The organism is Siphonobacter sp. BAB-5385 (assembly GCF_002261125.1).
Classification (GTDB): Bacteria; Bacteroidota; Bacteroidia; order Cytophagales; family Spirosomataceae; genus Siphonobacter.
In genome coordinates this window covers 57,672-168,708 of record NZ_NMPS01000147.1, presented here as the reverse complement: position 1 = coordinate 168,708, position 111,037 = coordinate 57,672, and the positions used below count along the sequence as shown (strand labels likewise).

Annotated in this window: 93 protein-coding genes and 3 tRNA genes (1 of these 96 running past the window's edge); 53 read left to right on the top strand and 43 right to left on the bottom strand. The window is 46.9% G+C overall.

What is annotated here, in order from left to right; translation table 11 throughout:
* The 6 genes from BWI93_RS27835 to BWI93_RS14605 form a co-directional block, all read left to right on the top strand.
* Positions 1–3,015: hypothetical protein (locus BWI93_RS27835; RefSeq protein ID WP_176454230.1), on the top strand; the 3,015-nt coding region annotated here is incomplete at its 5' end.
* A gap of 44 nt (positions 3,016–3,059) precedes the next feature.
* Entirely contained in the window at positions 3,060–3,587 is a 528-nt protein-coding gene (locus BWI93_RS14625) for a DUF5675 family protein (protein WP_176454229.1), read from the top strand.
* A 39-nt stretch (positions 3,588–3,626) separates the two neighbouring features.
* The gene (locus BWI93_RS14620; RefSeq protein WP_094812546.1) at positions 3,627–3,959 is read left to right on the top strand and encodes a hypothetical protein; all 333 of its coding nucleotides are present in this window, start codon (positions 3,627–3,629) and stop codon (positions 3,957–3,959) included.
* A 4-nt stretch (positions 3,960–3,963) separates the two neighbouring features.
* Positions 3,964–4,254, top strand: coding sequence for a hypothetical protein (locus BWI93_RS14615; protein WP_094812544.1), 291 nt, complete (start codon positions 3,964–3,966; stop codon positions 4,252–4,254).
* A gap of 34 nt (positions 4,255–4,288) precedes the next feature.
* Positions 4,289–4,732, top strand: coding sequence for a hypothetical protein (locus BWI93_RS14610; protein ID WP_094812542.1), 444 nt, complete (start codon positions 4,289–4,291; stop codon positions 4,730–4,732).
* Positions 4,683–5,075, top strand: a complete 393-nt coding sequence (locus tag BWI93_RS14605; RefSeq protein WP_141217471.1) for a hypothetical protein — start codon at positions 4,683–4,685, stop codon at positions 5,073–5,075. The genes BWI93_RS14610 and BWI93_RS14605 overlap by 50 nt, the downstream gene beginning before the upstream one ends.
* Before the next feature lie 929 nt (positions 5,076–6,004).
* Here the strand turns inward: BWI93_RS14605 and BWI93_RS14600 are convergent.
* The 3 genes from BWI93_RS14600 to BWI93_RS14585 all read right to left on the bottom strand — a co-directional run bounded on the left by BWI93_RS14600 (position 6,005) and on the right by BWI93_RS14585 (position 6,987).
* Positions 6,005–6,220: a hypothetical protein gene (locus BWI93_RS14600; protein WP_094812538.1), complete on the bottom strand. Its 216-nt coding sequence runs from the start codon at positions 6,218–6,220 to the stop codon at positions 6,005–6,007.
* A complete protein-coding gene (locus tag BWI93_RS14595) occupies positions 6,220–6,516 on the bottom strand; it encodes a hypothetical protein (RefSeq protein WP_094812536.1) in 297 nt (98 codons plus the stop codon). The genes BWI93_RS14600 and BWI93_RS14595 overlap by 1 nt, the downstream gene beginning before the upstream one ends.
* Before the next feature lie 398 nt (positions 6,517–6,914).
* Positions 6,915–6,987: transfer RNA gene (locus BWI93_RS14585), tRNA-Ile, on the bottom strand.
* Between the two features lie 122 nt (positions 6,988–7,109).
* On the opposite strand from BWI93_RS14585, the gene BWI93_RS14580 reads away from it, so the two are divergent.
* Together BWI93_RS14580 and BWI93_RS14575 are read left to right on the top strand one after the other, a co-directional pair.
* Positions 7,110–7,484, top strand: a complete 375-nt coding sequence (locus BWI93_RS14580; protein ID WP_094812530.1) for a hypothetical protein — start codon at positions 7,110–7,112, stop codon at positions 7,482–7,484.
* A 41-nt stretch (positions 7,485–7,525) separates the two neighbouring features.
* Complete coding sequence (locus BWI93_RS14575; protein WP_255157880.1) at positions 7,526–8,797, top strand: HD domain-containing protein; 1,272 nt, start codon at positions 7,526–7,528, stop codon at positions 8,795–8,797.
* Positions 8,798–8,851: 54 nt separating this feature from the next.
* On the opposite strand, the gene BWI93_RS14570 is transcribed toward BWI93_RS14575, so the two are convergent.
* Complete coding sequence (locus BWI93_RS14570; protein WP_094812528.1) at positions 8,852–10,027, bottom strand: OmpA family protein; 1,176 nt, start codon at positions 10,025–10,027, stop codon at positions 8,852–8,854.
* Between the two features lie 148 nt (positions 10,028–10,175).
* The gene (locus tag BWI93_RS14565; protein ID WP_094812526.1) at positions 10,176–12,458 is read right to left on the bottom strand and encodes a GH92 family glycosyl hydrolase; all 2,283 of its coding nucleotides are present in this window, start codon (positions 12,456–12,458) and stop codon (positions 10,176–10,178) included.
* Positions 12,459–12,673: 215 nt separating this feature from the next.
* Between BWI93_RS14565 and BWI93_RS14560 the strand changes: the two genes are divergently transcribed.
* Positions 12,674–13,810: a TlpA disulfide reductase family protein gene (locus BWI93_RS14560; protein ID WP_094812524.1), complete on the top strand. Its 1,137-nt coding sequence runs from the start codon at positions 12,674–12,676 to the stop codon at positions 13,808–13,810.
* 76 nt (positions 13,811–13,886) lie between these two features.
* Here the strand turns inward: BWI93_RS14560 and BWI93_RS14555 are convergent, their stop codons facing one another.
* From BWI93_RS14555 to BWI93_RS14540, 4 genes are all read right to left on the bottom strand, one after another.
* Positions 13,887–14,765 carry a fructosamine kinase family protein gene (locus tag BWI93_RS14555; protein WP_094812522.1) on the bottom strand — a complete coding sequence of 293 codons (879 nt, stop codon included), beginning with the start codon at positions 14,763–14,765 and terminating at the stop codon, positions 13,887–13,889.
* A gap of 75 nt (positions 14,766–14,840) precedes the next feature.
* A complete protein-coding gene (locus BWI93_RS14550; protein WP_255157879.1) occupies positions 14,841–16,109 on the bottom strand; it encodes a M14 family zinc carboxypeptidase in 1,269 nt (422 codons plus the stop codon).
* Positions 16,106–17,365, bottom strand: coding sequence for a voltage-gated chloride channel family protein (locus BWI93_RS14545; RefSeq protein ID WP_094812520.1), 1,260 nt, complete (start codon positions 17,363–17,365; stop codon positions 16,106–16,108). Before BWI93_RS14545 ends, BWI93_RS14550 begins: the two co-directional genes overlap by 4 nt.
* A 16-nt stretch (positions 17,366–17,381) precedes the next feature.
* Positions 17,382–17,882 (bottom strand): cupin domain-containing protein, encoded by a 501-nt coding sequence (locus BWI93_RS14540; protein ID WP_094812518.1) that lies wholly within the window; start codon positions 17,880–17,882, stop codon positions 17,382–17,384.
* Between the two features lie 207 nt (positions 17,883–18,089).
* Between BWI93_RS14540 and BWI93_RS14535 the strand changes: the two genes are divergently transcribed.
* The 14 genes from BWI93_RS14535 to BWI93_RS14470 all read left to right on the top strand — a co-directional run bounded on the left by BWI93_RS14535 (position 18,090) and on the right by BWI93_RS14470 (position 34,737).
* Positions 18,090–18,629 (top strand): RNA polymerase sigma factor, encoded by a 540-nt coding sequence (locus BWI93_RS14535; protein WP_094812558.1) that lies wholly within the window; start codon positions 18,090–18,092, stop codon positions 18,627–18,629.
* A 69-nt stretch (positions 18,630–18,698) separates the two neighbouring features.
* Positions 18,699–19,301 carry a hypothetical protein gene (locus BWI93_RS14530; protein WP_094812516.1) on the top strand — a complete coding sequence of 201 codons (603 nt, stop codon included), beginning with the start codon at positions 18,699–18,701 and terminating at the stop codon, positions 19,299–19,301.
* Positions 19,285–20,355: a hypothetical protein gene (locus BWI93_RS14525; protein ID WP_094812514.1), complete on the top strand. Its 1,071-nt coding sequence runs from the start codon at positions 19,285–19,287 to the stop codon at positions 20,353–20,355. The genes BWI93_RS14530 and BWI93_RS14525 overlap by 17 nt, the downstream gene beginning before the upstream one ends.
* A 380-nt stretch (positions 20,356–20,735) precedes the next feature.
* On the top strand, positions 20,736–22,553 hold the full coding sequence (gene typA / locus BWI93_RS14520; protein WP_094812512.1) for a translational GTPase TypA: 1,818 nt from the start codon (positions 20,736–20,738) through the stop codon (positions 22,551–22,553).
* Positions 22,554–22,688: 135 nt separating this feature from the next.
* Entirely contained in the window at positions 22,689–24,131 is a 1,443-nt protein-coding gene (locus BWI93_RS14515) for a bifunctional class I SAM-dependent methyltransferase/glycosyltransferase family 2 protein (protein ID WP_094812510.1), read from the top strand.
* Positions 24,132–24,182: 51 nt separating this feature from the next.
* Positions 24,183–24,938: a glycosyltransferase family 2 protein gene (locus BWI93_RS14510; RefSeq protein WP_094812508.1), complete on the top strand. Its 756-nt coding sequence runs from the start codon at positions 24,183–24,185 to the stop codon at positions 24,936–24,938.
* 75 nt (positions 24,939–25,013) lie between these two features.
* Positions 25,014–27,371, top strand: a complete 2,358-nt coding sequence (locus tag BWI93_RS14505; protein ID WP_094812506.1) for an SLBB domain-containing protein — start codon at positions 25,014–25,016, stop codon at positions 27,369–27,371.
* Between the two features lie 13 nt (positions 27,372–27,384).
* Entirely contained in the window at positions 27,385–28,446 is a 1,062-nt protein-coding gene (locus tag BWI93_RS14500; RefSeq protein ID WP_094812504.1) for a hypothetical protein, read from the top strand.
* A complete protein-coding gene (locus BWI93_RS14495; protein ID WP_094812502.1) occupies positions 28,447–29,076 on the top strand; it encodes a DapH/DapD/GlmU-related protein in 630 nt (209 codons plus the stop codon).
* Positions 29,077–29,376: 300 nt separating this feature from the next.
* Positions 29,377–30,534 (top strand): oligosaccharide flippase family protein, encoded by a 1,158-nt coding sequence (locus BWI93_RS14490; RefSeq protein ID WP_176454228.1) that lies wholly within the window; start codon positions 29,377–29,379, stop codon positions 30,532–30,534.
* A gap of 11 nt (positions 30,535–30,545) precedes the next feature.
* Entirely contained in the window at positions 30,546–31,322 is a 777-nt protein-coding gene (locus BWI93_RS14485; RefSeq protein WP_094812498.1) for a glycosyltransferase family 2 protein, read from the top strand.
* A complete protein-coding gene (locus tag BWI93_RS14480; RefSeq protein WP_141217470.1) occupies positions 31,274–32,554 on the top strand; it encodes a hypothetical protein in 1,281 nt (426 codons plus the stop codon). The genes BWI93_RS14485 and BWI93_RS14480 overlap by 49 nt, the downstream gene beginning before the upstream one ends.
* 45 nt (positions 32,555–32,599) lie before the next feature.
* The gene (locus tag BWI93_RS14475; protein ID WP_176454227.1) at positions 32,600–33,634 is read left to right on the top strand and encodes a glycosyltransferase family 4 protein; all 1,035 of its coding nucleotides are present in this window, start codon (positions 32,600–32,602) and stop codon (positions 33,632–33,634) included.
* Complete coding sequence (locus tag BWI93_RS14470) at positions 33,631–34,737, top strand: glycosyltransferase family 4 protein (protein ID WP_094812492.1); 1,107 nt, start codon at positions 33,631–33,633, stop codon at positions 34,735–34,737. Before BWI93_RS14475 ends, BWI93_RS14470 begins: the two co-directional genes overlap by 4 nt.
* A gap of 44 nt (positions 34,738–34,781) precedes the next feature.
* Here the strand turns inward: BWI93_RS14470 and BWI93_RS14465 are convergent, their stop codons facing one another.
* Both BWI93_RS14465 and BWI93_RS14460 read right to left on the bottom strand, forming a co-directional pair.
* The gene (locus BWI93_RS14465; RefSeq protein WP_094812490.1) at positions 34,782–36,410 is read right to left on the bottom strand and encodes a glycosyl hydrolase family 28-related protein; all 1,629 of its coding nucleotides are present in this window, start codon (positions 36,408–36,410) and stop codon (positions 34,782–34,784) included.
* 25 nt (positions 36,411–36,435) lie between these two features.
* Complete coding sequence (locus BWI93_RS14460; protein WP_094812488.1) at positions 36,436–37,737, bottom strand: nucleotide sugar dehydrogenase; 1,302 nt, start codon at positions 37,735–37,737, stop codon at positions 36,436–36,438.
* A gap of 287 nt (positions 37,738–38,024) precedes the next feature.
* Between BWI93_RS14460 and BWI93_RS14455 the strand changes: the two genes are divergently transcribed.
* Complete coding sequence (locus BWI93_RS14455) at positions 38,025–38,693, top strand: sugar transferase (RefSeq protein ID WP_255157878.1); 669 nt, start codon at positions 38,025–38,027, stop codon at positions 38,691–38,693.
* Positions 38,690–38,896, top strand: a complete 207-nt coding sequence (locus tag BWI93_RS28875) for a sugar transferase (RefSeq protein WP_255157877.1) — start codon at positions 38,690–38,692, stop codon at positions 38,894–38,896. The genes BWI93_RS14455 and BWI93_RS28875 overlap by 4 nt, the downstream gene beginning before the upstream one ends.
* Before the next feature lie 86 nt (positions 38,897–38,982).
* Here BWI93_RS28875 and BWI93_RS14450 read toward each other — a convergent pair whose 3' ends face one another.
* Both BWI93_RS14450 and BWI93_RS14445 read right to left on the bottom strand, forming a co-directional pair.
* Positions 38,983–39,600, bottom strand: a complete 618-nt coding sequence (locus BWI93_RS14450) for a HupE/UreJ family protein (protein ID WP_094812486.1) — start codon at positions 39,598–39,600, stop codon at positions 38,983–38,985.
* 80 nt (positions 39,601–39,680) lie between these two features.
* Positions 39,681–40,100, bottom strand: a complete 420-nt coding sequence (locus BWI93_RS14445; protein WP_094812484.1) for a nucleoside-diphosphate kinase — start codon at positions 40,098–40,100, stop codon at positions 39,681–39,683.
* Positions 40,101–40,670: 570 nt separating this feature from the next.
* Between BWI93_RS14445 and BWI93_RS14440 the strand changes: the two genes are divergently transcribed.
* The 3 genes from BWI93_RS14440 (at position 40,671) to BWI93_RS14430 (ending at position 43,424) form a co-directional block, all read left to right on the top strand.
* Positions 40,671–41,501: a bifunctional oligoribonuclease/PAP phosphatase NrnA gene (locus BWI93_RS14440; protein WP_369679158.1), complete on the top strand. Its 831-nt coding sequence runs from the start codon at positions 40,671–40,673 to the stop codon at positions 41,499–41,501.
* Positions 41,502–41,555: 54 nt separating this feature from the next.
* The gene (locus BWI93_RS14435; RefSeq protein WP_094812482.1) at positions 41,556–42,428 is read left to right on the top strand and encodes an FKBP-type peptidyl-prolyl cis-trans isomerase; all 873 of its coding nucleotides are present in this window, start codon (positions 41,556–41,558) and stop codon (positions 42,426–42,428) included.
* A gap of 102 nt (positions 42,429–42,530) precedes the next feature.
* Positions 42,531–43,424 (top strand): FKBP-type peptidyl-prolyl cis-trans isomerase, encoded by an 894-nt coding sequence (locus tag BWI93_RS14430; protein WP_094812480.1) that lies wholly within the window; start codon positions 42,531–42,533, stop codon positions 43,422–43,424.
* Between the two features lie 55 nt (positions 43,425–43,479).
* Here the strand turns inward: BWI93_RS14430 and BWI93_RS14425 are convergent, their stop codons facing one another.
* From BWI93_RS14425 to mnmD, 4 genes are all read right to left on the bottom strand, one after another.
* Positions 43,480–44,664, bottom strand: coding sequence for a hypothetical protein (locus BWI93_RS14425; RefSeq protein ID WP_094812478.1), 1,185 nt, complete (start codon positions 44,662–44,664; stop codon positions 43,480–43,482).
* A gap of 142 nt (positions 44,665–44,806) precedes the next feature.
* On the bottom strand, positions 44,807–46,330 hold the full coding sequence (locus tag BWI93_RS14420; protein ID WP_094812476.1) for a trypsin-like peptidase domain-containing protein: 1,524 nt from the start codon (positions 46,328–46,330) through the stop codon (positions 44,807–44,809).
* 276 nt (positions 46,331–46,606) lie between these two features.
* On the bottom strand, positions 46,607–47,044 hold the full coding sequence (locus tag BWI93_RS14415) for an Hsp20/alpha crystallin family protein (protein ID WP_094812474.1): 438 nt from the start codon (positions 47,042–47,044) through the stop codon (positions 46,607–46,609).
* A gap of 183 nt (positions 47,045–47,227) precedes the next feature.
* Positions 47,228–47,965, bottom strand: a complete 738-nt coding sequence (gene mnmD, locus BWI93_RS14410; RefSeq protein ID WP_094812472.1) for a tRNA (5-methylaminomethyl-2-thiouridine)(34)-methyltransferase MnmD — start codon at positions 47,963–47,965, stop codon at positions 47,228–47,230.
* A gap of 183 nt (positions 47,966–48,148) precedes the next feature.
* On the opposite strand from mnmD, the gene BWI93_RS14405 reads away from it, so the two are divergent.
* From BWI93_RS14405 to uxuA, 3 genes are all read left to right on the top strand, one after another.
* Positions 48,149–49,663 (top strand): tagaturonate reductase, encoded by a 1,515-nt coding sequence (locus BWI93_RS14405; RefSeq protein ID WP_094812470.1) that lies wholly within the window; start codon positions 48,149–48,151, stop codon positions 49,661–49,663.
* Between the two features lie 86 nt (positions 49,664–49,749).
* The gene (locus tag BWI93_RS14400; RefSeq protein WP_094812468.1) at positions 49,750–51,402 is read left to right on the top strand and encodes a UxaA family hydrolase; all 1,653 of its coding nucleotides are present in this window, start codon (positions 49,750–49,752) and stop codon (positions 51,400–51,402) included.
* Positions 51,403–51,610: 208 nt separating this feature from the next.
* Entirely contained in the window at positions 51,611–52,807 is a 1,197-nt protein-coding gene (gene uxuA / locus BWI93_RS14395) for a mannonate dehydratase (RefSeq protein ID WP_094812466.1), read from the top strand.
* Between the two features lie 184 nt (positions 52,808–52,991).
* On the opposite strand, the gene BWI93_RS27830 is transcribed toward uxuA, so the two are convergent.
* Positions 52,992–53,156 carry a hypothetical protein gene (locus tag BWI93_RS27830; protein WP_158242685.1) on the bottom strand — a complete coding sequence of 55 codons (165 nt, stop codon included), beginning with the start codon at positions 53,154–53,156 and terminating at the stop codon, positions 52,992–52,994.
* Between the two features lie 160 nt (positions 53,157–53,316).
* Here BWI93_RS27830 and gcvH point away from each other — a divergent pair, with 160 nt between their 5' ends.
* The 5 genes from gcvH (at position 53,317) to gldF (ending at position 57,143) form a co-directional block, all read left to right on the top strand.
* Complete coding sequence (gene gcvH, locus BWI93_RS14390; RefSeq protein WP_094812463.1) at positions 53,317–53,697, top strand: glycine cleavage system protein GcvH; 381 nt, start codon at positions 53,317–53,319, stop codon at positions 53,695–53,697.
* A gap of 142 nt (positions 53,698–53,839) precedes the next feature.
* Entirely contained in the window at positions 53,840–55,144 is a 1,305-nt protein-coding gene (locus BWI93_RS14385) for a dihydroorotase family protein (RefSeq protein WP_094812461.1), read from the top strand.
* A 48-nt stretch (positions 55,145–55,192) separates the two neighbouring features.
* Entirely contained in the window at positions 55,193–55,738 is a 546-nt protein-coding gene (locus BWI93_RS14380) for a DUF4199 domain-containing protein (RefSeq protein WP_094812458.1), read from the top strand.
* A gap of 52 nt (positions 55,739–55,790) precedes the next feature.
* Positions 55,791–56,336 (top strand): DUF4199 domain-containing protein, encoded by a 546-nt coding sequence (locus BWI93_RS14375; RefSeq protein WP_094812456.1) that lies wholly within the window; start codon positions 55,791–55,793, stop codon positions 56,334–56,336.
* An 81-nt stretch (positions 56,337–56,417) separates the two neighbouring features.
* Positions 56,418–57,143, top strand: coding sequence for a gliding motility-associated ABC transporter permease subunit GldF (gene gldF / locus BWI93_RS14370; protein ID WP_094812453.1), 726 nt, complete (start codon positions 56,418–56,420; stop codon positions 57,141–57,143).
* A 72-nt stretch (positions 57,144–57,215) separates the two neighbouring features.
* On the opposite strand, the gene BWI93_RS14365 is transcribed toward gldF, so the two are convergent.
* The 8 genes from BWI93_RS14365 to BWI93_RS14330 form a co-directional block, all read right to left on the bottom strand.
* Complete coding sequence (locus BWI93_RS14365) at positions 57,216–57,662, bottom strand: DUF4920 domain-containing protein (RefSeq protein ID WP_094812451.1); 447 nt, start codon at positions 57,660–57,662, stop codon at positions 57,216–57,218.
* Between the two features lie 57 nt (positions 57,663–57,719).
* The gene (locus tag BWI93_RS14360; protein WP_094812449.1) at positions 57,720–61,100 is read right to left on the bottom strand and encodes a gliding motility-associated C-terminal domain-containing protein; all 3,381 of its coding nucleotides are present in this window, start codon (positions 61,098–61,100) and stop codon (positions 57,720–57,722) included.
* Positions 61,101–61,170: 70 nt separating this feature from the next.
* Positions 61,171–61,788: an ATP-binding cassette domain-containing protein gene (locus BWI93_RS14355; RefSeq protein WP_094812447.1), complete on the bottom strand. Its 618-nt coding sequence runs from the start codon at positions 61,786–61,788 to the stop codon at positions 61,171–61,173.
* A 52-nt stretch (positions 61,789–61,840) separates the two neighbouring features.
* A complete protein-coding gene (lpxA, locus tag BWI93_RS14350) occupies positions 61,841–62,635 on the bottom strand; it encodes an acyl-ACP--UDP-N-acetylglucosamine O-acyltransferase (protein ID WP_094812445.1) in 795 nt (264 codons plus the stop codon).
* A gap of 55 nt (positions 62,636–62,690) precedes the next feature.
* Positions 62,691–64,085, bottom strand: coding sequence for a bifunctional UDP-3-O-[3-hydroxymyristoyl] N-acetylglucosamine deacetylase/3-hydroxyacyl-ACP dehydratase (locus tag BWI93_RS14345; protein ID WP_094812443.1), 1,395 nt, complete (start codon positions 64,083–64,085; stop codon positions 62,691–62,693).
* A gap of 108 nt (positions 64,086–64,193) precedes the next feature.
* A complete protein-coding gene (lpxD, locus tag BWI93_RS14340) occupies positions 64,194–65,255 on the bottom strand; it encodes a UDP-3-O-(3-hydroxymyristoyl)glucosamine N-acyltransferase (protein ID WP_094812441.1) in 1,062 nt (353 codons plus the stop codon).
* 373 nt (positions 65,256–65,628) lie between these two features.
* Complete coding sequence (locus tag BWI93_RS14335) at positions 65,629–66,516, bottom strand: hypothetical protein (RefSeq protein ID WP_094812439.1); 888 nt, start codon at positions 66,514–66,516, stop codon at positions 65,629–65,631.
* A 37-nt stretch (positions 66,517–66,553) separates the two neighbouring features.
* Positions 66,554–67,522, bottom strand: a complete 969-nt coding sequence (locus BWI93_RS14330; protein ID WP_094812437.1) for a YihY/virulence factor BrkB family protein — start codon at positions 67,520–67,522, stop codon at positions 66,554–66,556.
* Positions 67,523–67,764: 242 nt separating this feature from the next.
* Between BWI93_RS14330 and BWI93_RS27470 the strand changes: the two genes are divergently transcribed.
* The 3 genes from BWI93_RS27470 (at position 67,765) to BWI93_RS14320 (ending at position 71,179) form a co-directional block, all read left to right on the top strand.
* Positions 67,765–67,917 (top strand): lmo0937 family membrane protein, encoded by a 153-nt coding sequence (locus tag BWI93_RS27470; protein ID WP_141217469.1) that lies wholly within the window; start codon positions 67,765–67,767, stop codon positions 67,915–67,917.
* 431 nt (positions 67,918–68,348) lie between these two features.
* Positions 68,349–69,788, top strand: a complete 1,440-nt coding sequence (locus BWI93_RS14325; RefSeq protein ID WP_176454226.1) for a TolC family protein — start codon at positions 68,349–68,351, stop codon at positions 69,786–69,788.
* 41 nt (positions 69,789–69,829) lie between these two features.
* Entirely contained in the window at positions 69,830–71,179 is a 1,350-nt protein-coding gene (locus tag BWI93_RS14320) for an efflux RND transporter periplasmic adaptor subunit (RefSeq protein WP_094812433.1), read from the top strand.
* A 234-nt stretch (positions 71,180–71,413) separates the two neighbouring features.
* Here the strand turns inward: BWI93_RS14320 and BWI93_RS14315 are convergent, their stop codons facing one another.
* Positions 71,414–72,547 (bottom strand): DNA replication/repair protein RecF, encoded by a 1,134-nt coding sequence (locus BWI93_RS14315; RefSeq protein ID WP_094812556.1) that lies wholly within the window; start codon positions 72,545–72,547, stop codon positions 71,414–71,416.
* Positions 72,548–72,678: 131 nt separating this feature from the next.
* Between BWI93_RS14315 and pdhA the strand changes: the two genes are divergently transcribed.
* Positions 72,679–73,695, top strand: a complete 1,017-nt coding sequence (gene pdhA, locus BWI93_RS14310; RefSeq protein ID WP_094812431.1) for a pyruvate dehydrogenase (acetyl-transferring) E1 component subunit alpha — start codon at positions 72,679–72,681, stop codon at positions 73,693–73,695.
* Positions 73,696–74,034: 339 nt separating this feature from the next.
* Here the strand turns inward: pdhA and glpK are convergent, their stop codons facing one another.
* The 3 genes from glpK to BWI93_RS14295 all read right to left on the bottom strand — a co-directional run bounded on the left by glpK (position 74,035) and on the right by BWI93_RS14295 (position 77,591).
* Positions 74,035–75,525, bottom strand: coding sequence for a glycerol kinase GlpK (gene glpK / locus BWI93_RS14305; RefSeq protein ID WP_094812429.1), 1,491 nt, complete (start codon positions 75,523–75,525; stop codon positions 74,035–74,037).
* Between the two features lie 34 nt (positions 75,526–75,559).
* Complete coding sequence (locus BWI93_RS14300; protein WP_094812427.1) at positions 75,560–76,270, bottom strand: MIP/aquaporin family protein; 711 nt, start codon at positions 76,268–76,270, stop codon at positions 75,560–75,562.
* A 148-nt stretch (positions 76,271–76,418) separates the two neighbouring features.
* A complete protein-coding gene (locus tag BWI93_RS14295) occupies positions 76,419–77,591 on the bottom strand; it encodes a DUF748 domain-containing protein (protein WP_094812425.1) in 1,173 nt (390 codons plus the stop codon).
* Positions 77,592–77,880: 289 nt separating this feature from the next.
* On the opposite strand from BWI93_RS14295, the gene BWI93_RS14290 reads away from it, so the two are divergent.
* The 3 genes from BWI93_RS14290 to BWI93_RS14280 all read left to right on the top strand — a co-directional run bounded on the left by BWI93_RS14290 (position 77,881) and on the right by BWI93_RS14280 (position 81,131).
* Positions 77,881–78,594 carry an SDR family NAD(P)-dependent oxidoreductase gene (locus BWI93_RS14290; RefSeq protein ID WP_369679157.1) on the top strand — a complete coding sequence of 238 codons (714 nt, stop codon included), beginning with the start codon at positions 77,881–77,883 and terminating at the stop codon, positions 78,592–78,594.
* A 354-nt stretch (positions 78,595–78,948) separates the two neighbouring features.
* Entirely contained in the window at positions 78,949–80,040 is a 1,092-nt protein-coding gene (locus tag BWI93_RS14285) for a hypothetical protein (protein WP_094812423.1), read from the top strand.
* Positions 80,013–81,131, top strand: coding sequence for a hypothetical protein (locus BWI93_RS14280; protein ID WP_141217468.1), 1,119 nt, complete (start codon positions 80,013–80,015; stop codon positions 81,129–81,131). The genes BWI93_RS14285 and BWI93_RS14280 overlap by 28 nt, the downstream gene beginning before the upstream one ends.
* Here the strand turns inward: BWI93_RS14280 and BWI93_RS14275 are convergent.
* From BWI93_RS14275 to BWI93_RS14260, 4 genes are all read right to left on the bottom strand, one after another.
* Positions 81,128–82,426, bottom strand: coding sequence for an MFS transporter (locus tag BWI93_RS14275; protein WP_094812419.1), 1,299 nt, complete (start codon positions 82,424–82,426; stop codon positions 81,128–81,130). The genes BWI93_RS14280 and BWI93_RS14275 overlap by 4 nt on opposite strands.
* 198 nt (positions 82,427–82,624) lie before the next feature.
* The gene (locus BWI93_RS14270; protein WP_094812417.1) at positions 82,625–83,527 is read right to left on the bottom strand and encodes a cyclopropane-fatty-acyl-phospholipid synthase family protein; all 903 of its coding nucleotides are present in this window, start codon (positions 83,525–83,527) and stop codon (positions 82,625–82,627) included.
* Positions 83,528–84,163: 636 nt separating this feature from the next.
* Positions 84,164–84,237: transfer RNA gene (locus BWI93_RS14265), tRNA-Pro, on the bottom strand.
* A 130-nt stretch (positions 84,238–84,367) separates the two neighbouring features.
* The gene (locus BWI93_RS14260) at positions 84,368–86,728 is read right to left on the bottom strand and encodes a M1 family metallopeptidase (protein ID WP_094812415.1); all 2,361 of its coding nucleotides are present in this window, start codon (positions 86,726–86,728) and stop codon (positions 84,368–84,370) included.
* 320 nt (positions 86,729–87,048) lie between these two features.
* On the opposite strand from BWI93_RS14260, the gene BWI93_RS14255 reads away from it, so the two are divergent.
* From BWI93_RS14255 to BWI93_RS14245, 3 genes are all read left to right on the top strand, one after another.
* Complete coding sequence (locus BWI93_RS14255) at positions 87,049–89,886, top strand: TonB-dependent receptor (protein WP_094812554.1); 2,838 nt, start codon at positions 87,049–87,051, stop codon at positions 89,884–89,886.
* Positions 89,887–89,925: 39 nt separating this feature from the next.
* On the top strand, positions 89,926–91,599 hold the full coding sequence (locus BWI93_RS14250) for an IPT/TIG domain-containing protein (RefSeq protein ID WP_094812413.1): 1,674 nt from the start codon (positions 89,926–89,928) through the stop codon (positions 91,597–91,599).
* Positions 91,600–91,723: 124 nt separating this feature from the next.
* Positions 91,724–92,098, top strand: a complete 375-nt coding sequence (locus BWI93_RS14245; protein ID WP_141217467.1) for a hypothetical protein — start codon at positions 91,724–91,726, stop codon at positions 92,096–92,098.
* A 58-nt stretch (positions 92,099–92,156) separates the two neighbouring features.
* Here the strand turns inward: BWI93_RS14245 and BWI93_RS14240 are convergent, their stop codons facing one another.
* Genes BWI93_RS14240 through BWI93_RS29600 form a run of 3 tightly spaced genes read right to left on the bottom strand, consistent with a single transcriptional unit; the run spans position 92,157 to position 96,850 of the window.
* Positions 92,157–93,653 (bottom strand): RagB/SusD family nutrient uptake outer membrane protein, encoded by a 1,497-nt coding sequence (locus BWI93_RS14240; RefSeq protein WP_094812409.1) that lies wholly within the window; start codon positions 93,651–93,653, stop codon positions 92,157–92,159.
* A 12-nt stretch (positions 93,654–93,665) separates the two neighbouring features.
* A complete protein-coding gene (locus BWI93_RS29605) occupies positions 93,666–94,874 on the bottom strand; it encodes a TonB-dependent receptor (RefSeq protein WP_255157876.1) in 1,209 nt (402 codons plus the stop codon).
* Positions 94,875–94,900: 26 nt separating this feature from the next.
* Positions 94,901–96,850, bottom strand: coding sequence for a SusC/RagA family TonB-linked outer membrane protein (locus BWI93_RS29600; RefSeq protein WP_217902277.1), 1,950 nt, complete (start codon positions 96,848–96,850; stop codon positions 94,901–94,903).
* 318 nt (positions 96,851–97,168) lie between these two features.
* Here BWI93_RS29600 and rpsA point away from each other — a divergent pair, with 318 nt between their 5' ends.
* The 4 genes from rpsA to BWI93_RS14215 all read left to right on the top strand — a co-directional run bounded on the left by rpsA (position 97,169) and on the right by BWI93_RS14215 (position 102,969).
* Complete coding sequence (rpsA, locus tag BWI93_RS14230) at positions 97,169–98,947, top strand: 30S ribosomal protein S1 (protein WP_094812407.1); 1,779 nt, start codon at positions 97,169–97,171, stop codon at positions 98,945–98,947.
* 229 nt (positions 98,948–99,176) lie between these two features.
* Positions 99,177–99,247: transfer RNA gene (locus tag BWI93_RS14225), tRNA-Cys, on the top strand.
* 146 nt (positions 99,248–99,393) lie between these two features.
* Positions 99,394–100,929: a bifunctional phosphoribosylaminoimidazolecarboxamide formyltransferase/IMP cyclohydrolase gene (gene purH, locus BWI93_RS14220; RefSeq protein WP_094812405.1), complete on the top strand. Its 1,536-nt coding sequence runs from the start codon at positions 99,394–99,396 to the stop codon at positions 100,927–100,929.
* A 282-nt stretch (positions 100,930–101,211) separates the two neighbouring features.
* Entirely contained in the window at positions 101,212–102,969 is a 1,758-nt protein-coding gene (locus BWI93_RS14215; RefSeq protein WP_094812403.1) for an alpha-L-fucosidase, read from the top strand.
* A gap of 52 nt (positions 102,970–103,021) precedes the next feature.
* On the opposite strand, the gene BWI93_RS14210 is transcribed toward BWI93_RS14215, so the two are convergent.
* Positions 103,022–105,691: a glucosidase gene (locus BWI93_RS14210; RefSeq protein ID WP_094812401.1), complete on the bottom strand. Its 2,670-nt coding sequence runs from the start codon at positions 105,689–105,691 to the stop codon at positions 103,022–103,024.
* A gap of 195 nt (positions 105,692–105,886) precedes the next feature.
* On the opposite strand from BWI93_RS14210, the gene BWI93_RS14205 reads away from it, so the two are divergent.
* Positions 105,887–106,267 carry a DUF423 domain-containing protein gene (locus BWI93_RS14205; protein WP_094812399.1) on the top strand — a complete coding sequence of 127 codons (381 nt, stop codon included), beginning with the start codon at positions 105,887–105,889 and terminating at the stop codon, positions 106,265–106,267.
* A gap of 224 nt (positions 106,268–106,491) precedes the next feature.
* On the opposite strand, the gene BWI93_RS14200 is transcribed toward BWI93_RS14205, so the two are convergent.
* Positions 106,492–107,766 carry a replication-associated recombination protein A gene (locus BWI93_RS14200; protein WP_094812397.1) on the bottom strand — a complete coding sequence of 425 codons (1,275 nt, stop codon included), beginning with the start codon at positions 107,764–107,766 and terminating at the stop codon, positions 106,492–106,494.
* 369 nt (positions 107,767–108,135) lie between these two features.
* Complete coding sequence (locus BWI93_RS27825; RefSeq protein WP_094812395.1) at positions 108,136–108,330, bottom strand: hypothetical protein; 195 nt, start codon at positions 108,328–108,330, stop codon at positions 108,136–108,138.
* Here BWI93_RS27825 and BWI93_RS14190 point away from each other — a divergent pair.
* Both BWI93_RS14190 and BWI93_RS14185 read left to right on the top strand, forming a co-directional pair.
* Positions 108,329–109,117, top strand: coding sequence for a sensor histidine kinase (locus BWI93_RS14190; RefSeq protein ID WP_094812393.1), 789 nt, complete (start codon positions 108,329–108,331; stop codon positions 109,115–109,117). The two genes, BWI93_RS27825 and BWI93_RS14190, sit on opposite strands and share 2 nt — an antisense overlap.
* A 6-nt stretch (positions 109,118–109,123) precedes the next feature.
* Complete coding sequence (locus BWI93_RS14185; protein ID WP_094812391.1) at positions 109,124–109,783, top strand: response regulator transcription factor; 660 nt, start codon at positions 109,124–109,126, stop codon at positions 109,781–109,783.
* On the opposite strand, the gene BWI93_RS14180 is transcribed toward BWI93_RS14185, so the two are convergent.
* The 3 genes from BWI93_RS14180 to BWI93_RS14170 form a co-directional block, all read right to left on the bottom strand.
* The gene (locus BWI93_RS14180) at positions 109,780–110,172 is read right to left on the bottom strand and encodes a gamma-glutamylcyclotransferase (RefSeq protein ID WP_094812389.1); all 393 of its coding nucleotides are present in this window, start codon (positions 110,170–110,172) and stop codon (positions 109,780–109,782) included. The two genes, BWI93_RS14185 and BWI93_RS14180, sit on opposite strands and share 4 nt — an antisense overlap.
* 111 nt (positions 110,173–110,283) lie before the next feature.
* Positions 110,284–110,637 (bottom strand): hypothetical protein, encoded by a 354-nt coding sequence (locus BWI93_RS14175; protein ID WP_094812387.1) that lies wholly within the window; start codon positions 110,635–110,637, stop codon positions 110,284–110,286.
* Positions 110,638–110,954: 317 nt separating this feature from the next.
* On the bottom strand, positions 110,955–111,037 hold the end of the coding sequence (locus BWI93_RS14170) for an isoamylase early set domain-containing protein (RefSeq protein WP_094812385.1). It continues 226 nt past the right edge of the window; only the last 83 of its 309 coding nucleotides appear in the window; the start codon falls outside the window, past its right edge; its stop codon occupies positions 110,955–110,957.

Genomic DNA, 111,037 nt, shown 5'->3' with positions numbered 1-111,037 from the left:
AATAGCAACAACGTCGAAGAAGCATTTGAATACGACATGTTTGGATTCCGCTACAGGATTACGGATGCCAAGGGTGAGTTTCATGACGACGGCATTGACCCAGTGACGGATCGTCTCATGAATAAAGAGATTCGGCTGAAAGGCATGTACTATGGCAGTGCAGCCGAACAGGTGTCTGAAATCCAGAAGTTTGTGGCGGGGGCATATCCCGGATTCAATATGTATTCCGGCCACTTTCACGCGAACGTTTATTTCCGAACCGAGGCCCAGTGGAATCACCAGCGTTGGAACGAGGAATACGATCATACGGTGCCGAATCAAACGTTCACGCAGGACCAGATGGATAACTCCATTGATCGGGTTATTTATGAAACCTACCGGACCGGTAACAGTATCGAAACGCGTACGCTGATTCGGATTCTACTGTGTACGCAGCGTTTTTCAGACATCCTCTCGCCTTCGTTTTCTTACAAGGATGAAGACATTATGAGAGATGAAAATGGAAACTGGCATGATCAGCGAACCGAGGAAACCTATCTGACGAAAATCCCTTCGTACACGTCCACCCGGGCACTCAATTACCAAAAGGAAGCCGCCCTGAAGTTTTGCCGCAGGTACCGCAAGGCCATTAATGATGGTACCATCCATGGAATCTCGTTCTGGAACTCTGAAGCAGGTGAAAATAACTGGACGGCTCGCTACCATGATGCCCAGCGGGAGATGCGTCCCTTTATAGCTGACTTTTCGGAGATCAATCGCAATGCGTTTATCGCCTTTTTACAGGCCCGGTTCGGTACCATCCAGCAGCTCAATGCCAAACTAGGCACGAGTATACCCAATTATAGTTTGTCCACGTTTGGCCCTAATCTGCTCATTAACGATGGGGAGGGGTCCAACCGCAAGATGCAGGCAATTTTCCAGTGGTGGAGCATGTGGACGCACGCTACCTATAATAACGACATCCAGGAGTACATCTACGACAACCTGAATATCACACGAAGCAAACTTTTCTGGTTTGATGTCGGATCGTTGATCAATGGCGAAGCGAACGGGATGAAGGCGTATCACTGGAAACTGAGAACCGATATTTCGACCCGGTTTATTGTCGTGAAAAGCAATAACATCACTGAGTTCGATGGAGACATCTGGGGGATTCATCAAATCGCGAGTGCTTCCCGCCGGGCAGGTGCCATGCCGGTCATGGAACCCTCGCCCAGTCTTTACTATTTCCAGGTATCCACCAGCGAACACCTGATCGATGTGGTTAGAAAGCTTAATGCAGTGGGAATGGGCTTATCGGCCTTTACACCGCAGGATGCGAATTTTTGGCCGCACGTGGCGGGTGCCGTCAATCTGAGTACACCCATCGGCACCTCCAAGGGAAACGATTTGATCAATGGTAACACGGTCACCTTCAAGTACAATTTTGAAGACCTGTTTTTGACTGGCGACTGGCGGAATAGCATTGAGTACCGTTTACAATCGGGCTGGAAGGCTCTCAAAGATGCGAATCCCAACGTGCTGATTTCCATTGAAATTGATGATTCCAATCTGAAAAGCTGGTTTAATAATCCTTTACCTGGGGAGAATCAAGGGGGCGGTGGGGGGGAGACAGGTATTACCGAAATTCAGCCACTTAGTAACGTTGCCCTAACCTCTGTACCTACGTATTCGCTGCCCGCGGGTGCCATTAACATGCTGGCGGATGCCGTGCCCTGGGATACGCAGGTCGATTACGTCAGGCGGGGCATGAACAATTTTGTACACCCGACCCGTCTCTGGTCCGAACGCGGCGGTGAGTATCACGCCCAGTGGAATCCGGGCGGTATCACCGAAGCCCAGTTTCGCGAGGCCCTGGCTACCTATAATTTACCTGCGGGCATTGGCCTCTACCGCATGATGTACGACAATGCCATTGCCGACATCTGGCCACCGGGTCAGGCCATGCCCAGCTCACAACAAGCCCTGAATGAGCGGTTTGAGGGGTTCATTGTGGGCTTTTTAAACACGCTGGGCTGGGACAATCATCCGGGTATTCTGGACGTGGACTTTGAATCCGCCCAGTACTTTACCTGGGGCGGCACGAAGGCTCAGGCGGACGCTATCAAGTACCTGCTTTCCCGTCATTCCAACATCCGGGTGCAGGCCTACGCCTCGGCTCATAATAATTTGTCAGGGGCAGGGGATGGTAGTGCTTCGAATCCACTCGGCCACATTTCGACCGCTGAGCGGTTCAGGCTTTTCAAGGAGGCAGGCGTAACGGTGTTTCAGGGTACGATCCCTTATTTCCACGTGCCGTCCTTCTTTTGGACGGATCCCAGCCACGAACCCAGCGTGATCGGAGCGGGGAAAATGTATCAGAACCACGCCGACTACGCGAAAAAGTCACTGCACCCGATTGTCGCAAAACTCGGCTGGACGGATGGCTACTTTGAAAGTATTCCGGCAGGTCACCAGCCTGCAAACATCGAGTGGGCGATGGGAGTCTACGAAGGCGGCGACGACGGAGGCCCGCGTCAGTATGACAATGAAGGCAACTGGATTTCAGGCCTCAACTGGCCGGAGGTAGGCGGCTGGATTTCAGAAAGTTTAGCTGTTTGGGGCATGGTCACGGGTTCGTACCGCTGGGGTGGAGGCCTCTACAACTGGTCAGACGGACGTCCCCGAAAAGCGAGTCAGGATTACATGGAAGCAGGCAAGTGGCGGGCGTACCAGTATAACCGTTTCATTCATTCGTCTACGGTCTACAACATCAAGCTGGAGCATAGTCTGGACGGCGGCAATACCTGGCAAACGGACGACCGGCCCGGACAAAACCTACTTCAGGAACATACTAACCCGAAACCCTACATCCGGGGGGCGTTTCGCAGTGGTGAGCTGCTGGTGGTAGCCGTAGCCGGTCAGCCTTTCCACGTTAACGGCCAGTCGCAACCCGTATTGATCCGCTACGGTGGGAAGCAGTTTTCAAAGACGCTTCAGTCTCAGAAAGTCCACTCGTTCACGGTAAACATTTAACCCACCGGAGGGCCTAAAAATCCTCCGGTTCTATCCTTATATATATGCTCTATTTAAGACTGGAGCGGAAGGTACGAAACCAGACCGCAACGATCAGCCAGCTCTACGTTAACGGCAAGTTTGAATGCTTCGTCCTGGAAGACCGCGACCGGGATCTTTTAAAGGAAATGACGCCAGCCGTCATCGCCGGAATTAAGGTTTACGGTAGAACGGCGATTCCTGCAGGACAGTACAAAATCATTGTCAACCGCTCCACTCGGTTTAAACGGGATTTGCCTTTGCTTTTGGAAGTACCTGGCTTCAGCGGCATCCGGATTCACTCCGGAAATTCCAGTGCTGATACGGAAGGGTGCTTATTACCTGGAAGCTGGGACGGGAAAGGGGCCGACTGGATTAGTAACAGCAGAAAGGCATTCGACCCCCTTTTCCAGAAAATTCAGAAAGCCCTGGCGGCAAAGGAACGAGTGATCATCGACGTCCTGCAGAAATATGCTGTCACGGATGCGGAGGCAATTGCGTATCAAGCCATGCTCGATCCGGGCAAGCAGCTCGACTTTACGGAAATCGCCTAAAATTATTCCTAAAAAAACTGTTAAAATATTCCTAAGGCCATGAGAACGCTTTGGCAGCACCTTAAATCGGCTCCGTGGTGGGGCAAAACCCTGGTCGGGGCACTGTTTGCCTACGGACTGATCCTAGCGATCGGTAACATCCGCAGTTGCTCTCAGGACCGGAAGGATGAGAAAACGGATAAGGCCATCGAGGCCGTGCCGGTGACTGCTCCCAAACTGGAACGAGCAGTCGATTCGATGAAAGTCGTACTCGACAGCAATCAGGTTAAAATTCAACTCTTACAAAAACAAGCCAATGAAGCCACTGCTCATACTGCTGCTGCTCTCGCTACCCTGGACAGCCTCAAGTCAAAACTCGCTAACGGACTGTAAAGCTTTGAATTCAGCCTACGAGGTAACTCTTCAATCTCAGGCCAAAGAAATCAGTATAAAAAACGTACTGATTTCGACCTACGAAAGCAATCAAAAGACGATGGCCGCTCGCTACGTCGCCCGCGAGCAGCAACTGCAAACCGAGGTCGATGGCTGGAAAAAGCGGTTCGAGCTTTCTGAAGCGGACCGGGTCAGGTTACAGAAAGAGCGTGATAAAAATGGCCGTTTCATTGCCCCCAGTATTGGGGTATCGCTACTGACCGGACTGGCCATAGGTCTGCTGATAGGCAGGTAAGTAAATAAGAAGAGGCCGCAAACAACTCTACCCCATGAAAGAATTTATTGAATCATTTGGTCTTACGCTTAGTCAGTGGGTAGGAGTATGCTTCGGAGCGGCAATCGGCACGATCGGCCCGGATTTTAGGCAACGACTCGAGGCTTTGAAATCCATGAAATGGCAGAAAGCAATCATTGCTGTAGTGATCGGTTTCGTCGTCAGTCTGGCTAACCTGGCCATGGGTGTGTTTATTGGCATCTACGCAACGCCACCGCTTGCCCGGTACCTGGAATTCGAGAAAGAGCCCTGGATTTTCGCTGGTCTCGGTTTTGGAGGCCTAAAAATCGCCAGGGGGCTTTTCAAACTCATCACCAATTTCGAAATCGACCTTTACTATTTATCATCAATGTTCGGGAAGCCTGGGCTAAATCAAAACAAAAGAAGCCATGAAATACTGGAGAGATTATATTTTCTATCCATTCCTGCGGGCCGGTAAAGTGTTTATACGTGATACTTGGAAACGGTTCGGCTGGTACGTAGCCTTTGTGGTAGGCGTATTTTTTGCGATGCTGGCGGCGGTGATCTTCGGGGAGCGTATCAAAAAGACGTGGCAGGATCACAAACTGGAGAAACAACAGGTGCAGCTCCAAGTCAAGGAGGTGGAAACTGATTCGCTGAAAACCGTGATAAAGGATACGGTGATCCGGAAGGAGTCGGAGATCAAAGCACTGGTGTCGGTACTCAAGGAGGAAGACCCTAAGAAGTTGGTGAAGGTGCAGAAAGCGGACTCACTCATCATTCTGCGGGTGGACTCAGCTCGGAAGGATACGACTCATTAACTATTAGTGGACTATTAATGGTGTAATAGTGCAAGTATGAAACATACTTAATCATGCTCTTAATGTTGCAGAAATGCGACTGAAATATGTTTGTTAATTGCGTGTAATTTGCGGCTAATTTGCGTGTAATATAATCTATACACGCAATGCGTGTAATTGTAATGTAAAACGAGTGTAATAGAGATGCAAATGGAGTGATTTGGAATAATTTGGAGAAATATGTAAAGTAAAGACTTGATAATTAGCGATGTATCTTTATATATCTTTACATATCTGTATATATCTGTATAAAAAATTAAGATTGATTTTGAAGGGAGAAAAGATTTATCCCTAAAATTTACACTTATGAGGTATGACTTTAATTTGTGTAACTTTTTGGTTTTTAAATGGATAGACGGGAAATTTTAAAACTGTTTTTGAATTTACAAATTTGTTTAGCATTTCCATTGCGAAAACCACGAGAAGATGTATATATTTGACTGCTAAAAGGGCGGCGGATGAAGGATACGTACGGAGACACGCGCCCTCCCCTATTTTGATGAAGCCAAAATAAAACGGCCCATCATAAGAAGGGCCGTTTTAGTGTCCTGGCCAAACCATCTGCGAAATGGGAAAGCCAAAAGAAAATCGACTGAAGAGAGATAAAAAAGATCAGTCGAGGATTACAACAGTAATCTCAATTATAAGGCTTTTTGTTAACTTATTTTCAGTGATTCACCACTGGAATGATAACGAAAACCTTTAAAAAGATACCTCACTGGGCTGCAACCTGGTGGGGTTCTTTTTTTAATTACATCACAAATGTATGTATAAAACAAATATTAACTAAGATAAAACAAAAGAAAACAAAATCAAATAATATCAACAATCAGTAATAATGGGTAAGAATCAGTAATAATAGGTAAGAATCAATAAGGATAGAGTGAGTGTCATATCATTATGAAATCCACAATCTCTTGTGGATCGGAATGGTGAAAGATTTCCTTCCCGTCCACCTTCACCAAAAACAGATCTGCGTACCGAACGATCGTAAACTTCACTTCAATGCCTGGGTACTGAAAACTCAGACGGTCATTGATGAAACTGAAGTAGTCCAAACAGGAGTAACTTTTCAGGGCCTTATATAATTCGTACAGTTCTTCCATTACAATTGAAAACCGGTTTCTTCGCCTTCATCATATTCAATATCCGTGCTAGGCTGGATATTCTCGCTTTTCAGATTGGTTAAAAGTTTTTGCCAGCACGGGTCCGCAACCGGATTTCCGGTATCTACGAATTCAAGTACATAGTGCGAAACCGGGTCATCATACCAGATTTTCATGGCTGCTCCCCAGCCAGCCGTATAGTAGATAACGTACGAACTTACCCGGCCCAGGCTAACCCGGTTGGAGCCTTCAAGAAACGCTACGATTTTTTTCCAGTCCGGAATCTGCTCTGTCATTGAAATTTCGCATATTGTATAAAAAACGCACGCAATATATATGTTAATTGTCCATATTCGCTTTTGTTAATTAGGGTATGTACATATATTTGAGTCATATATGTTGTGTACGTAACTGAATTAGCCTTTTTATGAGCAACCAATCTATTCCTGTCCAGTCTTCATCACAAGTCTATGAAGATCTTAAGCTTTCGCTTTCATTCGCAGTCGGTTCTGAAGGGTTCGTACAGTTGCTCCCTATCGATCGGTCCGATTACGTTTGGCGGATGCTGGAACTTATGGAACAGTATAGAGAGGTGCCAGAAATGCAGGAGGCATAAAAAAAGTGGCAAATCTTAGGCCTCTGCCACTAGATTTGCCACCAAAACCACTAATACTATTGATAATCAGTACTATAGTGGGCCCTGTAGGTTTCGAACCTACGACCAATTGATTATGAGTCAACTGCTCTAACCCCTGAGCTAAGGGCCCGATCTGGCGGAATACCGCCAAATGAGCCGCAAGTTTACACTTTTTTAACGCTTTTTGCAACGCACCATTAAACCTTAGCCGACTTTTTTGTTTCAAAGGCTCCGAACGTTAACTAAACAGTCATGAAAAAACTCGTGTTTTCCCTCGGAGCCTTATTGCTGGCTACTACGCTGACCTTCGCTCAGGGCGAGATGGGTCGTTCGCCCGAGGAACGTGCCCAAAGGCAAACGGAACAACTGACCAAACAACTGAACCTCTCTGCTGATCAGACCGCTAAAGTCAAAACGTTGAGTGATGATCGCATGAAGCAGATGCAGGAAATGCGGGCTAACGGAGCTCGTCCGGATCGTCAGAAAATGCAGGAATTACAGGAAAATTACGAAGCTAAACTGAAACCCATTTTAACTACCGAGCAGTGGACTCAGTACGAAAAAATGCGTGAAGAACAACGCAACCGCATGCGGGATGGACGTCGCGGCGGTCCTGGTAGCAATTAATCCAGGGTTTACTTGGCATACATGGGTAGGAACGTATTTTTATGCGTTCCTACTTTCGTTTATACCGAGGTACGTTCCCCTGCTGCATGAATAAGAAGAAAGTGCTCAACGATCCCGTATACGGGTTCATTACCATTCCGGGTCACCTGATTTTTGACCTGATTGAACATCCCTACTTCCAACGCCTTCGCCGGATCAAGCAACTAGGCATCGCGGAATACGTGTATCCCGGAGCCTTACATACGCGTTTTCATCATGCTCTGGGTGCGATGCACCTGATGGGCGAAGCGATCAGTACGCTCAAAAGTAAAGGACATCTGATTTCAGAGCAGGAATGTGAAGCGGTACAAATCGCTATTCTGCTGCACGACATCGGGCATGGTCCCTTTTCGCACGTATTAGAGCATACGCTGTTGCACCATGTTTCGCATGAACGAATTTCGCTGTTACTTATGAAGGAGTTAAACAAGGAATTCAACGGAGCCCTGGATTTAGCCATCCGTATGTTCTCGGGACAATACGAACGTCGCTTTTTTTATGACCTGATTTCGAGTCAGCTGGACATTGACCGGCTGGATTACCTGAATCGCGATTGTTTCTTTACGGGAGTAACGGAAGGAAGCATTGGCTCGGAACGTATTGTAAAGCTGCTGGATGTAGTAGATAACCAGCTGGTAATCGAGCAAAAAGGGGTGTATTCGATTGAAAATTTCCTAACGGCCCGTCGTCTGATGTACTGGCAGGTATACTTGCATAAAACAGCGATCTGTGCTGAAACCATGCTGATTCAACTGATTCGACGGGCTCGTGAACTGGTACATGCGGGAGAATCAGTGTATACGACGCCCGCTTTGGAAATGTTCATTACCAACGAACCTACGCTGGCGGATTTTCAGAATCATCCACAGTACATCCGGGCTTTTACTCAACTCGATGATTATGACATATGGGCTTGTATTAAGCAATGGACCGTACATTCGGATCGTTTACTGGCTCATTTATCGACCATGTTACTCAATCGACGGTTATTTAAAATTCGATTCTTCGATGCTCCACCCTCCGACGAGGTGGTTAACACTTTTCAAACCCAGGTTTTGGCCTTACCGGGCGTTACTGAGGCTGACCTGCCGTATTTAGTGGTACGGGGTGAGACTACCAATTCAGCGTATCTCGCGAGCCGACAACCGATCCGCATTCTTACCAAAGATCGGGGCGTAGTAGATGTTTCGGAAGCTTCCGACTTGCCCACCATAAAAGCATTGAGTCAGATTGTTCGCAAATATTACGTAGCCTATGCCGTGAGAGGAATCTAATTCTTCAAGCGTCCTTTTTACTGGGACAGGACGCTTGAAGAATTAAAACAAACGTTACTTTCTGGTAACCCGAACCGCAATACGTCGGTTCTGGTCACGGCCTTCTTGCGTTTCATTACTGGCAATCGGGTGCTCTTGGCCGTATCCTTCTGCGTCTAAACGGCTGGAGGAAACACCCATTTTTTCCAAAGCGATTTGTACGTTTCTAGCTCGTTCCTGAGAAAGCTTAAGGTTCGTTTCAGCACTCCCCGTATTGTCTGTATACCCTCCAATTTTCAGGTGTACCTCCGGATAGGCCTGCATGATTTCGTAGATGTTTCGAACTTCCTCCATGGAAGTAGAATCAATTTCATTGCTGCCACTTTTAAACGTCAGCTTTCTGAAATTGAACCAGGTTGTTTTATCTACCTTCACGGCCTCATCTTCAATAAATTGGATGAGTTGATTTTCAATGCTGGATTCTCCGAAGGTCAGGTCTACACCAGTCGAAAGTTTTTTGTGTACAATGACCATCGTATCTAAAGTAGTTACGTTTTCAGGTGGAGTCTCCGTCAAGGCATTTGGTTTTTTCTCTGTACTGCAGCTTTTGAAAAAGTAAATACCGGCAATAATCGCTGCCAGTAATAAAAGCCAGAGTATCCAGGAATTTCCACCTTTGCCCGTTGTTTCAGGTACGGGTTTGTAATTTTTTTCTGCAACAAAATCAGTAGGCTGTGAAAAGGAAAAAAAGTGAACAAAACCAGCTGGAAGAGCCGTCACAATACTTTCCTTTTGACTGCTTAAGAGGCGAAACAATCCCGAAGGAGTTGAATCTTCTTTACCAATCAGGTGCGTTAATACGCTAGCCGCAATGCTTAATAACGAAGAGGAAGACGTATGACTGATGTCAGCAATGGAAGCAAGTCGATTGATGACACTGCCAGTTTGACCATTAAACAAGGTCTCTACCAGGGACGAACCTCGACTAATCAGTTTTTGGATGTCCAATACGGTTGAAATGGAAGCCGCTGGTTGAGGTGTCGCAGACTCGGAATTTTCTTTCTTCAGTAGAGCAGCAAGCGAGTTTAAGCCTTCGGGAGTATTTAATTTTTCTAAAAACCCCCCTAGCATTACGGGCAGGGCAGCGTTTAAACCAACTGCGGTGTGAGGCGTTGATTCGTTCAGATAATCACTGATTTTGTCAACCGTAGAGGGGTTTAGATGAGCTTGTGCTAATTGAATTAAATCCATTTGAGTAAAGATATGAGGGTTGGAATTCACTACTAAAAATAAGAGTGAGCAGGTAAATAAAAATACTTATAAATCCCTGATCTTTACTTGAGTAATTAAGTTAATTTAACTAAAAGTAGTGAGTGCATCTAGGTTTTCGCTACTACAGTCATTTAGGGGTAAGGGAGCTGGGGCGATCCGAAGGTCCTTGGCCCCATCGGGTGTTTGGTTGGTCTCCCATCGTTAATTCAAGCGTTCCACCCGCCAGGATCTGATTGTGGGTCAAGAATGTTCTGGTAAACGCTTTGCCATTGAGCGTCGCGTTCTGGATATAGATGTTCTTAGCGGAATTACCCCGGGCTTTAATGGTGAAAGTTTTTCCGTTGGAAAGATGTAAGGAAGCCTGGTTAAAGCTTGGGCTTCCCAAGACGTATTCCGGTCTTCCGGGGCATACCGGATAAAAACCCAGCATACTGAATGCCAGCCAGGCCGACATTTGCCCGCCGTCCTCATTACCCGACAAGCCACCTGGCCCTAAACCATATTCTTCCCGGATGAGCTGGCGTACCCATTTTTGCGTTTTGTAGGGTTGCCCGGCCCAGGCGTAGAGGTAAGCGGTATGATTACCCGGTTCATTGCCATGCCAGTAGTAGCCTTTCTCGAACATCGTATCAAGTTTGGCCACAAAGCGTTCGCGGCCCCCCACTTGCTGTACTAAACCCTGCACATCCTGCGGAACAAACCAGGTATACTGAGCGGGAGAACCCTCCGTAATAAAGCCGACGCGTAAAGCGAATGGGTCAAACTTCTCACTCCAGCGACCATCCGCGTACCGGCCCCGGGCCCATCCCGTTTGGGGGTCAATTACGTTTCGGTAGTTCTGAGCCCGATTCATTAATTGGTTGTAATCATCAGTATGGTGTAAAGCTTTTGCGAGTTGAGCCAGGCAGAAGTCATCGTAGGCGTACTCTAGGGTACGGGACGTTTGCTCGCGTTTATGAAAAGCCTGCCAGACCGAATCTTCTAGCGGAATGTACTGATACTGCAGGTAACTTTTTAAAGCCCGCCGCCCTTGTCCGGCTTCGTAGCTTTTCGAATCCGTATTCACTTCAAAAGCGTTTTTACGCAGGTAGCGATAGGCCGTCTCGACATCAAAATTCCGGATTCCCTTGACGTACGCATCGGCCACCGCCGAGAGTACATGATCGCCGATCATGGCCGCTGTATAGTGATTCCAGCAGGGGAAAATAGGCATCCAGCCGCCTTGTTCGCCCATTTTCGTAAAGGACTGCATGAGACTGGCGGATCGCTCGGGCTCGAGCAAGGCGTGAAGGGGCAGGCCCGCCCGAAAGGTATCCCACAAACTGAAGTCACAGTAGTAATCAAAACCCTTCGCGGTATGAATCGTGGTATCGTTGGCAAAACCAGGGTAGCGACCGTCAACGTCGGAGTACAGCCGGGGCGTTAATTTCGTGTGATACAGAGCCGTATAAAAAAGCGACTGATCCGCTTCGGAACCCTGGAGACTAACCCGCCCCAGCTCCCGGTTCCAGGCTGCTTCGGAGGCTTTACGAATGGGTTCTACAGTCCAGTTTGGAATTTCCGCAGCCAGATTCCGGCGGGCTCCGTCCAGATCCGTAAAAGAAGTGCCCACGCGTACCCGTACGGTTGTACCCGCCTGGGTAGGGAAAGCGAGGATCGCTCCCACGGCATTTCCTTTGGCTTGAGCAACCGTGCGTTTGAAATGGATCGTAGTGGCTTCGAACGTGCCATAGTCTTCAAAAGGCGTATCAAACTGAATAACGAAGTAGCCACTGATACCCGCGGACTGACCCGCCCCCTGATAAATGCGATGAACGGGGTTGTACCCCACAATTTCGCGTCGTTCGGGGTGAATTTCCACGAAGCCCTGCCCTTCGTCGCTGTTCGGTTCAATGAGTACAAAATGCTTTTCTTCCTTTTGAAACTGGAACTCCAGTAACCCGGATCGGGGCGTAGCCGTCAGTTGGGCTTTCACCTGATAATCTGGCAAAACGACGGAGTAGTACGAAGGCGTTACCCGTTCCTGGTCGTGCGAAAAGGAAGATTCCGGTTGGGTCGTGGGCGTACCCGAAAAGGGCATGAGTGTGACCGTTCCATAATCCTGTACACAGGAGCCATTTAGCCAGTGCGAACCCCGAAATCCGTTGATTTTCGAATCGGTGTAGTAATACGGAGCGACGCACTTGGTTTCGGTTCGACGGGTCTGCGGCGTCCAGCTGGTCATGCCGTGCGGATGCCCAATGGCCGGAGCAATCTGGCCTTTCAGTTCACTGCCCGCTTCGCTGTGTCGACGGGCTGATTCAGTGGTACTGGGAGCCGAACCAATGAGTGGATTGACGTAATCAACGGGCGTTTTTTGCTGGGCAGCGGCCGTCAGACTAACCAGAAGCAGAACTAGAGAGAATCGCATGATCAAGAGGTCTTATGCCAATGACTTTAAATGGAGCAGGAAGTCCCTAGAAGAAAAGCCTGAATGGAACTGGAATTTTACCGAATCCTTTCAGTAATAAGCAATAATAATTGAAATTGAGGTTTAACCTAACGACCTGACGTTGTGGAATTGCGTATATTTACCCAGTACTAGTTTCATTCTACCCTTTATACCATAACGCAACCAAGTTACTTATGAAGAAAACATTAATCGTCGCTTTGATGCTTGCACCGGCTCTGACCTGGGCTCAAAGCGGAACCTATACCGTAAAGGGAAAAATGGGTACGCTCAATGCTCCCGCTAAAGCGTATTTACGGTATATGAAAGGTGATAAGGCTCAAATCGATACGGCTAAGATTACCAACGGAGCCTTTGAATTCAAAGGCTCACTCGAAGCCCCGCAGAATGCCATGATTGCCATCGACGCTCGTGGATTGGGCATGCGGCGGCTGAACAATAATCACATTGTACCACTGTATCTGGAACCGGGTACGATCATGGTACAAAGCCCCGATTCAGCCCTGAACGCAAGCGTAAAAGGTACGCCATTAAACGTGGCGAATGAAAAGCTGAAAGTAGCCTTGAAAAGCAGCAACGAGCAGATGGCCCAGATGATGAAGGAGTATCAGGCGGCTACACCGGAACAACGCAAGTCGAAGGAATTCGACGAAGCCATGGATGCTCGGTATGAGAAAATTCAGGGCGAACAGAAAACCATTTACGCGAAGTTCATCAAGGAAAACCCAAAGAGTGTCGTGAGTCTGGATGCCTTGCGTTCCTACGGCGGATCAGTACCTGAATACGCGGAAGTAGAGCCCATGTACGCGAGTCTGGATGAATCCGTGAAAAGTACACCGGCGGGTAAGAAGTATTCAGAAACGCTGGCGAAACTGAAAACGACGGCGATCGGAGCCATGGCTCCGGGTTTCACCCAGGCCGATACCACGGGACGCCTGATTTCGCTGACTGATTTTAAAGGCAAGTACGTATTGTTGGACTTCTGGGCTAGCTGGTGCGGTCCCTGCCGTCAGGAGAATCCAAACGTGGTGGCCAATTACCAGAAGTATAAGGATAAAAACTTTACCGTACTGGGCGTATCGCTGGATCAGCCCGGAGCGAAAGAGGCCTGGATGAAAGCCATTCACAAAGATAATCTGACCTGGACGCACGTATCCGATCTTCAATTCTGGAACAACGAAGCGGCCCGACTTTACGGCGTACAGGCCATTCCGCAAAACTTCCTGCTGGATCCGAACGGCAAAATCATCGCGAAAAATATTCGTGGAAAAGCCCTGGGGGAGAAGCTGGCTGAGATACTGGCTACGAACTAAAATGGACTATTGTATACGAAAAAGCGGATGTTCAGCTTACTGGACATCCGCTTTTTCGTATCGGGAAATCAGAAGATTAATACTTCCGGAGAATTCGCTCCACTGCCGTTAAATAGCCCCCAGCGAAGAGGTTGACGTGTACCAGCAAGGGATACAGATTATACAGCGGAATGCGTTCGTTAAAGCCTGGTTCCACTGGAAAAGCTTCGTAATAGCTCGTGTAAAAACTCGTATCAAAGCCGCCAAACATGGTCGTAAAAGCGAGTTCGGCCTCACGCAAACCAAAGTACGTGGCCGGATCGACCAGGGCTACGGCTCCTTCCGATCCCGTCATCACATTGCCGCTCCACAAATCGCCGTGCAATAGAGCAGCGGGTTCATCGGGAATCAGGTTCGGAAGTTTTTCGCAGAATTTCAGAAACTGATCGTGTAGTTTGCTCGAAAGCTTTCCTTCGTACAAGGCCCGTCCGGCCTGCACTTTCAGCCGATTTTCGATAAAAAAGCTAATACCCGATTCCATCCAGTCATTTTTCTGGGGCAGGGCTCCAATGTAGTTGTTAAATTCCAGGCCGTGACGATCATTGCTGACGTGGTGCAACTGAGCGAGTTTTCGTCCGAAGTCCGCCCAGTAATCCGGACGCTGGGCACTGGTTTCCAGAAAGTCCATCATCAGGTACGCCCCATCGTTGCGTTGTCCGTAGCCGTGTACCGTCGGAATTGTCAGGATGCCCGTTTCCCGTAGCCGGTTTAGACTCCGGGCTTCGGATTCAAACATTCCTTCATGATCGCCCTGGTTCCATTTGATGAAATAGGAACCTTCGGCGGTGATGACTTTGGCAGCCAGATTGAAATTACCACCGTATATAAATTGAAACTCTTTGACTTCCGGCTGGAAGCCCAACGTTTCGAATAAGACGCTTTCGATGAAGTGATACTGATCGGTACTTTGAAACATACGCAGCTGTTGGCTATTAACTGGCTAAAGATACGGATGAACTCGAAGGAAAGAAGGCCGCTGGAGCCAAGGTCCCTATTTTACCAGTCCATTTTCAATGCGGTATTTAATTTTTCCGTCCGCCGACTTCAACACAAAATCGGCTTTGGACCCGAGCTTCACATCGGTATCAATGACTAAATCCGTACCATCCAGTTCCCGCGTACCAAAGAAGACCGAACAATCGCCGAATTCCTCGACGGTACCCCGAATGTACCATTTTTCGGGACGGTTGAATACCGCTAGTTCCTGGCGATTGATGGCAAGGTCAGTTAATACGAGTTTACCCTTTTTCAAAACGCGTACATTCCGGATGATCAGGTCAAAGATGGAACGCCGATTCTCCGGAATTTCCTCGTAGGCTTCAATGGCTTCGGTCTCGTAGGAACCCGAAGCAATGGCCTGGAGTCCGCTGAGTAAGGCTACGTAATTCAGTCGTCGGATCTGTTGTTTTTCGGGGTCGTTGGCGTACCCACCCGATTCAATCAAAATCAGGGAGCTACCCCATTTCTGAATATTATCCCCAAAGGCACGGGGCTCGAATTCATCCGAAAAACGACCCACCTGATTCGGAATAAAATTCTGCAGGGTACGATTGAGTGAAACAATCAATTGCATCGAACGCTGACGTACCGGATTGATCTCACGGGCTTCGTTGTAAGCCGTAGCCAGAAAGGAAATCGTAGCCAGATTTTTGGTTTTCCCGGCGGAGTATCGGGGTTCCTGATCGTGCAGGTTGAAGGCGAATGCCGGTTGCAGGGTTTGCTGTAACTGTTTCAGCAAACGTCCTTCGGGCGTTTGCAGGCGTAAGGCGTCGCGGTTCATGTCGATACCCAGAGCGGTACGGCGAGTCCAGGCTTCCGCTCCATCGGGATTAAGCATGGGGACGAAATACAGCGTCGTTTTCTCCAGAATTTCCCTGCGGAAAGTATCGAAGGAATCATTCGAAGCCGAGAAAAACCGAAATAAATCGAAAATAGCCATCGTCGCTGTTGCCTCGTCGCCGTGCATTTGTGACCAGAGCAGTACTTTCGTGGGACCGGAACCCATTTTAACCAGATTAAGACTACGGCCTTCCGTCGATTTTCCGGCTTCCGTTACTTCAAACTGCGTTTTCACTTTTTCCAGTAAAGGCACAATATCCTGATGCCGAAAGCGGCGTTCGGTCAGGGCTTTTTCTTTGAATGTTTCGTGCGAATCGAATACTTGCTGAGACATAGGTTGAGCGTTCGCGGCAAGAGCAACCCCTAACCAGAGGAAAACAAAAGCGTATTTCATGGGGCGGGGCAGGTATGCGGCAGTCATGGTTTGATTTGATGTAAAGCTTTGCCTTTGAACGAAAGAAAGCGAGTGTGTTTGGGACTACCCACAATCTGGGAGCCGTAAATCCCCGAATTTCCCGAAAATAAATAGGCAATAAAGCAGGCCAGAGCCAGATATACAGCGGCTTCGGACCCAAAAAGTTCGATGCCCATCACCGTACTGGCTAAAGGCGTGTTGGAAGCTCCGGCGAAGACAGCGACAAAGCCCATACCCGCGAGTAGACTCAGGGGTAAATCGGCCAGCGGAGCCAGGGCATTGCCCAGCGTAGCTCCTACAAAAAAGAGTGGCGTAACCTCGCCGCCTTTGAAGCCAACGCCCAGGGTAAACGTGGTAGAAAGCGTTTTCAGTATCCAGTCGTACCAGGCTGACGGTTCGTGAAAGGAGGCCACGATGGTAGGTACGCCGAGCCCAATGTAGCGGGTCGTTCCGGAAAGGTACACCGCTACGGCAATGATGGCTCCACCCACTACGGGACGCAGCGGCGAATAGGCAATCCAGCGTTTGGCTTGTTTACTCCAGAAGTGTGTTAATTCGGCAAAAAGCGTACTTGCTAGTCCAAAGCCGATGCTAATGAGCAATACTTTTAGCAAAATCAGTACGGTTAATGCAGGTACGAAGGGAATGGCGTAGTGCGTGTGGGCCGCTCCCCAAAGGCGACAGGTTTGATCAGCCAGTACTGCAGCGAGTAAGCTGGGAATAAGGGCTTCATACCGTAAACGACCCAGAATGAAAACTTCCAGTGCGAAAAGAGTACCAGCCAGCGGTGTGCCAAAAACAGACGCAAACCCGGCACTCATGCCCGTTACAAGTAGCGTTTTTCGGTCGGAATCTGACAGGTGAAACAGCCGGGTAAACTGATCGGCGATTGCTCCGCCCATTTGTACGGCCGTGCCTTCGCGTCCGGCTGAACCGCCGAACAAATGAGTGAGTAAGGTCGTGAGTAGGACAAAAGGAGCCATCCGGAAGGGAATGATTTTCCGGGGATTCTGCCATTCTTCGATCAACTGATTATTCCCTTTAACGACGTCCTGCCCCCAGTAATGATAAATAGCTCCGACTAAAAACCCGCCGAGGGGTAGAAAGGCAATAATCCAGCGGTGACTTTCACGGTACAGCGTAACCAGATCCAATGCAACCAGAAAAAACGCCGAAGCCGAACCCGCTAGTCCACCTACCAGGGCACTGAGCACCAGCCATCGAAACAAATAAATCAGCGAAGAGCCCGCAACGGTATCCATGCAACAAAGGTACGAGCTAACGAATGAGTGACTGAATGAGATCCTGATATTCCGGATGGGTCGAGATGTTCGTTTCAGCCGTTGCCAGTTCAAAATCGGCAAAATCAAAACCCGGAGCCACCGTGCAGCCCACCAGAGCGTAAGCAGTACCCGCGGCGGGTCGGGACGCAAACCAGCGGCCCGCCGGTACGACGGCCTGAAATACCTCGCCCGCGTCGGGGTTGTTACCTAAGCGGATGATTTCCAGTTGTCCAGTTTCGTCAAATACAAATACTTCCAGCGGTCCGCCCGCATAAAAATGCCAGACCTCATCGGACTGAATCCGGTGCAACGCCGAAAAGTGATGACTCTCCAGCAGGAAATAAATCGCCGTACTGAACGTTCGATTGCCTGAGAACCGGGCGGGGAGGGCTGGTTGCGATACCCATTCCTCAGAACGGTACATTTCCCGGAAGAAGCCGCCCTCGGGATGCGGTTGCATGGTATACTTTTCGATCCAGTAAGAAGCCGGTTTCATATCGATTGACAAGGATTTCATCGCATAAATTTCAAAAATCCAAAAGTCGCGTGCAACATTTCAGAAAGCAAGCTTGTCCTTGGTACGAAATTGATTCATGAAGCGGTTGAAATCGTTGGTGTACGGAAGGGAGTAGAAAGGCATGAACGTAGAGGGGGAGAAGAATTCATTTCAAAAACCCGTAACCTACCTGTCTTTTTGAAACCGTTGGAACAGACGTTGTACCTTGACCGTCATTACTCACTCGTTGAAGCCTGCAAGCGGGGCGACCGTAAGGCTCAGTACGAGCTGTACCGGCTGTACTCGAAGTCGATGTTCAACGTATGTATGCGTATCCTCAACCACATGGGGGAAGCCGAGGACGTACTGCAGGAAGCGTTTCTGGATGCTTTTCAGAAAATTCACGATTTCCGGCAGACGAGTACCTTCGGAGCCTGGCTGAAACAAATTGTAGTAAACCGGGCTATTAATCAGTTACGCCAGCGAAAAGTGCAGTGGGTGGAGGTGGAAGAAGCCGAGTACGTAGGCGAAGAAGCGTTAATACAAGATGAAACGGAGTGGGAAGTAGAACGCGTACGAGTCGGTATTCAGCGATTGCCCGATGGATTCAGAACTGTACTGAGTCTGTACCTGCTGGAAGGCTACGATCACGAGGAAATTGCCGAAGTACTGGGCATTTCTGAGTCGACCTCCCGGACGCAGTACATGCGGGCCAAACGCAAGTTAGTAGAAATGCTCTCAACCTAAAGTTAGCGGATGACGCACTTATAAAGACTTTATTAGCAATTAATGTACGGCTAATGGCCAAAAATACCCATGAAAAAAGATCGTATCGAACGTTTTATTCGGGATAATCGGGAGGAATTTGATGCCTTCGAGCCGCCACTGGGATTGTGGGCGGATATCGAACGGCGATTGCCAGAAGCGATTTTACCGGATGCCGAGGAGAAAGAAGCGAAGGTAATTCCGTTAGGAAATGCCGCTGGTAACCGATCATGGATGCATTTCTTCATCGAAAAAAGCTGGCGAATGGCCGCTGGAGTTGTGTTATTGCTTGGCCTGGGTTTTGTGGCCGGACAATACGTTATGAAACCCCGTTATACGGATCCCATTATTGCTCAGGTAAGTCCGGAAGAAGGAAAAATGGCCTTCCGTTACGCTTCGCTGATTGAAACGAAACGATCGGAAATTAAAGCTATCGAAACGTCTAATCCACAATTATACCGGGAGTTTGCTTCCGAAATCGAGCAGCTCGATAAAGATTATCAGAATTTGCGGTCAGAGTTACCTCAAACTCCGAATCAGACCGAGCTGGTGGAAGCCATGATTCAGAACCTGCAATTACAGCTCGATATTTTAAATCGTCAACTACAGATCATCAACCGTATATCCAAACCTAGCCATGAAAAGACTATTTAGCGGTGTGTTCCTGGCCTTGCTTTGGGTGGTACCAGCTCTGGCTCACGAACAGGGTACGCTTGCCGAACGGAAACGTACCATTGTCAAATCCTTTAGTGCTTCCACGCGTGATCGGCTGTATGTTTCCAATCAGCACGGCGAAATGAAAGTGAACCTTTGGGACCGAAATGAAGTCCGGGCCGAAATCATTATCGTCGGTTTAGGCAATGATGATGATGAAGCCCAGCGTTTTGTAGATGCCGTAGGAATTGAAGAATCCCGTTCGGGAAATATCATTCGTCTGGAAACGCGGTACAACGAGCCCAAGGGTAGTTGGAGTTGGAAGAGCTGGGGACGTAGTTCAGACGAATCAAAATCGCGGGGGGTGAAAATCAGCTATACCATTCACATGCCCAAGTACATGCCGCTGGATATGCAAAACCGCTTTGCTAATGCCACACTAGCCGATTTTTCGGCTCCGTTACGGGTGAATACGCAATACGGCGATTTTACGGCCGACCGCCTGATGAGTACCGAGAATGATATTCAGGTAGAATATGGCAAGGCTATCATTCACCAGCTTAACGAAGGCAATTTGAAAATTCAGTACTCCAAGTTGGAACTCGATAAAGCGGATCGTCTGCGATTGGTCAATAACTACGGCACCATGATCGTGGACGAAGTAGGGGATCTGGAGGCAACGATTCAGTATTCCAAAGGAAAGATTGGGAAGTTGAAAGAACAGGCTCGGCTAAATATCAATTACTCCGATAACGTCCAGTTGCCAGTCTTACTACGGACCGTTAAAAATCTGGATGTTCGTTCCAACTATACGACGCTACGGTTGCCCGTACGTGAAGATCAGGACCTGGATTTTGATGTAACCGTCACGTACGCCAACTTCGGTTATCCGAGTGCTCTGCCCATTAATTTTGTGATCAAAGACGATGGCAGCGACGACTCTCGTCAACGGTATGTACCCAAACATACGAAAACCTATAAGGGAAAAGTAGGGAAGGGAGGTTGCACGGTACGGATCGTTTCCAACTATGGTCCCGTGAAGTTTATCGACTAAGTTTTACTCTTCTGTAACACTCCTGTATTCAACCTATTAAACGGTCGTATGCAGGAGTTTTTTTTGTTATCGGTAGCGTAAATACTTGCACTTCGTAAAAAAACGGCTTCTTGGAAATATCCAAAATTAGCTTTAGAACCCTGTAGAAGGCTAATCCGGCGAGGATTAATGTAGAAGTAACGATAACCTAATAAATTATTATTCAGCGAGATAGTGTTTTTTCGTTAGAAAATTCATAATTTTGCGGGCATTTTCATTGGCGGTTATCCGTAAGGCTAGCTCTGTGTGACTCGAAGTGAGGGACGACAGGCGGTGCTGCAAGCACCGGTGGTAAACAAAGCGGATAACAGACAAACGACATCAGAAAACTTTCTTCTCCGATGCAAAGCATCCGTAACATTGCCATCATTGCCCACGTTGACCACGGCAAAACCACGCTGGTGGATAAGATCATCCACTACAGCAAACTCTTCCGCGAAAATCAGGAATTCAACGATCTGATTCTGGATAACAACGATCTGGAACGCGAACGCGGAATCACGATTCTTTCCAAGAACGTATCCGTTCGTTACAAAGACGTTAAAATCAATATCATCGATACACCGGGCCACGCCGACTTTGGTGGTGAGGTAGAACGTGTATTGAAAATGGCCGACGGCGTATGTCTGCTCGTGGATGCCTTCGAAGGCCCCATGCCCCAGACGCGTTTCGTACTTTCCAAAGCGATCTCGCTGGGTCTGAAAGTAATCGTGGTTGTAAACAAAGTTGATAAAGAAAACTGCCGCCCCGAAGAAGTTCAGGAAAACGTATTTGACCTGATGTTCAACCTCGGTGCGACGGAAGACCAGCTTGACTTCCCAACCCTGTTCGGTTCAGGTAAAGGTGGCTGGATGAGCACCGATTACCGCAATAAAACGGAAGACATCAGCCCGCTGCTCGATGCCATCATCGAAAGCGTACCCCCGGCTCCTCAGCCCGAAGGTATTCCCCAAATGCAGATCACGTCTTTGGATTTCTCTCAGTTTACGGGTCGTATTGCCATTGGCCGTGTATTCCAGGGAACGCTGAAAGAAGGTGCTTCGATGGGTCTTTGCAAGTCCGACGGCAGCGTAAAACGCGTTCGGATCAAAGAACTTCAGGTATTCGAAGGCTTAGGCCGGGCGAAAGTATCCGAAGTAGTTGCCGGAGATATCTGTGCGATTACGGGTCTGGAAGATTTCGAAATTGGAGATACCGTGACGGATTTTGACAATCCGCAACCCCTGGAGCGTATCGCCGTGGATGAGCCTACGATGAGTATGTTGTTTACGATCAACAACTCGCCGTTCTTCGGTAAAGAAGGTAAATTCGTAACGTCTCGCCACTTACGCGATCGTCTGTACAAGGAAATCGAGAAAAACCTGGCTCTCCGCGTACAACCCACGGATAGCGAAGACCGCTTCCTGGTATTCGGTCGGGGTATTCTTCACTTGTCTGTACTGATCGAAACGATGCGTCGCGAAGGCTACGAATTGCAGGTAGGTCAGCCCCAGGTATTGTATAAAGACGTTGACGGTGTTCGTCACGAACCCATCGAATTGATGGTCGTAGACGTCCCCGAAGCTACAGCTGGTAAAGTAATTGAGCTGGCGACGCAACGCAAGGGTGAACTCACGATCATGGAGCCGAAAGGTGACGTGCAACACCTGGAGTTCAACATTCCTTCGCGTGGTCTGATCGGTCTGCGTTCGGACGTACTGACGGCCACCTTCGGGGAAGCCGTAATGACGCACCGTTTCCGGGCGTATGAGCCTTTCAAAGGCCCCATCCCAGGTCGGATCAACGGATCGATCATTTCTAAAGGTACGGGTGTAGCTACGGCATACACGATCGATAAATTACAGGATCGCGGTCGTTTCTTCATCGACGCCGGTGAAGAAATCTACGAAGGTATGGTTGTAGGTGAGCACAATCGTAACAATGATATTGTAGTAAACCTTCAGGAAGCCAAGAAGCTGACGAACATGCGGGCTTCTGGTTCCGACGACAGCGTACGGATTATTCCTAAAGTAAACTTCTCCCTGGAAGATTCGATGGAATACATCCAGAAAGATGAATACCTGGAAATTACGCCGAAGTCGATGCGGATGCGTAAAATCCACCTGAATGAGAACGATCGCAAACGTGCGGAAAGCAAAGGTGCTTTCGCGGATGCGTAATCATTCCGTGCGAATTGAATAGGAAAAGAGGCAGGTCAGTTTTGGCCTGCCTCTTTTCTTGAAAATGGAGTTTGTACGAATTTGCGTAGGCCGCATTCGTATCCTTATTTCGTGTTTTTATTGCTTAACTCGCTCATGTCGATTTCCGAAGTTTCTCCGCAGCTGGACACTACTGAACATCTGGAATATTTTGAACGGATTGCTCCGTCGCAGGCCGCGTATCGTCGCAAAAAGAACTACTACTGGGACGAAATCACGCAGTACTGCGATTATTTCTCGCACGAAGAGCTTTCCATCCTTGAAGTAGGATGCGGTACGGGGGAGCTCATTGGTCAAATCAGAGGTCGATACAAAACGGGAATTGATTTTAGCGAGGGGATGATTACTGTGGCTCGTCAGCAGTTTCCACAGGTAGAGTTTCAGGTGATGAACGCCCGCGATTTACAGCTCGATCGTCAATATGATTTGATCATCCTGTCAAATCTGATTGGGTACATTGACGATGTTCAGGCTCTGTTCGAGCAATTACGGCCTTTATGCCACGAGCGTACGAAGATCATTGTTAATTACTACAATTTCGTCTGGGAACCTTTCCTGCGAATGGCGGAGTGGCTGGGGGTAAAGCGAAAAACACCCCGGCAGAACTGGCTCTCTCGCATGGACATTAATAACCTGCTGTATCTGGCCGGGTTTGACGTATACCGAAACAGCATGCGGATGCTATGCCCGGTATACATTCCATTGATCTCAACATTTCTGAATAAATACGTAGCCAAGTTACCGCTCATTCGGCACCTGGCGATTAATCAGTACAGTTTCGCCAAGCCCGCCGTAGAAGTAGAGGACTGGCAAAACCGCTTCTCAACGAGTATCGTGATCCCGGCTCGCAATGAAAGCGGCAATATTGAAAATGCGTTGTTACGTATGCCCCGGTTTGGAAAGCATCTGGAAATCATTTTTGTGGAAGGAAACTCTACGGATGATACCTGGCAAACCATCCAGCGAATTCACGAGCAGTATAAAGACCAGTTCGATATTAAAATTCTGCAGCAGGACGGAAAGGGAAAGGGCAACGCCGTACGCAACGGTTTCGCCGTGGCTACGGGCGATATTCTAATGATTCTGGATGCCGATTTAACCGTGCCGCCCGAAGATTTGCCTAAATTCTACGATGCCATTGCCTCGGGAAAAGGTGATTTCGTCAACGGATCACGATTGGTGTATCCGATGGAAAAGAAAGCCATGCGGTTTCTGAACCTGCTGGGTAACAAATTCTTTAGCCTGCTGTTTTCCTGGCTGCTGGATCGTCCATTCAAGGATACGTTATGCGGAACGAAAGTGATCTTCCGATCGGATTACTACCGGCTGATTGCCAACCGCAAGTTCTTCGGTGATTTCGACCCGTTTGGTGATTTTGATTTAATCTTCGGAGCCTTCAAGTTAAATCTGAAAATAGTAGAGGTGCCCATTCGTTACCGGGAACGGACCTATGGAGATACGAACATTTCCCGCTTCAAACACGGCTTTATTCTGTTACGGATGTGTGCCTTTGCGGCCCGCAAACTGAAATTTATTTAAACGAGATGCAACCGTTGGATAAATAATTTCTGACGGTTAACTCACTTACGCATGGCACAGCTTCCAAAAATTTCCATTGTCACCGTAGTGTACAATGGGGCCTTAACGATAGAAGATACCATACAGTCTGTACTGTCGCAAGACTATCCTAATCTGGAGTACATCATTATTGATGGAGCTTCGACGGACGGTACGCTGGATAAAGTCAATCCGTACCGGGATCGCATTGCTCAGGTGGTTAGTGAACCAGACAAAGGAATTTGGGATGCGATGAATAAAGGATTACAGCGAGCTACGGGCGATGTGATTGGAATTCTGAATTCGGATGATGTGTATGCTCATTCAAACGTATTGTCAAAAGTGATGAACGTTTTTGAAGAGCATCCGACCATCGAAGCAGCATATGGAAATCTAAAATACATGGATCGGGGGTTGACGAAAGTAATTCGCGACTGGAAATCGAGACCCTACGACCAGCGTTTCTTCGAATACGGCGAAATGCCACCCCATCCGACTTTTTTTGCGAAACGGTCGTTATATGATCGGGTCGGGTACTTAGATCTGAACTTTCGTCTGGGAGCTGATTACGAACTTTGCTTTCGGGCCATGCGGGTACATCAGCTACCCACGAAATGGATCGATGACTGCCTGGTACACATGCGGATTGGAGGCGAATCCAATCGGAGTGTTAAAAATATTGTAGACCAGCATCGTTTAAACATGAAGGCTTGGACAATTCATGGTTTACCCGTTCCTTTGTCCTTTCATTACGGTAAATTTATCCATCGACTCAAGCAGTTTTTATAAGTATTACATACAATTTGTTAACTTTGTAAGCGTTTATCCAGCGTAACCCCAACGATTGCCAACCTAACTTAATAAATGCGAAGTTTTTATACATTCGTACTAAGTATTATTCTTCTTAGTGCAGGAACCGTTTATAGTCAGGTTCCTGGAAAAGTTGAGCAGTTATCCGATGCTCAAATCCAAGAGTTTATTCAGAAAGCTCAGGCTAGTGGCTTAAGTGAAGCTCAAATTGAACAATTAGCTCTTCAGCGAGGATATACGCAGCAGGATGTAATCAAAATGCGGGATCGGATTGCCAAGCTTAAAGCTGGGCAAACGAAAACAGCTTCCAGTCAATCTTCTGAAACAGAGACTGCCCGTAAACAAACGGAAGAGGTAGCTGAGAAAGCTCCAACGGTTGTTTCGAAGCAACAGAGTACCTCTAAAACAGAAGCAGAAGACAATTTAACACCAACACAAACAAAGGAGGTTTTTGGTTCGAGTTTCTTTCAGAATGCCACCCTTTCTTTCGAGCCCAACTTACGCATTGCTACTCCTAAAAATTACTCCTTAGGTCCTGAAGATGAGTTGAATGTCGAGATTTTCGGTAGTTCGGTACAATCTTATAAATTAAAAGTAAGTCCAGAAGGAAGCATTCGAATAGAAAATTCGGGGCCTATCCTAGTCAATGGGTTAACCATTGAAGAAGCTAAAGCCAAGATTGCTACTCGTTTACGGCAACTATACTCTATGCCGGGTATAGGTATTAACGTCACCCTAGGCAATGTGCGTAGTATAAAAGTTACCATTACAGGAGAAGTAGTACGCCCAGGGAGTTACACGATTTCGTCACTTGCAACAGTATTTAACGCTATTTATCAATCAGGTGGGCCTACGCCTAATGGTAGTTTTCGCTTAATTCAGTTACGTCGCAATAATAAGCTGGTGCGTACCATTGACCTCTATGATTTTTTACTCAAGGGCGACGAAAAAGATAACGTGGGCTTGCGGGACCAGGATGTATTGGTATTTCCGGATTATCAGGCACGAGTAGAATTAAGTGGAGAAGTACGTCGACCGCTGATTTTTGAAATTAAAGAGGGAGAAACCTTAAAAGATGTTTTTCAATTTGCAGGCGGCTTTACCGATCAGGCATATACTGCCACTATTACAGTACGTCGGAATACCTCAAAGGAGCTAAAGATATTAAATATCCAGCAGGATTTCTTTGGTTCGTTTATTCCTCAAAATGGCGATCGCTTCACCGTGGGTACTATTCTGGATCGTTATGAAAACCGAGTGCAAATCGCGGGTGCCGTATTCCGCCCTGGTGAATACGCATTAGACGAGTCAATCAGTACGCTGAAACAACTGGTTCAAAAAGCCGAGGGGGTTCGGGGTGATGCCTTTCTGGATCGTATTTTCATTCGCCGGGAAAAAGATAACTTAGACGTTGAGAATATATCTGTCGACTTAGGTAAATTACTAAAAGGAGAAGTGGAAGACATTAAACTACAGCGTCAGGACTTTGTAACTATTAAATCAATTGACGAGCTACGGGAAAAATACATGGTAAGTATTGGAGGGGCAGTCAATAATGGCGGCAATTTTGAATACACCGAAAATATGACGCTCAGCGATCTGGTTACGTTAGCCGGTGGATTTGCTGAAGGGGCCGTGTCTTCACGTATCGAAGTATCCCGACGTATCAAACAAGAGGATACAACCGCTAAATTAAAAGCGAACATACAGGTATTCACGCTCTCCATAGATAAAGATTTAAAAATTACCTCGCAGGAAAAAGTATTTACTTTGCAGCCGTATGATGTAATTTACGTAAGAACGGATCCAGCCTACGAGGCACAAAAGTTAGTAGAAATAGTAGGGGAGGTTAATTATCCAGGTAATTACGCGATCCAACGGAAAGATGAACGTTTAGTGGATCTCATTAAACGAGCCGGCGGCTTAAAAGACAAAGCTTTTCTAAAGGCAGCTCGCTTCTACCGGCAAGGAGAACTGGTAGCAGTAGATTTAGAAAAAATCTTGAAAAATCCCCAATCTAATGACAATCTGAGACTAGAAGATAAAGATCGTTTATTAATCCCCCAAAAAGACGAATTAGTACGAATTGCTGGAGGGGTGTTAAACCCAGCTACCGTCAATTACCAAGATAATTCTTTAGAAAAATATATTGCTCAAGCCGGCGGTTATACAGATGAGGCTATTCGAAAGAAAGTATATGTAACATATGCGAATGGTAGAATAAACACCACCAAACGCGTTTTAGGTTTCAAACATTATCCAAAAATAGAGCCCGGAGCTACTATCAATGTACCCATTGAAGATAAAGCAAATTATCGAAAAATGGAGCCCTCAGAACGTATAGCTTTGTTCTCGCTGGTAGGTTCATTATTAATAGCAACTGGTACAATCATCTCCGCTTTACTGAGATAATTTTCTAAAGAATATGAATGAAAGTAAGGAGAATTCTATCACGGTTGGATTTTTAGATATTATTCATTTTGTGAAAAAATATGTATTTAGAATAGTAAGTATAGGTTTAATAACAGGTTTAATTGGGTACTTGTATGCTTCTACCCAAACAGAGGAATATATATCTAGAGTGGATATACTACCAGAAATGCAAAGCAAAAATAGCCTTGGTGGATTTAGAGCATTGGCTGATTTGGCTGGTATAAACTTAGACAATATGCAAGTTGCTGAAGCAATACGGCCAGACTTGTATCCAAGTGTACTAGAAAGCAAGCCATTTTTATTGAATGTATTACAGCTTAAGGTTTATACCTCAACAGATACAACTAAATATATAATAAAAGATTTTTTGCAGCTGAAAGCAAAAAAAGAAAAATCAATAGGAAGTATTTTGTCAAAAATATCATTTAAAAAGAGAGAAAATAATACTATTAAGATAAATAATCAGGTGGCAAAATCATTGCCTTCAGATATTATATTGATAGATAAAGAACTAGAAGAACTAGTTAATAATGTAAATGAAAGAATACAGGCAGAATTAGATAGGAAAACTGGAGTGATTACAGTTAAAGTTAAGATGCCAGACCCCTTAGTTGCAGCTTGGATAGCACAGTATTCAGTAGATTATTTGAAAGAATATATGTTAGAATATAGAAGTGGTAAAGAAGCAGAGCAAATGAAATTTTATAAAGGGCAGATGGATAAAGCAGAAAAAAGATTTAGAGAGGCTAGTAGAACAGTAAGAGAGTTTAGAGATAAGACGAGAAATCCATTTTTTACTGCTAGTGCTTCGCAGGAGGATCAACTTCAGGCAGAGGTTACAGTTTCTCAAAACCTATATTCAGAGGTCTCAAAACAATATGAACAAGCAAAATTGAAAATGCAAAGTGAAACTCCTGTTTTAAAAGTACTAGACCCACCACAAGTTCCCTTAGTAAGGAGCAGTCCTAAGAAAGTATTTAGCTTTTTAATAGGTTTTATGATAGGCGTAATAGGATGTACTTTTGGGCTGCTTATAGCTAAACTGCTTAAATAAATGAAACTAGCAATTATTTATGTAAATAAAGTATTGTTTCATATTTATTTAACCCTAGCTTATAAGATAAGTAAAATAGCTACTATAGTTAAATTCTTTGTTAATAACATTGATTTTAATTATGACTTTAAAGCTAAGGGCGTGCCTTATGTAAATGTAAGTTTGAAGGGAAAGGTAAATATTGGTAAGAAATTTCATTTTAATAGCGGATATTATGACAATATAATAGGAAGACAACAAAAAGTAATTTTAATAGTTGCTTACAATGGAAAGCTTAAAATAGGAGATAATGTAGGAATTAGTAGCTCGGCTATAATATGTTATAAAGAAATTACCATTGAAGATAATGTCAGAATTGGAGGTAATTGTGTTATCTATGATACAGATTTTCACGATATCTATAGCAAGAATAGAACATCCGAAAAAGAAGATAGAAGCAAAATTGTATCAAAATCTGTAACGATAAAAAAAGGTGCTTTCATAGGTGCTCATTCAACTATTTTGAAAGGGGTTGTTATTGGAGAAAATGCTGTAATAGGAGCAGGGTCAGTAGTTACGAAGTCAATTCCTGAAAATGAAATATGGGCGGGAAATCCTGCAAAATTTATAAGAATGATAGATAATGATTAATAAAAGACGTTTAATAATAAATTCACTTTCTTCGGTGCTCAGCACCACAATGGCCGGTCTAGCCTATTTTATAATTTATAAAATCATTATAAACTTTTTAGGTATTTCAAAGCTTGGAATATGGACCATAGCTATGACAACAACATCGTTTATAAACATAGCTAATGCAGGATTACAAGTAGGTATATCAAGATATGTTCCAATCTATTTAGAAACAGGGAAGGCACATTTATTGGGTAAATTATTAGCAAGTAGCTTTATATGTTTATCAGTATTATACGGCATCATAGCTCTAGTTATATGGCTTTTTTTGATAAAATTTATGCCGATCTAGTAGATATAAATGCTCTAGATACAATTTATCAAATATTACCCTATGCTTTGACAACTTTATTCATAATGTCAATATCATCTGTATTGTCCTCTTTTATAGATGGCTACGAAAAATCTCATTTAAAATTAATTGCCAATAGTATAAGCTTAGTAGTTTACATTGCAAGTGCATACTTCTTTATAAAATCTTATGATTTGATAGGCGTAGCGATGGCTCAGTTAATACAATCAATAATTTATTTTTTGTTACTAGTGGTAGCATTGAAAATAGTATGCCCTACTATAACCAACATTAGTTGGCGTTGGGATACAACCATATTTAAGGAAATAATTTTATTTTCTGGACAACTACAACTAATATCAATTCTAGTATTATTATTCGAACCTATAACAAACTTGTTTATTGTTAAGTTTGCTGGATTGGAAGTTTTGGGATTTTATGAAATGGCAAATAGATTGATTAGCCAAATAAAAAACATGCTCACTCAAGCAAACCAGGCTTTAATACCCGTAATAGCAAAAGTAAATGAAAAATCTACTTCTACTGTGAATCAAATATATACTAAAGTATTAAACTTTATGATGGAATTATCTACGTATGTATTTGTACTTACTATTATATTAGCTTATTTTATCTCTTATATTTGGATTGGCTATATAAATAAAATATTCATTTCGAGCTTAATAATTCTTTGTGTAGGTAATTACTTTAACATATTATCTGTGCCTGCTTATTTCTCAAGTATGGGTACAGGCAAGTTGAAAACAATTCTAGTTTCTCATATTATAATGACTGTTAGTAATGTTCTGTTAGGATACCTGTTAGGTTATATATATATGGAGAATGGAATTATAATTGCTAAATGTATTTCCTTACTAGTTGGTTCTTTTTATATTATACATATTTATCATTATCATAATAAAATGAGCAATTATGATTTAATAAATATAAATATTTTTCTACTGCTTTCTTTTATTTGTAGTATAGGAATAGGTTTTACTATTATGTACTTTGTAAACGACTGGTTGGCTGTTACATCTGTTTTTCTAATGATTTATAGTTTTTGGATTATTAAATATAGTAGTCGTAATTCAAGTATTTTAAATCAATTGAAAAATATCTAACTATCATATAGATGGAAAACTACATAGTAACTATTATAACAGTAGTCTATAATGGGGATAAATATATTGAATCTACTATAAAGAGTGTATTAGAACAAACCTATGAAAAGATTGAGTATATAGTTATAGATGGAGGATCGACAGATATGACTATTGATATAGTCAACAAGTATGTTAATCGAATTGATTATTTTACATCAGAACCAGATCGTTCAATGTATGATGCGATTAATAAAGGACTTAAGATTGCTAAGGGTGACTTCATACTGATATTGAATTCTGACGATTATTTATTTAAACGTGAGAGTATATCAGAAGCCGTTAAGGAGATAAATAAATTAAACATCAAAGGGACAGCATCTTTTTATGGCAATCTTTATATAGAAGAGGATGGCAAAATTGATCCTAAAATAACGTTCCAAGTGAGTTTCAAAAAACTGTTACTTTCCAAACATGGTACTTTTGTTCCTCATCCAACACTTCTAGTTTCTAAAGAAGCTTTTAAGAAAGTAGGAATGTATAATTTAGAATACAAATATGCTTCAGATTTCGATTATATCTTAAACTTGATTAGATATACAAAAGTTGTGTATATATCGATACCAATTACCGTTTTTCGTAGACATAGTCAGAGTATTACTTCATCTGGCAAATTAGATGATGAAAGAGATAGGATTTTATACAAACATGGTTATTATAACTTTAATTTATTTTCTAGGATTACAAACTTTTTTATATTATGGAGTTACTACAAAATTTCAAATGGATTACTTTTGAAAAAAAAGTAGTCCATTTGTATTTAATGATTTTGCCTTTTACTAGTGCATTTTCAATAACGCAAATTATTACTATTCCCCTAATTATATTATCTGTTATTAATTTTGCTTTTTTGATTAGGTTTGTATTTTTTAATGTTAAGATTATTATTTACAAAATTGATTTGTTGTTAATTATTTTTTGGCTTATTGTAAGTTTTGCATTATTAATCAATTCATCTGCTTTTATTAGTTTGAAGCCTTACAATCATTATGTCGCTTACACATTTGTTGTTTTCTTTAACTATATTATCCTTAAAAATATTTTTATTAACTATTTTTCCATTTATGATTTACAAGATATGTGTAAGTCAGTCGGCTGGGGAGTATTAATATGTTCAATATTTGGGATCTTAGAATTTATCTTAAAAACTTTTTTATTTGTAAATGTAGATTTATATATACCTCGTGCTGAAATAGCTGAATACGATCCGACCATATTAGCTTCCTTTATTCGAATTAGGTCTTTAGTAGAAGAGTCAGGGCATTTAGCTTACTATCTTGAATTACTAGCACCTATTGGCATTTACGGATTTCGTCATAATAAACGTCTTTGCGTTACTCTTACTATTACTTCAGTTTTATGTTTTTTACTGACATTTAGTTCAGGCGGATATGGTATAGTATTAATATTACTATTTATATACTTTATGAAAAACATTTTTAAATTCATAAGTAATAATTATTATATAGTGATTAATATAAGAAAGATAATTATATTTTTTGTATCGATATCACTACTGATTTTTGTAGCTATATATGTTGGTAGTTTAATTTACGATATATTTTATACTATATTTTTTGAAAAAGCTTTCAATTCAGGTTCGGCTAATGACCGTAATTTTAGGTTAGAAGAGGGGCTAAAGGCTTTTGAACAATCTAAAGTATTACAACAGATAGTTGGAAATGGCCCTGCTGCTTACGATACTCTTAAGTTATGGAGTCAAGGCATGGTAGTATTATATTTAACATTTTTGTTAGAAATAGGGCTTGCGGGATCTATTGTTTTTATAATATTTATTCTTATTTCTTTAAAATATGCATTTAAGATAAAAGATAATCTCCTTAAATTAATTTTTGTATGTGCCCACATTTGTGCTCTTATCCATTTTCTATTTATTGCTAATTATTATTATCCTTGGTTGTGGGTAATGTTGGCTTTGAATTTTTTTGTATATGTCAAGCAAAACAAAATCTACCAGTAAAAAAAATCAATAGTATATATTATTCATGATTTAAAGATTGGTGGAGTGGAGACAGCTCTACTGTCTGGAATTGATTCTATAGCTAGTGAATTCGATTTACTAGTGATTTGTTTAGGTAAGATTGAGGACAGCGTTACTGCCAGATTGACTGAAAATGCAAAAAATACGATCATTTCTTATGAATTAAATACTAAACACATTTTTAAGTCTTTAGGTAATATTTTAGCGGTTGTAAATAAAACAAAACCACAGTATATTATCACGTCCTTGTGGAAGTCTCACTATATTGCTATCTTTCTTAAAATACTTAGGATAAATTTTAAGCATATTCCATTTATACACTCGACACGGTCTTTTCATATACTTGATTCCTTAAGTAGGTATTTAATCCGGTTTACATACGAAATAGTCTGGACAGATTCTCGAGCGACAACTGAGTCTCTATTATTTGTTTCAAGGAAGCGGATTATATCTTTTATAAGAGAAAAGTTGGAACCTAAACCTGGTTTTTTAGTAGTTGAAAATTTAGTTTATAGATTTTTGTTTATTGGCCGTATTACGTCAGTGAAACGATTGGATTTGATTTTTAAATTTATAAAGTCAATTTATGACTTAGGTATAAATATAAGATTAGACGTTTATGGTCCGGATTATGAAAATATTTGGCAAGAATATCAAGGTAATTTACATGAAATGAATATTTCAGAACATGTAAATTATTGTGGTAGTATCGCTCCAGATTTAGTTAAGAACTTATATTACAATTATGATTGTTATATTCAATTAAGTGAATGGGAAGGAATGTCACTTAGTGTTATTGAAGCAATGATGTCAGGTTTGGTCTGTTTTGTTACGCCAGTTGGTGAAATTAAATATTATAGTAAGGATAAATATTCGGCTATACATTTGTTAGGTCCTAGTCAGAATGATTGGGATGATTTTGTGAATAAATCTTTAGAAGTTCTACAATCTCAAGAACAATTTAAATTAATTGCTCATAATGCTTCAGAAAATTGGGGATATACAATGACCTATGCGGATTCTTTTATTGAGGCAGTTTATGAATTAGATAATATATGAAAAGAATACTATTTATAATTACTAAATCTGATATTGGAGGAGCTCAGAATTTATTATTGCATATAGTTGATTATTTGAAAAAACATGAGAATCACTTTTACGATGTTCATGTAGTAGTAGGAGGGCAAGGATATCTGACTGAGCAATTACAAGCTTTAAACATATCTTTTAGTATACTTCCACGCTTATCTAACTCATTTAATATTTTCAATGATATTTTATGTATTTATCAACTTAAAAATATTATAAAGACTGTAAAGCCTAGCCTAGTTCATTTACATAGTACAAAGGCTGGTTGGTTAGGGCGAATTACTTCAGCATTGGTAGGAGTTTCTTGCGTTTTGACTGTGCACGGTTGGTGTTTTACAAATGGGGTAGGTGTTTTAAAATCTTTCTTTGGTATTTTAGTTGAAACATTTTTGAAATTTTTCCCATGCCACGTAGTCACAATATGTAAATCTGATTTTGAGTTGGGCCGTAGATTTAAACTAATAGATCGTAATAATTATACTCTTATTTATAATGGTATCAAGATAAAAGATAATGTACATATAAAAATGCATGATAATGCTTCTCTGGTGCGATTAGTTATGGTTGCAAGGTTTTCAAACCAAAAGGACCATATAACTCTTTTAAAAGCAATAAAGATTATTAAAGAATTGAAATTTAGTTTGGACCTTTATGGGGATGGAGAAACTCTAGATTTCTGTAAAAGGAATACTCTAGATTTGGAAATAAACCATAAGGTAAACTTTATGGGAGCGGTTAATGACATACAAGGTATCTTACCTTTATATGATGTATTTATATTATCTACTAAATATGAAGGGTTGCCTTTGAGTATTTTAGAAGCTATGAATGCAAACCTACCTATTATTGCTACTAATACGGATGGTATACCAGAGCAGATAGAAAATAATGTTAATGGATTGTTAGTTCAGAAATCATCTGAATTTGAACTAGCAGAGGCCTTAGCTTTATTAATCAGCTCTCCTGAGATAAGATATCGATTTGCTTCCTCGAATCATCTCATTCTTGAGTCAAAATTCTCTATTGATAAAATGTTAGCTAAATATATAGACGTATACAATAAGTTAATTTGATTTTCAAATATTATATTATTGTCTATACTACTAAAATTTTTTGATTAATTTTTTTTATTGTTTACAATTTTGTTTTCTTTTAGTATTGCGAATCCATTCCACCCGTTAGTGGATTCTTCCTTTAATTCTGCCTTGTTAATATTTTCGAAATAACATTTTATTATTTGGACATTTTCAGCTTGTTTATATTTGATATATATCCCGTAGTTTAAGTTTCCTTTCCCTAAAAATTGACATCTATCAACTCTTAGATTTTCAACCATAGTTTCGTTATTTTTCTCTAGTTCAATGAAACCGAAATTAAAGGCATTTCCCGTAAAGTCATTAAAAGTGCAATTTGTCAAATTAATGTCTTTGCTTTTTCCATTTGTAAAAGTAATTCCTTTATTGAAAATGCATTTTACGAATGTGCAATTTTTAATTTGACTTAGTATTACTTTTCCATAAAAGCTGCAATTGTAAAATTTGATATTTTGCTTTTCGAAATCATACATAAATATACTTTCGTTACTATTATAAAATTCGCTGTTTGATATTTCAAGATTTTTTCCAATCCTTGCTAGCACGTTTTTAAAGTCGCTAACGGTAGAATTTTTTATGATAATTTTGTCGAATTTAGAATAATGATCAGTACGTGTTATACCGTAATAACAATTAATCAGTTTAACATTGCTAACGTTGAACTTGCCTCCCCCTATGGTTGTAGCGATGCCTGCTCGTAATCTGTAGTCGGCTCCATAGGTTCTAGATACATCGTAATATTTCGAATTATTTCCGCAATCCTTAAAGATTGTATTGCTTAGTAAAATGTCACAACCTGCTTCAAAATCAAATCCACACAATGCTGCTTCTTTTCCACTACAGTTGTTAATTGTTATGTGTTGAGGAACATAAGCCTTATTCGTTGTAGACACTGCAAAAAGATGTCTTCCACAATATTCGGCACTGCAATGTGTTAAAGAAATGTTACTTATGTTACTTTTGCCACTTGTGTCGTTATTACTTATTATGAATCCATCCCCACGCATGTTTCCTCCTCCTCCAATATTAGATGCTTTGCAATGTGTAATGTTAATATTTTTACTACTGCTTGAGTTAACCTCAGAATATATTAAAAATCCAAACCCTCCTTTTTGGTCATTTATGGGATCGGAGTAAATATTTTGTAGTCCCATTTTATCAGCCCAAATTTTTTTTATATGTATATTTTGTGAGCTGCTTATTACTACTCCCTTCGTATCTATCAAGCCATTGCCATATATTTTAAAATTTGTGAGTAGAATATTATTTGTATTTTTTACCTCTAAATGTATTTCTTTATTAACGGCTTTTAAAATAGTCTCATCTCCTTCTCCTATAACTAATGTATTACTGTTAATTTTTAATACTTTTGAAAATAAGTAAGTGCCGCGTGGTAAAAATACTTTTTTATAGTTATTTAAAGCTAGTTGAAGGATTTCTGTATCATCATGTATATTGTCTCCATAAGCACCTAGTAATTTTATATCTACAGAATCGCCTTTATTACTATCTAATTTTATTAATGGATATTTAAAATTTTTATGTTTGGGGATTTTATATTCATTTTCGTTACTATGATTATTAATATTATCATGTAACATTCCATTTATGTAAAATAAAATTATTATTGTATATTTGAGAAATAATGCCATATCTTTAAATATAAATTATTTTATATTACATTCGGCTCGTATGTTTTGCCTTTTCGAGTAATCCATTGACGTCGTAAATAACACAATCATCAAGCTTAAGAGACTCTATATCCGTATTTAGAAAAGAGTCGTGAGCTACTGCTAAGACAATGCCTTCATATCTATTAGAGGGTTGCTGAAGAGTTAGATTGAATTTTTCTTTAACTTGTTCCGCAGAGGCCCAAGGGTCCCATACATCTACAGTAATTCCATATTCTTCCAATTCTTTGATAAGATCCACCACCTTACTATTCCTTATATCTGAACAATTTTCTTTATAAGTAATACCTAATACTAATACTCGACTCCCTTCAATTCGGTGTCCTTTTTTTATCATTAACTTAACTACCTTGTTAGCTATATATACACCCATCTGATCATTGATGCGTCGCCCAGACAGTAGCACCTGAGGGTAATAGCCTACACTTTCAGCTTTATGTAGGAGATAGTAAGGGTCGACACTGATGCAGTGTCCACCTACTAGTCCAGGGCGGAAATTCAGGAAGTTCCACTTCGTCGAAGCAGCATCCAGCACATCTTGGGTATCTATGTCCAATCGATCGAATAGTAGTGCGAGCTCGTTCATAAATGAAATGTTGACATCTCGCTGAGCATTTTCGATAGCTTTACTCGCTTCCGCCACTTTAATGGACGTGGCTTTAAACGTACCTGCAGTAATCACGCTTTTGTACAACTGATCCACTACTTCAGCTATTTCAGGGGTTGATCCCGAAGTGACTTTTTTTATGGAGGTGATGGGTCTACTACGATCACCCGGGTTAATTCGCTCGGGAGAGTAGCCGCAGAAGAAATCCTGATTGTAAATCAGTCCACTTTCTTTTACCAATACGGGTACGCAATCCCCCTCCGTACATCCTGGATAAACCGTTGACTCATAAATGACAATATCTCCCTTCTTTAATATTCGTCCAATTGTATGGCTGGCAGCTAATAAGTAAGATAAGTCAGGACGCTTGAATCTATCGATAGGCGTAGGAACGGCCACGATGTATATCGTAGCAGATTGGATATGTTCAGCGTTACTGGTAAATACCAAATTAGTTGCCTCCCTTAATTCTGGTTCTGTTAATTCATGGGTGGAATCCGTATAGTTCTGTAGTTCTGTAATTCGTTGATAATCAATGTCAAATCCGATGGTTGAGTATTTTTGACCTAAGATTACCGCTAATGGTAACCCTACGTACCCTAACCCAATGACTGCTATTTGTATTTTATCAGGAAAGTGTTCATAAAGACTTGTATTTATCTGATTTTGAGTTCCACTCATGATTAATTTTTTAAGAAATGTTAATGAAGGCTTTGCAATTATTGTGTCTGTAAGCTAGATTAGCCTGTGCATTCTACACGCCTAGATTTCGCCTGCTCAGAATTATTATACATTTTAGGTTAATTCATCTTTCATGGCCGAAATTTACTGTATTTATGAATACACCTTTATATCCAACCTGCCAGCAATATATTCATCGGTTAAAAAGTAAGAAAACAGTCAGTAGGCAAATCATTTTGTTTACGGGTTATGACTACTTTCTTCAAAAGCATGATCTAAAGGTTTTATTGGCTAAGTATCGCGAGGTAATTCTGGTTCCCCGGATGATCGATGAGACCTATCTGGTTCGGGAAGCTTTGGCTACGGTTTTCGAAAGCTATACGGACATTCATCTCGTAGCTAATCCTGAATACGATGAGCGGTACCGAATCATCTACGAGATTGCTGCCAGTACTAACAAGAATATTAAAATTATTACAGTTTATGATTTCTGTGAAAAGTATCTGAAGAAAGTGTATGTGCCTGAATCATATACGGAGTCGAATCCACTTCTAACTTCTCTACGAACCAGAAATTACTTTCAAAACTTAAGTAAAACCGTTATCGACTTTTCGGTATCCTCTGTACTCTTAGCCTTTTCTAGCCCTTTATGGCTACTAAGCCGAATTCGAATTATTCAGGAGTCACCCGGGCCCATTTTCTATCGACAAAGTCGGGTAGGCCTCAATCAGCAAGAGTTCTACTGCGTCAAATTCCGTTCGATGCGTTTAGACGCTGAAGTGGCTGGGGCCCAGTTTTCCAGCAAAAAGGACAAACGTGTATTCAGGTACGGTGCTTTTATGCGAGCTACCCGTATCGATGAACTACCCCAGTTACTAAGCGTTTTTCGCGGTGAAATTTCACTAGTAGGTCCAAGGCCCGAACGGCGGATCTTTACGGATAGCTTCGAAGAGTGATTCCGCATTATTCCAGCCGGCATATCATTAAACCCGGCATTACGGGTTACGCTCAGGTTATGTATCCTTACGGAGCGGGAGCGAAAGATGCCCGCCATAAACTGATGTACGACTTGTACTACATTAAAAACTGGACCGTGGGGTTAGAGTTTAAGATCATTTGGAAGACCGTACTAACGGTGTTGAACTATAAAGGCTACTAATTTACGCTACCGTGCCATTAACCAAAAATTTGCAGTATAGCCCATTGAGCATTCCTTCAATGGGCTATTTCATTACTGATGATTTCCTAACCCATTAGTTCTTTCCAATAGTCCGATTCTTTGATTAGAATAATCGCAATACCCGCTACAGCACCTGATACTACGAGTTTCCAGTCGTGTTTCTTTACCCGGAATAGGTCAATGAGTACCCACGCGATGGTTAAAATAATGAGGACGATCAGTAATTGACCCAGTTCCAGTCCCAGATTAAAGGCTAGTAGTGGTTTGACAATCGATGCTTCTTTTCCCAGTAAACTGCGTAGAAAGTTGGAAAAGCCCATCCCGTGGATGAGACCGAAAAACAGAGCCATCAAATAACGGGGTGTCGCATTGACGGGGGGATCAGGCGTCAGGATACTATCCGTACGACTCTTCTGAAATAGATTGGTGATGGCCGTGAAAAGAATCGTTACCGGAATCAGAAACTCAATGACATCCGTACGGTATTGAATATATTGAAGCGTAGCCAGAGCCAGAGTAATGCTATGCCCGAGCGTGAAGGCCGTTACCAGAATCAGCACGCGTCGCCAGTCGCGGAGCCGGTAGATGGCACATAAGGCGATAATGAAAATGATGTGGTCGTAACCGTTAGGATCAGTAATATGCTCGTAACCGAGCTGAAGGTAGAGGGCAAATTCGTTCATGGGAAATGGGTTAGGTCTGACTACTAAAGCAAAAGAGGTTTGAAAATAACTTTCAAACCTCTTTTTGTTGAGGGCTTCTATTAATACTGCTCCGTGGTTGCGAAGAAGAAGTTAGATTCGATGGCCGCGTTTTCATCCGAATCAGAACCGTGGATAGCGTTGGCTTCCATTGATTTGGCAAACAGCTTCCGAATGGTTCCCTCTTCGGCATTCGCCGGATTCGTTGCTCCAATCAACTTCCGAAAATCAGCTACCGCATTTTCTTTCTCCAGAATCATCGGCACGATGGGGCCCGAAGACATGTAGGCACAAAGGTCCTTATAGAAGGGGCGTTCAGCGTGAACAGCGTAAAATTCACCGGCACGTTGCTGAGTTAACAGCGTTTTTTTCAGTGCTACAACGCGGAAGCCAGCCTCTTCAATGAGTTTGATGATCGCTCCTGTATGGCCGTCTGCGGTGGCATCCGGTTTAATCATCGTAAATGTGCGATTGCTTGCCATAGATTCGTTAAAAGTTAAAGAATTTAGATTGGGATGAATGGACTAATCTACTGATGTCCAGCAATAAGTCAGAATACATGAATCAACAAAACCTGTATTTTATCGAAATTCTGCCCGCAATTTAGGGATACATTTTTACCGAAAGGACAAGCCGAAGACAAATGCAAAGGTTTTTGCTCTGTTTTTCAATAACTTTGCCCGCTCGTAAAAAATTATCCTTGAATTTATTCGTTGGTAAATTTCTGAATTTCAAATGTTTAGGGATTTAACTGAGGGGAGTGGATTAAAGACGGGAGCGAACAGAGGCGTTGCATTAACCCAGAAAAGTCACATAATCCCTGTGCCGCAGTAGGATTACTAAGAAAAAATGAGCGATTTGAGTCTGAATCCACACGCGTTAGAGGCCTTGAAAAGGCTGGTTGAAACGCCGCAACGGGTAGTAATCACTACTCATTACAATCCAGATGCTGATGCTTTAGGGTCTTCGCTGGGCTGGGCTGGTTACTTACGCAAAAAGGACATACCGTCCGGGTTATTACGCCATCCGAAGCTCCTCGTTTCCTGGCCTGGATGCCGGGCAACGAAGACGTCATTGAGTTTAGCCAGCGAACCGTAGCTCTGGCCGCTCAGACCGTTGCCGCGGCTGACGTCATCTTCTGTCTGGATTTTAATGCTCTGGCCCGTCTGCACGACCTGGAGGCCATCATTCGGAATTCGCCCCTGCCCAAGGTGATGATTGATCACCACCATCACCCCGAAGATTTCGCTTCGATTGTCATTTCTGAGCCCTCGGCAGCGGCTACCGCTCAGCTCATCTACCAGCTTATTAATGAACTGGACGGTAAAGAACTACTCGATGTAGCCATTGGCGAATGTCTGTACGCGGGTCTGATGACGGATACGGGCTCGTTCCGTCACCCCAGTACCAATCCGGCCGTACACCGCATGGCGGCCGACCTGATTGAACTGGGCGTGAATACCAACCGGATCCACCGGCTTATTTTTGATAATAATTCATTGGGACGCATGCAATTCCTGGGGTATGTACTCTCCCAGAAATTGAATGTGCTGCCTGCCTACCGGGCGGCTTACGTGGCTCTGACGGCCGAAGAACTGAAACGCTTCAATTCGCAGACCGGCGATACGGAAGGGGTTGTAAACTATATCCTCTCCATCGAAAATGTTGTGATGGCCGTGCTGCTGATCGAACGTGATCGGGAAGTCAAACTTTCTTTCCGCTCAGTGGGGGATGTCGCCGTCAACGAGTTTGCCCGGAAGCATTTCAGTGGAGGTGGACACCGCAATGCAGCGGGTGGTCGTACGCAGGAATCACTCGATGAGGCCGTCACGCGGCTGATTTCGCTCTTGCCGGAAATTAAAGACCAATTGGATGAAGCCTAAGCTTCCAAGCATTCTGTACTTTTGTAATTAAACTCTGAAATAGAATCAATTCTCATGCAAAAAAAACGATGGGTACTGCCGGTTTTGGCTGCTGCCACGCTGTGGTCCTGTAATCAGTTTAAGGTTAGTGTTGCGGAAAATGGAGTAAAGTACCAGTTTCACGAACACGATGAAAAAGGGAAAGTAGCCAAAGACGGAGAGGTACTAACGTTCCATATGGTCGTGAAAACGCCAGGTGATTCCGTACTGCGGGATTCGCAGAAGGAAGGCCAACCCCTGGTCATGCTGGCTCAGAAAGGTCCGTACAAAGGAAGCTTCGAAGACGGAATGAAAATGCTGGCGGCTGGTGACAGTGCTACTTTTTACATTAGCGTAGATTCTTTGTTCCGTGGCCCTGGAGCCACCCAGTTACCTCCGTTTGCTAAAGCAGGTACGGATTTTAAATTCCAGGTAAAACTCCTGAAAATTGAAACGCAGGAAGCTTTCCAGAAACGGGCTGAAACCGAACGTACCGCTCGTCCGAAGAAAGAAGCGGGTGATATCTCCGCGTACATCGCTAAAAATAACCTGAAAAACGCCGTAACCTTACCTTCAGGGGTACAGTACGCTACTACGCAGCCGGGTACGGGCCCCGCTCCTGCCAAAGGAGATACGGTGAAAGTATTCTACGCTGGAAAACTTCTGAGCGGAAAGATTTTCGACGAAAACCACAAAGAAGGCCTGTCCTTCCCCGTGGGTATCGGACAAATGATTCCCGGTTTTGATGAAGCGGTTCAAACCATGAAAAAAGGCGAAAAAGGAGTAATTATGATTCCTTCGGCCTTAGGATACGGCGAGCAGGGTTCTCCCGGAGCTATCCCTCCTAATTCAGTATTAGTCTTTGAAGTAGAGCTTATTGATGTCAAAAAAGGAAAATTACCGGTATAAGCCGCTTTTTTGATTTTTTTGAAAATTTACTTGGATTTATTCCAACGGAAAGGCACCTCTTTGGTGTCTTTCATCGTTTCCTAACAAAAAATTATCGTTACAATGAAACTGTATCTTCCTCTTGTACTGGCCGGTGCCGCTCTATTGACCGGGTGCAAAGGTCTTAATGATGATTATCAAGAAAAGGCCGAAGAAAATGACAAACAAATTCAAGCTTATATCGCTTCTAATGGGTTAAGTGCTACGAAATCACCCTCTGGTATTTATTACCAAGTGGGCGGAACGACCAGTAGCCGTAAACCACAGGTAGGAGAGCAGGTGCGGTATAACTTTTACCTCACGCAGCTGAATAATCAGATCATTGATTCTACGTTTAAGACAAGGCTGGCTACAGGTACCTGGGGCCTCAATTTCAGCGGGGACAACGGAGCGTTACTGGAAGGACTTTCCATGATTGGCATTGGAGGATCCAATATCGTATTGAGTCCGCACTCCCGGGCCTATGGAAGTCAGCAGTACGCTGATTCTACCGGAAAAGTGATTCTGCCCGCGTATTCAGCGGTTCGGTACGACATCAAAATGGTACGGGTGTTGAATGAAGCCGAACAAATTGAAGAATATATTACGAGCAAGCAATTGAAGCTGACGGAAACTACCTCCGAAGGACTGCGGTACATCAATATCACCGAGGGAACCGGGGCCCAGTTAACGAATGGAAAATCAGCAACGGTACGTTACCGGGGACAATTGTTGAACGGAACCAAATTTGATGAGAGTCCCACTGCAGGCGTAACGTTTACGGTAGGGGTATCTACAACCATTCCTGGGTTTAACCAGGCCCTTCAGAAAATGAAGGTAGGCGGAAAAGCGATTGTTATTATGCCTTCTTCGTTAGGCTATGGAACCAGAGGACGACTGAATGAAGCTCAAAACGCGTATACGATTCAACCGTATGCTCCTTTGCTGTTTGAACTTGAAATTCTTTCGGCTAACTAGTGAAGAAATACGCTTACAAGTAAAACCCCGGCTTGTCAGAAGCCGGGGTTTCTTTTTATCCTTGGAAACGTCTCTTCACAATTTCGTAGAAGTCGTCGGCCTCATCGGCGACATCCCGCCACTTATACTGGGTTGAATAAACCCGGTTCATCAAATCTTTGGCCTGGTCAAAGCTCTGGCATTTTTCGAGTTCATCTACGGCCTGATGGTACGCCGCGGCGTCGCCCTGGAAAAGCTGATTGATGAAAATGAACTTATGGTTGAGTGAAATGAAGCTATGTAAGCTGGCAATTGGTTTATGCTGAAACTGACTGCTTACGGTTTCCTCGGCGGCGGAGGAATTCTGCCGAAATTTTTCGTTGAGGTTCGTCGGTTGCATGGCAAACGGATCATTGACACTCGCCGTCACATCTTCCGCAACGGTAACGGGAGGTGCGGTAGGAATAACGGCGTAATCCGGAGCGGGTACCGAAGGGCTGGGAATCGTCGAAGCCATGGGTTCCGGTCCGGAAGATTCCGCCCGACTTACCAGAGATGATCCTGCGTATCCTTCTTCCTTCGAGGGGGAAGATCCCGCCATACCCGGAGCTACCTGTTCGAAAAAATTAGCAGAAGCCTCTTTTACGTACAGCGTAGATTCATCCAGGGGTAGGGTTTTCGCAAACTGATCCAGGATAGTTGGCGTGGCATCCAGACGGCTCGATTCATTCAGAAGCGAATCCAGCCACAAAATTGCCTGGGTGGTACTGGCCGCGGATTCCGTGCCCAGACGTTCGGCCAGACCACCGGCAATGCCCGTATGAATGCGATTGTACTTCTTAAAGGCTTTTAGTTGATCAGCCGTAAGCTTATAATCCGGAAGTTCGCGTAACCAGCCCTGAAAATACTCCTTGGGGGCCAGTAATAGTTCCAGACTTTCGTGCGTAGCTTTCGCTACCAGGGCTTCCAGATCCTTGCGTTCGACGGAAATGTGCTGCGATACCGTATTAAGAAAGCTTTGCAGAGCCGTTTTGACTTCGGTACTTTCAAAGTTGAAATACGGGCTACGAAAGGCAGTAGCCGTTTCTTTCCAGGCATCGTAGAGGTCTCGAATGACAAAAAGGTTAACCTGGGATACCGGACTGAAACGGAGCAGGGCATCGCCGTTGATTCGATTTTGCTGAGCGTACTGTTCATTGCAAAGTTGTGCGGCATACGCTTTAGCGTATGTTTCAACTGCGGTCACGTCTAACTTCGGCATAAGGCTATCGCGAATAGTTCTTTTAAAAGTAAAATCAAACGGAAGCATCAGCAAGAACGCTTCCCGTTTTTACCCAATTGCAGACGCATAAATACAAAAAATCCCCGCCAACTGACGGGGATTTTTGTATTTATACGAAGAATTAACGTAAGGTACCTTCCAGACGATATTGTTGTCCGCTTGAAGGATCGATACCAATGATCCGCACGCGACCCCGACGATTCGCCAGCAGGTCACCCGCTTGTTTGGCATCTTTGATAACCGTATCATCAATTTTGGTAATGATAAAGCCTACCGGAACTTCCTGGTATTCCATCCAGCCATCGGGCAGTACTTCCACCACTTTGGCTCCACCGTTAATGCGGAATTTCGATTTCTCGTTGTTTGTGACGTTGTCGAGTTTGGCACCTACAGACTCAACCTGTACGAGTGAAGAAACCGGCGATTTCACGATACCCGTGCTACCGTCCATGTTTTTCAGCGTAACGTTGAAGTCTTTCAGTTGACCATCGCGATTTACGGTTACTACGACCACGTCACCGGGTTTATGCTGAGCACCGACCAGTTCTACCAGACGAGGCAGGTCGTTGACGTCTTTACCGTCTACTTTCACAATGACGTCACCGATTTTCAGACCAGCCGCTTTCGCAGCACTGGCGTTCGGGTTTTCACCGAAGCTACCGAAGTAAATACCGGAAGTAGCTTTCAGATCTTTCTGGCTGGCCAGCTTGTCATCCACTACCTGCATTTGCGAAATACCCAGGTAACCGCGTTGAACGTTACCGTACTTCAGCAAATCACTGGCTACTTTCTTCACCAGGTTAGAAGGTACAGCAAACGAATAACCGACGTACGTACCCGTCTGACCACCGGCAATGGCCGTATTAATACCGATCAGGTCGCCTCTGGAATTGACCAGAGCACCACCCGAGTTACCGGGGTTTACGGCCGCATCCGTTTGGATGAAGGCTTCAATCGGGCTCTGAGCTTTCTCACGATCACCCAGGATGCCAATGGAACGGCCTTTCGCACTCACAATACCTGCCGTAACCGTTGATTCCAGATCAAAAGGGTTACCTACGGCCAGTACCCATTCACCTACTTTAATATCATCCGAGTTCGCAAAGGGCAGATACGGTAAATTCGCGGGTAGCTTTTCGCCCTGCAACTGAATCACGGCAATATCCGTGTTAGGGTCCGTACCTACGAGTTTTGCTTTAAACTTCCGTTTGTCGCTCAGTACCACTTCCAGCTCGGAAGCGTCGGCTACGACGTGGTTGTTCGTAACAATATATCCATCGGGGCTGATAATCACACCCGAACCTGAGGCCATGCCTTCCTGACGTTGAGGCTGACGACGGCCACCACCGAAGTCTTCATCGCCAAAGAAGTCGAAGATGCTGGGCATCTGCCGCTGACTCACCTGACGTACGACTTTTGATTTGATGTGTACCACCGCCGGCGTCGATTTATCGGCAGCCGCTACGAAATCGCCGGGAATACCGGCCATGTTCGTGGTGAACTTCGCACCCGCTCCTGAAGCGTTGGCTTCAGTCAGTACCACATCCCGTTGAGAGCCTAATCCCAAGAGGTGAGCTCCACCCAGGGTAATTCCGCTACTCAATACCCCGACCAGGGCTAAAGATTTCCAATTGCTGTTATTCATAGCTGTTAAACGTTGTTTGGAGAGGGAAATTCATTACTAGTTTACGTAAAAAAGTGCTCCAAAATCGAATCAGCGAAAAGTTGTTCTAGTTAAGTTCTTAGACTTGCTAACCTTAACGCGGTTTAGAGAGAATCTGTTGCGAAAATAAAGGGATTAAGGTTTTTTAACAACAGATTGTGATAATAGGGAAATGAGCGGGCTGAATGTTAAGAAAGCAGGGAGAACGCTAGTGTTCTCCCTGCTTTCCTCCGCACGAACCAACCGCACTAGATAAGATTAGGCAATGGAAATTTCACGAGGCTGTGCTTTTGCTTCTTCTTTTTTCGGGAGCGTCAGGTACAGGATTCCGTCGGTATAGCTGGCTTCGATTTTCTCGCCATCTACGGTTTTGGGTAATACAAAGGCCCGTTGGAAACTGCTGTAGCTGAATTCTTTCCGGCTGTATTTTTCGGCTTTCTCTTCGTTCTGGCTCTCTTTCTTGACTGAAATGACCAGGCGATTTTCGTGTACGCTTACTTTAAAGTCTTCTTTTTTCAAACCAGGGGCAGCCAGTTCAAGCTGGAAGTTTCCTTCGCTTTCTTTGACATTGACAGCAGGCAAATTGTGGAACTCATTCTTGCCCGCTACCTGGTTGTACGATTGAAAGAAGTCATCATTAAAGAAACGATTTACTAAAGAAGGGAATGCAGGTTGATGAAATTTCACGAGTGACATGGCTATAACGTTTTTTATTGTTTTCGATGTTCAACCGACTCATTGATTGTCGGACGACTCTAATATTAAAACAGCTATACCAAACTCAAAAATTAAAAATTTAATGACAAAATGTCTTATTTAGAATAAATGCTACAATATATTAATGACAAAATGTCCTAAATCGACTTAAAAATGTCAGTTTTAGGATTCATTTGAACGTTCAGGTTCCCAAACAGCTCGTACTACCTCCCGCTTGCCCTGCGGTCCGGGATGTTTTTCGACGCGAAAACCAGCCGCTTGTAAGGCCCTCCGTACAACGCTTTTGGAGCAATAGGTAGTCAATAGGCTACCCACCTGCAAATGGCGGCCGATTCCGGAAAAAACTTCAGTAGTCCAGAGTTCTGGCTGTGAGCTGGGAGCAAAGGCGTCGTAATAGACCAGATCGTACGGCTCGCCGAGGGTTTCATTCGCCAGAAAATCCTGAAGAGTGGCGTGAACTTTACGCAGGGTGAAGGTGGGCGACAGGCGTACGTCCGTGTCCCAGGCCGCCTCGTGCAGCGATTGTAAAACTGATGCGTGCATAAACTCGTCGTAATTGAGTTGCCGATACGCTTCGGGCGGAACGGGATATGCTTCCAGGCTGGTATAATGTACGGCAACGGGTGACTGCCCGGCCTTAAGTAAGGTCAGGAGAGCGTTGAAGCCCGTACCAAATCCCATTTCCAGAATCCGGATTTCCTGCTTTCCCGATTCCAGTAAATAATCCAGCCCTAATTCCAGAAAGATACGTTTCGATTCATCAAAAGCTCCGTGCAGGGAATGATACCACTGGTTGAAGCGGGCCGAGTAGAGCGTATGACTACCGTCCTTGGTGAGTACCAGCTCATTCGATGCGTGTGTCGGATCCGAATGCGTAGGGTTTGAGCTTCCTGCTTCCATTATTTCTTTTTATTCAGGGTATGATCTGACTTCGCCCGTCCTTCCTTACAGACGAATCATTCGAAAAAATTTCACTTGTATACAAGGGTAGAAGAAGAGCTGATCAGCAAATCATCCAGCTTATCTTGGATGATTACGGCAAACTTCCAACCCTCTACTTCAAACTTTACTAACGCTTTAGTCATGTTGCTTTCCCGCAAAAACTTGCCCCAAATTTCGGCAACTGTGCCGGTTCAATTACCCAATCCCTCCGTTTTTGAATTACCCGAACGCATTCTGCAATTTGGTACGGGCGTGTTGCTGCGGGGGTTGTGCGACTATTTTGTGGACAAAGCCAATCAACAGGGCGTGTTCAACGGCCGAATTGTGGTGGTGAAATCAACCGGAAGCGATACGTCCGAATTTGATCGGCAGGATCAACTCTTTACGCAGGTGATTCGGGGCCTGGGCGAAGATGGACAACCGATTGAAGAATACATTGTCAACGCCAGTATTTCCCGTACCCTGGCGGCTCCGAGCCAATGGGCCGAAATTCTGGCCTGTGCGAGCAACCCTGAGATGCAGATTGTTACTTCGAATACGACGGAAATCGGTATTCAGCTCGACGAAACCGAAGATTTGCAGGCCACGCCTCCCAAATCATTTCCGGGTAAACTGACGGCCTTTCTGTACGCTCGCTGGAAAGCGTTTAACGGTTCAGCCGAAAGCGGTATGGTGATTGTACCCACCGAGCTTGTGCCTGACAATGGTACGAATCTGCGGAAAATTGTACTGGAGCTGGCTCGTCGCGGGAATCTCGAAGCTGACTTTATTCATTGGTTGGAAACGGCCAACTCCTTCTGTAATTCACTGGTGGACCGGATTGTTCCCGGAAAACCTAACGCGACGGATCAGGCCGAATACCAGCAGAAACTAGGCTACGAAGATGGCCTGCTCTGCGTATCAGAAGTATACCGCCTCTGGGCTATTGAAGGCGATGAAAAGGTAAAAAGCGTACTGAGTTTCGATGCCGTGGATTGTGACGAAGCCAATGCGTTAGGCGTAATTATAAAAACCGATATTGATCGCTACCGGGAGTTGAAACTTCGCCTGTTGAATGGCTCGCACACGCTGACCTGCGGACTGAATTATCTTTCGGGTAAAAACGCCGTTCGCGAAAGCATGGTCGATCCTGTATCGAGTCGCTATGTGAAAGAATTGATGTTTGAAGAACTGGCCCCGGCCATTCCATACCCGATCGAGCTGGAGGTAGCCCGTACGTACGGGGCCAGTCTGCTGAACCGTTTTTCCAATCCCTTTCTGGAACATAAACTGCTCAGTATTACGTTGTACTATACCTCTAAGATGAAAACCCGTAACGTGCCTTTGCTACTCAAGCATTACGAACAGACGGGCACGGCTCCGGAGCGTTTTGCCCTGGGTTTTGCGGCGTATGTACTGTTCATGAAGGCCGTGAAAGAAGAAGGAGGCAAGTACTTTGGCGAACGAAACGGCGAATCATACCTCATTCAGGACGAACCCGCTGGCTGGTACTTCGATTGGTGGTCGCGTCAGGGCGAACTTTCGGAAGTACTCGGCAATACGGATTTTTGGGGTACGGATCTAAATGCCTTACCCGGCTTCGGCGAGCGGGTAGCGTTCTATTTGAACAAGCTTCAGGAAAGCCCGGAAGCCGCTTTTGAGGCCGCTTTATCCTAACTGATTTTTATTCATTTCTTTTCCATTGGAAATTCGGGTAGCAAGGTCCGGATTTCATCTTTTGAAAGAAAGAATCCTTTACTCCCATGCAGCAACGAGTATTAAAAGTCCACCCCGCCGATAACGTTATTGTCGCCCTAACTGATCTGAAAAAAGGCGAGATCATTTCGTTTCAGGGGGTCGATTACGAGCTGGTCGATGATATTGCGGCCAAGCATAAATTTCTGACGGAAGATCGGGCCGTCGATGAAGACATTACCATGTACGGTGTGCTGGTAGGGAAGGCCAAGCAGTTTATCCCCAAAGGCGGACTCATGCACACGTTCAATACGCGTCACGCCTCGGACGATTTTGGATTGGGATCGCGTAAGCTGGAATGGACCCAACCCGATACAACCAAGTTTAAGCAGCGATCTTTCCTGGGGTATCACCGGCAGGATGGAAGCGTAGGTACGGCCAATTACTGGATCGTACTGCCCATGGTATTCTGCGAAACCCGGAATTTGGAAGTCATGCGGGAAGCCCTGGTGGATTCCCTGGGCTACGGCAAAAATCAGGTCTGGAAAGATCAGACTGAGCAGTTGATTAGCCTGTACCGTTCCGGCAAATCCGTAACGGACATTCTCAACGCCGATTTAGCCATTGAGGAAGAAACAGCGATCCAAACCCGCCTGTTTCCGAACGTGGATGGTGTAAAATTCCTCAACCACGAAATGGGTTGCGGCGGTACGCGTTCGGACGCTCAGGCTCTGTGTGGCCTGCTGGCTGGCTATGCGACGCACCCCAACGTGGCGGGAGTCACGGTACTAAGTCTGGGTTGCCAGAACGCTCAGGTATCGATTCTGAAGGAGGAAATTGCCAAGCGGGACCCGAATTTTGCCAAGCCGCTGTACGTATTTGAGCAGCAGGAAATTGGTTCCGAAGAAAAACTCATTGCCGGAGCGATCAAGCAAACCTTTGCCGGACTAATTGAAGCCAATAAAATTGAACGTCAGCCTGCTCCGCTTTCCAAGCTGGTCATTGGACTGGAATGCGGTGGTTCGGACGGGTTTTCCGGAATTTCGGCGAATCCAGCGATTGGTCATACGTCAGATATTCTCATATCGCTGGGCGGTACCGTCATTCTGGCGGAATTTCCGGAACTCTGCGGTGTAGAACAGGAACTGTCGGATCGTTGCGTCGATGAAGAAACGGCTTTGAAGTTCAACTCGCTGATGAAAATCTACAATTCGCGGGCGGAAGCCGTAGGTTCTGGTTTTTACATGAATCCCTCACCCGGTAATATCAAGGATGGATTGATTACGGACGCCATCAAGTCTGCCGGAGCCGCGAAAAAAGGTGGGAATTCACCCGTTGTAGATGTGCTGGATTACCCTGAGAAAGTGACCAAGCCCGGTCTGAACCTGGTTTGTACCCCCGGAAACGACGTGGAGAGTACCACGGCTGAAGTAGCTTCGGGAGCCACCGTCGTTTTGTTTACCACGGGTCTGGGTACGCCTACGGGTAATCCGGTTGCCCCCGTCATCAAGCTTTCGACGAACACGAAGCTGTACCACAAGATGAACGATATTATCGACATCAACTGTGGTACCATCATCGACGGTCAGGAAACCATCGATGAAGCGGGCGAACGCATTCTGGATTACGTCATTCAGGTTGCCAGCGGTCAGGTTACCCCGCACTCGGTGCGGCTGGGTCAGGATGATTTCATCCCCTGGAAACGTGGTGTTTCGCTGTAAGTACTACGTCATTTAATCCTAAAAAATTGAATGGGTATCGATCGTGATCTACTGCGGTGGCCTGTTCAGTTTTTTAGGATTTTTGTCTGATGGGTAGACGGAGCAGTTGAGATTTCGTAGCGAATGATACGGCTCACGCAGTTCAGACTAAAGGTTCGCCAAGAACCCTTTAACTGAAAACAGACAACGGAAAACTCTAAACTTTTTTATGCCTCTTCTTCAATCTTTTCGCTGGTTTGGTCCGAAAGACCCCGTACGGCTGTCGGACATTCGGCAAGCCGGAGCTACGGGTATCGTCTCGGCCTTACACGAAGTGCCTAACGGTAAAATCTGGACTCCCGAAGCCATTGAATCCCGCAAAACGCTAATCGAGGCAGCTGGACTGGAATGGGCCGTAGTCGAAAGTGTACCCGTGCACGAGCACATCAAGCGAGCCATGCCCGACCGGGATCAGCTCATTGCTAATTATCAGCAAACCTTACGTAACCTGGCTCAGCAAGGCATTACGAGGGTATGTTACAACTTCATGCCCGTACTCGATTGGACGCGAACGGATCTGGCCTACGTCGTACCCGACGGGTCGGAAGCCCTGCGGTTTGATGCCGTCGCCTTCGCAGCTTTCGAGTTATTTATACTGAAGCGTTCAGCGGCGGAGGCCGAATACTCGGAATCTTTCCGTCAACGGGCCGAGGTTTACTTTAAGACGTTAAACGAAAGTCAGGAAGCCTTACTGATTCGTAATATCATTGCGGGTCTGCCCGGTTCGGAAGAAAGTTTTACCGTTGAGCAATTCCAGAAAGTACTGGATTATTACGCTGAAATCGGTGACTTCGAACTCCGGCAAAACCTGTATTACTTCCTGCGAGCGGTAGTACCCGTAGCCGAAGAAGTAGGGGTGAAGCTTTGTATTCACCCGGATGATCCGCCACGGCCGATTCTGGGTCTGCCACGGGTGGTGAGTACGGCAGCGGACATTCGTGAACTATTCGCAGCAGCCGATTCGCCCGCGAATGGACTGACCTTCTGTACGGGAAGTTTTGGGGTACGGGCGGATAATGATTTGCCCGCTATGCTACAGGAATTCGGACCACGTACGCATTTCCTACACTTGCGGAGCGTACACCGGGAAATCGACGAGGTGCCGGAGACCTTTCACGAAGCCAATCACCTGGAAGGGCATGCGGGCATGTATGAAGTCATGAAAGCCGCTGTGGGAGAAATGAAACGTCGGGAAAAGGAAGGACGTACGGATGTAAATATTCCCATGCGGCCTGACCACGGTCACCGGATGCTGGATGATCTGAATCCCGAAAAACGGACGAATCCAGGGTATACAGCTATTGGAAGGTTACGGGGACTGGCTGAATTACGGGGATTGGAACTGGGGATTACGCAAAGTTTGTAACGTTTTCAGTGGTCTGTTTTCCGTTTTCAATGGCAGATTACTCGCAGGTAAGTGATCTACAACAGCTCGTAGAGATTCTTGAATTAGAATTGCATTGATAAGCTGGCATGAACCCAACTGACCACTAAAAACCGAAAACTGTAAACTAAAAAAGCGGATTCCTGAGAGGGAATCCGCTTTTTCGTTACTCTTTATCTTTGGGTTGATTGCTCCGGATTTCTTTCCGGTTATTGGAGTTGTTGTCGAGTTCCTGTTTGACCCGGCTGTCCAGGTTGTCTTTGTTTTCGGGCTTATGCATTTTATTATGCTTATGAGCCGCTGTGTTCTGTGAGGCTGGATTGGCTTTCATAGCTTTTATTGTTTTTTGAAAGGAGTAGGTAAAAACAGCGTACCACCAGAGCTTGCCTCTACTGGCCAGGAAATCGAAAAAACTCTAAACCCCGGACGCTAAACCCTGAACTTCTTCCGTAACTTGCAGGGAATTTCAGACAGATTGCCATCACAAACACATGAACTTTCCTTCAGAACTTCGCTACACCGCTGAACACGAATGGATTAAACTCGTTGACGGTAACGTAGCATTGGTTGGTATTACCGATTATGCTCAGGATCAATTGGGCGATGTGGTTTTCGTAGAAGTTAATTCCCTGGATCAGGAATTGGCTGCCAACGAAGTATTTGGCTCAGTAGAAGCCGTAAAAACGGTATCTGATCTGTTCCTGCCCGTTGCGGGTAAAGTGCTCGAAGTAAACGAGAGCCTCAACGACAGTCCCGACAAAGTCAATACCGATCCGTACGGTGATGGCTGGGTAATCAAACTTGAGGTGTCAAATCCGGCTGATCTGGATGCCTTGATGGACGCCGCTACTTACCAGGAGTCTGTACACTAGTCGACAGTCGACCGTTTTCTATTTTCGTGCGTATCGCTCTGAGCGAGGTGGCCGAAAATCGTCAATAAACCATTGATCAGAGCAAGGAACAAAGGACACCGAATTTTCGGTATGCTTTGTTCCTTGTTCAACATTCGACCCTATGAATCTTCTCTTTCGTTCCGTTCGCATTATTGATCCGCATTCGGCATTTCATAATCAGGTGGTGGATGTGTGGATTGAAGACGGTATCATTCGAAAAATGGGTGAAAATCTTGCCGCTATCTCCTCTGGGCAGGAAATCCGTCAGGAAGGACTTTGTATTTCGCCGGGCTGGTGCGATCTGCGGGTTCACGCCAAAGATCCCGGCTACGAGGCTAAGGAAGATTTATATAGCCTGAAACGGGCGGCCGCTGCTGGAGGCTTCACGGAAGTCGTATTGCTTCCCAATACCAAGCCTGTAGTACAGCGAAAAGAAAGCCTCAATTATCTCCGCAGTTTTTCTGAAGATCAGGCCGTACAGTTTTTACCCACCGCCGCTCTTACCCTGGGTTGCGAAGGCAAGGATTTCACAGAAATGCTTGATCTGCATCATGCGGGAGCCGTCGCTTTTACTGATGGTGAAGAACCCATCTGGAATGCCGACATCCTGCTGAAATCGCTTCAATATCTGGCCCAGGTGAATGGTCTGCTCATTCAACGTCCCGAAGAGCCTACGCTGACGGTTCACGGTCAGATGCACGAGGGAAATATGAGTACCATGCTGGGCATGCGGGGCATTCCGACCATGGCGGAAGAACTGATGATTCAGCGGGATTTACGGTTACTGGAATACGCGGTTGAAACCTTTGACTTACGACCCCGCCTGCATTTTTCCCTGGTCTCAACGGCTCGTTCGGTAGAACTGATCCGTCAGGCAAAAGCTCAGGGACTGCCCGTAACCTGTGATACGGCCGCTCATTATTTGGCGTTCACTGATGAAGATTTAGTCGAGTTCGATACGAATCTGAAAGTAATGCCCCCGTTCCGGCCAGCCAGCGAAGTAGAAGCTCTGCGGGCGGCCCTTGCCGACGGTACCATCGATGCTCTGGTGTCCGATCACTATCCCCAGGATACGGAATCGAAGAACCTGGAGTTTGATTTAGCCGACTTCGGAATCAGTAGCCTGGAAACAGCTTTTGCAACGGCCCTGACCTACGGAAATCTGGGACTGGAAAAAGTCCTGGAACTCTTTACGGCGAACCCTCGCTCCGTATTGCAGCGAAACCCGGTAACGATTGCCGAAGGGAAAATTGCTCAGTTGACCGCGTTTAATCCGGATGAAGAATGGACGGTAAGTTTGGCCGACTGGCAATCCAAAGGCAAAAACACGCCTTTCGTGGGTAAAACCTTACGCGGAAAAGTGTACGGCGTCGTGAATCAGGGTACGAGTACCTTTCATAGCAAACCCTTGAGTTTTAAAGTATAGCTGGTGTGGCAGGGAACAACGTTCCCTGCCACACATTGCCTCATCTCCATGATTAACAAGTATTTTCTACGATTGGCTTTAGGCTTAGGCTTGCTGGCTGGATTAGCCTGCTTTGCTTATTTCTACGTACTAAAGCTAACAGACGCCATGCCGCTGGGTACCCGCCGGAATCTGGGGATGATCCTCATGTGGGTAGCGATGGCCTTTGGAGCCCGCCGCTACTGGAAAAATGTCCGACGACCCATGAATTTTCTGGAAATCTTTGGGTTCTGCGTACTGGTCGTTTTGACGGCGAGTTTTGTGGACGGTTTATTGGTGGCGGGTTACGTTCGATATGTCGAACCTTCACTGGTTCCGGAATTTATCACGGATCTGAAACGTCTGGCCTTACAGGATCAGACGATGGTCAAAGAACAATTTGGCAATCAGAAAGATGCCGGTCCGGTTGACTTCAAGCTTTTTCTGGAGCAAATTGAGCAGATTTCCCCGGAATCTATTTTCTGGAGCAATTTTGGCATGTTACGCATGATTTTTCACTTCCTATACGCGGCTCTGGTAGCGATCTGGATTCGGAAAATGAGTGCCAGTAGTTAAGTTTATCACCCTACTTCGATTGTATCATTAACCCCTATCCACCTACTACACTATGGAACCAACCCCTTCTACTGCTCGTATCGCCATGAAATGGGGAGCGATTTCCGGGATCGTTACCGCTGTCTTCTCCATCAGTTATCAGGCGTTGAATATGATGCCTGATGATCCCATGAAAGCTAACATGGGCTGGGGTTTGCTGACCAATTTTCTACAAATCGGTTTTACGGTTTTAGTATTGGTGCTGGCAATGCGGGAATTTCGTACGCATAACGAAGGATATATTTCCTTTGGCCAGGGGGTAGGGATTGCGGCACTAACCGGAGCGGTATGGGGGGTACTATCGGCGGGTCTTATTTTGATCTATACGCAGTTCATTGATAATTCAGCTCAGGAAAAAACGCTGCGGGCTTTGCGGAATGCGTACGAAGAACGCGGCATGACCGAAGAGCAAACCGAAACGGCCATGCGATTCGTTACGCTGATGACCAATCCCGGTTTCAGTTTTGTAATGACCATCTTAACGGGCGTAATCGTGGGTACGGTACTGGGTCTGATCGTCGCCGCCGTTGTCAAGCGGGATCGCCCCATGTTTGGATAAGCGAATCCCGGAAAAATTTATCTGGCTCTTTTAGCGTTATACGCCCGGTTTCACTCTGCTATTTCTCCCTGTTTTTACGGTATGTTTACTATTTTCAAGAAAGAAGTCAATTCCTTTTTAAGCTCCCTGGTTGGATACGTCGTAATGGCGGTGTTTCTGCTGGCGATGGGCTTGCTGGTCTGGATCTTTCCTGATACGAGTGTGTTGAACAGTGGGTACGCAGATTTGGCGACGTTTTTCAATCTGGCTCCGTACGTGTTTTTGTTTTTGGTACCCGCCATCACCATGCGTTCCATTGCCGAAGAACGAAAAATTGGTACGCTGGAATTGCTGTTCACCAAGCCGCTAACCGAGTGGCAACTGGTCATTGGTAAATTTCTGGCAGCCTGTTTTCTGATTTTTCTGGCTTTGGTACCTACGCTGATCTACTACTACTCCGTGTATCAGTTAGGAAATCCGGTGGGAAACATTGATTCGGCGAGCGTACAGGGATCGTATATCGGCCTTTTTCTGCTGGGTTGCGTCTTTGCGGCCATCGGGCTGTTCACGTCTTCACTGACAGATAATCAGATCATCGCATTCCTACTGGGCGTGTTTATTAGTTTCCTGCTGTATGTCGGTTTAAGCTCCGTGGCTGGACTGGAAGTTTGGAATGGAGCCGCGTACTGGTTAGGCTGGCTGGGGCTGGATACGCAGTACAATGCCCTCGGACGAGGACTGATTGATTCACGGAATATCATCTACTTCCTTTCCTTAATTACCCTCGCTCTGGCGGGAACCCGCTGGAAACTAACGCAACGGGAGTAAGAGAATACTACAAGTGAAAAAGGCCGAAGGAATGATCTTCCTTCGGCCTTTTTCTTTGGAAACTATAGACTATTATTTAACAATAACCCCATCCGCTACGAAAACCACGGCTTTCTCAGGCTGTGTGATTTTGGCAATTTCTTCTTTTGATTTTCCAGCGTCTTCAGCGTAATGTTTGAGTTCATTCACGGGTGTAACGCGGGAGAAGGCCTGTCCTTCAAATACAACCGTTTTGCCTTCAATATCTTTTGGTACGAAGAAATCATAGTCTTTAAACGAAACCCGCATCGTCTTGCCTTCGGGCAGTTTCACTTTCATCCAGCAACCCTTCATCTTGCAAACGGATTCTACCGTACCTGTCACTTTGGTAGCAAGCGTATCGGATTTCTTCATTTGTTCCACCAATTGGGTGGTTGAAATCGCGTGATCGGTCGTGATTTTAGCTCCGTGGTAGGTGGCCTGAGCCTGGGCCGCCAGTCCGGCAAGGGCCAAGGCCAGGGTTAGAACGAATGATTTCATGGGTGTAAACGTTTGAATGGAATGCTAAAATACTGATTAACTGTAAATTATACAACGTTAGTTAATAACTTGCACCCAGCTCTTACACTGTTTCCCATCGGGAAAAGTGATCAGATAGTAATAGGTTCCCGGAGCTACGGAGGGGGTCCAGTCGTTTTGATAACTCACGTGTTGGTAAACGGCTTTCCCCCAGCGATTGAACACATCCAATTTTAGTCCGTTGGTACCAATCACAAACTGATCGTTTTTGCCATCCCCGTTGGGCGTTACCACGTTCGGCACTTCCAGCGGCGACTCAATGGTTATCGGCTGAGAAGCCGAAAGGGTACAACTTCCGCGTTTGGCAATTCCCGTCACCTGATACGTGCCGGGTTTAGGATACACGTAGGGAGAAGGCTGTTGCGTCGCCAGCGAATCACCATTGCCTAAATACCAGTCGTACTGATCGCCGCCCGCGTTCGACAGTTTGATGCGTACCTGCGTGGGTTTTACGCAGTCAAACACCTTTTCAACGGCAAAATCCGGCCGAAACGATTCATCAATGGTTACCGTGGCCGTAGCCTGTCCACGGCACCCTTTATTGTCTTTAACGATAACCGTATAGGCGGTACTTTGGGTGGGCTGTACCGTAATGGCTGCCTTACTACTGTCGCTGATGGCCGAGCCAGTCCATTGATACGAACTTCCACCCGTCGCCTGAATGCGAACCGTTTGGCCCTTGCAAATGACGGGTTCCGAAACTGTGACCTGAACCGGCAGCGGTTGAATGGTCACCGTAACCGACTTCTGTCCCGTACAACCTTTCGAATCGGAAGCCTGAACGGTATACGTAGTTGTTTCGGTAGGGGTGGCTACGGGATTAGCAATGGTGGTACTGTTAAGTGAGCCGTGGGCCGTCCACTGGTAATTCGATCCGCCGGAAGCCCGCAACTGTACCGTTCCGCCGAGACACATCGTCGTATCTTTGCTCACCTGAAAAGCGGGTTCAGAAACGCGAATGGTTCGTTGATACAGGGCCTCGCGTTTACAGCTCAAGGGGTTTCGGCCCACGAGCGTAATCACGTAGACGCCGGGCTTGGTAAAGGTAAACTCCCCCTGTACGGGATTCGTGGATTTGCCCAGATTCCCGAAATTCCACTCGTAGCTTTTTCCTCCGGTACTGGTATTGACAAATTGCAGTTTAGCGGGCGTGCAGACGTCGATCGTATCCTGCTTTTTGCCATTTAGGAACATATCGAACTTCACGTCCAGGTTGTCGATATCAAACTTAAAAACGGCGTTATTACAGTTGCCCGCCCGATTTACGGTAGACCAGGCTCCGGGGGTAGCAGGGAAGGAGGAAGGCTGACAGGAACAAACGGCCTGATAGACATACCCCCGTTTGTCGAAGCGAGAGGTACCACCATCCACGTGGTCGCCCCGGACGTCGGACGAACTGTTGGTATTGCCAAAAAACGTCGCGTACAGCAGGGACTTTGCTCCATTTTCTAACAGGGCCAGATAAAAATTACTACCATCCGTCGTTTTCTGAAAGGCGTCGGTGGTGACAGGCAGACCTTTGGTACTACTCGCCAGTGCCAGCGATGTTCCTATGCTAGCATTGACTTCGCCGCCCCAGCCTGCCAGGTAAATATTCCCGCATTCGTTGATGAGAAAAGCCGTTGGAGCGATGTCGGGTGTACCCCTACCGCTGCCAATGACGGTCGAAAAGAGCGTTCGATCCAGGGTCGGATCAAAGGCATGAATAAATTGCCCGCTGTTTCGGTTGGAGTATACCCCCGAGGTAACCGGGTATTTTCCACCGTTACTCAATCCTAATACGTAGACGTTTTCGTCCTTATCCAGATCCAGCAACATGGCTACGTCGGCGTTGCTGGTACCGATGCGTTTGGTTTTCTGTACGTTTCCGTCGGCATCCAGTTTGGCCAGCCAGCCATCCTCGGGGGTAGGCAGGTTATCGCGTACGGCTCCGCAGACGTAGATATTCCCCGAGGCCGCCGCCCGTATCCCGTATGCTCCGCTGAAGCCGGGCATAATCTTCGGTCTTTCCCAGATCAGTTTTGATAAATCGGGTGAGAATTTTAGAACGGTAGCAGCCAGCCGGTCGGGGCGGCTCAGGGGAAGTTCCGAGGGGGTAGTCGTTGCTACCAGTACATTATCCTGGGCGTCCGTAATGATCTCGCCCCGGTACGCATCTCCGTAATACTGAATGCTCAGAAGGGTATTGAGATTCAGACCATCGTTGGCCGTCGTTCCGTAATAAGTCGACGCCAGCAATGATTTTCCATCCGCACTAAGTTTTGCCAGAAAAATATCGCTACCGTTGTTGTAGTCCATTCCACTGAGTGGTTGTACGTAGGTGCCGCCGCTAAAATTGCGTTTGTGAGCTTGCGTACTGGTCGGGAAATTCTGGGAGGAAGTCGTGCCAAAAATCAGTAGTTCTCCCTTGGAATTAACGATGAGGCTATGCGGTATTTCCGTTTGCGTACCGCCCAGGTACGTAGCGTACAGTAAGCGGGTACCCGTTGGATTGAATTTGAGAATGGCGACATCCCAGAGGGTTTGGCCGCCGTTGCCGCCGTAGTTGATTTGATAGGCTCCCGCCGTTACGGGAAAACCAGACGCGTTCGTCGATCCACCGGAAATGAGGTTGCCTTCGGCGTCGTAGGTAGCGGTGTGGCCCCAGTTGTCGGAATAAGAACCGGAGAAACTGGCAAAGATTAACTCCGGATCAATGATCAGCGGATGTTTGGGATCGTAGCCGTTGGGTAAGTGAAAGCTCACTACGTTTTTCTCACGAACCGCGAAGTGACCTTTCACTTCCGTTGTTTTTCCTCGAATTTCCTGGTAATTATACGGATTCAGTTCCCGAAACCAGCCCATGGACGTGCGAACTTCCAGATTCCCGTGTTCGGATACGGATAGCTTTTCTGAGCCTTCGTACCGCATTTTAATCAGATCGGGGTTAGCTCCGCTGTGCACAATGAATTCGTACTTAATCGTCGAATGGTGAGCGTACAGTCGCAGATCAATACCCGGATACAATTCCTTGTATACGACTTCGCCGAATCCAGAAACGTTGGAAGCCCAGCGGCGGGCGTCATTTCCCAGGAAGTAATTTCGGGAAATTCCGTCTGAAAGGTCGCTTTTCAGGGTTGGGTTCGGATTGGAACCGTCAAAATAGACGCGTACGCCGTGCAGCTTTAAGGGCGTGTTGGCCGGTAAGGTTCGGTTATGAAGTTGCCTGAAGTAATCGGTATCGTAGAAAACGTAATCCATCCCATCCGTCCGCAAGTCGAGCTGACCGCCCGGAATCTGAATGCGGTACCGCACGCTGGCGTCCCATTGACCCTGGTTGGGAATGAAAGTAACGGGCTGATTGTCAGCAAATGCAGATAAAGTAAAAAAGATAAGCAGGCAGGTAAACAAGTTCCGCATAGCTTCGGCGAGGTTAGGCAACTAATATACGCAATGCTACCGAAAACGAAGAATTTCAATCGCCGCTTTTTTACTTATACGCCTGAATATCAATTACTTTTTCACAGAACTGGTACTCGGCAGGCACGTTTGAAGCAATGATTAGTGTTTGATTGGCATCCAGTTTCTGAACTTCCTCAAAATACCAGTCGCTGTTGCGGGTATCCAGGTTTGAAGTGGGTTCGTCCAGAATGACCAGCGGTACGTTCGAGTAGAAAGCCAGTCCAAGTTTGAGCCGCTGTTTCATGCCCGAAGAAAAATTCCGGATGAATTTATCGCGAGAAGCTTTCAGGTCCAGTCGTTCAATGAAGGCGGATGTACTCAGATTCTGCTTGAAAGGCTTGAACTTCTGGTGGAAATCAACGAGTTCGCTCAGCGTAAATTCTTCAATCAGTTCCAGATACGGAGCGGCGATACTGACCTGTCGGAAAAAGTGATCCGATGGAATCTCATTGGATCCCTCGAAGTACTGAATCTTGCCTTCGCTGGCGGGCATCGCACCCGTGAGGACCTGAAGAAGCGTAGATTTGCCGGAGCCATTCGGACCCGTAATGGCCAGCCGGTCGCCGGCAGCAAGTTCGAGGGATAAGCGGCGGAAAATCCATTCCCGAATAAACCGTTTACCCAGCTGTTCGAGAATGATCTGCATGGGAAAGAAAGAAAAAGGTCAGAAGACATGATTCTGACCTTTTCAAAAAGTGTTATTCTACGGATGTCCCTTTGCCGGGGCCTTTCATAATACCTCGTTCGGAGGAGCGGATGAAGTTGATAATTTCGTCCCGTTCAGCCGAAGCAGGGAGTTCAATTTCGATCCGGTGCAGGGCTTCAGCATTGTTGTAGCCTTTCAGATATACGTAGCGATAAATCTCCTGAATTTCGGCAATTTTCTCGTTGCTGAATCCCCGCCGCCGCAGGCCAATGGAGTTCAAACCGACGTAAGCAATGGGTTCCCGGCCCGCTTTCGTATACGGAGGAATATCCTTCAATACGTGCGAACCGCCACCAATCATGGCGTGAGGCCCAATTTTCGAAAATTGATGGATTGCGGTTGTGCCTCCGATAAAAGCCCAATCCCCTAATTCCACGTGACCAGCCATTTGTACACTATTGGCCATAATGCAATAGTCGCCAATGACACAGTCGTGGGCAATGTGCGTATAGGCCATGAGCAGACAGTGGCTGCCAATAACCGTTTTACCCGCTGCTTTCGTGCCTTTGTTAATGGTTACGCATTCCCGAATCGTAGTATAGTCACCAATGGTAGTCAAGGTTTCTTCGCCTTCGAATTTCAGGTCCTGCGGTACGGCCGAGATGCTGGCACCGGGAAAAATTTGAACATTCTTCCCAATACGGGCTCCTTCGAAAATAGTAACATTGGAGCCAATCCAGGAACCTTCACCGATTTCAACATTTTTATGAATGACCGCAAAGGGTTCGATGACCACATTGGGGGCAATTTTTGCATCAGGGTGAACGTATGCTAAGGGCTGTATCATTCTGTTCATTGCCAGAATACGGTACGCTTACTTCACCTACCGTAAACGGGTCGGCTTATTTTTTACGTACTAAACTTGCGGTCATGTCACTCTCCATCACCAGTTGACCAGCCACCCAGGCCTGTCCGTGCATTTTGGCAATACCCCGTTTCATGGGAGCCATAAATTCGCACTTGAAAATAACGGTATCACCAGGCACTACGTTACGACGGAACCGGCAGTTTTCGATAGCCGCCAGGTAGGCCCAGTAGTTTTCCGGATCGGGTACGGTACTCATCACCAGGATACCACCCGTTTGAGCCATGGCTTCGATTTGCAGTACACCCGGCATCACCGGATTCTCGGGGAAGTGTCCAGTAAAGAAAGGTTCATTGATGGTTACATTCTTGACACCTACTACACTGGATTCATCCATGTGAATGATTTTATCAATCAACTGGAAGGGATAGCGGTGAGCCAGCAAATTGGAAATCTGTTTGATATCCATGACCGGCGGAACCTTCGGATCGTATACCGGAATACTGGGTTTTTGGGTTTCCCGCATCAGCTTCTTGATTTTTTTAGCCATTTCCACGTTGGCAGCGTGACCTGGGCGAGCCGCCAGGATTTGTGCTTTCAACGGACGGCCTACCAAAGCCAGATCACCTACCACGTCGAGCAGTTTGTGACGAGCAGGTTCGTTGGCATAGTGCAGGTCAATATTATTGAGAATACCCTTGCCAGGTACTACACTGACGCGAGGCTTACCAAGTAAAGAGGACAGGTGATCGAGCTCCCCGTCTTCAAACTCCCGGTCTACAATGACAATGGCATTGGAAAGGTCACCGCCTTTAATCAGGTTGGCTTTGAAAAGAGCTTCCAGTTCGTGCAGAAAGCAGAAGGTACGGCTCCTGGCAATTTCCTGTTTAAAGAGTGTAATATCATTCAGGCTGGCGTGCTGGCTGCTCAGAACTTTCGAGTTATAATCGACCATTACCGTTACCCGGTAGTCATCGAGCGGTAAAGCAGCAATTTCTACGTCGCGGTCGCGATCCCGGTAACGTACTTCCGAAGGAACTTCGAAATAATTACGCAAGGCATTTTGCTCAACCAGTCCGGCATCGTCAAGGGCTTCGATAAACTTGATGGAAGAACCATCCATGATGGGCGGTTCGGGACCATCGAGCTGAATGAGGCAGTTGTCGATCTGAAGGCCCACCAAAGCGGCTAGCGTGTGCTCAACTGTATGCACCCGGGCTCCGTTGTGTTCAAGCGTGGTACCGCGGGATACATCAACTACAAAGTCAACGTCAGCATCGACGATGGGCTGACCCGGTAAATCAATCCGCTGGAATTTGTAACCGTGGTTGACTGGAGCCGGCTGAAACGTCATGGACGCGATTACGCCGGTATGTAACCCTACGCCGGAAACGGTGACGGGCTTCTGAATGGTGTGCTGTTTAAGATTCATCTTGGATGGATGAACAGCTATCGATTAGGGTCTTTGTAAATCCTTGAATCTTTCCTGAATTACCTCAAAAAAGGAAGCGAGGAAAGCGTTTATCGACTCACTGCTGAACTACTGAATACTATTAGCGGGCAAAGATAATTCTTTCAGAATTTTTTCCAGTTCCCGAACCCGCTTTTCCAATTCGGGAAGTCGACGAACCAGTACTTGCGACTTGAGGTTCTCCCGGTTTTCTGCGGCGGGAGAGCCACTCAGTATGGTTCCCGGCTTCTCAATCGACTTCGAAATTCCGGATTGAGCCGTAATGATTGTATGGTCAGCAAGACGCAGGTGACCCGAAATGCCCACCTGGCCTCCAATCATGCAATAATCACCGATTTTACAGGAACCTGAAACGCCCGACTGAGCGGCCATAACCGTGTGGCGACCAATTTCAACGTTATGAGCAATCTGGATCAGGTTGTCGAGCTTGGCTCCTTCCCGGATGATGGTTGAATCCTCCGGCATGGTTGCACAATCAATCGTAGTGTTGGCACCGATGGATACGTAATCTTCCAGAATCACATTACCCAGCTGGGGAATGCTTTTGTAACTACCGTCGGTTTGCGGAGCAAAACCAAAGCCATCGGATCCGATTACGGCGTTCGCATGAAGGGTACAGTTTGAACCAATCCGGCAGTTGTCGTAGACTTTTACGCCTGAATACAGAATGGTATTATCGCCAATCACTACGTTATCACCAATGTAGACTTGGGAGTAAATTTTTACATTCTTTCCAATCCGGCAGTTGTCGCCAATGCTGGCAAACGCTCCCAGATAAACACCTTCACCAATTTCTGTATGCTGGCCCCGGTGTACGGGCTCTTCAATGCCTGATTTGCGGAAACTCAGGGCATTATGATAGACTTCCAGCAGGCGGGTAAAGGCCGTGTAGGCGTTATCTACCAGAATAAGCGTGGGCGTATACGCTTTTTTAGGCTCGAAATCTCTGCTAACGATAACGGCCGAGGCAGCGGTTGTATAAAGGTATTGCTCGTACTTGAGGTTGGACAAAAAACAAATAGCTCCTTGCGTCCCTTCTTCGATCTTGGCCAGACGACTAACCTTCTGATCAGCAGGACCCTTTACTTCACCGCCCAAAAGCTGGGCCACCTGTGCAATTGTGAACTCCATGGAGAATATAGAAAACGACGGTTAGGAATAGTTTCCTCGGTCACGTATGTATTGCTCTTGCCTTAGGAAAATACAACAAAACTGCCTATAAACCGGGTTTTTTGTGGCAAAGATACAAGACTTTTGAAATGAAAAAGAACGGGAGTCTATCCAGTATGAAAAAATGATTTATTTTTCGTAAACCTGAGCTATTCAGCTAATTACTCCGTACAGACCGAATATTCTTCCCGTACATAGACCTGCTGATTCCGAGGGGTTTCGCATTTTAAAAACGCTTACCGAAAGAACTTGTTTTAAGGAAAGCTAAAAAACAGACATTCCTCCGCACGTTTACATCCGTACGGAGGAATGGCAGGAATGGAATCATGGGGTCTTAATCGTGCTGAACACGGGGCCGGTTCCAGTGCAGCATGGGGCTTTTACGAATGGGAATGACCAGATTGGTAAAGGCAATCAGAATTACCGAAATCGTCAGTACCAGAATGCAGATCTCACACACGTACACAATGGTCATGTTAGGATCCGGCGTTTGATAGCGTTTCAGGATAATACCCACAATGGCCCAGATGACGACCAGTCCGTACGAAACACTGCGAAGCGTAAACAGCACCAGCTGAGCGAGAATGGTCCCCGTAATGATCATAATAACCGCCCAAACTTCTGCGGAAATACCCAGTTGATTCCAGTTGATACTGACCAGCCATGCCGTGATATTGGTGATGGCTGCGATAGAAATCCAGCCCGCGTATAAGCCAAAGGGCGTGCGAACTACAAACCGCTGTCCCCAGGTGGTATCCAGGTCAGAAACTTCGTGAGCCCGCACCAGCAGGGTTAACTGCGTAACCAGAATGGCAAGCATGATCACTACAGAAAACGTCACGTACTCATAATGCCAGGCAACAATCCAGCAGGCATTCAGCAGGTTGGAAGCAATAAACCAGCCACTCAGGCGGCGTACCAGACGGTTGACATATTCGCTAGAAACGGAGCTAAATAGTCCTTTTAATTGATAGAATACGAAAAGGGCCGTGGTTGCGTAAATCACGCTCCATACGGAGAAGGTAAGCCCAGCGGGTGTAAACAGGTTGGGATACTGGTCTGATAGTTGTTTGGTGGACTTGTCATTCAAGGGCAGACTTACCGCCGCCCAGTTCACCACCAGCGTAACCAGAAACGTAAGAAAATTTAAAATTTGCAGCGTTTTGATGCCGAACGATGGCCGGGATTCGGGCCGAATATCAGAATGAACATATGTTTTCATGGCTATATAGATTGATTAAGCAAGGTTCCGGTTCAAATCAGTGTTTATCATAGTATCCTTTCAGGCTTGCTACGTTGACGTGGGGTATCTGGCCCTGTTCGAGGTTTTTGGGTTCAATTTCCTGTTCATAAACAATAACGGTCTCGTTTTTGGGTACAATACCCCGCCCGTATTGCTTGACATAGACTTTAGTAAACTCCGCTCCGAAGTACAGAATAGCTGCCGAATAGTTCACCCAAAGCAAAATAATGACCAGCGAGGCGGCTGACCCGTAAGTAGAGCTGAGATTGGACTGGCCCAGGTACAAGCCGATCAGAAACTTTCCTACCATAAAAAGGATCGCCGTAAATCCTGCCCCAATAAAGGAATCTTTCCAGTATAGTTTTCCATCAGGCAGTACATTGAAAATCAAAGCAAACAGTACCGTGATAACCGTAAAAATGAAAGCGATATTGATGATGTACACAACGACTACCATCTGACTATTGAAAAGTCGTTCCAGTTGAGAGCTGAATACATCCAGCAGGGAATTGAGCAGAAGGGATACGAGCAGGATGAAACCCATACTAATAATCAGCGAAAAGGACAGGAGCCGATTGATGAGTAGCTTCAGCCAGCCTTTCTTGGGTTTGGCCCGTAAGGACCAGATGCGGTTGATAGAATCCTGCATTTCTCCGAATACCCCCGTAGCTCCAATCACCAGCGTTCCGATACCCAGGGTTAAGGCCAGCGGTGAACGATTGGAAAGCTCGGCCCTACGAATGATTTCCTGAATCTGAATCGCTGCCTCCTTGCCTACGAGCCCCTGTATCTGTCCGAAGACCTGACCCTGAATGGCATCCTGACCGTAGAAAATACCCAGCAGCGAAATAATCACCAGCAGCATCGGAGCCAGGGAAAAAATCATGTAGTAGGAAAGTGAAGCACTCATCTTAAGTGCGTTGTCACTGGAAAATTCATTATAAACTTCAATGAAAAAGTTAGCAATGCTTTTCAGACGATTCATGGGTCTTAATAAGGGATTATCAAAGTAGATGGGTGGGGTACCATTTATATGCCACTTCCATTCCCCGTTGTACCTCAAGGGTTTTTCCCCGCGGTGGGGAATTATTTTCTCGAACTTTTACGACTCTGACGTATAGAGGGCGAATTCAAGTTAAAAACGCAGGTACTGGCACAGTGGCAAAGAGTTTTTATCCCAGTAACGCAAATACCAACTCACGTAAAACTTTCAAAACTTTAACCATCATGAGAAGTCTATTGTATATCGTCGCCGTCATTTTGATCATCGGCTGGTTAATCGGAGTAGTAGGATATAGTGCCGGAGGTCTTATCCACATTCTGCTTGTAATTGCTGTTATCTCCCTGTTACTGACTTTCATTCGGAGAGGTACAGTATAGCAGAATCCAGCTATTAATCACCGCCCACATTAAATCATTATGTCACTAGCTCTTATTATGTTGTTGACCCTGGGAGTAGGGGCTGCAATCGCCGCTATCATGGATATGGTAAGTTCAAAGAAAGATTTGGGCTACTATCGACCACAGCGTAAAATAGAGCGTACAGAATTTAATAACTTCATGCGAACCATTCGTAGTAAATCGGCTCGTGTGTAATTAATAGATCTTACCCGAAAGGGTTTGTTAGGTTAGGTAAAACAATGGGGGAAAAGGAAAGTCCAGCAGCCATGCTTCTGGACTTTTTTGTTTGTATACGCGAACGCTCAATGCCTATACGAGCTTTCAATAGGCATGAATGACCGTTTATCCAAAAAACATTCGGCACTTTCACGCTCCTGCTGTATCATTGAATGAATGAATCAAGGATACAGATGATGGGAAAAGCCTGGCTGTTCGGAATAAGCCTGCTACTGGCTGGCCCGGTTTGGGGGCAAACGAATACAGCACCGAAGCGTTCGCTTCAGGAATGTGTGGACATTGCCTGGAAAAATAACCTGGATGTCAAGCAGAGCGAAATACAGGTTGCCGTGAATCGCAATACCCTGGATCAATCCAGATTTACCCGTCTGCCTACCCTGAATACGGCAATCACGCAAGGGCTAAACCTGGGTCGGAACATTGATCCCTTCACCAACACATACGTAACCCAAACGCTTAATTACAATAACGCCAACCTGACTTCCACTGCCATTATTTACAATGGTGGGATTGTTAACAATACCATCAGACAAAATCAGCTGAATGTTCAGGCCAGCGAATTCGATGTACAGGCTACCCGTGATCAGGTTGCCTTGAATGTTGTACTGGCGTATTTACAGGTGCTTAACAACGAAGATGTGCTGGCTGTATCCCGTACGCAGGTAGAGATTACGCAGCAACAGGTCACCCGTACTGAAAAACTGGTCAATGCCGGAGCTTTGCCGCAGGCTAATCTGCTGGATTTACAGGCACAGTTTGCCAACGATGAACTGTCGGTCGTAACGGCGGAGAATAATCTGGCGATCTCCAGAGTTCAGTTGCTGCAACTGATGAACGAGCCGGAAATTCGGGAATTAGTGCTGGACCGAATGAGCATCAATACGCCCGATGACACCTACCAAACGCCTATTCAGGATATTTACGCCACGGCAGTGCAGACCCAGTCGGCCGTAAAAGCGGCAGATCTTCGGACCCTGAGTGCCCGCAAAGGCGTAGATATTGCCCGGGGTGGTTACTTCCCCTCGCTGGGTTTTAACTTGTCCGTGGGCAGTAACTATTCGAGTGCCGCCCGCCGTTCGCTGGCCGGTACGCCCACAACGATTACCAATACGGCATTCGTTGAGTTCGAAGGGCAGCAGGTGCCTATTACTTTCACCACGACTCAGCCCGGTTTTCTTACCCAGAATATTCCCTGGTCGGAACAGCTTACCAATAACCTCAACGGTGGGATAGGATTAAGCCTGCGAGTTCCCATTTTCAACGCCTATCAGGTTCGGTATCGGGCTTCTACGGCTAATCTGAATGTAAAAAGTCAGGAGTATCAGGCGGCGAATGTGCGGCTGCAATTGCGGCAGAATATCGAACAGGCCTACGTAAACATGACCTCCGCTGCCAAACGTTATGCCTCGCTCACCCGGCAGGTGGAATCACTGGAGCTGGCGTTCAAAGCCGCCGAAAGCCGATTCAATGCAGGAGCCATCAATTCAGTGGATTACAATCTGGCAAAGTCGAATCTGGATCGCTCCCGGATCAATCAGATTCAGGCGAAGTACGATTATGTGCTGAGAATCAAAGTACTGGATTACTACCAAAATAAGCCGCTATCGTTTTAAAGCGGAATACTATACACTTGATATTGCCTAAAGTCCTAGTTATGAAACGTTCCTCAAATCGAATTTGGTGGATTCTCGGCGTAGTGGTGATTCTGCTGTTTGGCGGGCTATTCATAGCCAAGTCAGCCGGTTGGATTGGAAAAGAAAAAGCCGAAGAAGCGACTTTTAGCGTAGTAAAAGCGGCCGATATTGTCGAACGCGTCAGTGCGTCCGGTAAGGTACAGCCAGAGGTTGAAATTAAAATCAGCCCGGACGTATCGGGGGAAATCATTGAGTTGAAGATTCACGAAGGTGACTCCGTCGTGAAAGGTCAATTACTGCTTCGCATTCGCCCGGACAACTATGAGTCGCTGGTAGCTCGGGCCAAAGCAGCATTGAACCAGTCTAAAGCCAGTTACGAACAGACGAAATCGGCCCTGGGGCAGGTAGACGCTCAGTTGATACGGGCTCAGGCTGATTATAACCGGAACAAAAAACTCTACGCGGATAAAGTCATTTCGGATGCTGATTTCGAAACGGTTGAAGCCAATTATAAAGTAGCCCGGCAAAATGTAGAATCAGCCCGAGCCAATATCGAAGCCGCCCGATTCGCCGTTGAAAGTGCCGATGCCGGCTTACGGGATGCCAATGAAACCTTGCGTAAAACCACGATTTACGCCCCCTCCAACGGAATTATTTCCAAGCTGGACGTTGAGTTAGGCGAACGCGTTGTAGGAACCTCGCAAATGGCCGGTACGGAGATGCTGCGGATCGCCAATCTGAACAACATGGAGGTACGGGTCAACGTCAATGAAAACGACATTGTTCGGGTAAACGTGGGGGATTCGGTGATTATCGACGTGGATGCGTATTCCTATTCCGGTCGAAAATTCAAAGGCCTGGTTACTTCCATTGCCAATACGGCCAATGGCAGTGGTTCACTGTCGGCAGCGGCCAGCTCTACGGATGCAGTGACGGAATTTGAAGTGAAAATCAGAATTTTACCGGAATCCTACCTGGATCTGGTAGATCGAAAAAATAAACGTAGCTTTCCTTTCCGTCCCGGTATGACCGCTTCTGTTGAGGTTGTTACAGATCGCAAAAACGGTGTACTCAGCGTGCCCATTGCCTCAGTGACTACGCGTAGTGAAGAAAAGGAAACGGCTACTGCCGATCCTCAATCGCAAAAGCCCCGGGCCGAAGCTCGTCCGCAGGAAGTAGTCTTTATTCACAAAAACGGCGTAGTGGAGATGCGTCCGGTGAAAACGGGCATTAGCGATTTTGAAAATATTGAAATTCTTTCGGGCCTCAAAGCCGGTGAAGAAGTTGTATCCGGGCCCTTTACCCTCGTTTCGAAAACGCTTAAAGCCGGGGATAAGGTGATGAAGAAAGTGGAAAAAGAAAAGAAATAGTTTGTTGGTGACGAACAAAATCCCCGCCGCCTGGATGGGGATTTTTTGTTTAAAGGGCAGGCGTAGTCACCCATTTTTGGAGTCGTAATAAATGCCGTAGATGGAATAATCCATGAGGGATAGCAGAGGACGTCTAGTCCATATGCACACGTACCAATTCAATCAAAATACTTCCCAGGAGATCCATTATCCGCAACATCCGCTACGGATATTCAGGACTAGGGTGTGCCTACTTTATCCATCCGTTCGAATCATATTCGCCAGAATGCCTCCCTCCGTTAGTAAGGTTTCGGTTCGCTCGGGGCGGGCATCCGTAAGAAACACCTGCCCAAAGGTTCCATCCTTCATCATGGTCATTAATTTGGCGATTCGGCGGTCATCGAGTTTATCGAAAATATCGTCGAGTAAGAGAATGGGTTGCCAACCTTTTTCCTGGGTCAATAAGCGAAACTGAGCCAGTTTCAGAGCTACTACGAAAGATTTCTGCTGCCCCTGCGAGCCGAATTTCTTAAGTGGGTACGCGTCAATTTCAAACGCGTAATCGTCCCGATGCACGCCCAGGGTCGTACGTTGGGCGGCTACATCCCGGTGGCGATTTAGCCAGAATTGTTGTCGAAAGTGCTCAGGGTCTACTTCCGACTCATACCTGATTTCGACGGCCTCCCGACTTTCACTCAACTCCGCGTAATGCTGCTGGAAAACGGGTAAAAATTCAGCTAGGAAGGCTTGCCGATGTTCGTGTAACCGCAAAGCCAGATCGACCAGCGGCTGCGAATACGCTTCAAGCAAGTCTTCGTCGGTGTAATGGCGTTCGTGAAATTGCTTCAGAAGTACATTCCGCTGTTCCAGAATCCGGTTGTACTGGAGCAAATCGCTCAGGTAATCGGGGCGTTGCTGGGAAAGTACCCCGTCAAAAAATTTCCGGCGTTCTTCCGAACCCTCCCGAACCAGATCCGTATCATCGGGAGCAATCAGTACCACGGGAAATTTTCCAATATGATCGGCCAGTCGTTCATACGGTTTCTTATCGTGCAGCACGGCCTTCCGCTGACCCCGGGGGAGGGAAATGGTGATTTGCTGCGTCCGTACCGAAGTAGCCACTGGAGCCGCTTCATCGGCCGTGGATTCCGATGGAGTGATGGAAAAATTTCCGTCAATCACCATGTAATCAGCCCCGTGCTGAATGGACAAAGCGTCCTGACTGGTCAGTGCACTTTTGGTCAGCGATAAAAAATAAATGGCGTCGAGCAGGTTGGTTTTTCCGCTACCATTCTCGCCTACAATGGCATTTACCCGCTCAGAAAATTGAAAGCTTCCCGATTCGTAGGATTTATAATGCGTTAAATGAAGGCGTTCGAGAAAAAGCATCTTTGTGTTTTGACGATTGCAGGCTAATTTCGCCGAAAGTTTTGTACCAAGGTTTTCCAGATTCGTGCCTTCGGCCGGAGAAAAAGTCGGAAAATCGGACATTATTTCCATTCTTCTTAATCCCGCGTTCAATGGCAAAAAAAGAAAAAGCCGAAGCGAAGGTAAAATACCCGAAAGAAACCTACCTCTATTGGTTTGAAAATATGCTGCTTCAGCGGCGTTTTGAAGAAAAAGCCGGACAGCTCTACGGACAACAAAAAATCCGGGGTTTCTGTCACTTGTACATCGGTCAGGAAGCCTGCTCGTCGGGTTGCGTATCGGCCCTGACGAAAGATGACAAGTGGATCACCGCATACCGTGACCACGGATTTCCCCTGGCTCTGGGTACCAGCCCAAATGCGATCATGGCCGAATTGTTCGGTAAAGCTACGGGTACGACCAAAGGAAAAGGCGGATCGATGCACATTTTCGACAAAGAAGTGAACTTCGTCGGAGGCCATGGCATCGTAGGTGCTCAGATTCCGCTGGGAGCGGGTATCGCCTTTGCTGAGAAGTATCTCAAAACGAAAAATTTGTGTATCTGTTTCTTTGGCGACGGTGCCGTTCGTCAGGGAGCTTTGCACGAAGCCTTTAACATGGCCATGACCTGGAAACTGCCCGTCATTTTCGTGGTAGAAAACAATGGTTACGCCATGGGAACGTCTGTCGCACGGACGTCTAACGTAACGGATCTGTATACCATTGGCGAGGCCTACGATATGCCTTCGGAGCCCGTAGATGGTATGAGCGTAGAAGCCGTACACGAAGCCGTAAGCCGGGCTGCCGAGCGGGCTCGTAGCGGCGAAGGTCCTACCTTCCTCGAATTCAAAACGTACCGCTACCGGGGTCACTCGATGTCCGATCCTCAGAAGTACCGGACGAAAGATGAGGTAGAAGAATACAAACGCCGTGACCCGATTGAGTGGGTACGGGCTACGATCCTCGAAAACGAGCTGGCTACAGAAGAAGATCTGGCTGCAATCGAAGATAAGATTAAGGAGCAGGTGGCAGAATCGGTGAAATTTGCCGAAGAATCACCCTGGCCAGATCCGAGCGAAGCGTACAAAGACGTATACGTTCAGGAGGATTATCCGTTTATTCAGGAGTAATAGCGTTATTAGTTGTTCGTTTTTTGTTGCTGGAAGTTTCCTGCTACATGAGGCCAACGAATGATAAGTAGTACGGGTGAAAGGCATTAAATCGATGCCTTCACCCGTATTGTTTTTGAGGTATATAGAAATGTAGTTTGTAATTATCTAATACTGCAAACGAGTAATAGGCATTACATACGACGTGTTCCCCGCATTGCATACGGGGCTAATGAGGTTGAACTCCTTCGGAGTTAAAGGAGCGTTTAGAGGAACATTTTAATCCTACCTAATCCATTCTTTCCAGTAAAACAACCTCATCAACAACCAATAACTAACAACTAACAACCAAATTTAACCCTATTCTTCCCAGCCAAACGACCGTCGCACGGCCTTTCGCCAGCTTCGGTACATGGCGTTACGTTTGGCCCGGGCCATTTGCGGTTTCCAGGTTTTTTCGATGCCCCAGTTCTGGCGTAGATCATCGAGGTCTTTCCAGTAACCCACGGCCAGTCCGGCGGCGTAGGCGGCTCCCAGAGCGGTGGTTTCAATCATGGTCGGACGTACCACGGGAACGTTCAGTAAATCCGACTGGAATTGCATGAGCAGTTCGTTGACCGTCATACCGCCATCCACGCGTAATTCCGAGAGGCGTACTCCCGCATCTTTCTCCATGGCTTCCAGAATTTCCAGCGTTTGAAAGGCGGTGGCTTCCAGAGCGGCCCGCCCCAGGTGACCTTTGGTGACGAAACGGGTCAAACCAGCCACGACGCCCCGGGCATCGCTTCGCCAGTAGGGAGCATACAGCCCCGAAAAAGCCGGTACGAAATAACAGCCGCCGTTGTCTTCCACGGTACGGGCCAGCGTTTCAATGTCTGAACTTTTCTCAATCAGACCCAGATTATCGCGTAACCACTGTACCAAAGCCCCGGCAATGGCTACGGAACCTTCCAATGCATACTGAACCGGCTGATTGCCCAACTGATACGCTACGGTCGTTACGAGGCCGTGGGTGGATTGGGTCAGCGAGTCGCCGGTATTGAGTAGCATGAAGCAGCCCGTGCCGTAGGTATTCTTGGCTTCTCCCGGACGAAAACAGGTTTGCCCCACCAGGGCCGCCTGCTGATCGCCCAGAACGCCCGCGAGCGGTACGCCTTCGAGTACACCCTTGGCCGTTGCGTACACTTCTGAAGAGGAACGGATTTCGGGCAGGATACTGCGGGGAATGCCAAACGTTTCCAATAAGCCTTCATCCCATTGCAAGGTACGTAGGTCCATGAGCTGTGTTCGGCTGGCGTTGGTGACGTCGGTCAGGTGCAGGCCCCCTTTCATACCGCCCGTCAGGTGCCAAAGCAGGTATGTGTCCATCGTGCCGAACAGTACTTCTCCTTTCAATGCATCCTTCTCCAGCGTAGCAACGTTTTTCAACAGCCACTTGATTTTCAAACTGCTGAAGTACGTGGCCAGCGGCAGTCCTGTTTGTTCTCGAAAGCGGTCCGGACCTCCTTCGGCGGATAACTCAGTCACCAGCGTACTCGTTCGCGTATCCTGCCAGACTAATGCATTGTAATACGGTTTGCCGGTATAGCGATTCCACATCACCGTAGTCTCCCGCTGGTTGGTAATACCCACTGCAATGAGGTCCTTGGGCGTCAGATTGGCCTGTTTCAACGCCTTTTGAATGACTTCTTTGGTATTACACCAGATTTCATCGGGATTGTGTTCTACCCAGCCGGGTTGCGGGTACAATTGGGCATGCTCTTTCTGAGCCAGTGAAATAATCTGCCCCTGTTTATCAAAAATAATAAATCGGGTACTCGTCGTACCCTGATCAATCGATCCAATGTACATGTTGTCGATGGTTTTAATTGGAGGAGTCAGGGAACTAGTGAAAAGCCATGAATAACAGGCTACCCGCTACACCCCCGAGTAAGGAGGCCACCACGGGAATCCAGGCGTAGCCCCAGTCGGAAGGGCCTTTGCCGGGAATGGGTAGTAAGGCATGAGCGATTCGCGGGGCCAGGTCACGGGCCGGACTCATGGCGTAACCGGTCGTGCCACCCAGTGATAAGCCAATACTCCACACCAGTAAGCCTACCAGATAAGGGCCCAGGCCAATGGCCAGTTCGCCCGCCCCGGAAATGGCACTCACGCCGATGATGAGTACAGCCGTGGCAATAAACTCGGAGATAAAATTACCAGTCCGGTTCCGTACCGAGGGGCCCGTAGCAAATACGGCCAGCTTCGTGCTGGACTCGGGCGTTACGGCCCAGTGGGGCAGGTACTGTAACCAGACGAGTACGGCCCCCAGGAAGGCTCCGATCATCTGAGCCAGCCAGTAAGGTAGAAGCGTGGAAAAATCCTGATTAGAGACGGCAAAGGCCAGCGTAACGGCCGGATTGAGGTGAGCATCCGAACTACCGAAGGCTTTGGCTACGAAGATGCCCAGCATGACGGCAAAGCCCCAGCCGGCGGTAATCACGATCCAGCCGCTGTTTTCACCTTTGGAATTCTTTAGCAATACATTGGCTACGACGCCATCGCCCAGTAGAATTAAGACGAGCGTACCCATGAGTTCACCCCAGAATGCTTGCATAAATGGTTAGAGGAGTAGAAATGACTTTTTGTACAAAGAAAAGAATGAAAAGGATTTAGTCAAGCATAAGCTAAAAGTACAGCCTTCTGAAAAGAAAAAACGCAGGAACCGGATTGCTCGGATTCCTGCGTTTGGGGAAAGTCTTTCGTTAGTCTTTCTTCTTTTTATCCTTCTTGGAATCTTTATCATCCTTCCCGCCGAAGATTCTTTCCAGCAGGCCCTTTTTCTCTTCTTTCTTTTCACCCACGCTTCCCAGATTAATTTCGTGGTCGATGGAAGGCTGGATCGCCTGAATGAAGGCATTTTGCAGAATAGTACCAATCATAAACCAGACGTTTGTATCGGGCTCTTTGATGTCTCCCTCGAAAGGAATTTTAGTAGCTAACTGGTTCTTCGATTGATTTTTAAAGGCAAAAGCCACCGTGCCAACGACGCCTTCCCAGAGTTTTTGCAGAAAATTATCCTTGCGATCCTCCGGGCCGAGTATTTTCAGATTTTTGATCAAAGGCTTTACGTAACCATTAAAACGCCCTTCCTTGGCTGCTGCTTCGGCGTAGAGGCCAAACGTCCCTCGGTTGACATCAATCTTTGCATACGCTTTAAAGAAATCATTAAGCTTCACCAGATTAGTCCCTTTAACCTCGGCGTTTACATCAAATGTAGGTTGTCGAGCCAGCAGGTTTAGTCGGCCATTGATATCCAGCTCGCCTTCGTAGACATTGGCGTGAGCCGTAACCGTAGAAGGGAGTACACTCGTCGAGTCGTAGCTGTTTCGCAGGTTGAGGGCCAGCAGATGAGCGTTGGTCAGGGCAATATCTACCCGAGGTTTGGAGTGTTCATCCACGTACTCAATTCGGCCATCGTTGATTTCGACCCGGTTGACATCCAGAGGCATGAAATCATTCAACAGATCCCGGAAATCACTCGAATCTTTCTTGACCTGATTGGGCTCTACCTTGTCCTTGGTAAAGCGAAGCAGGGGCGATTCGAAGACCAGTTCCCCCACAATCGATCCTTTGAAAAGGGCTTTCCATTCCACAGAAAGGTCAATGAGTTTGGCTCCGAAAAACGGCGTTTGCCGCTGCGTTGTGGAGTCGTATTTATTGAGATATACGCTGTCGATCTTATACGCACCTCGCAACAGGGCAATATCAATATCCTTGATGTGACCACGGTATCCGTTCATGGTAGACAACGTTTTGTTGGCGTAATGCAGCACCACGTAGGGTAGAGCAATCCGGGCAATGATCAGTAAAGCCAGGATACTCATCACAATAATGAGGGTCTTCTTTTTACGGGTTGTTTTCTTTGGAGGATTCATATCCAGCAACTTGGTAGAACGGAACCTCTTTCCGAAAAATCAGTGCCACTATACGTTTGACTGTAGTGGGTAGCCAGTCAGGTATGTTTGAATTACGCAAGGATTCGTTTGGCTGGCGTAAGTTTCAAACGCCAATCTGCCCCTACTTTTGTTCCATAAAAAATGTAAATAGTATGGAAAAAGTCTGGTTTGTCACGGGAGCATCCAAAGGATTAGGACGCTCGCTGGTAAAAAACTACTCGCTACGGGTCAGCGGGTAGCCGCTACCTCCCGGCAGGTAGAGTCCCTCATGGAGGCAGTAAGTACACCTTCCGACCAGTTTCTGCCTTTACAAGTAGATTTAGCTAACGAGGCCTCCGTTCGGGAAGCCGTACAGAAGACCCAGGAAACCTTCGGTGCCCTTGACGTGATCGTCAATAATGCGGGGTACGGAATCGGCGGTAGTATCGAAGAACTAACCGACGCCGAAACGCGTACCAGCTTCGACGTCAATGTTTTCGGTACCCTTAATGTCATTCGTGCCGTGATGCCGTACCTGCGGCAGCAGCGGGCGGGGCATATCATCAATATTGCTTCCATCGCTGGCTTCGCGGCCAATACGGGTTGGGCTATTTACGGGGCCAGCAAGTTCGCAGTAGTGGGACTTTCCGAAGTACTCGCGGAAGATGTGAAGGAATTCGGTATCAAAGTGACCGTGCTTGAGCCCGGAGCCTTTCGTACGCAGTTTCTTACCAAAGAATCCCTCGTTTTTGCTCAGAACGCCATTGAGGACTATCAGGCCATTCGTAACTCGCACGCGAAATACGCGGCTATGGACGGTGTGCAACAAGGCGACCCCGAACGGGCAGCGGAAGTCATCGTGCAGGTAGCCGCGATGGAACAGCCACCGGTTCGCTTGTTCATGGGTAGTGACGCTTACCGACGGGCCTTGCAGAAGCTGGAGATCGTTCGGCAGGATTTGGAGACGTATCAAAAACTTTCCTTTGCCACAGATTTTCAGTAAGTAAAGAAGGAGCAAAAGAGTAGGGGGGTACACCAGCAGAAGAGGCTGGCGTAACCCCTTACTCTTTTACCGATAAGAATTCACAGAATGTTACAATACTTAAGCTTCAAACACTCCTGTGATTCTGGCGTTTTACAGGATTCATGCAAAGAATTAATCAGTATTGATAACCTTTCGGGGGAGATGGGGATGAATAGTTAAATTCTCATCCAATATGAAGGTACTTGCTACTTCTATACGTATACTCAAAAGCTTATTTAGGAGCAGGAACTTCATCTGTACTTAACACCAAGGTAGTGGAATTGATGTATCTTCGTTAGTAGAAACCTGTTCTTTCCCCCGCACCTATCTATTATGAGTATCTTTATTGGCCTGGGCAGTTGCCTATTGTGCTTCTTTCTGAGGTATCAGTCCGAGTTACGCACTAGTGGAATCTATACTGCCAGTCGTTTAGCACTGATTCAAACCTTACTGGTCCACGCCGTTTTAGTCTTTATCTACAGTGAAACCTTTTCTGCTTTTAACCAGCTCAATACACGAACGGCAACGGCCTTCTGGCTTGTGATTTCGGGTATTTGGATAGGGCTGGGTATACGAAGCAAGATGTTTAAGACCAAGGATTTATACCTTCAGTTGATTCAAATCTTCCGATTTAGTGCCTTCCCAACGGTCTATAAATTTATCTTCTGGGTTGCTATTCTATTTTTTATCGCTCCTTTAGGCTTATTAGCCGTGTACTCCACGCCTAATAATTACGACTCTAATAGTTACCACATCACCCGCATTCTGGTCTGGCTACTTAATCAAAATCTGGATCATTTCCCCACGACACATATTCAGCAACTCTACCATAATGTTTTTGCCGAATATCTGATTCTTCAGGTCTTCTTACTTACAGGTACCGATCAGCTGATTAATGTCATTCAATTCGGAGCTATGCTAGGCTCACTATCCGTGGTAAGCTTATTCGGAAAACGATTAGGCATGGACTATAAAGGTCAATTTTTAATTGGTATTTTACTATTCACCTTGCCGATTGGCATCTTTGAAAGTACAACTACGCAGAGTGATTATGTAGCCTGTTTTTTATTCCTGTGTTTCGTGTACGGGGGCTTTCAACTTATTGATGCCTATACGTATAAAAATGGCTTATTCTGTTGCGTTGCTCTGGCTCTCGGAGGTTTCACGAAGTACCCGATCTTCTTTTTTGCCTGCCCGTTCGCACTCTATTTCGGACTAACCCTCCTCATCCGTCAGGGGTTTAAACCTACCGCTCAGCTCCTGATTCTGGCCGTAGTTTGCATGATCCTAACCTTTACGCCTTTTTTCGTTCGGAACTATAGCCTTTTTCACCACGTACTGAGTCCGCCGGAAGGTTCTGCTTTTTTGCGGAGAAAATCCCCTGCGATCGGCATTCGGTGGCATACACCATTTCCAACGTGGTGAAAAACGCAGGCTTACACGTAGCCCTACCGTACAATCACTACAATGTTTTTACGGATTCGGTGATTCAGTGGATTCATGAAAAGATTGGCGTATCGGTAAACGAACCTGCCATCAGTCTGAATGCGTACGCGACCACTTTTTCCGTACAGGAAGATATGGTACCCAATACCTTACACTTTGTATTACTGCTAATCAATGCGATTTTTCTGTTTTCCCAGCGGGGTAACAGGGAGGTGAAAATGCTGGTTATTCTCGCCTCAATCGGTATGATTATCTTCTGTACACTGCTGAAATTTCAGTCCTGGAGTACACGTACGCACATGCCTTTTTTTGCCATTGGAACCATTGTAATTGGGTTTGTATACCAGAAAGTGCTAAAGCTGCGGCAATCCGTTTTTATCGTTTTTCTTCTGTTGTCCTGCATTCCCTTTGTGTACGGGAATTCCAATAAAATGCTCGTTCCTACCCGATATTTTTCTAAAAGAATCGTCGCTCACATTCCCAAAACGGTCAATGTAAGTAGTCTGAAAATGAAGCAGCAACTGGAACCTTCGCTGGGCCCGTACTATGATTTTAATTCTACGCTGGTGAAATACTCGTATCCGATCAAGGACGTATACCCCTATAGCGAACGGATGAAGATTTTTTCAGTGCTGGACGACGCCGGTTATTTTGACCTGGAAAAACAGGAAGATGTTTTCTCCATCGACCGAACCAAAGCGTACTTCATGAGTCATATTCACGATTATGAACCGTTCCGGCAGGTACTACCCGCGGTTGGAAGTGATGTGAAAAATGTAGGCTTCTTTTTTCGCGAAGGTGTCGGGTTCTATCACTTTTGGGCAAGCGTAATGCATCGGAATCATCCGGATGTTCACTTCAATTATATCTATTACCCGGCCGGGTTTTCGTCGCTGGCAAATGCCCAACGTCCATTTGCGTATAACTATATTTTAACGGACGATTTAGAGCTGGTAAAACAGCATATACCCGCTTCGCAAATTGGGTCTATTCATTCGTCCAGCCGGTACCATGTCATTCGGTTGAAAACCAGTTCTACGGAAAAATACACCTACGATACGTCCCATTAACGGTCCAGGGTAGAGTGCTTTTCGGTATCCCGCATACGTAAACTTACCCAGAGCGACAGGGCAATACAGGCCGTCAGGTACCAGTAGAACCAGTCGGCGTGCCCTCGGTCCTTGAACAATAAGGCAATATATTCGGCCGTGCCACCAAACAATGCGACGGCCAGTGCGTAGGGGAAGCTAACCCCCAGTGAACGAACGTGTACGGGGAAAAGCTCGGCTTTGATAATAGCCGAAATGGACGTACTCATACTGAGAATCAGCATGGCCAGCATGATGAGCAGCGTGGCTGTCCAGCGATCCTGGGTTTGACTGAGCAACGTCAGAATCGGGTAGGTGGTCAGTACCGCCAGAATGCCGTACAGAATCATCAGGCGTTTACGGCCTATCCGGTCGCCCAGCAGGCCCAGTATAGGCTGGGCTAGCATGAAGACAATCAGCGTAACGACCATGATGGCAGTAGCGTCGTTTTTGCTGAATCCGGCGGTATTGACCAGAAACTTCTGCATATACGTCGTGAAGGTGTAATACGAAACCGTCAGACCAATGGTGAAGCCAATGACCAGCCGTAGTTCAGGAGCGTATTTGACGAGTTCTTTCAGCGAGCCCCGTTGCTCCAGTTGCGTTGTTTCCTGAGCGAACGATTGCGTCTCAACGAGTCCTCGTCGCAGGTAAATGGCCGAAAGAGCCAGGACGGCCCCAATCCCAAAGGGAATTCGCCAGCCCCAATCGCTGAGTTGCTCAGACGTTAAGGCGTATCGTTGAAGAATCATTAAAATACCGAGGGCGACCAATTGTCCCATCGTGGTGGTGACGTACTGAAAGCTGGAATAAAAGCCCCGCAGGTGTCGGGGAGCCATTTCGCTGAGGTACGTGGCCGCCGTACCGTATTCGCCACCAATACTAATGCCCTGAATCATGCGAGCCACTACCAGCAGGAGCGGAGCCAGCAGGCCAATCCGATCGTACCCGGGTACCAGGGCAATCAGTAAAGAGCCCGCACTCATGAGCAGTACCGAAAACGTAAGAGCTGATTTACGACCGTAGCGGTCGGCATACCGACCCATCAACCAGCCGCCGATCGGTCGCATGAGGAAACCAATGGCAAAAATCCCGGCGGTATTAAGCAATTGAGCCGTTTCGTTGTCTTTCGGGAAAAAGGCACTGGCAAAGTAGAGGGAAAAGACCGAGTACGCGTACCAGTCGTACCACTCAATCAGGTTGCCAATGGATCCGCCCAAGATGGAGCGAAATTGCTGACGAACGGAAAGGGCAGGCCTTGCAAGCGGAGTATTCATCGGATCACAGAGGGGAAGAGAAAGACAGCGAATTCTCCCGCAGGATACGATAAAATGAGGGGAAAAACTAGTGAGGTAGGGTGTTTGAATTTAGGTTTGAAGTTTGATTCGATTAAAGTTTTAGAGGTTGATACCTTAGAAATAGACCGAACCGATTCAAAAGAATAGCCCCTTGGAGAGGCGGGGCTGTTAGGTGGACTAGATCCGTTCGAACACCATCCGGTAATGTTCCATGGTTTCGTGTTCGAAACACAAGCGATTTGGGCTGACCCGGAATACCGCAATCAAATCCCGGAATGATTTATCACGCAGAAATTTGGGCATCAACGTAGCATAGAGCCAGTATTTCTGAAGATTGAACGCCCGGAATCGCTTTCGCCACTGACCGATGGTTTCAATATAATCCAATCGACCACTGCTCATCGAAACCAGTTTGAAATGCGGTTTTGCATTTTCAATCACCTGCTCCGGGCCCGACGGAAGCCAGGAGCCCGGAAACTGAGCAATCATCAGGGCCAAGGCGTAGGCGGGCGAGTCTTTGGGAGCGTTCAGGCTGATTTCCTCCAGCGGAATCATGTTTTTGCCAAACACCATTGTCTGAATGTAGCAGCGTTTACCACAGGGTAATAATTCAGCTATATTCCGAAAGAAGTCAGCATAAACCGGATCCTGCTTTCCGGCTTTAAATTCTTCGATGGAGCAGAAATGTTCCATGGCACCCACGCTGACGACGGCATCGAAAGTGCCAAAATCGGAAGCTCGTACCTGACGACAATCTTTCAAAACGACGTCCAAGCCACTGGCCTGGCAAGCCGCCGCCTGCCCCTGTGAAAGCGTAAGGCCCTTCGCGGTAGCACCTAGGTTTCTAGCGTACATCAGGAAAGGTCCCCAGCCGCAGCCCATATCCAAAACCCGTGATTCGGGTCCAATCTGCAGCTGATCGGCGATAAACTGATGTTTTCGCCGTTGGGCCTCTTCGAGCGAAAGTGAAAAATCTCCCTCGTAGCGGGCACCACTGTAGTCGCCATTCGGGCCCAAACTGAGGCGAAAAATTTTATCAATCGTAGTGTACGTAAAATCCAGATGTTCCTGAGATGCCATAAGTGTAGGAATTAAGGACTACGACTTCTGTCGTTTGAATGAAAATTATCGCTTTCGATTGAATAAGACTATACGTACAAGGGGGGCATTTGTGCTTTTATATCAATTGTTTAGTCGAAAAAAGCGATTGATTTAAGCGATGATTTGTGTAAAAGAAGAGTAGCGATAAAATTTTTTAAAAATCTACAAAATAGGATTATGGCCGGATGTGAAAAGTATACTTACTTCCTATCAAACTATAATAAACGTTTACGGGTGAGTTGTTTCGAAAGTTAATTGTGTGCTTTAAGCGTAAGGCAGACTGGAGAAAGGTTCGGCGTAGGTTGAGGTACACGAAGCACAGCTTTCCAGGCATACGCAAAGAATGTATGCGAGCAATCCCATTCTCAAAGTATACAGGGGCGTATAAAACTACAACAGATGACGTGTAGGAAAAGAAGTCTCTAAATACGGAAGTAGTAATGTTTTACTATATTCAAAAGGCACTCAGACGTTTCCACTGATGGCTTAATTTACTGGAATTCGAACGCGGACGGCCAATTTCAGGACCCCTTGCATCCATGCAGATACGATAAATGAATACCCCTAAAAACAAACAGACCCACTCATTACTGAGCAGGTCTGTTTGACTTTCGGTCGGGATGGCGGGATTCGAACCCACGACCCCTTGCACCCCATGCAAGTACGCTACCGGACTGCGCCACATCCCGAAATGTGGGTGCAAATATAGGGCTTGAAAGGCCGTTTGCGTGACTTTAGCCCAAGAATTTTTAATAAAAAAGCTTCCCGAAACTGGTTCGGGAAGCTAATGTATTGACTTTCAATTAGTAGTAGTCGGCATTAATTGCGGCCACCTACGGCACCACTGCCACCCTGACGCTGTTGTTGCATCGGGTTTTGGGGCTGCTGACCACCCTGACGCTGCTTGAACATCTGGAAACGCGTGGGCTGAGCCGCCTGACGGGGATAGCTGTTGTTTTCCGTATCGATGTCGGCAATCTCCTGGAAGGGGTCCAGCGTCCATTGGGTAACCTTCTTATCCGTCGGAATGATTTTCTTGATGCTGACATCGTTCATCCGCCAGATTTCAGCCGGGAAACGGAATACTTCCGTGGTTCCGTCTTCATACTTCGCCTGAAGAATCACGGGCATCGGTACGCCACCTTTGTTTTTCAGGCTCAGCGTATAGAAGTTTTTGCCGGATTGCAGCAGCTTCCGCTCGTCTTCCGTTAACGTCGCCAGGTAATCAGCGTACTTCTTCTTATCGGATTCCGTAACGGCGTACCGATCGTAGCTGTTGTAGAAGTCATTCATCGCCGGATTCGCTTCCACGACCGTCTGCTTGATGTCTTTCTTGTTCCGTTCTACGGCCATCGTCTGACGTTTCTTTTCGTCCACGGCTTTCTGAGCGGCCTTGGCAATCGCCGGGTCCATGGCGTCGATAGCAAACCATTCGACTTCGGCCAGATCCTGATCTACGGGTTCTACGCCATAGAACCAGCCTTTCCAGAACCAGTCCAGATCCACGCCTGAAGCATCTTCCATCGTACGGAAGAAGTCCGCCGGAGTAGGGTGCTTGAAGGCCCAGCGACGAGCGTATTCCTGGAACGCGTAATCGAATAATTCACGACCCATAACGGTTTCACGCAAAATGTTCAGAGCCGTAGCGGGTTTCGCGTAAGCGTTGGGTCCAAATTGCATGATGTTATCCGAAGAAGCCATGATCGGTACCTGCGTATTCGAAGAAGAACGCATATAATCTACAATGTACTGAGGCTCACCGCGACGGCTGGGATAGTTCCGGTCCCACTCCTGCTCAGCCAGATACTGGCAGAACGTGTTCAAACCTTCGTCCATCCACGACCACTGACGTTCATCCGAGTTTACAATCATGGGGAAGAAGTTGTGACCTACTTCGTGGATGATTACTCCAATCATACCGTATTTCACGGATTCAGAATACGTACCATCCGCCTCCGGACGACCTCCATTGAAGCTGATCATTGGATACTCCATACCGCCGCCGGGCGTAGCGTGGCAGGAAATGGCCACGGGGTAGGGGTAGGGAATCGTGCGAGCCGAGTAACTCTTCAGCGTATGGGCCACTACCTGCGTCGAGTATTTCTCCCACAGCGGGTTTCCTTCTTTCGAGAAGTAGCTCATACACAGGATGTCTTTACCCTGTACGTTCGTCATCATGGCATCCCAGATGAACTTACGGCTGCTGGTAAAGGCAAAGTCACGTACGTTGTCAGCTTTGAATACCCAGGTTTTCTTACCCGTTGCCTTGTTTTTCTCGGCGGCTACGGCTTCATCCTGCGTAACGATCAGCGTAGGCTCCTTGAAGTTTTTCTTCGCTTTGTTCAGGCGATCCATCTGTGTTTTGGACAGTACCTGCGAATAGTTCTGGCACTCGCCCGTAGCACCCACAATGTGGTCGTTGGGAGCGGTGATGGCTACCTTATAATTACCGAAAGGTACCGTAAACTCACCCTGACCCAGGAATTGCTTGTGTTGCCAGCCGTTTACGTCATCATATACCGCCATCCGGGGGAACCAGTGAGCGATGAAGTAATTATAGTTACCATCTTTGAACAACTCATAACCCGAGCGGCCGTAGTATTCCGTGATGTTATAATTCCATTCAACCGAAAAGCTTACGGATTGATTGGGCTTCAAAGGCGTCGGTAAGTCCACCCGCATCATCGTGTGGTTGGTTACCGTATGCAGGGGATTCCCCTTTGCATCTTTTACCGAAAGAATATTGTAACCATACTCCTTGGCATTACCTCCGGCCAGCTTCGTCAGTTGAGCCGCCGACATACCCTGGGGATTGACGCCACCTAACTGCGTCGTGGCCCCGATCGCATCCTTCTTGAATAAGTTCTGATCCAGTTGAATCCAGAGGTACGGCAGATCGTCCGGCGAGTGATTGAAATAGGTAACCGTTTCGGAACCGATGATGCGTTGGTTGGCGTCGTCAAGCTCCACTTTAATGTCATAGTCCGCCCGTTGTTGCCAGTACTCTTTGCCGGGAGCTCCGGAAGCTGAACGGGTAGAATTAGGCGTAGGCAGAGCCGTGCCTAATTGTTCGAAGCGGGTGTTGGCATTAAACTCCGCTGAGGGAAGATTGCCCCGTTGGGCGTACACTGAAGGCCAAAACGCACAAAAGGTGCCGATGGCCAGAATCAATCGTCTCATCCGTGATGAAGCTAAAATTAGGTGAACAGTGCTTCGAAGATACAGAAAATTTGGCGAACGCCGAGGGAAAGCGTTTAGCCTTCGGCGATTGGGGGGATTTCCGCGACAAGACCCTAAATCTGAGATTAAAATTCAGACTGCTTTCGGGTAAAAGGCTCAAAATCAAGGTAGAGCCATATTATCAAATTGTTAAGCCCACCCCCGCGAAACTTCACTTTCTGATAAAACTGCCGAAAAACTCAGGTAATACGCCCGAGCGAATTTTGTGCCAGCAACTACCAATTGAAACGAATCAACTTATGAAACCCTCACAGACGCATATGCAACGTCTACTATTTACCTGTTTTCTGACCCTCACCGGCTTTATCTCCTTAGCCCAGACTGGAATTATTCGTGGTAAAATCAACGATGCCAAAACCAAGGAAGGCATCATTGGAGCAACGGTTCGACTCGACGGTACGAACCTGGGTACTCAAACCGACGCCACGGGAGCGTTCACGATCAACAACATTCCCGCCGGAACGCACAAAGTATTTGTCACCTACATTTCGTATCAAACCCGCGAAATCCCGAGTGTGCGGGTAGAATCGGGAAACACGACAGTACTGGAAACGGAACTAATCGAAGAAGGAAAGAATCTTTCCGACGTAGTGGTTCGGGCCGCTCGCTCTACCAACACCGAAGTAGCGGTTATTTCCGAAATCAAGCAATTCAAACCGATTGCGGTTGGGATTTCTTCCATGCAAATTCAAAAATCCCAGGACCGCGACGCAGCGGCAGCCATTCGTCGGGTACCGGGGATTTCCATTGTAGATAACCGTTTTGTAATGGTTCGGGGCTTAAGCTCCCGCTACAATACGGTAATGGTCAATGACATGATCACGCCTTCATCGGAAGTAGACGTACGGGCCTTTTCCTTTGACCTCATTCCCAGTAACATTCTGGACCGCATGATTATCTTCAAATCAGGTGCGGCCGAATTACCCGGTGACTTTGCCGGTGGCGTCATCAAGATTTATACGAAGAAAAAACCCGATAATAATTTTACGGATGCGGGTTTCACCGTTGGCTACCGGGCCAATACGACGTTTCAAAGTGCTCAAACGCACGATCGGGGTGATTTAGCCTGGTTGGGTTTATGGGATAAGTCGCAGCAAATTCCTACCAGCTTCCCCGCAACCGCCAATGCCTTTAACGGCCTGAATGCGACGACTCGGGCTTCTTACGCTCAGTTGTTTCCGAATACCTGGGGACTGAAGAACATGACCGTTTCACCAGATATTCGCTTTGCCTTCAACATGGGTCGTCGGATCGACATCGGCGATAAACGTTTAAGCAGCCTGACGAGTGTGAACTACTCGATGACGAATCAGGTAGCAGGTATCGAGCTGAATACGTTCAATAACGGAGCTTCCGTGAATGATTACGCCGAGAGAAACCACGATCAGAGTTTCCAACGGAATACGCGTTTAGGCGTTTTACAAAACTGGACCTTACGTTTTAATCCAAATTTCACGCTGGAGTGGAAGACCTTATTCAACCAGTTAGGAAACACGGAAACGGTTATACGGGAAGGAAAAAACTTTTCAATCGAGCAAGATCGTCTGAGCTACTCGCAACGGTTTGAGAACCGTAGTATCCTAACGAGTCAAATTTCCGGAGAGCATCAGATTGATGAAGCAACGAAGTTAGACTGGATGGGTGGATTTGGTTTTACGGGTCGCTGGGAGCCGGATTGGAAACGCGTTCGTTACATCCGTCCTTCTAATTCTGATCAACCCTTTACGGTTTCAACACCGAACGATCCTACCCCGCAGGAATCAGGCCGTTTCTGGTCTACGCTTCACGAATACGTGTATACGGGTTCTGTGAACTTCCAGAAGAAATTAGGTAACCCGGCGGATCGTGACCCTGCCGTCATTCGGGCAGGAGCTTACCTGGAACAGAAAGACCGTGATTTCAATGCTCGCTTTTATGGCTACCAGCGTTTAGGCAATGTTCAGAACGTTGCTACGCAGGGCATTGGACAAGTATTTAGTCAGCAGAACGTCGGAGGAGTAGAAGGAACCTATTCGATGCTGGACGGAACCAAACCAACGGACGCGTACAATGCAACGAACACCTATGCGGCAGCTTATGTAGGCGGTGACATCAACTTCTCTCCCAAAGCGAGCTTAACCCTGGGTTTCCGTGGCGAATACAACATCCGGAAGTTAGGTAACATGCTTCAGTCAGCACTGGTGAATCAGTCGGTATTCAGTCCGCTTCCTTCGGCCAACTTTACCTATAAACTGAATGACAAACAGAACGTACGCCTAGCTTATTCGTATACCGTAAACCGTCCGGAATTTAGGGAGCAGGCTCCGTTTAACTATTTCGACTTTGCCCTGAACGCTGACATTCGCGGGAACGAAACGCTGGTCAATGCTCAGATTCAGAACGTAGATGCGAAATGGGAACTGTACCCCAGTGATGGCGAAGTAATCTCAATTACCGGTTTCTACAAATCATTCAAAAATCCGATTGAAAGTTTTCTGATTCCTCAGGTCAACGGTCTGGCTTATACCTTCATCAACTCGAAGAGTGCGATGAGTTACGGAATCGAGCTGGAGGCCCGCAAATCACTGGCTAACTCCAGTAGCGAATTCCTGAAGAATCTGACCCTGGTAGCAAACCTGTCACTCATTCAGAGTAAAATCAAACTGGGCGATTTTGTAACGGCCCCTGGTTTGAGCGGCGTCGTACAGACCATCGACATTCGTGGCCTGACGGACACGGAGCGTCCGATGATGAACCAGTCTCCTTACCTGATTAACGCGGGTGTTTACTACGCTGATAAAAACGGCTGGCAGGCGAACATCCTTTACAACGTATTCGGTCCCCGAATTTTCGCCGTAGGAAACGTCGACAATCCGACTATTTACGAAATGCCCCGTAGCGTAGTTGACCTGAACGTAAGCAAAACCTTTAGCAAAAAGTGGGAACTGCGTTTGGGAATCCAGGATCTGTTGAATCAGGCAGTTCGTCTGGAGCAGGACTTTGATCGGAACGGAAAAATCAACGGTGGTTCAGAACAGACCATCCGTAGTTTCAAAAGAGGCAGTTACAGCACGCTTAGCGTAGTGTACTCATTCGGAAGAAGAACCATTATTCCTTAATAAAACAGTAAGATCAATTAATTCAAACCTTTATTAGTTATGCAATTGTTCAAACGAGTGAATATTGCTGTCCTGTCCCTGTTAACCACAGGTGTACTGCTGACAAACTGTAAAAACGACGAGTCACCAGCACCTGCCTTAAGCATTACCGGAGTGAATCCCGCCTCTGCTCCCGTAGGTACGGATATTACTATTTCAGGTACTGAATTTGGTACAAATGCTTCCAACGTTACGATCACTTTTACGGGTAATGTGACGGCTACGCCTAAAACGGTTGCTGCAACCAGCATGACGACAACGGTACCCGCCGGTGCCCAAGATGGTCCTATTACGGTGAAAGTAGGCGATAAAACGGCTACGAGTTCATCTAATTTCACGCTGTCTACGAAGCCCGTTGTGGAAGTTTCTGGAAGAATTACGGCTAATACAACCTGGACTGCTGGCAACGTGTATCTGCTGAAAGGATACGTTTACGTAAACAGTGGCGTTACGCTGACCATTCAACCTGGTACGATCATCAAAGGGGGTGGAAAAGAACTGGATCCTAATGCTCGTGCCGCTACCCTGATTATCACCAAAGGAGCCAAAATCATGGCTGAAGGTACTGAAACACAGCCTATTGTATTTACGTCTTCCAAGCCAGCCGGTTCTCGTAACTACGGTGACTGGGGTGGTGTGGTAATCGCGGGTAATGGTACGCACAACCAGATTACGCAAAAGGATTTTGAAGGGGGTATTGAAGGCAACTTGGCTCCCAGTGCCAATCTGGTAGCTACGGACAATTCAGGTAGTCTAAAATATGTTCGTATTGAGTTTGCTGGGGTCGCTCTGTCTGCTGCGACTAACTCGGAGATCAACGGATTAACGTTTTACGGGGTAGGTTCAGGTACGACGGTTGATTACGTACAGGTTTCCTACAGCGGTGACGATGCCTTCGAATGGTTTGGTGGTTCAGTAAACGCCAAACACCTGGTGGCTTATCGTACTTGGGATGATGATTTTGATACCGATTTCGGTTACAATGGTAAAGTACAGTACGCTCTGGCTCTTCGTGATCCCGAGTATGCCGATCAGTCTTTCTCCAATGGTTTTGAATCAGACAACCAGGGTGGCGACGGTACGAACTCAGGGGTGGTGCCAGAACCTATGACCTCTCCTGTGTTTGCGAACGTAAGTATCTTCGGAACGAGCGGTACCCCTACCAACGCAACCATTAAAGGAAACGGTGGCTATCAGTCAGCGATGCACCTGCGTCGTGCTACCTCTCTGAGCGTATTTAACTCATTATTCGTTGGTTTTCCCGAAGGTCTTCGTCTGGATAACGTAACGACGTTGCCCAACACGGTTGGTAACCCCTCCAGCATGCAGATTCGTAAAGTGATTCTGGCAAATGTAAATACGCCCGTACGTGGTGGTAATAACCTAACGGACGCCCAGGCTCAAACGTTCTTTAACACAACGGCTTTCGCTAACCAGATTATTGCTGCGGCGAACGTATCTACGCTGGCTTTGAATGACAATAACTGGAAACTGGACGGTACCGCAAGCTTCCTTCCTAAAACGGGTTCTCCGCTGCTGACGGGTGCGGTTTGGACGGACAAAGCTTCCGATGCTTTCTTCACGAAAGAAACGTTTATCGGTGCCTTCGGAACGACGAACTGGACGGCTAACTGGACCAACTTCAATCCGCAGAATACGAACTACGACAAATAGAAATTACGGATTTTTCATATTGGTGTTGCTCGAAAAGCCGGAGGTGCTGCCTCCGGTTTTTCTACGTTTAAAGCGTAAAATCGGTACTATAGGAAAGCTATTGTTCAGAATACTCCTGGCAGCTTTGCTTACATTATTTGTACATGCTCTGGTGTATGGTCTGGTAGCGGAGCCTAATACAGGCGAAGGGATTGAATCAGTGTTACGTCAGGCCTTTGGCTGGTTTATAGCTATGGTGATCTTTGGCGTATTGTTCGTATACATAGTTCCGATCGCGATCTTTCATGCCCTAATCAATGCTTTAAAGCTCAAAAATCCTTTTCTGTATGTGGTCTTGGGAATCGCCTGTTTCAGTTTGGCAGGAATGATTTTCCATCAGATTGGTAGGGGAACATTAAGTTTTATCAACAACCTGCCTGTATGGGCCATAGCGGGTTTTACGTACGGAGTCATGTACGTCCGCTGGCTTCAGAAGTACATCCGATTCTGGACGGTTTAAACTGAAAGAAGCTCCGGCAGGACTGGACCCGCCGGAGCTTCTCTTTTAAACGTAATCCTTAATACCCCGAATTCTGCGTATATAGTCCCGGCTGGGCGTCCAGCTCGGCCTGTGGAAGGGGATAGATGATGTATTCCTTCACGAACGCCTGCATTTGTTTCTGTACATCTTCCCTGGCTATCCAGGCTGGAATGAGGGTGGTAATTTGTCCGCTGCGAACGAGGTCGTGCCAGCGGGTACCTTCGGCGGCGAATTCCAGGCGACGTTCGTCATAGAGTTGAGCCAGCGTTACGTTCGAAACGGGATCGAGTCCCGCCCGCGTACGTACCTGATTGACAATGGCATCCACATCCGCCTGACTGCCCGTAGCTCCTTTGAGTATACACTCGGCTTTCAGCATCAGAATGTCTGTATAGCGGCTGACAATGAAGTTGATGGGCCAATCGACCCGGTTCACGGGTACTTTCGTCAGATCAATGTATTTCTTGAAAAACGACCGATTTTCAGTCACGCCGTTGTACGTATAACCCGTCTGAATAGTAAAGGCTTTCCGGACATCTTTCGCCGTGTATTGATTTAAGAGATCATTCGCTACGGGACGAATCGTCAGGCCGCCCTGCGTAGGTTTTCCGTTCGATTGAAACCAGGTATCGGGAGCGAGTAACCAGGGAAACGTGCCCCCCACGACGGGCGTCAGACCCGTGACGTATTGAATGTCAAAAACTACTTCCGGGTTATTCTCATTGGTGTACGAAAAGATGTCGCTGTATTTGGCCGCCAGTGCGTACTTCCCACTGGCAATAATATCATTGAGTTGAGCCAGTGCCAGATTCCATTCGTTCAATCCCAGACCAGGTCCTTCAATGGAGTAGTTCGGAGCCGAGCGGGTCATGTACACCAGTGCCAGAATCGCTTTGGCCGCAAACTTCGTGGCTCGTCCCCGGTCGGCCGTAGCGTAGGTCTCGGGCAGGTTCGTTACGGCAAATTGCAGGTCCGATAAAATCAGATTATATACATCCGTAACCGAGCTTCGCTGAATGGTTTTGGCTTCTGCCGCCGTAACGGGGTGATCGATGACGGGTACTTTTCCGAATAAGCGAACCAGATCGAAGTACATAAAAGCCCGCAGAAACCTGGCTTCCGCCTCCAGCCGCGTACGCAGCGTGGCATCGGTGATGATCGAACCTTTTTGTACGAGTTGATCCAGCACGACGTTGGCCCGGTAAATGCCGTTGAAGTTGACATTCCAGGCATCCGTAACGTAAGGGTTACTGGCAATCGTTTTATGAAAACTATTGATGCCTTCCCAGTCGCGTACACCCCCGTCGGAAACGGCGTATAAATTGTCCGAACGCGTTTCGGAGAGGTTCAGTAACCGATCCGGGTAAGTCCGCAAATCGCTGTATACGGCATTAACCCCCTGAATGAAATCAGCCTGTTGGGTGTAAAAAGTTTCGGTGGTACCCGCAGAAATCGGCGTTTGGTATAAATCATCCGTGCAGGAAGTAACCAGGGCTGTCAGGAACGCGGTTACTAGTAAATATCGTCTTTTCATGGAAGTCCAGTATCAGAAAGTTAAGTTCACACCAAAGATGAGCGAGCGGGCAATGGGCAGTCCACCGTAATCACCGGCTTCGGGATAGGAGCTATCCCCGCTCAGGTTCGTGTTGGTGGCTTCGGGGTTCAGGCCTCCTTTGTATTTATCCCAGCCAAAGAAGTTCTCGGCCGTGACGTAAATGCGGGCTCCCTGAATCTGAGGTACCTTAACTACGGATTTCAGGTTGTACCCCAGCGTGATGTTCCGAACGCGAACGTAATCTGACGAATACAGCCAGTCGGTGTTTTTGATCCGGCCAAACGTCGAGTATACCTTACCTACCTGACCGGCACCCGGATCTTCGGGCGAACGCCAGCGATCGCGGTAGAAACCCAGGGCATTATCCACCACGCCCTGTCCGGTACGACCCAGGGCCCGACCCAGCAGCGAGTAAATCGACCCGCCATTCTGACCCTGCACCAATACGCTCAAATCGAAGTTTTTGTAACGGAAATTGTTGGTGATTCCCCAGGTATACTTGGGATTCGGTTGACCCACGATGACGCGGTCGTTGGCATCAATCACGCCGTCGCCGTTGGCATCGAAGTATTTGGGATCGCCCACCGTTTGCGAGCCGTACAAAGCCGCTTTGTTATTGATGTCCTGCTGGCTAAGAATGCCGACCTGACGAACGACGTAAATACTGTACAGCGGATCACCGACGCGAAGAATGGAGTGGGAAATATCAAACGACGAAGGAATGAGAATCTGGCTCTGCCCACCCGCCAGCGAAATGACTTTGTTGGCGTTGTGACTAAAATTGAGCGAGGTATTCCATTTGAAGGCTCCCGTCAGGTTATTCGTATTCAGCTGCAACTCCCAGCCCGCGTTGCGTACGCTTCCGGCGTTCCCCAGCGAGGACGTAAAGCCCGTCACGCCGAGGGTCGGTACGTTGAGCAACAAAGCCGTATTGGTCTTCCGGTACACGTCAAAGGAAGCCGTAACGCGGTTACGCAGGATGGAGAAGTCAACCCCTACATCGAAGGTCTGCGATTTTTCCCAGGAAAGGTTCGTGTTGACAATGCCGCTCGGAGCCTGACCAATCGCGTTTATTCCGTTGAACGTGTAGTTGTAGGTAGCGAGCGTCGGTAAGGTGCTGTAGTCACCGATGTTGTAGTTGCCGGAAGTACCCCAGCTACCGCGTAATTTCAGATCATTGATGGCCGTAACGGATTCCATGAAAGGTTCTTCCGAAATCCGCCAGCCTACGGAAGCGGAAGGGAAAACGCCCCATTAGTATCCGCTCCGAAGCGGGAGGAGCCATCCTGCCGAACACTGGCCGTAAACAGGTATTTGCCGCTGTAGCTATACTGGGCCCGTCCGAAGAAAGAGATCAGCACGTTGCGGGCTTCGCTGGTATTTCCCGTAATTCCGTTCGCGGCGTTCAGCGTCGTGATGGCGTTATTGCTGAAACCACCGTTGGAACTCATGTTCGATAGTTCGATTTTATCGGACGTGTACGAAATACCGCCCAACAGCGAGAGGTCGTGCTTCTCGGCGAAGACTTTCGAGTACGACAGCGTGTTTTCGTTCACAAACGTACGTTTCCGATACGTGTTGAAAGAACCGGAGGTCAGAATGGTTTGCTGGGCGTTCCGGGCTTCAAGCGAACTGGCAACGGAGTACGGCGTGTAGCCTTTCGCCGTATTATCGGTATTGTCCAGATTCAGCGTGGTTTTCCAGAAAAGGCCTTTCGCCAGCTGGTATTCACCGAACAAAGAACCCAGGGTACGGAAGCGTTTGGTTTCCCCGATCACCCGTTCGAGCTTGGCAATGGGACTATTGGCAGAAGTACTCCAGCGGTACTGGCCAATGCTGCCGCTGTTGGGATACAGACCTGCACTGGCTTCCTGCACGGGGGAGTAACTCAGCAGCTGGTGCAGAATGTTATCTTTTCCTTCAACGCCGGGATCATGGTTGATCGAGAACGTAGGGGCCAGATTGACGCCAATTTTCAGGTTTTTACTAGCCTTTACTTCGACATTCGCCCGGGCTGAATAGGCCGTATAGTCGGTATTGATGACCATGCCCTGCTGTTTCACGTAATTTCCTGAAACGTAGTAGTTGACGTTTTCCGATCCGCCACTCGCCGAAATCTGGTAGTTCTGTACCGCCCCTTTGCGGAAGGCTTCATCCTGCCAGTCAATGAATTGTAGGCCCGGGTAGCCGGGTTGCGACCAGCGGTCGTCGGTCATGTACGTCGTATTGACCTGACCTTCGGCCAATCCTAAAATAGTCCGGCGTTCGGCATTGGTTTGCGTAGCCGTACGGCCCGAGCCGGAAGCGACCCACTGGGCGTTGATAATTTCGGTAGCCCGGTCAATCCACTCCGGACCATTCAGCATGTCGAGTTTACGACTGCGTTCCATGTAGCCGCCGTACGCGTTAACGGTAATCGTGCTTTTACCGCTTTGCCCGCGTTTGGTGGTAATCAACACGACGCCGTTAGCCGCCCGCGAACCGTAAATGGCCGCCGCCGCCGCGTCTTTCAGTACCTGAATCGACTCAATGTCGTTGGGGTTCATGTTATCGAGCGGGTTGCCCGTCGCAAAGTTTCCGGAACCATTGGGAGCTGCCGTTGCCAGCGGAAAGCCATCGATGACGTACAGCGGTTCATTGCCCGCCGTAATCGAACCTGAGCCCCGTACCTGTACACTGAGGCCCTTGCCCAGGGCTCCGCTGGTTTGTTTTACCTGTACCCCCGCCAGTTGGCCCACCAGAGCCTGATCCACGCGAAGTACGGGGCGTTCGTCCAGATTTCTGGCGTTGAGTGAAGTGATGGCACCGGTAACGTCCGTTTTCCGGGCTGTACCGTACCCAATCACCACGACTTCATTGAGAGCCTTGGTATCGGGTTGCAGCGTAACGTTCAGCGTGGTTTGTCCGTTGACGGGCAGTTCCTGGGTAATGTAGCCGATGGAGGAGACTACCAGCGTACCCGTTTTCCCTTCAAAGCGAAGGGTATACTGGCCGTCCGCATTCGTGACCGTACCGAGGTTCGTGCCTTTGATGGTGACGCTGGCTCCGGGAATGCCCTGCTTGGCATCGTTGGAAGTCACCGTGCCCGTAATTCCCTGTGCAAAAGCTAGGTTTCCTGTTAACAGGAAAAACACCACCCAAAGGTATACGGGTGGTCGAGTAAACCATTTTTTCATAAGATAATGCTGCAGAAGTAATGTGTTAGGAAACAGAATGGCACTTTATTGATTACAAATATTATTTAAGTAAGTAAAGGGGCTGTCATGTACTTTCCTGCCGATGGCAAGAATAGAGGGAAAGAAGAGACGAGGAAAGACGATACGGAGGCGTTTAAAACGAAAAGGACGACTAGCTATTTTTTTAGGAGATTACTCGCTCAGTATCAGGAAAAATAACTACCTTTGCCTTCCGTTTTGAAAAAAGCGGATTCACTAAAATTCAGCCGGAGCTTCGCCCGGTCGGCTGATGTATCCAGGGCGAGCCAAAAATCTCTTATGGCACAACCTCAAGTAACTGATTTTGATTGGGATCACGCGGACAACCGTGGCTTTGGTAGTGGTTACTCTAAAGCTCAGCGTGATGAACTGGCTGCTCTGTACGAAGGTACGCTGAGCCAGGTAGCTGAAAAAGAAGTAGTAAAAGGTACCGTGGTTGGAATTACGGATCGTGAAGTAATTCTGAACATCGGTTTCAAATCCGACGGGATGGTTCCCCGTACGGAATTCCGTGACATGCCCGAGCTGAAAGCCGGTGATGAAGTGGAAGTGTACATTGAAAATCAGGAAGACCCCAATGGTCAGCTGATTCTTTCCCGCAAAAAAGCGAAAGTAATCACGGCTTGGGATAATATTCAGAAGGCTCTGGATCAAGACCTCGTGATCGATGGTTTTGTGAAGCGTCGGACGAAAGGTGGTTTGATCGTAGATATCTACGGCATCGAAGCCTTCTTGCCCGGTTCTCAAATCGACGTAAAACCCATCCGCGACTTCGACGTTTTCGTTGGCAAGCGTATGGAGGTGAAAGTGGTGAAAATCAACTACGCCAATGATAACGTAGTCGTTTCACACAAAGTCCTCATCGAGAAAGACCTCGAGCAGCAACGTCAGCAAATCCTGACGAACCTGGAAAAAGGTCAGGTACTCGAAGGCGTGATCAAAAACATGACCAATTTCGGTGTATTCATCGATCTGGGTGGTGTCGATGGTCTGCTGCACATTACCGATATCTCCTGGGGTCGTATCAACCACCCAAGCGAAGTCCTCAAACTGGACCAACGCATTCAGGTGGTTGTACTGGATTTCGACGAAGACAAGAAGCGTATCTCTCTCGGCATGAAGCAATTGACGGCTCATCCTTGGGAAGCACTTCCTGCCGAAGTAGAACCCGGTGCCCGCGTAAAAGGCAAAATCGTGAACGTAGCCGATTACGGTGCGTTCCTGGAAGTTCAGCCGGGCGTAGAAGGTCTGATTCACGTGTCAGAAATGTCATGGTCTCAGCACCTGCGTAACCCTCAGGACTTCCTGAAAGTGGGTGACGAAATCGAAGCCGTTGTACTGACGATCGATCGTAGCGAACGCAAAATGTCTCTGGGTATCAAGCAACTGACGCCTGATCCCTGGACTCGTCCTGAGCTGCTGTCGAAGTACGCTCCGGGTACGAAACACTCAGGAACGGTTCGTAACCTGACGAACTTCGGTCTCTTCCTCGAAATGGAAGAAGGAATCGATGGTCTGGTTCACGTATCTGACCTGTCCTGGACTCGCAAGATCAAGCATCCTTCTGAGTACACGAAAGTAGGTGACAAAATGGACGTAGTCGTTCTGGAACTCGACGCTGAAAACCGTCGTCTGTCTCTGGGCCACAAACAACTCGAAGAAAACCCCTGGGATACGTTCGAGAACGTCTTCACCATCGGATCCGTACACAAAGGAACGATCATTGCCAAGTCTGACAAGTTTGCTCAGATTGAGCTGCCCTACGGTATCGAAGGACAGGCTCCGATCAAGCAACTGGCGAAAGAAGATGGTTCGAACGCTGAAGTAGGTGAGTCTATCGACTTCAAAGTGATCGAATTCCATAAAGAAGAACGTCGTATCGTTGTTTCTCATACGAAAGTATGGGGCGACGTGAAGGATGAAGTGAAAGCCGAAGAGAAGAAGAAAACGCAAAAAGCGGTAGAGAAAACCAACTCTTCTGCTTCTGCTGAAAAATCAACTCTGGGTGATCTCGACGCTCTGGCTGCTCTGAAAGAGCAAATGGAACGTGGAAACTAATTCCTGACGCGAATTACTAAAGCAAGGGCGAGCCGAAAGGTTCGCCCTTCTTTTTTAGGACTCTCTTTCAAAAGGGCTTGTTACAAGTAGCTCTGTATCAGTAAGCTGATCGAGAAAATGAATATCTTTTCAGAAAAAGATAAAAAAAACACCTCTTTTTCTGAAATCAGCTAATTTTCCCCTTATTTTTGCAGCCTCAAGAGCAAAAGAAGCTTTTGAAAAATCACAAGGTACCATGGCCGAGAGGCTAGGCAGAGGTCTGCAAAACCTCCCACAGCGGTTCGAATCCGCTTGGTACCTCCCTAAAAAATCCCTGAGCTCTCCTCGGGGTTTTTTTATTCATAGTCTTTTTGGTTTGAAGCAATCGCGGTGCTGACGAAGGAGGACGGATTTTGCGGAAGACTGTAAACTCGAATACTGAAACTGAGTTTTTAATAGACCGACCAATGTCTCAAAGAAAAATCACTTCTGCTCTTCTCTCCGTTTATCATAAGGAAGGCCTGGCACCCATCGTAGAATCGCTGCACCGTCAGGGTGTACAGTTGTATTCAACGGGTGGTACGCAGTCGTTTATCGAAGAAATGGGCATTCCCGTAACGCCCGTCGAGGATCTGACCAGCTATCCTTCCATCTTCGGAGGCCGGGTAAAAACCCTTCACCCCAAAATCTTCGGCGGCATTCTGTACCGCCGCGATAACGAAGAAGACGTAAAAACGGCAGAACAGTATGAAATTCCCGCGATTGATCTGGTCGTAGTGGATCTGTATCCGTTCGAAGAAACCGTAGCCGCGGGTGGTAGTAACGAAGACATCATCGAGAAGATTGATATTGGCGGCATTTCGCTGATTCGCGGAGCGGCTAAAAACTTTGAAGATGTACTCATCGTTTCGCACCGTAGCCAGTACGCCGAACTGCTCCGCATTCTCTCGGAACACCAGGCCGTAACCAGCCTTGAACTACGCCGTTACTTTGCTACGCTGGCTTTTGGTGTTACGTCTCAATACGATTCTGCGATTTATCAGTGGTTTGCCGGACAAACCTACACGGGTCGGGCGGCTGATATTTTCAACTTCAAGCAATTGCCCCAGAACTCCCTGCGGTACGGCGAAAACCCGCACCAGTCGGCTACGTTTTACGGCGATCTGAAAAGCATGTTCGATCAACTGAACGGCAAAGAGCTTTCCTACAACAACCTGGTTGATGTGGATGCCTCCGTGCAATTGATCGATGAATTTACGGATACGACATTCGTGATCATCAAGCATACCAACGCTTGCGGGGTAGCCACGGCTCCTACAGCGAAAGAAGCGTATCTGAACGCCCTTTCCTGCGATCCGGTATCGGCCTTTGGCGGTGTGATCGTAACGAATACGAAAGTGGATATGGCCGTTGCCGAAGAATTGAACAAACTGTTCATGGAAATTCTGATCGCTCCGGAATACGATGAAGCAGCTCTGGACCTGCTGAAATCGAAAAAGAATCGTATCCTGCTCAAGCGTAATGTAGTGCAACCCACGAAACACATGTTCAAAACGGTGTTGAATGGTGTATTGGTGCAGGATAAAGACACGGTAGCAGAAACCGCCGCTGAAATGTCGCCGAAAACGGAGAAAGCTCCGACCGAAAGCGAATACAAGGCTCTGGAATTTGCGTTGAAAGTGTGTAAGCACACGAAATCCAATACGATCGTTCTGGCGAAAGAAAACCAGTTGCTGGCGAGTGGCGTGGGACAAACCTCCCGCGTAGATGCCCTGAAACAGGCGATTACGAAAGCAAAAGAATTCGGATTCGATCTCAACGGAGCCGTCATGGCTTCCGATGCTTTCTTTCCCTTTGCCGACTGCGTAGAAATCGCTCATCAGGCGGGTGTTACGGCGGTGGTACAACCGGGAGGATCGGTTCGGGATCAGGATTCCATTAATTATTGCAATGAGAACGGACTGGCCATGGTATTCACCGGCGTTCGTCACTTCAAGCACTAATTCTAAAGTTATCCACAGACTTTAAAAGCGTTCATTTCTTCGGGAATGGACGCTTTTTCGTTTTCATACGGCTTGTCTTGGGCTTTGAAAGGGAAATTTTGTTTGGCGAAGCATAGTTATCCACAGGATATAAAAGTTATCCACATTACTGAATGAAGGTATGGAGAAGAAAAAGAACTGATTCCAGCAAAAGCTTTGGTCTGGATTGCGTATGCAAAATGAGGTACAGGTTTCAAAAAATCGCTCTATTAAGGAAAGGACGCTCTAAACCTTTTTCCTGGTATGAGAAATGTACTCGGTCTTTTCTTGCTTACGGTGTCGTCGTGTATCGCTCAAACTCAACAGAGGGTACCACCGATACCCACTACTGAACGGCAGGCCTTGGGATTTATCCACAATCCGGAATTATTTCCAGAAGAGAACATGGACTTTCCCCTTGCAGCGGGAATGTTTGCTCCCACCTGGCAATCCATCGACGAAAAATACCCCGGTCAGCCAGACTGGTGGCGGGAGGGCAAGTTGGGCATTTTCATTCACTGGGGACCGCAGGCGGCGGGCGAAAGCGGTGACTGGTACGCCCGTCGTTTGTACGAAGAAGGTACGGAGCCGTACCAAAATCATCTTAAACGTTTTGGACACCCGTCGGAATTCGGCTACAAAGAGGTGCTTCACCAGTGGAACCCTACTGATTGGAATCCGGCGGCTCTGGTTCAGGCGTATAAAGATGCTGGGTTTCGTTACGCTTTGGTGGTGGGCGTTCACCACGATAACTACGACTTGTGGAATTCGCAGTACCATCCCTGGAACTCCGTACGCGTGGGTCCGAAAAAGGATTTTCTGGCTTTGTGGAAGAAAGAATTACAAAAACAGGGCCTACGTTTTGGTGTGGCTTTTCACCACGAGTATACCTGGTGGTGGTGGCAGGATGCTTTTGGTGCGGATAAAAACGGCCCTAAAGCGGGTGTACCGTACGACGGCAGCTTGACCCTGGCCGATGGAAAGGGAAAATGGTGGGAGGGACTCGATCCGCGTCGGCTCTACGGGATTCCCATTCGCTACGATAGTTTGGTCCATGAGGGCAAACCCTTTACCATTCCCACGATCGCTTTTGGGAATCAGGGTATTTTTGGAAATCACCTGACCTACGCCCGCTGGTACGCCACGCAATGGGCCCTGCGAATCCAGGACGTAATCGATCACTATGATCCAGATTTCATTTATACCGATGGCAATAGTACCCAGCCTTTTAGCGGTTACAAAAGTGGTTCGGGGTATCGGAGTGATGCCGGAGCCCGGATTGTAGCTGACTTTTACAACAAAGGCAGTCGGGGCAAAAAGCTTGATAAGTTGAGTATCGTGAAGTTTATTCCGACGAACCGGGGAGCGGGGCGAACCTTTGAGGGAAGTTATCCACCGGGTATCAAAACCGACCAGCCCTGGATGGCGGACATGGCCGTAGGCGACTGGTTTTATCAACCGGATTTTTACTACGATGCCGGAATGGTAATCCGGGCTCTGCTGGAATACGTCTCGCGGGATGGGAACCTGACGCTCTGCGTATCGCTCACGCCCAGCGGAGGGATGGATGCCGGCAGTGCCCGGATGTTAAAAGCAATTGGAGCCTGGATGCGAATCAATGGGGAAGGTATCTACGGAAGTCATGCCTGGAAGGAATACGGCGAAGGAGAATGGGTGAAAGACCCAAAGAATCCAGATAAACCCGCCAAATTGCGAAACTTACCCGGTGGAAAACTGGGAAAACGTCACGCCGAGTTTCCGTTTAGTACCAAAGATTTTCGCTTTACGCGGGGCAAAGACGGGAGCATATACGCCTACGGAATGACCGTCCCGAAGTCCGGTGAAGTACTGACGATTCAATCGCTGGGAAAGAAAGCCGGATTACTTAAACAGCCCATTCGGTCAGTACAGTTACTGGGCAGTACCCAAAAACTTCGCTGGGTTCAGACAGAGGCCAGTTTGCAGATTACCTATCCCAAAGGGTTATCTTTAGAACACGTGGTTGGATTCAGGATTCGATGAAACACAAAAACGGCTTCTCTGGAAGGAAAAGCCGTTTTTAATACGCTAAAATCTATTGTTTCAACCGAGCCGCTTCGACGGTTTGTTTGAGTGTATGCACGTACTCAATCAACTCGGCTACCAGCCCGGTCCAGCCCGTTTGGTGAGCTGCTCCGAGTCCGGAGCCGTCATTTCCGTTGAAGTATTCGAAAAACTGGAGGTGATCTTTAAAATGCGGATCCGTATTGAATTTCTTGTAGTCCCGCTGATAGGGTCGAATCCCCGTTTCCGGATCGGGCGTAAAGATGCTGATTAATCGGGCTGCTACGGCCAGAGCCGCTTCCTTGATTGTTACCAGTTCGCCGGAATTGGTCGGATATTCAATTTCGAAATCATCGCCGTAGTACTGGTGAAATTTCAAGAGCGAATCCACGAACAGGAAGTTCATTGGAAACCACACCGGGCCCCGCCAGTTGGAGTTACCCCCAAACATTGAACCCGTACTTTCAGCGGGCGTATAGGCCACGCGAAGCACTTCATTTCCCACCCGAAACTCGTACGGATGATCGGCGTAGTACTTAGAGAGCGAACGAACGCCGTGATCAGACAGGAATTCTGCTTCGTCGAATACCCGTTTCAGAATCATCTTCATCCGGTGGCCGCGAATGATGGAGAGCAAACGGGTTTCGCCCTTGCCGGGTTCGTACCAGCGGGAAATCAGCGAAGCCAGATCGGGCCGGTTCGTCAGTACCCATTCCACGCGACGTTTGAAATCGGGCAGAGTATCGAGCAAATCCGGGTCCAGTACTTCCACGGCAAACAGCGGAATCAGTCCGACCATCGACCGGAGTTTCAGCAACATGCTCGGGCCGTTGGGAATGTGGAGTAAATCGTAGTAAAACTGATCTTCTTCGTCCCAGAGGCTGATTTCTTCCCGACCCAGCGATTTCATGGCTCCGGCAATGTGCAGGAAGTGCTCGAAAAACTTCGAAGCCATATCCTGATAGGCGGGTCGTTCCAGTGAAATTTCGCAGGCAATCCGGAGCATGTTCAGCGTGTACATGGCCATCCAGCCCGTACCATCCGCCTGCTCCAAATGGCCGCCCAGGGGTAACTGAGCCGAACGGTCAAATACCCCGATGTTATCCATACCGAGGAAACCGCCCCCGAAGATGTTGTTGCCCTGTTCATCCTTAATGTTAACCCACCAGGTAAAGTTGAGCAGCAGTTTGTGGAACACCCGTTCGAGGAAGCCAATGTCCCCGGTGCCGTTCATTTCCTTGTCAATCTCGTATACTTTCCAGGTAGCCCAGGCATGTACGGGCGGGTTCACGTCCGAAAACGTCCATTCGTAAGCGGGAATCTGACCGTTGGGGTGCATGTAGTACTCCCGCAACACAACGGCAAGCTGACGTTTGGCAAAATCCGGGTCAAGGCGAGCCAGCGGAATACAGTGGAACGCCAGATCCCAGGCCGCAAACCAGGGGTACTCCCACTTGTCGGGCATGGACAGGATGTTGGCCGTGTACATGTGCCGCCAGGTCCGGTTTCGTCCAAACTTTCGCTCGGGAGCGGGTTTGGGCATGGCCGGATCACCGTTGAGCCATTCATTGACGTTATAGTAATAAAACTGCTTGGACCAGAGCATGCCCGCGTAGGCCTGCCGCTGAATCTTCCGCAGCTCCTCGTCTTTTACGTTCTTTTGCAGATCTCCGTAAAACTCATCGGCTTCTTCGATCCGTTGCTGAAAAATGGTATCAAAATCAGTAAACGGTTCGTGATTGGAGTAATTTGAAAACCGCAACCGGATGGTAAAGCTACCGCCCGCCGGGACCGTTTTGGTATACTGAGCCGAAGCTTTGGTACCAATGTTATTAGGATTGACCGTTTTCCGTTTTCCGTTCGAAACGATGTAATCGTTGATACCATCTTTCGGATACGGTGAAAAGTTGGGACTGTTATAAATCCGCTCGAAGTTGGTTTCGTTTTCGCAGAAAAGCAGGGCATCCGCGTCTTCCACGTACAGCTTGTACTTACCCAGAATTTTGTGGCTGACTTCAATCAGCGAATTGGAGTACCCCGTCAGCATGGGGCGAACGCTGTAGTTTTCGTAACCCCAGATCCAGGTATTCCGGAACCAGAGCGTGGGCAGTACCGTAATGGGAGCTGCCTTGGGACCGCGGTTGTGAACCGTCAGTTTAATCAGAATATCACTTTCATCGGCTTTGGCGTACTCAATGTTCATGTCGAAGTACTCGTCATTATCGAAAACGCCGGTATCGATGATTTCAAACTCGGGCTGTTCGCGGTTGCGGGAACGGTTTTCACCCAGAATCTGCTCGTAGGGAAAGGCCTGCTGCGGGTATTTATACAGCATGTTCATGTACGAGTGCGTCGGCGTCGAATCCAGGTAGTAGTACAACTCCTTGACGTCTTCGCCGTGGTTTGACTCAGGGTTGGTCAATCCAAACAGGCGTTCTTTCAGAATACCGTCCTTATGATTCCAGAATCCGAACGCAAAACAGATGTGTCCTTTATTGTCGGAGATTCCCCCAATTCCGTCTTCACCCCAGCGGTAGGCCCGGCTGCGGGCGGCGTCATGGGAGAAAAAATTCCAGGCATCGCCGTTAGAAGAGTAGTCTTCGCGAACCGTACCCCATTGGCGTTCAGCCAAGTACGGGCCCCACTTTTTCCATCCTTTGTTGTCTGCCCGTTGGGAAAGTCTAGCTTTTTCAGCAATCATACGTGAGTAGAGTGAGGGTTACGACATGGGAATCCGGCTGAGCATAAACGGCATAACCATAAAAACTTCGGCGGGTTCGTAACCTTTTACGAAACAATGTAACGATCGTATCCGAAATTTACGCCTTCCTGAGAAAGGCTGTGTAGGATACGGCCATAAATAGCGTAAAATTTCTGACTTAACGTATTTTTTTCTATGACTGCAAAATTTGCTCTGCTGGCTGGCTCTTTATTGGGGGCGTTGGGCGTTGGATTGGGGGCTTTTGGTGCCCACGCTCTGAAACCCATGCTCGTAGCTACCGGTCGCTTCGATACTTTTGAAACAGCTGTTCGGTATCAGTTTTATCACGCACTGGCCTTACTGGCAATTGGTTTGCTGATGAATCAGCTGCCCGCAGTAGAGAAAGGATTGGGCTGGGCAGGTTGGGCTTTCCTGATCGGTGTCATCATTTTCAGCGGATCGCTCTATACGATCTGCTTTACGGGAATCAAAGTGTTTGGTGCCGTCGCTCCCATCGGTGGTACGGCCCTGATTATTGGCTGGGTACTGCTGGCGTTTCAGGTGGTGAAGGCTTGAGGAGGGGAGGAGGTTTGAAAAGTGTTTCAAGTTTGAAATGGTTTAGGTTTTAAAAGTATGAAGTTGGCGAAGGATAGAACGTTTGTACATACAAATCCATATTTCTATGTTAGAGCTTACATCTCTATCAAACCTCTACCAAACCTCAAACCTTTCTCAAACTTTAAACCTATTCAAATCTTAAACTTTAAACCTGTTCAAACCTCCTTAAACTCCCATTTACCTCAATACCCGTACTTCTCCTGCCACAAGGCCCGGAGGCGTTCGCGGATTTTCTCTTCGGCCCCGTTTTCCTGCGGATCGAAGAGTTTGGTACCCGTTAAGGATTCGGGTAAAAATTCCTGTTCGACGAAGTTGTTCTTGAACTGATGGGCATACTGATAGTTTTTCCCATAATTCAACTCTTTCATCAGCTTGGTCGGAGCATTCCGCAGGTGGAGTGGAATGGGCTGAGCCCCGGTTTTCTGAACCAGCTCCAGAGCCTGATTGATAGCGGCGTATGCCGAGTTGCTTTTTGGGGAAGTAGCCAGATAAATGGTCGCTTCGGCCAGTGGAATACGGGCTTCGGGCATGCCGAGTACTTTCACCGCCTGGAAACAGCTTTCGGCCAGTAACAAAGCGTTAGGATTGGCCAGACCCACATCTTCAGCGGCTGAAATCAGAATTCGACGGGCGATGAATTCAATATCTTCGCCACCGTCGAGCATCCGGGCCAGGTAGTAAATGGCCGCATTGGGGTCCGAGCCACGAATGGATTTGATAAAGGCCGAGGCGATGTCGTAATGGGCTTCGCCGCCTTTATCGTACAGAGCAATGTTTTGCTGGACTTTCTCGAAAACCAGTTCGTTGGTAATTACCAGCGGTTCGCCCGCCCGCTGGAAGTTGGTAATCAGTTCAAGAATGTTATACAACTTCCGACCATCCCCCCCCGAAAGCTGCAGCATCGCCTCGTATTCTTCGACCCGAATGTCCCGGTCTTTCAGGTACTCATCCTGAGCCAGAGCCCGGTCAATCATCTGAATCAGGTCGGCTTTTTCAATCGATTTCAGTACGTACACCTGACAGCGGGAGAGCAAGGCGGGAATAACCTCGAAGGATGGGTTCTCGGTAGTGGCTCCGATAAGCGTCACAATGCCCCGTTCGACGGCCCCCAGCAAAGAATCCTGCTGCGATTTGGAAAAGCGATGAATTTCGTCGATGAACAAAATAGGACTGGCTGAACTGAAAAATCGCTGTTTAGAGGCCGATTCAATCGTATCCCGAATATCCTTTACGCCTGAATTAATGGCGGAAAGACTAAAAAACGGGACTTTCAGTGACTGCGAAATGAGGGTTGCCAAGGTAGTCTTACCCACACCCGGCGGGCCCCAGAGAATCATGGAGGGAATCCGCTGGGCATCGATGGCTTGGCGGAGTACGGCTTTGGGGCCTAAAAGATGCTGTTGGCCAATGTATTCATCCAGCGTACGGGGACGCATGCGTTCGGCGAGTGGTTGCATACGAAGTGCAGAAAATTTGACTACTTTTACTAGCAAACGCCCAGGTTATGTAGCGAAAAACAAATCTGTTTATGAGATGACCTTCGCAAAAAACTGAACCACTGTTTTCAAAATAATGCAGTAAAATAGGTGGTAGTGCTTAGGTATTTTCCCTTGATTTTACCCGGCTTTTTCCCCGATTTTAAGGGAACCAGTTGGAGGCCATACGTAATCCATGCAAATTTACTAACTGAATAAACCGGAAACCGATCTTTAGTTACCAATCCTCTGAAAAAGCTTCCCAAACCAATCTTGATTGTTAGTTTGTCTAGCCGAAATTAGTTGTAACTACCCCAGGACTTTCCCATACGCATAGTAAAAAAGAGCGGTTCACACGACGCTCTCGTCGATGAGTCCAGCGGTTGTAAGCAAGGAGATGATCGCTGAAGTCTCCGGTGCTTTCAGTAATAAACGGATCAAAAGAGAGCCGTTGGCTATTTCTGTATAGAGCCCAAAGGCAATCCGATCAGTAGCGAGCCTGGTAAGGCGAATTATTCCGGCATTGGTTTTAGAATAGGCATCCATGAACCACACCTTAGAAGACTTTCCGCTAACGCTGGCGGCTGGTATTACATTTACAGCACTCATGGGTCTGGGGAGTCTGCTGTTTTTTGTAATGACCAGGCGAAAGCAGTTACGTCAGAAAGCATTCATTCGGTACCTGGAAGGCAGTCTCGAAGCCAGTATTCGCTCGCAGGAAGCAGAAGCCCAGCGAATTGCAGCTGATTTACACGAAGATATAGGAAGTCTGCTATCGGCCACGCGAATGAGTTTTTCGCTGGTAACCCGTTATCTGGATAACTGTCCGGAATCGCTGCAGAGTGCTGAACAGACCAAACGCCTGCTCGAAGAGGCGGTGAAGAACGTTCGGCGAATTACCAAAGAGATACAGCCACCTGCCCTGGAAAAACTGGGTTTGGTGATCGTATTACAGGAATTGGTTGAAAAGTTACAGCAATCGCATCCCGACGTATGCATTGAACTGGAGTGCCGCGGAGAAGAACACCGCCTTGATCGGTCCATTGAATTTACTTTATTCAGGGTAGCCCAGGAGTTACTCCAGAATAGCCTTAAACACGCCGAGGCGAGTCGTATTGAGGTATTATTGCTGTACCAACCGAAACGAGTTTTTTTTACATTAAGTGATAATGGAATGGGCTTCGACTGGTCGAAAGTTCAGCAGCAAACGACTCCTATGGGCTTGAAAAATATTGAAAGCCGTTTGAACGTAGTAGGAGGGGATGTCGTGTTTGAAACTTCTCCCGGTCAGGGAACACATACCGTCGTTGACATTCCGCTGCATACGTCCTGATTACTTATGAGTGGTACTTCCCACATTCGCGTAGCTATTGCCGATGATCATGCCCTTTTTCGGAGGGGACTGGCCAATATCTTGAAAACCTACGATTCAATTGAGGTTATCCTGGAAGCTCAGGATGGGCAGGATTTGCTCACCCAACTGGCCTTTCAGGTACCCGATGTCGTTTTACTGGATTTACAAATGCCGGTTCTGGACGGTATTAAAACCACCGAACAGCTGCGAAATCGTTTTCCGGAGGTAAAGATTATCATCATATCCATGCACGATGATGATGGATTCGTAACCAACCTGATGGAACTGGGAGCCAACGGTTACCTGATCAAAGACAGCGATCCCGACGAGGTTGTGAAAGCCGTCCGGACGGTCATGGAAGAAAACTACTATTACGGAGCTTTCCTGACGAAGGTGATGCACCGTCGGATGATCGAACGCTCGAAGCCCAGAAAACCTTCTTTTTCTTCTCAAACACCCCTGAGTGAACGCGAACTGGAAGTACTGCAACTCATATGCAGTGGACTAACCAACGCCGAAATCGCTGAAAGGCTGTACATCAGTGACCGTACCGTAGAAGGACACCGTACTCGCATCATGGAGAAAATCGGGGCAAAAAATACGGCAGCTATGGTTGTATACGCGGTGAAGAACGGCTTGTATTAACGATTGAGAAAATCCCCACTTTTAATTTGCGTTAGCCCGATCGTAGGCAAATTATAAATGTATACCCAGGCCTGAACCGAGGTGCCGTCAAGAAGCTGCACGGTTTCGGGTTGTCGTAAATAATCGGAATGGGCTTCGTCTTCGGGATAGTACCCTTCATAAGAGTCCAGTTCGGCAAAGGTACGCTCTGGGTCTGGTAGCCAATACACCTCACCTTTCACCCGGTCGTCTGAATCCTGACTTCGGGTCAGAGCAGGATACCAGTCAATCAGGTAGAGCTTTCCGGGTACTGAACCTTCATCCACCCACTGGGCCTGCCGCTGCAGCACCTCATGCATGGCATGGTTGGCCGTTCGTCGTAAGGTACCGTAGACAAATAGATAGTTCATAGGAAGGGAATATAATTAAAATCAAACGGAAGAACATAGGGCTTCTAAAGGCAAAGCCGCTCAAATGAGCGGCTTTGTCCAAATAACCCTTAACCAAAACTAAAAAAAGTGTTAGACCTGATAAATGGTCGGGCAGACCGAACGGCCCTGAGGGGTCCGATTCTTCTGCGATGGTATCGTAGTTACGTCTTCTTGGGACGTAAAGAGTTGTATGGCCCAATCCAGTATTACCGTCATTAACGAACGGGCTACTTTCGGATAAGAAGTAATAGTTGCAGCCTTCGCTGGAATTTCGTTGGATTTGGTATGAACCAGCGTACTGGTTTTACGGGCCAGTTGGGTAACCAGTCCTTTACCCGTATACAAGCGGTGGGGGGTACCCATACCGAAACCCTGGACATTGAATAATCCCAGCAGTACCAACAGGAAGGAAATTTTTCGGAATGCAAGACCAAAGAACTTCATGGCTGAAAGGAGTTTACGTTCGGAGGTGATTCAAAACAACGATAAAAACTTAGTTTATGCTACCACTTCGGGATGAACGGAAACTAAACGGTATCGCTGTTCTTATTTTGATGTTACAAAGATAGGTGTTGTTAGGTACTTTGCAATACATGGTACCTAAAATTTTTACTTTTTCTTTGTAAAACACTTCCGTGCTGGTGATTGATTTGGTTTCTGGATAAAGGATGCAAAAGCAGGCATAAACGTTGCAAGCTGTAACAAAAAAATCCCCGACTTTATAAAAAAGCCGGGGATTCAGAAAAATGATGTACCGTATATTACAGGACAACCACTGAGTTTTCTTCCATAGAAATGCCACTAGCAACAAATTTATCCGCTTCGGTTTCGTTGATCCAGACTT

Excerpts from the sequence above, each read along its gene's own strand:
- BWI93_RS14625 (WP_176454229.1), top strand. The coding sequence starts at position 3,060 with ATGCTCTATTTAAGACTGGAGCGGAAGGTACGAAACCAGACCGCAACG.
- BWI93_RS14620 (WP_094812546.1), top strand. The coding sequence starts at position 3,627 with ATGAGAACGCTTTGGCAGCACCTTAAATCGGCTCCGTGGTGGGGCAAA.
- BWI93_RS14610 (WP_094812542.1), top strand. The coding sequence starts at position 4,289 with ATGAAAGAATTTATTGAATCATTTGGTCTTACGCTTAGTCAGTGGGTA.
- BWI93_RS14605 (WP_141217471.1), top strand. The coding sequence starts at position 4,683 with ATGAAATACTGGAGAGATTATATTTTCTATCCATTCCTGCGGGCCGGT.
- BWI93_RS14600 (WP_094812538.1), bottom strand. The coding sequence starts at position 6,220 with ATGGAAGAACTGTACGAATTATATAAGGCCCTGAAAAGTTACTCCTGT.
- BWI93_RS14595 (WP_094812536.1), bottom strand. The coding sequence starts at position 6,516 with ATGACAGAGCAGATTCCGGACTGGAAAAAAATCGTAGCGTTTCTTGAA.
- BWI93_RS14580 (WP_094812530.1), top strand. The coding sequence starts at position 7,110 with ATGAAAAAACTCGTGTTTTCCCTCGGAGCCTTATTGCTGGCTACTACG.
- BWI93_RS14575 (WP_255157880.1), top strand. The coding sequence starts at position 7,526 with ATGCGTTCCTACTTTCGTTTATACCGAGGTACGTTCCCCTGCTGCATG.
- BWI93_RS14570 (WP_094812528.1), bottom strand. The coding sequence starts at position 10,027 with ATGGATTTAATTCAATTAGCACAAGCTCATCTAAACCCCTCTACGGTT.
- BWI93_RS14565 (WP_094812526.1), bottom strand. The coding sequence starts at position 12,458 with ATGCGATTCTCTCTAGTTCTGCTTCTGGTTAGTCTGACGGCCGCTGCC.
- BWI93_RS14560 (WP_094812524.1), top strand. The coding sequence starts at position 12,674 with ATGAAGAAAACATTAATCGTCGCTTTGATGCTTGCACCGGCTCTGACC.
- BWI93_RS14555 (WP_094812522.1), bottom strand. The coding sequence starts at position 14,765 with ATGTTTCAAAGTACCGATCAGTATCACTTCATCGAAAGCGTCTTATTC.
- BWI93_RS14550 (WP_255157879.1), bottom strand. The coding sequence starts at position 16,109 with ATGACTGCCGCATACCTGCCCCGCCCCATGAAATACGCTTTTGTTTTC.
- BWI93_RS14545 (WP_094812520.1), bottom strand. The coding sequence starts at position 17,365 with ATGGATACCGTTGCGGGCTCTTCGCTGATTTATTTGTTTCGATGGCTG.
- BWI93_RS14540 (WP_094812518.1), bottom strand. The coding sequence starts at position 17,882 with ATGAAACCGGCTTCTTACTGGATCGAAAAGTATACCATGCAACCGCAT.
- BWI93_RS14530 (WP_094812516.1), top strand. The coding sequence starts at position 18,699 with ATGAAAAAAGATCGTATCGAACGTTTTATTCGGGATAATCGGGAGGAA.
- BWI93_RS14525 (WP_094812514.1), top strand. The coding sequence starts at position 19,285 with ATGAAAAGACTATTTAGCGGTGTGTTCCTGGCCTTGCTTTGGGTGGTA.
- typA (WP_094812512.1), top strand. The coding sequence starts at position 20,736 with ATGCAAAGCATCCGTAACATTGCCATCATTGCCCACGTTGACCACGGC.
- BWI93_RS14515 (WP_094812510.1), top strand. The coding sequence starts at position 22,689 with ATGTCGATTTCCGAAGTTTCTCCGCAGCTGGACACTACTGAACATCTG.
- BWI93_RS14510 (WP_094812508.1), top strand. The coding sequence starts at position 24,183 with ATGGCACAGCTTCCAAAAATTTCCATTGTCACCGTAGTGTACAATGGG.
- BWI93_RS14505 (WP_094812506.1), top strand. The coding sequence starts at position 25,014 with ATGCGAAGTTTTTATACATTCGTACTAAGTATTATTCTTCTTAGTGCA.
- BWI93_RS14500 (WP_094812504.1), top strand. The coding sequence starts at position 27,385 with ATGAATGAAAGTAAGGAGAATTCTATCACGGTTGGATTTTTAGATATT.
- BWI93_RS14495 (WP_094812502.1), top strand. The coding sequence starts at position 28,447 with ATGAAACTAGCAATTATTTATGTAAATAAAGTATTGTTTCATATTTAT.
- BWI93_RS14490 (WP_176454228.1), top strand. The coding sequence starts at position 29,377 with ATGGCTTTTTTTGATAAAATTTATGCCGATCTAGTAGATATAAATGCT.
- BWI93_RS14485 (WP_094812498.1), top strand. The coding sequence starts at position 30,546 with ATGGAAAACTACATAGTAACTATTATAACAGTAGTCTATAATGGGGAT.
- BWI93_RS14480 (WP_141217470.1), top strand. The coding sequence starts at position 31,274 with ATGGAGTTACTACAAAATTTCAAATGGATTACTTTTGAAAAAAAAGTA.
- BWI93_RS14470 (WP_094812492.1), top strand. The coding sequence starts at position 33,631 with ATGAAAAGAATACTATTTATAATTACTAAATCTGATATTGGAGGAGCT.
- BWI93_RS14465 (WP_094812490.1), bottom strand. The coding sequence starts at position 36,410 with ATGGCATTATTTCTCAAATATACAATAATAATTTTATTTTACATAAAT.
- BWI93_RS14460 (WP_094812488.1), bottom strand. The coding sequence starts at position 37,737 with ATGAGTGGAACTCAAAATCAGATAAATACAAGTCTTTATGAACACTTT.
- BWI93_RS14450 (WP_094812486.1), bottom strand. The coding sequence starts at position 39,600 with ATGAACGAATTTGCCCTCTACCTTCAGCTCGGTTACGAGCATATTACT.
- BWI93_RS14445 (WP_094812484.1), bottom strand. The coding sequence starts at position 40,100 with ATGGCAAGCAATCGCACATTTACGATGATTAAACCGGATGCCACCGCA.
- BWI93_RS14440 (WP_369679158.1), top strand. The coding sequence starts at position 40,671 with ATGCCGGGCAACGAAGACGTCATTGAGTTTAGCCAGCGAACCGTAGCT.
- BWI93_RS14435 (WP_094812482.1), top strand. The coding sequence starts at position 41,556 with ATGCAAAAAAAACGATGGGTACTGCCGGTTTTGGCTGCTGCCACGCTG.
- BWI93_RS14430 (WP_094812480.1), top strand. The coding sequence starts at position 42,531 with ATGAAACTGTATCTTCCTCTTGTACTGGCCGGTGCCGCTCTATTGACC.
- BWI93_RS14425 (WP_094812478.1), bottom strand. The coding sequence starts at position 44,664 with ATGCCGAAGTTAGACGTGACCGCAGTTGAAACATACGCTAAAGCGTAT.
- BWI93_RS14420 (WP_094812476.1), bottom strand. The coding sequence starts at position 46,330 with ATGAATAACAGCAATTGGAAATCTTTAGCCCTGGTCGGGGTATTGAGT.
- BWI93_RS14415 (WP_094812474.1), bottom strand. The coding sequence starts at position 47,044 with ATGTCACTCGTGAAATTTCATCAACCTGCATTCCCTTCTTTAGTAAAT.
- mnmD (WP_094812472.1), bottom strand. The coding sequence starts at position 47,965 with ATGGAAGCAGGAAGCTCAAACCCTACGCATTCGGATCCGACACACGCA.
- BWI93_RS14405 (WP_094812470.1), top strand. The coding sequence starts at position 48,149 with ATGTTGCTTTCCCGCAAAAACTTGCCCCAAATTTCGGCAACTGTGCCG.
- BWI93_RS14400 (WP_094812468.1), top strand. The coding sequence starts at position 49,750 with ATGCAGCAACGAGTATTAAAAGTCCACCCCGCCGATAACGTTATTGTC.
- uxuA (WP_094812466.1), top strand. The coding sequence starts at position 51,611 with ATGCCTCTTCTTCAATCTTTTCGCTGGTTTGGTCCGAAAGACCCCGTA.
- BWI93_RS27830 (WP_158242685.1), bottom strand. The coding sequence starts at position 53,156 with ATGAAAGCCAATCCAGCCTCACAGAACACAGCGGCTCATAAGCATAAT.
- gcvH (WP_094812463.1), top strand. The coding sequence starts at position 53,317 with ATGAACTTTCCTTCAGAACTTCGCTACACCGCTGAACACGAATGGATT.
- BWI93_RS14385 (WP_094812461.1), top strand. The coding sequence starts at position 53,840 with ATGAATCTTCTCTTTCGTTCCGTTCGCATTATTGATCCGCATTCGGCA.
- BWI93_RS14380 (WP_094812458.1), top strand. The coding sequence starts at position 55,193 with ATGATTAACAAGTATTTTCTACGATTGGCTTTAGGCTTAGGCTTGCTG.
- BWI93_RS14375 (WP_094812456.1), top strand. The coding sequence starts at position 55,791 with ATGGAACCAACCCCTTCTACTGCTCGTATCGCCATGAAATGGGGAGCG.
- gldF (WP_094812453.1), top strand. The coding sequence starts at position 56,418 with ATGTTTACTATTTTCAAGAAAGAAGTCAATTCCTTTTTAAGCTCCCTG.
- BWI93_RS14365 (WP_094812451.1), bottom strand. The coding sequence starts at position 57,662 with ATGAAATCATTCGTTCTAACCCTGGCCTTGGCCCTTGCCGGACTGGCG.
- BWI93_RS14360 (WP_094812449.1), bottom strand. The coding sequence starts at position 61,100 with ATGCGGAACTTGTTTACCTGCCTGCTTATCTTTTTTACTTTATCTGCA.
- BWI93_RS14355 (WP_094812447.1), bottom strand. The coding sequence starts at position 61,788 with ATGCAGATCATTCTCGAACAGCTGGGTAAACGGTTTATTCGGGAATGG.
- lpxA (WP_094812445.1), bottom strand. The coding sequence starts at position 62,635 with ATGATACAGCCCTTAGCATACGTTCACCCTGATGCAAAAATTGCCCCC.
- BWI93_RS14345 (WP_094812443.1), bottom strand. The coding sequence starts at position 64,085 with ATGAATCTTAAACAGCACACCATTCAGAAGCCCGTCACCGTTTCCGGC.
- lpxD (WP_094812441.1), bottom strand. The coding sequence starts at position 65,255 with ATGGAGTTCACAATTGCACAGGTGGCCCAGCTTTTGGGCGGTGAAGTA.
- BWI93_RS14335 (WP_094812439.1), bottom strand. The coding sequence starts at position 66,516 with ATGAAAACATATGTTCATTCTGATATTCGGCCCGAATCCCGGCCATCG.
- BWI93_RS14330 (WP_094812437.1), bottom strand. The coding sequence starts at position 67,522 with ATGAATCGTCTGAAAAGCATTGCTAACTTTTTCATTGAAGTTTATAAT.
- BWI93_RS27470 (WP_141217469.1), top strand. The coding sequence starts at position 67,765 with ATGAGAAGTCTATTGTATATCGTCGCCGTCATTTTGATCATCGGCTGG.
- BWI93_RS14325 (WP_176454226.1), top strand. The coding sequence starts at position 68,349 with ATGATGGGAAAAGCCTGGCTGTTCGGAATAAGCCTGCTACTGGCTGGC.
- BWI93_RS14320 (WP_094812433.1), top strand. The coding sequence starts at position 69,830 with ATGAAACGTTCCTCAAATCGAATTTGGTGGATTCTCGGCGTAGTGGTG.
- BWI93_RS14315 (WP_094812556.1), bottom strand. The coding sequence starts at position 72,547 with ATGCTTTTTCTCGAACGCCTTCATTTAACGCATTATAAATCCTACGAA.
- pdhA (WP_094812431.1), top strand. The coding sequence starts at position 72,679 with ATGGCAAAAAAAGAAAAAGCCGAAGCGAAGGTAAAATACCCGAAAGAA.
- glpK (WP_094812429.1), bottom strand. The coding sequence starts at position 75,525 with ATGTACATTGGATCGATTGATCAGGGTACGACGAGTACCCGATTTATT.
- BWI93_RS14300 (WP_094812427.1), bottom strand. The coding sequence starts at position 76,270 with ATGCAAGCATTCTGGGGTGAACTCATGGGTACGCTCGTCTTAATTCTA.
- BWI93_RS14295 (WP_094812425.1), bottom strand. The coding sequence starts at position 77,591 with ATGAATCCTCCAAAGAAAACAACCCGTAAAAAGAAGACCCTCATTATT.
- BWI93_RS14290 (WP_369679157.1), top strand. The coding sequence starts at position 77,881 with ATGGAGGCAGTAAGTACACCTTCCGACCAGTTTCTGCCTTTACAAGTA.
- BWI93_RS14285 (WP_094812423.1), top strand. The coding sequence starts at position 78,949 with ATGAGTATCTTTATTGGCCTGGGCAGTTGCCTATTGTGCTTCTTTCTG.
- BWI93_RS14275 (WP_094812419.1), bottom strand. The coding sequence starts at position 82,426 with ATGAATACTCCGCTTGCAAGGCCTGCCCTTTCCGTTCGTCAGCAATTT.
- BWI93_RS14270 (WP_094812417.1), bottom strand. The coding sequence starts at position 83,527 with ATGGCATCTCAGGAACATCTGGATTTTACGTACACTACGATTGATAAA.
- BWI93_RS14260 (WP_094812415.1), bottom strand. The coding sequence starts at position 86,728 with ATGAGACGATTGATTCTGGCCATCGGCACCTTTTGTGCGTTTTGGCCT.
- BWI93_RS14255 (WP_094812554.1), top strand. The coding sequence starts at position 87,049 with ATGCAACGTCTACTATTTACCTGTTTTCTGACCCTCACCGGCTTTATC.
- BWI93_RS14250 (WP_094812413.1), top strand. The coding sequence starts at position 89,926 with ATGCAATTGTTCAAACGAGTGAATATTGCTGTCCTGTCCCTGTTAACC.
- BWI93_RS14240 (WP_094812409.1), bottom strand. The coding sequence starts at position 93,653 with ATGAAAAGACGATATTTACTAGTAACCGCGTTCCTGACAGCCCTGGTT.
- BWI93_RS29605 (WP_255157876.1), bottom strand. The coding sequence starts at position 94,874 with ATGGAATCCGTTACGGCCATCAATGATCTGAAATTACGCGGTAGCTGG.
- BWI93_RS29600 (WP_217902277.1), bottom strand. The coding sequence starts at position 96,850 with ATGAAAAAATGGTTTACTCGACCACCCGTATACCTTTGGGTGGTGTTT.
- rpsA (WP_094812407.1), top strand. The coding sequence starts at position 97,169 with ATGGCACAACCTCAAGTAACTGATTTTGATTGGGATCACGCGGACAAC.
- purH (WP_094812405.1), top strand. The coding sequence starts at position 99,394 with ATGTCTCAAAGAAAAATCACTTCTGCTCTTCTCTCCGTTTATCATAAG.
- BWI93_RS14215 (WP_094812403.1), top strand. The coding sequence starts at position 101,212 with ATGAGAAATGTACTCGGTCTTTTCTTGCTTACGGTGTCGTCGTGTATC.
- BWI93_RS14210 (WP_094812401.1), bottom strand. The coding sequence starts at position 105,691 with ATGATTGCTGAAAAAGCTAGACTTTCCCAACGGGCAGACAACAAAGGA.
- BWI93_RS14205 (WP_094812399.1), top strand. The coding sequence starts at position 105,887 with ATGACTGCAAAATTTGCTCTGCTGGCTGGCTCTTTATTGGGGGCGTTG.
- BWI93_RS14200 (WP_094812397.1), bottom strand. The coding sequence starts at position 107,766 with ATGCAACCACTCGCCGAACGCATGCGTCCCCGTACGCTGGATGAATAC.
- BWI93_RS14190 (WP_094812393.1), top strand. The coding sequence starts at position 108,329 with ATGAACCACACCTTAGAAGACTTTCCGCTAACGCTGGCGGCTGGTATT.
- BWI93_RS27825 (WP_094812395.1), bottom strand. The coding sequence starts at position 108,330 with ATGGATGCCTATTCTAAAACCAATGCCGGAATAATTCGCCTTACCAGG.
- BWI93_RS14185 (WP_094812391.1), top strand. The coding sequence starts at position 109,124 with ATGAGTGGTACTTCCCACATTCGCGTAGCTATTGCCGATGATCATGCC.
- BWI93_RS14180 (WP_094812389.1), bottom strand. The coding sequence starts at position 110,172 with ATGAACTATCTATTTGTCTACGGTACCTTACGACGAACGGCCAACCAT.
- BWI93_RS14175 (WP_094812387.1), bottom strand. The coding sequence starts at position 110,637 with ATGAAGTTCTTTGGTCTTGCATTCCGAAAAATTTCCTTCCTGTTGGTA.